The sequence below is a fragment of the Actinomadura chokoriensis genome, from assembly GCF_039529475.1.
Taxonomy (GTDB): Bacteria; Actinomycetota; Actinomycetes; order Streptosporangiales; family Streptosporangiaceae; genus Spirillospora; species Spirillospora bangladeshensis.
In genome coordinates this window covers 390,321-502,852 of the sequence record NZ_BAAAMW010000003.1, presented here as the reverse complement: position 1 = coordinate 502,852, position 112,532 = coordinate 390,321, and the positions used below count along the sequence as shown (strand labels likewise).

Here is a 112,532-nt window from a genome sequence, read left to right as displayed (position 1 = left end):
GCGGCTCGTCCTATGTCGGCGTCCGCTGGACGCCGCACGACGCGTCGGCGGGGCTCCCGGACGTCCCGTCCCTCGCCGAGGCCGACCGGCGGCTCACCCTCGCCATGCGCGACGCCACCGAGGCGCTGCTGACCGTGGACGACTTCGCCGGCGTGCCGCCCGAGATCGCCGACGCGCTCGTCGACCTGCGCGACCCGGACCGCGGCGGCCACCCGCTCGCCCCCGGCTACCCGCAGCGCGCCCACCGCGTCGCCGCGCTCGCCGGCCGGCTGTCCCTCGTCGTCGACCTGGCCCGCCGGCTGGACGACCGCGGCCTCAGCGCCGACCAGATGACCCGCCGCGGCGAGGCCCTCCGCCTCCTGGACTCCGCCGTCCGCCGCGCCCTGGTGGCGGCGTGCAACAGCGCGTTCGACCCGGTTCCCGGAACAGAGCGCTAGCGGAGTGCAGGGAGCCGGGTCGAACCGCCCTCGCCCGGGGGGCGTGGGGGGCCGCCCCCACAGGGGACACGACCCGGTTCCCGGAACAGAGCGCTAGCGGAGCGGAGGTCTCGCCGACCTTGCGGCGGTCGTCGCGCGAGGGCGCCCGGTGGACGTACCCGGCCTCCGGTACCGGCGGTACATCCGGTTCGCATCCTCGGGCGTTGACACGGGACCCCTCACTCCGTAATCTCTTCCTCAGTGAAGAGAAATCTTCAAAGAAGAAACTTCCTAGGAGAAGACGCTATCGTGGAGGGCACCGCCATGGACACCGCCGTCACCGAGATCCGCGCCCTGCTCGACCGGGCCCGCGACGCCTGGAACCGCGGCGACGGAGCCGCCTACGGGACCTGCTTCACCGACGACGCCGTCGACGTCACCTTCGTCGGCACCGTCTACACCGGAGGCGACGAGATCGGCCGCGCGCACCAGGCGCTGTTCGACGGCTTCCTCAAGGGCACCCGGCTCCACATGGAGATCATCGGCATCCACCGCCACGGCCCCGACACGGCGATCGTCGTCACCAGGGGCGACGTCGCCAAGAAGACGCCCGGCAAGCTCGGCAAGGTCGCGACCTACACCCTCGTCCGCGCGGCGGACGGGCGGTGGCGGATCGCGGCCGTCCAGAAGACCAAGCACAAGGGGCTGATGGAGGCGGTCTCCTTCAGGCTCCAGCCCGCCACCCGGCCCGGCGCGGGCGCGACGCCCTGACCGCGATCGCCCGCCGAGCCGGTGGCCGCATACGGAAACGGGGCGCCCCTCGTGAGGGACGCCCCGTTCTGGTGGTCTCGGGTCAGGCGCGGACCACGATCGTGTTGCAGATCTTGTCGGCGAAGGTCTGCTTGCGGTCGTCCCACAGCGGCCAGAGGAAGCCGATGTAGCACAGGAAGCTGTCGGCGACGTGGGCGATCTTGCGGACGAACGCCATGCCGAAGCCGATGGGCTGGCCGGTCTGCGCGCTGACGAGGCGGATGCCCATCTGCCGCTTGCCGATGGACTGGCCGGTGGTGCCCTCCTGGTAGCAGATCCACAGGCCGCCCGCGACGGACAGGGCGAGGCCGACCAGCATGAACAGCAGGCCGAGCACCGCGGCGCCGCCGCTGCCGGAGCTGGTCAGCAGCATGCTGAGCAGGTAGAGGACGAAGACCGGACCCATGAAGATCAGGTAGTCGATGATGTAGCCACCGGCGCGCGAGCCCCACTCGGCCAGCTGGCCGGTCGAGCCGTAGTGGTGGTGGTGGACCTCCTGGTAGCCGGGCTGCGCGGGCGCCCCGGGGGCGCCGTAGCCGGGCTGGGCGGGAGGCTGCTGGCCGTACCCCGGCTGGGCGGGCTGGCCGTAGGCCGGCTGCGCGGGCGGCTGGCCGTACCCGGGCTGGGCCGGGGGCTGACCGTAGCCCGGCTGGGCCGGGGGCTGCTGGCCGTACCCGGGCTGCTGCTGCCCGTAGCCCGGCTGCTGACCGTACGGGTCGTAGGGGTTACCCACACTTGCTCCTTATTGATTGACCCTTTGGTTGTGTGACGCCCGCCGGACCCGGTGGGCTCCGCAAGTCTGACCGAGGATCGACCTCGGCTCAAACCCGGAGGATGCCCAACCGGACGAGCTGCCACAGTTCCGACCCCACGAGGGCGGTGCCGAGCATCCAGGCACGGGTCTTCGGCTGGAGTGCCCACCACCGGCGCCCCAGGCCCAGCGGTGCGGCGGCGACGGCGATCGCGCCGGTCAGGGCGACCGGGTTCGCGAGGACGGCCTGGCCCGGGCGGCCCGAGCCGAGCTCGATGAACACGGTCGTGCCTCCGCACATGGGACACGGGATTCCGGTGAGCGCCCGCAGGGGACAGAGCACGCCGGGGTCGTTGACGCGGTGGATCCATGACGCGCCGATGGCCGCGACGGCCATCGCCGCAACGCGCAGCATCACGCCCATGGGGCCGTGCCGCGCTGCGGTGAGGGTCCGGCTGACGAGCCCGCCCAGCACACCGTCCGGTGCACCGGTGGCCGCCGCCCCGGGCGCTCCCCCCAACGAATCCTCCGCCTCGATGACAAACGAGTGAGTGACCCGTATACCGGGTGCACCCGGAGCCGGGTCAAGCGCGGCCGACGATCCGCGATGGGACCGTTACCGAGCGCGCAGTGACATCACTCCAGGGGCAAGAGTAAGACAAATCGCCAGCTACAGGGGCACTCTTTCCGCCTAAGAGTTTCATGAATCGTCCGGACGCGGCCCACAGGGGCCTCTGGCGCCCACTACGCCCCGCCCGGATCTGATGCGGATCCATGTGGCCGGTTATGGCCTCACGGCGGACGAGGCACCGGCCCGAGGCACCGGCCCGAGGCACCGGCCCGAGGCACCGGCCGGACGAGGCTCAGCCCTGCGCCGCGGCTCCCACGACCGCGGGGCCCTCGCCGCCCTGGAGGTGCTCGGCCTCGACGACGTCGGCGATGACCGCGGTGATGTTGTCGGGGCCGCCGCCCGCGCGGGCCAGTTCGATCAACCGGTCCACGGCGCGCTGCGGATCGGCCTCCGCCGACAGCACCTCGTAGATCTGCTGCGCGTCGACCGGGCCGCTCAGGCCGTCCGAGCACAGCAGGTAGCGGTCGCCGAGCCGGGCCTCGCGCAGGCGCAGGTCGGGCTCGCGGTCCTCGCGGCCGTCCAGCACCCGGTACAGGACGTGCGACAGCCGCGACGTCTCGGCGGGGTCGGCCTGCTGGCCGGCCTGCTCCGCCTCCGCCTTCAGCAACTCGTCCATCGTGTGGTCCTGGGTCATCTGGAACAGCTCGCCGTCGCGCAGCAGATAGCCGCGCGAGTCGCCGACGTGCGCCAATGCCACGGACTCCCCGGACCAGAGCATCGCGGTGAGCGTGGTGCCCATCCGGCTGAGGTCGGGACGCTCCTCGCGGACGATGCGGAGCTTCTCGTTGGCCTCGGCCACGGCGCGGCCCAGCACCTCGACAAGATCGTCCTTGGGGGCAGCGGTGTCCAGCGAGCGCAGCGAGTCGATGACGGTCGAGCTCGCGACCTCGCCGCCCGCATAGCCGCCCATGCCGTCCGCGACCGCGATCAACCGCGCACCGGCGTAACCGGAGTCCTCGTTGTTCTCCCGGTTGCACCCGATGTCGCTGCCTGCTGCGTACCTGATTGCTACGTTCATACCAATTTCGATGACGATCCTGTCAGAGGAGTTGTATCAGTACCGGACGGCGGATTCCCCGTTTTCCCCGGCCGCGCCGGACGTTCCGACACCGTGCCGGACCGCGTAGAGCGCCGCCTGCGTCCGATCCTGGACTCCCAGTTTCATGAGCAGATTACTGACGTGCGTCTTGACCGTCTTCTCGGACACCACGAGGGCGCGCGCGATCTCCCGGTTGGACCTGCCCCGCGCGATGTGCACGAGCACCTCCCGTTCCCGTTCGGTCAGCGCGGCCAGGCCGCGATCGTCGTCCCGCGCCGCCGACCCGTCCCGCAGCATGGCCTCGGCCGCGTCCGGCGCGAACAGGACGTGCCCGTCGTTGACCGCCCTGATCGCCTGGACGAGCGCCTGCGGGTCGACGTCCTTGTACAGGTACCCGGCCGCACCCGCCTGCACGGCCGGCAGCACGTGGCCGCGCTCCGTGACGCTGGTGAGGACCAGGACCCGTGCCTTCACCCCACGAGCCCGCAGCTCCGTCAGCGCGGCCAGACCGTCGGCGCCCGGCATCTTGAGGTCCATGAGCACGATATCGGGCTCAAGGGATTCGGCCAGTGTCACGGCCGACGCGCCGTCCTCGGCCTCGCCGACGACCTCGATGTCGTCCTGGATGCCGAGGAACGTGCGGAGCCCCTGCCGGACGACCGGGTGGTCGTCGGCGATGAGGACCCGGATCGCGCCGTCGCTCACAGCGGCACCTCCAGCCGGACGGTCGTGCCCCGGCCCGGAGCGGCGTCGATCGTGAGGTCGCCGCCGATGGAGTAGGCCCTGTCGCGCATGGAGGCGAGCCCGAGCCCGCCTTGGTTCTCGGTGTCGGACGCGTCGAAACCGGACCCGTCGTCGGCGACCTCCAGCACGGCCCTCACGTCGTCCGCGGCGAGGCGGACCTCCACGGTGCCGGCTTGGGCGTGTCGCAGCGCGTTGTAGAGCGCCTCCTGGGTGATGCGGAACGCGACGGCCTCGTGCTCCTCCGGCAGGACGACGGCGTCGTCCGCGGCGAGGCGCACGGTCGCCTCGTGCGCGCGGTCGAGGACCTCGACGTGCTTGCGCAGCGACGCGACCAGGCCGTCCGCGAGGTCGGCGGGGCGCAGCTCGAAGATCACGGCGCGCAGCTCGGCGAGGGCCTCGGCGGCGAGCCGCTCGACCTGGGCCAGCTCCCGGACGGTCCGCGCGGCGTCGCGCTCGGCCAGGGTGGCGGCGGTGCGCGCGGTGAGCCGCAGCGAGAACAGCTTCTGCGCGACCGCGTCGTGCAGCTCGCGGGCCATCCGGTTGCGCTCGGCGACGACCGTCAGCTCGCGGTTGTGCTCGTAGAGGCGGGCGTTCGCCATCGCGATCGCGGCGTGCGCGGCGAACAGGGTGAGGAGGTCCTCGTCGTCCTGCGTGAACCCGCCCGGGGACTGCTTGTTGGCGAGGAAGATGATGCCGAGCACGTCCTCGCCGTCGCGGATCGGCACGCCGAGGAAGTCCTTGAGGACGGGGTGCGCGACCGGCCAGCCCTCGAACTCCGGCTCCCGGCGGATGTCGCCGAGCCGCTTCGGCGCGTCGCCCTTGAGCATCGCGGCGAGCATGCCGTGCTGGCGGGGCAGCGGGCCGATCCGCTCCCACTGCTCGTCGGAGATGCCCGCCACGACGAACTCGGCGAACGAGCCCTCGTCGTCGGGGACGCCGAGGGCCGCGTACCGGGCGTCCAGCAGCTGCGCCGCCGCCCGGACGATCACCTGGAGCACCTCGTGGACGGACAGGTGCCGGGTCACCGCGAGCACGGCGGAACTGACGGCGTGCAGGGTCGCGCCCTGATCGCGGCACCCGTCGTCGGTCTCCATCCCGGCCTCTCGTTCACCCACTTGTGAAGACCGTACTCTCTGGGCGGGTCTTCCCGAATCAGCCTGGACGACTATCAATGCGGGTCCGTCCGGGACCGGGGTCCTAGGACCATCTGCCCAGCCGCCGCGGAACGGTCGGCCGATGCCCCAGGACCTCCCCGGTTCCTAGCGTCGGAACCATGAGAACGGCACTGATCACAGGCGGTTCCCGGGGGCTCGGGCGGGCGCTCGCCGGGGAACTCGCGGCGGACGGCTGGAACCTCGTCATCGACGCCCGCGATCCGGCCGCGCTGGCGGCGGCCGCATCCGAGACCGGCGCGCGGGGGATCGCGGGCGACGTCACCGACCCCGCGCACCGGGCCGAACTCGTCCGGGCCGTGTCCGGCGGGCTCGACCTGCTCGTCAACAACGCGAGCACTCTCGGGCCGACGCCGATGCCCCGGCTGGACTCGCTGGCGCCCGCCGACCTAGCGGACGCGTTCGCGACCAACGTGCTGGCGCCGCTCGCGCTGATCCAGGCCGTCCTGCCGACCCTGCGGGAGCGGCACGGCGCGATCCTCAACATCACCTCGGACGCGGCCGTGGAGAACTACGAGACGTGGGGCGGCTACGGGACGTCCAAGGCGGCGCTGGAGCAGCTCTCGAACGTCCTGGCGGCCGAGGAGCCCGACGTGGCCGTCTGGTGGGCGGACCCGGGCGAGATGAACACCGCGATGCTGCGCGCGGCCGGGGAGAACGCCGACGCCGCGCCTCCGCCCGCGAAGGCCGCGGCCGCCCTCCGCCGGCTCGTCCAGACCCGGCCGGCGAGCGGGCGCCACCGGGTGTCCGACCTGGTGGACGACCTGGTGGACACGCCATGACGGCGATCCTCGATCATGAGCGGGTGTCTGATTCGGGGCGTGGAGTCCTTACTGCGGGTTTTCGGGGTACGACATTCGGGATCGTGCTCGTTGTCACGTTGCTGGCGTTCGAGAGCATGGCCGTCGGCACCGTCATGCCGGTCGTCGCGGCCGACCTGGACGGCCTGGCGCTCTACGCGTGGGGCTTCAGCGCCACGCTGATCATGAGCCTGCTGTCCACGGTGCTGGCGGGCGGCTGGGTCGACCGGTCGGGCCCCACCCGGCCGTTCATGATCGGGCTCGGCACGTTCGTCGCCGGGCTGGTGGTCGCGGGCGCGGCGCCGACCATGTGGGCGTTCGTCGCGGGACGCGCCGTGCAGGGCCTCGGCACGGGCGTCTCGCTCGTCGCGATGTACGTCGTGATCGCCCGCGTGTACCCCGAGGAGCTGCGGTCGCGGGTGTTCGCGGCGCTGTCGGCGGCGTGGGTGCTGCCGTCGCTGATCGGGCCCGCGGTCGGCGGCGCGGTGGCCGAGCACGTCGGCTGGCGGTGGGTGTTCCTCGGGCTGATCCCGCTGGTCGTCCCGCCGACGATGATGCTGGTGCCGGCCCTGCGCGGCATCAAGCAGGTGGACGGCGGGCCGGGCGGTTCCGGCCGGTCGCGGTACGTCGCCGCCGTCGCCGTGGCGGCGGGCGCCGCCGTCCTGCTCTACGGGCTCGACGGCGGCGGCTGGACGATGCTGCCCGTCGCCGTCATCGGGCTCGCCGGCCTGGCGTTCGGGCTGCCGCGGCTCGTGCCCGCCGGAACGCTCCGGCTGCGGCGCGGGCTGCCCAGCGTCATCCTCGTCCGGGGCCTGCTCTCGGGCGCGTTCTTCGGCACCGAGGTGTTCATCCCGCTGGCGCTGACGCGGCTGCACGGCTTCAGCGCCACCAAGGCGGGCATCGTCCTCACGGTCGGCGCGCTCGGCTGGTCGGCGGCGTCGCAGATCCAGGGCCGGTCCACGCGGCCCCGCGAGTTCTACGCGCTGCTCGGCGCCGTGCTCGTCACCGCCGGGATCGCCCTCGCCGCGGTCGGCCTCCAGCTGCCCGGCGGCTGGCTCGCCGCGCCGGCGTGGATCATCGGCGGCGCCGGGATGGGCTTCTCGATCGGCAGCCTGTCCGTCCTGCTCCTCGACCTGTCCCCGGAGGACGAGCAGGGCGTCAACTCGTCCGCGCTGCAGATCAGCGACACGCTCGGCTCGTCCCTCGTGGTCGGCGTCGCGGGCGCGCTCGTCACCGGCTTCGGGGCCGCCCGCATCGGCACCGGCCTCGCCGTCTCCGGTGCGCTGTTCGCCGTGATCGCCCTGCTCGGGGTGATCGCCGCTCTCCGGCTGGAGGTCTCCACGTGACCGTCGAGTTCACCCTGCCCGCCTCGCTCGAAGCCCACGAGCCGCCCGAGGCGCGCGGCCGCGGCCGGGACGGCGTCCGCCTCCTGGTGTCCCGGCGCGCGACCGGCGCGGTCTCCCACCACGCGTTCGGCGAGCTGCCGACGCTGCTCGACCCGGGCGACCTCCTCGTCGTCAACACCTCGGCGACGCTGCCGGCCGCCGTCCGGCTCGACCGGATCAGCGTGCACTTCTCCACCCCGGTGCCCGGCGGCGACGACCGGCTGTGGCTCGTCGAGCTGCGCCGCCTCGCCGGCAAGGCCAGCCGCCCGTACCGGGGCGGCTCCCCCGGCGAGTGGATCCCGCTGCCCGGCGGCGCCACCCTCACCCTCGTCGGACGCCGCACCGAGCGGCTCTGGGAGGCCCGGCTGAGCACCGACGTCATCCCGTTCCTGCTGAGCCGCGGCGTGCCGATCAGGTACGGGTACGTCCGCCGCGACTGGCCCGCCGCCGCGTACCAGACCGCCTTCGCCTACGACTCGTCGACGGGCAGCGCGGAGATGCCGAGCGCCGCCCGCCCGTTCACACCCGAACTCGTGACAAGCCTGGTCTCGCGGGGCGTCCTGATCGCGCCGATCACGCTGCACACCGGCGTCGCGTCCCCGGAGGCCCATGAGCCGCCCTACGCGGAGCGCTACCGCGTCCCGCAGCCGACGGCGGCGCTGGTCGAACACGTCCGCTCCGAAGGCCGCCGGGTGATCGCCGTGGGCACGACGGCCGTCCGCGCCCTGGAGACCGCCGTGGACGCCTCAGGGCGCGTCACCGCGTCCTCGGGCTGGACGGAGCACATCGTGACCCCGGAGAAGGGTGTACGGGCCGTGGACGGCCTCCTCACCGGCCTGCACGAGCCCAAGTCGTCCCACCTGATGATGCTCACGGCCATCGCGGGCACCGATCTGCTCACCGCCACCTACGACGCCGCCCTGGCCGAGCGCTACCTCTGGCACGAGTTCGGAGACCTCAATTTGATCTTGTGACCGTCTCGCATGCCGGACCTGCCGCACGACCCGCACGTCACGGCCGGTAACGTGGAAAACAGCTATGGACGGGTCAGCACAGCGCACGCTGCTCATCACACTCACCGGACGCGACCGCCCCGGCGTGACATCGCGTCTCTTCCGGACACTCTCGGAGTTCCCGCTCACGGTCGCCGACGTGGAGCAGGTCGTGATCCGCGGCCGGCTCGTCCTCGGCGTCCTGCTGGACTACACCGAGGGCGCCGACATCGGACGCGTCTGGAACGCCGCCGAGCACGTCGCCAACGACCTGGACATGGAGATCGAGCTCTCCACGGGCCGCAACCGGCGGATGCCGAAGCGCACCGGGCGCCTGCACGTCACCGTCCTCGGCGCGCCCCTCAAGCCCGCCGCCATGGCCGGGATCGCCGGCCGCATCTCCGCGCACGGGGCCAACATCGACCGCATGGAGCGGCTCGCGTCCAACCCCGTCACCTGCATCGAGATGGACGTCTCCGGCGCCGACCCCGACGCGCTCCGCGCCGCCCTCACCGCCGAGGCCGCCGAGCAGCAGGTCGACGTCGCCGTCCAGCAGAGCGGCCTCAGCCGCCGCGCCAAGCGCCTCATCGTCATGGACGTCGACTCCACCCTCATCCAGGGCGAGGTCATCGAGCTGCTCGCCGAGCACGCCGGCTGCCTCGACGAGGTCGCCAAGGTCACCGAGGCCGCGATGCGCGGCGAACTCGACTTCGAGGGCTCGCTGCGCGAACGCGTCGCCCTGCTCGCCGGGCTGGACGCGTCCGCCATCGACGAGGTCCGCGGCGAACTCCGCCTCGCCGCCGGCGCCCGCACGATGGTCCGCACCCTGAAGCGCCTCGACTACAAGTTCGCGATCGTCTCCGGCGGCTTCACCCAGGTCACCGACGCCCTCGTCGACGACCTCGGCATCGACTACTCGGCCGCCAACACGCTGGAGATCGTCGACGGCAAGCTCACCGGCCGCGTGAGCGGCCGCGTCATCGACCGCGCCGGCAAGGCCGCCGCCCTCGAACGCTTCGCCCGCGAGGCCGGCGTCCCCATCGGCCAGACCGTCGCCATCGGCGACGGCGCCAACGACCTCGACATGCTCCAGGCCGCCGGCCTCGGCATCGCCTACAACGCCAAACCGGTCGTCCGGCAGGCCGCCGACACCGCCGTGAACGTCCCCTACCTGGACACGATCGTCTTCCTCCTGGGCATCTCCAGAGAAGAAGTAGAAGCCGCCGACGCCGCCGACGCCGACCGCTGATCCGCCGGACGGCTACCCGGCCGAACGGTAACGGCGCCCCCATCTGCGCAGGAGCCGGCCACCGGCGTCCCTGGCGCCTTCGTCCTGCCCACCGCGGTCCGGCTCACCGTCGTCCGGCTCCCCATCCGGGAGGTCGGCTCGATCGGGGAGCGCCACCGCAGAGAAGGTGTCCTTCCTTTCGAGTGCGGAGACGTACAGGACCCCGTTGTGGAAGGCGCCGTCCGCGGACATGGAGACACCTTGCGCCGGAAACGTCCACACCCGTTGTCCGGAACCGGGATCCAGCGCGAAGAGCGAGATGTCTCCGCCGCGGTTGTCGACGGAGGACGTCCAGAAGACATAGAGCAGCCCTTGATGGAATTCGAGGCGCACCGGCCGGCCGCGACCGCCCTCCTCCCGGTACGACCACAGCTCCCCATGCACGAACCTGCCGAAGAGCAGAGCACGGACACAACCGTCCAGGTACGAGTTCCGCAGATCGCTATTTCCGCTGGTGAACGGCACCCGTCCGCCGCCCACGAACAGCGTCCTCTTGGCGCCGTAGGCGGGGGCGGCTCTGAGGTTCTCGGAGGGGAAAAGATAACTCTGGGAGACCTCGCCGGTTCGATGGTCCAGCGCTACGACTCCGTCACCGTGGCCGAAGATGCGCCCGTCGGCCGCCAGAGAGATGGTCGTTTCCCACCTGTCCAGCCCGCGATGGCGCCATCGCTCGGCACCGCTCTCGATGTCGAGCGCTATGACCTCGCCCTCCTCCCCTCGGACGAATACCACGCCGTACTGCATGGGAGGCGGCTGGCCGGCTATGGCGGAGCATCCCCCGCGACCTCCACTGGCACTCGCCGGTAGCGGTGTCCAGGGCCTCCACCCACCAGACGCCGTCGCGGAGCCCATCTTTCGCCTTGTCATTGCCGGACGTGATGATGACCTTTTCAGGGGTGATGGCGAGCAGTTCGGACCACCAGAGCGCCGGGCGTCGAACGCTCCACATCTCGGCTCCGGTGCCCAGATCACGAGCCGAAAGCACCCCTTGGTCGCCCGCCAGGTAGACGCTGCCGTGGCCGACGGTCGGGATCCAGAAGAGGGAGCGCTCGTCCTCGACCGTCCAGCGGACCGCGCCGGTGGCCATGTCGAGCGCCCAGATCATGTGGTACCCGGCGCAGATGACGATGCCGGCGTCCGGCGCGACGGCAGGGTAAGCACCGAACGCCTCCGCCGTCCACAGGACCTCGTGCGGACCCTCCGGCCGCGGTCCCCGCCGCACCGCGACGGCCGGCGGGTCGCTCAGGGGCGCGGGCCCCGGTGGTTCGGGCTCGGGCCGCTCGGGTTCCGGTGCCCGTCCGGGTTCCGGAACCGGCCGGGGCCGGGGGGCGGTTCCGTCGAGCCTCCGGATCACTTCGGCGGCGTCGGCGGGGCGGTCGGCGGGCTCCTTGGCCAGCAGCGCCAGAACCAGCTCCTCCAGGTGCCGGGGAAGCGCGACGCCCCGGCCACCGGGCGGCTCGGGCGCGGTGTTGATGTGCTGGTGGACGATGCCCATCCAGTTGTCCGCGGTGAAGGGCGGCCGCCCGGTGAGCAGCTCATAGGCCAGGCACCCCAGCGAGTACAGGTCGGTGCGGTGGTCGATGGGCCGCCCGGTCGCCTGCTCGGGCGACATGTAGCTCGGCGTCCCGATGACGGCGCCCGTCTGGGTCAACCCGTCCTTGGACGCGTCCAGCACGAACCGGGCGATGCCGAAGTCGCAGATCTTGATCATCTCCGCGGCGGTCACCATGACGTTCGCCGGCTTCAGGTCGCGGTGGACGACGCCCTGCCCGTGCGCGTGCCCCAGCGCGTCGGCGATCTGCCGGAAGAAGGCGATCACCAGGTCCGCGGGGAGTGGGCCGCTCCCGCGCACCCGCCGTCCGAGATCCTGCCCGGAGACGAGTTCCATCACCAGGTATAAGGCCCCCGCCTCCGCCCCGAAATCATGAACCGTCGTGATGCCGTGGTGCTGGAGTCCGCCCGCGAGCCTGGCCTCGCGCTCGAACCTGGCGACGAGCCCGTCCGCCGCCGCGCCCTGCGGTTCGAGGAGCTTCACCGCAACCGGCCGCCCGAGCCGCTCGTCCACCGCCCGGTGGACCACGCCCATGCCACCCTGCCCGAGCCGCTCAGCTAAGCGATAGCGCGCCGCGATCAATTTGCCTGCCACCAGCCGCCCGCCTCTCCGTCCGTCCAGCGCATGGAGCCGTGGGGACGAACATGATCCCAGCGGCACCGGCGTTCCACGTCAAGGGTCGAGCACCGTGCCCGTACGCGTCGACGGCCCCGGGGAGGAAGTGGCGGCCGCCGAGGCCGCCGATTCTCGTGCGGGCGGCGCGTAGTCCCGTTTGCAGACCCTCTTGTGATCCTTCTTCCGGTCACGGGTGCGGCCGTCGGCGCTAGAGTCGCGGGTCATGATTTTTCGTGGTCCGGGTGTCGGCGGCGGCGTTGACTGGGCGGCGCTCGAGCACGCGTACGGGTCGGCGGCGGACGTGCCCGAGCTGCTGCGCACCGCCGTCGGGCGCGACGATGACGCCGCTCAGCGCGCCTTTGGCGAGCTGGAGGCGCGGATCACCCATCAGGGCACGCTGTACACCGCCACGGCGGCGGCGGTGCCCGTCCTGATCGGGCTGGCCTGCTCGCGGCGGACCCGGCGGCGGCCCGAGCTGCTGCGGCAGCTCGCGCTCATCGCCGAGGGCTCGGCCGCGTCCCAAGCCGTGCTCGACGGCGTGCGGAGCGCGCTCGCGGCGGGGGCGGAGCGGCTCCTGAAGCTGCACTCCGATCCCGATGCCCCGGTGCGGCGGACGGCCGCCTACGTCGTGGGGCAGCTGCCGCCCGAGAGCGTGCCCTTCGCGCGGCTGCGGAGGCTGCGCGACGCCGAGGGCGACAGCGAGGCCGCGTCCGAGCTCCTGCTGGCCGCGGTACGGCTGCATCCGAAGGAGGCGGCGGCCTGGCTGGAGGCGGAGCTCGAAGCGGGCCGTCCCGTCCTGACGCGGGCCGCCGCCGCGTGGTCGCTGGCCGTCCACGGCGAGTCGTTCGGCCCCGCGGCCGCGGCGGTCGTCCGGGAATGCTGGGCGAAGTACGACCCCCTCAGGGACTGCCTGTGGGCGGACGACTCGCTCAGCGAGATCATCGTCGGCGCGCCCCAGGACGACGCCATCGAGCTGGTCCGGGAGTTCCTGCACCAGGAGACCCACGCACTCCGAGTCGTGAGCGCGGTGCGGTGGCGCTGCTTCCTGTCGCTGTCGGCCAGGACCGCGTTCGCGGACGTCCTGGCCGAAGCCGCCGCCCACACCGACACCGAGGTGCGGGCGGCCGCCGCCGAGATCCTGGTGGAGGTGCGGCAGCCGGTGCCGGCGGCCGTCGGCGCGCTGGCGGAGTACGTCCGGTCGCCGCCGGAGACCGCCCTCGGCGACCGGTGGCACTGGATGCGCGGGCTGGAGACTCCGGAGGGACGGCTCCTGTCCGCCGGCCTGCGGCTGCTCGTCATGGCGGACCATCCCGCCTGGCGGCCCTCGCTGCTCGGCGCCTTCGCCGCCGGCTGGTTCGACGGCGGCACCGTCGACCTCCTCACCGAGCGCGATGAGCCCTACGACCCCGCCCTGCTGGACGTCCTGCGCCCGCATCTCGCCTCGGCGGCCATGGAGACCGCGATGCGGCACGAGCCGGACGTGGCCATCCCGCCGCTGCTCGCGGTCTGGGGGCCGTCCGCCGCCGCGGCGACGCCCGAACTGATCCGTCTCGTCCGGCATCGGAGGGGCCCCGCGGCGGCCGCCCTCGCGGCCATCGGGCCGGACGCCTCGGCGGCGGTGCCCGCCCTGCGCGAGGCCGCCGCCGGCGACGGCAGCTGGGGGTTCCGGACGGCGTGCGCCGAGGCCCTCGCCGCCATCGCGGGCGGCACCGAGGACGTGGCCCGGCTCGTCCAGGCCGCCGTGGACGGGGGCGAGGCCGTCCTCGCGGTACGGCTGGCACGGACGCACGGGCTGCCCGTCGACGGATTCCCGCCCGTCCTGCGGGAACTGGCGTTGACCGACGCGGAGGACTCCGACGGGGAGCGCCTCGCCGCCGCCGAACTCCTCCTGGACCTGACCGGTGACACCGGCACCGCGCTGGCCGCCGCCGAGCGGGTGCTCGCGAACGGCCGCTTCTTCATGGGCGAGGCCGCCCGGCTCGCCGGGCGGCTCGGCGGGCCGGCGGCGCGTCTGCTGCCGGCGCTGCGGGACCTGGACTCCGACGCGGCCGAGCAGTACGAGGGCGCGCTGGCCGTCCGGCGGATCTCCGGTGACCCCGGCCCGCTGCTCGAGGCCGTCGCCCGCCGCATGCTGCAGCACGGCGCGGGCCGCTGGCTGACCGAGGCCGCCGACGTGCTGGGCGACGCGCTCGAACCGCTGGTCCCGACCCTGCGCTGGCAGGTCGCCGCGGACCGGACCATCGTCCCGTTCGCCCCGTACGGCTCGCTGATCTCCGAGGACCGGGCGCAGCGCGCCCTCATCGCCGAGGTCCTGGACACCTGGGACCGCCGGGCGCCTTCGCGGACGGGGCCCGGCCTTAAGCGGTGATCATCCGGGTACGGGTGGGGGGCGGAGTAAGTGATCTCCGCGCGGTGGAACCGACGGCGGAGGAACGGCGGGACGTGCTGCGGCGCATGCGGGACGCGTTTGCCCAGGTTCAGGGCCAGGCGTCGCCGATGTACGGGGCGGCCGCGGCCATCGCGGTGACCGTGCCGCTGCTCGTCGGGTCGCTGACCGGGCACGCCGCCCAGGGGTCGGCGATCGCGCTCGGCGCGTACCTGGTGGCGCTGCGCGCCCCCGAGGGCCCGTACGGGGCGCAGGCGCGGAGCCTCGCGATCGGGGTCCTGTTCGTCGCGGTCGGGTCCGCGCTCGGCGGGCTGCTCGCCGGGCACCTGTGGCCGACCGTGATCGTGGTGCCGCCGCTGATCGCGCTCGGTGTCGCGGTGCCCCGGATCGGGTCCACGGCCGGGCTGGCGGTGCTGCTGAGCGCCGTCCGGCCGCCGTCCGCGGACGTGCTGGCCATCGGGCTGCTGGAGCTGATCGGCGGGCTGCTCACCACCGGGCTGCTGCTCGCGCCGTGGCCCGCGCGGCGGCTGCTCCCGCTGCGGGCGTCGCTCGGCGAGTGCGCGGACGCGGTCGCCGAGGCGCTCGACGCCGTCGCCGAGGACGTCGGCGCGCACGACCCCGAGCCGCTGGAGGCCGTCGAGCTCACCGACCCCGACCTCCTCGCCGTCACGCGGGTGCCCGACTGGGAGAAGAAGCGGCGCGCCGCGTCCGAGGCGCTGACGGCGGCGCGCGCCACCTACCGCCTGTACCGGACGGGACGCGGCAAGAGCGACCCCACCCGGCCCGAACGGCTCATCGACGGGCTCGGGCGCGTCCTGCACGAGACGGTGACGCTGCAGGCCGTCCTGGAGGCGGCGAAGAACTACCCGCCGGACCGCGAGTGGCGGCTGGAGACGCAGACCGCCATCTCGGCGCTCGCCGCGCGGCTGCGGCTGCTCGCCGGGGCGATCGCGACGGCGGGCGACGCGCCGCTCGGCCGGGAGGAGTCCGCGGCCGTCCGGCGGATGGGACGGGCCGCCGAGCACATCCGCCGCGCCGGGCTCGCCGGCGACGAGGACCTCATCGCGGTCGCGCTGATCGGCCAGGTGCGCCGCTCCATCGACCGCATCGCCGGCGAGGTCGCCGCCAACCGCCGCATCGTCGCGGGCGGCGTCCGGATGGGGTTCGGGCCGCCGCGGATGCCCGTCTCCCTCGACCCGGTGCCGGTGTGGGAGCGGATGCGGCGCGCCGTCCGCACCCGGTCCCCGGCGTTCCGGCAGGTGGCGCGGGTGTACGTGACCGCGGTCGTGTCGATGGCGGGGACCGCCGCCATCGGCCTCTCGCACGGGCACTGGCTGACGATCACCGCGATGCTGAGCCTGCGCGCCACCTACGGCGAGACCGTCGACCGGCTCGTCCAGCGCGTCGGCGGCACCGCGGCCGGGTCCGCCGTCGCCGCCGTCATCCTCACGCTCGCGCCCGGCCAGGTCACCGTCGCCGTGATCGCCTTCGTGTTCGCGCTCGCCGGGTTCGCGATGCGGTCGGTGAACTTCGCCTACTGGGCGCTGTTCGGGACGCCGCTCGCGATGATGCTGCTCGACTTCTCCACCCCCGCCGGCTGGACCGCCGCCGGGGAGCGGATCGCGCTCACCTTCGCCGGGACGGTGCTGGCCTACCTCGCCGTCCGGCTGCTGTGGCCCGCCGGGCACGTGGAGCGGCTGCCGCGCCAGCTCGGGCGGCTGCTCGGCACGCACGCCGACCTCGTCCGGGCGACCGCGGACGTCCTCGCGGGCGAGCAGACCCGGCTGCCGCACGACACGATCGTCGCGGCCGAGCGGGCGGCGGAGGCGGTCGCCGAGACCCGCACCCGGCTCGGCCACGAGCGGCTGCCCAACACCGCCCTGATCGCCGAGCTCGGGACCGCCGTGGACGCCGCGCACCGCACCCGCGACCACCTCATCGCGGTCGCGCGGCTGTCCCGCGCGGAGGCCGTCGACACCGGGCCCGTCCCGGAGATCCTCGACCGGCTCGCCGACCGGTTCGAGGAGGCCGGCGCGCTGCTGGAGGAGGACCCGGAGGACCTCGACCCGAAGGACGCCATCCCCGTCGGCGAACTGGACGAGGAACTCGCCGACCTCGACTCGCACCTGTCCACGATCACCCGGCGGCGCCGCGCCGAGATCAAGGCGGGCGTCGGCCGGGACGAGGTGACCCCGCTGCGGCAGGCGCTGCTGCAGGTGTCCGGCACCCGCTACACGATCCGGTCGCTGCGCCGCGACGCCGGGACGGTCGTCGACTCGTCCCTCGCCGCCGCCGCCCCGCGGTCGTGACCGCCTCCCGGGAGCGTCGTCAGTCCTTCGGGGTGCGGACGGTGCGGAGCGTGCCGAGGCCGGGGCGGACGCCGGCCCACTCGCCCGGCAGGTCGATCACCGCGAGCGCGCAGGTGGGGAACGCCTCTGGGGCCTGCCCGGTCAGGTCGTGGACGAGCTGGTGCACGGACGGGTTGTGCCCGACGAGCAGCAGCGTCCCAGCGTCGTCCGGGGCCTCGGTGACCAGGGTGAGGAGCCCGTCGGGATCGTTGGCGTAGATCGCCGGCTCGTAGGTCACGGCGGCGTCCAGCGCGAGCAGGCCGAGCGTCTCGCGCGTGCGCGCCGCCGGCGAGCAGAGCACGTGGTCGGGGACGAGGCCGTTCGCGCGCAGCCACTCCCCGGCCGCCGCGGCGTCGCGGCGCCCGCGGTCGTTGAGGACGCGGTCGACGTCCGCCGTACCGAACCCGGCGACGGCCTTGGCGTGCCGAAGCACGATGAGCATGGGCATGCCGCCACCCTAGGCCGCACCGGCCCCGAGGTCGCGGCGCACGACCGGCTCGCGACGGGGAGCGCGCGGAGCGCCCGGGAGGGTCAGGGGGCGACGAGGGCCGCGAGGCCCCACAGCACGAGCATGATGCCGAGCATGCCGCAGATTACGAGGGCGAAACCCTTGGGGCCCGACATCGCCGGCTTGCCTTCGCCGCTGCTCGCCACAGCGCCTCCCGATCTCCGTCCGGGGCCTGGAACGTCCGACCCGCGTCTCCAGGGTACGGCCGGTGCCCCGTGGTCACGACGTGACCCCGGACATGCGAAAGGGCCGGCGGCTCCAGCGCCGCCGGCCCTCTCCGCGTGATCCGTCAGGTGTTCTTGGCGGACTCCTCCTCGGCGGTCGCGGCGCCGTTGGAGTCGGCGCCGACGGCCGCCTCCTCCGGGGCCTCCACGGCCTTGGCGTCGCCGCCGCCGTCCACCGCCGCCGACTCGGGCCTGCCGCCGGACGCCGGGTCGGAGGCCGGCTCGGCGATCGGGTCGGCGCGCCGCTTGGAGATCACGATCGCGGCGACGATGACGCCGACCGACAGGACGGTCACGACGACGCGCAGCAGGGTGTTGCCCGCGTACGTCACGACCGCGTCCGCGATCAGCAGCGCGACCAGGTTCATCACCTTGATCAGCGGGTTGATGGACGGGCCGGCGGTGTCCTTGAACGGGTCGCCGACCGTGTCGCCGATGATCGTCGCCTCGTGCGCGTCGCTGCCCTTGCCGCCGAGGTGGCCCTCCTCGACGAGCTTCTTGGCGTTGTCCCAGGCGCCGCCGGAGTTGGAGAGGAACACCGCCATCAGCACGCCCGCGGCGATCGCGCCGCCCAGGTAGGCACCGAGCGGCGCGTACCCGAACGCGAACCCGACCGCGATCGGCGCCATGATCGCCAGCAGCCCGGGGGTGGCCAGCTCGCGCTGCGCGTCCCGGGTGCAGATGTCCACGACCCGGTCGTAGTCGGGCTGCTCGGTGTAGTCCATGATCCCGGGCTTGGTGCGGAACTGGTTGCGCACCTCCTCCACGACCCGTCCGGCCGCCCGGCCCACCGCCATGATCGCCAGGCCGGAGAACAGGAACACGACGGCCGCACCGATGATCATCCCGATCAGCACGTTCGGGCTGGCGATCGACAGGTTGAAGTCGAGGAACTCGGCGCCGATCGCGTCCTTGGCGCTGCTGGACGCGTCGCCGAGCGCCGCGATCACCGTCGTCCGGAACGAGCCGAACAGCGCGGTCGCGGCGAGCACCGCCGTCGCGATCGCGATGCCCTTGGTGATCGCCTTGGTGGTGTTGCCGACGGCGTCCAGCCGCTCCAGGACGGACGCGGCCTCGCCCTGCACGTCCCCGGACATCTCGGCGATGCCCTGGGCGTTGTCCGACACCGGCCCGAAGGTGTCCATCGAGACGATGACGCCGACCGTGGTCAGCAGCCCGGTACCGGCCATCGCCACCGCGAACAGCGCGACGGTGGTGTTGCCGAAGCCGAGCAGGAACGCCCCGTACACGGCGCCGCCGATGACGAGCGCGGTGTAGACGGCCGACTCCAGGCCGAGCGAGATGCCGGACAGGATGACGGTCGCCGGGCCCGTCCGGGCGCTGTCGGTGACCTCCTTGACCGGCTTGCGGTTCGTCTCGGTGAAGTAGCCGGTGAGCAGCTGGATGACGCTCGCCAGCACGATGCCGATGATCACCGAGCCGAACGCGACCCAGCGCGGGTCGGCGTCCAGGCCGCGGATCGCCTCGTCGGTGACGCCCTTCAGGTCGGCGAACGACGACGGCAGGTACACGAACGCGGCGATCGCGACGAGGATCGCCGAGATGCCCGCCGAGATGAAGAACCCGCGGTTGATCGCCGTCATGCCGGAGCGGTCGCCGGAGCGGGGCGCGACCGCGAAGATGCCGATCACCGCGGTGATCACGCCGATCATCGGGACGATCAGCGGGAACACCAGGCCCTCAGTGCCGAACGCCGCGGTGCCGAGGATGAGCGCCGCGACCAGCGTGACCGCGTACGACTCGAACAGGTCGGCGGCCATGCCGGCGCAGTCGCCGACGTTGTCGCCCACGTTGTCGGCGATCGTCGCCGCGTTGCGCGGGTCGTCCTCGGGGATGCCCTGCTCGACCTTGCCGACGAGGTCGGCGCCGACGTCCGCGGCCTTGGTGAAGATGCCGCCGCCGACACGCATGAACATGGCGAGCAGCGCGGCGCCGAACCCGAAGCCCTCCAGCACCTTCGGCGCGTCGCCCTGGTAGGCGAGGACGACGATCGCGGCGCCGAACAGGCCGAGCCCGACGGTGAACATGCCGGCGACGCCGCCGGTGCGGAACGCGATCCGCATCGCCGTCTTCTCGCCGCCCTCCTCGCGGGCGGCGGCGGCCACCCGGACGTTGCCGCGGACCGCGAGCCACATGCCGGTGAACCCGGTGACGGCGGAGAACAGCGCGCCGATGACGAAGAAGACCGACCGTCCGATCCGCTCGCTCGCCGAGTCGGCGGGGAGCAGCAGCAGGACGAGCGGGATCAGTACGACGAAGACCGCGACCGTTCGGAACTGGCGTTTCAGGTAGGCGCTCGCGCCCACCTGCACGGCTCGCGCGATCTCCTGCATCTTGGCGGTGCCCTGGCCCGCGGCCAGGACATCGCGGACGAGACCCGCGGCGACGGCCAGTGCCAACAGTGCGATCACAGCGACGACGACGACCAGGGAGAGGTCGCCGCCGCCGAGATCCACTTCTGCGCTGGCCGGGCTTGACAGGGAAAACCCGGACATCCGTCCTCCTCGACAGGGGCATTGCGACGCGATCGTCACAAAGAAGACGATCTTTACCGCGTACCCCGCGAGTCATGATTTCGAACACCTCGCACGGCAACGCGGGTGCCGGGAGTCTACGCACGCGCAAGTCGAATGTTAAGGCCGCCCGGCCCTTGAAGAAGATGTCGCCGAATTGCAACGAGCGATACGCCGGAAATTGACCTATACGCCTGTCCAGCCGTCATCGCCCCAGGTCAGCCTGGGTTAGACAACCCTTACCCCGCCGCTACCCCGCCGAGCGCATACCACCCTGGGCGCATCGGCCCGGCGACCGGCGTCCCATTCAAGCTAGGCATTAACACGGAATATGTCCAGACCCAAATTGACCCGAACCGAGATCAACCCGAAGAGAATCTCACAACCCCCACCCCACGTCCCTCACCACCCCCACCCACACCCCGCTCTCAAGGCGAACGCGCGCCCCCAAGGGCCCGGGTGGGGGCATGACTAAGGCCCCGCCGGGGGTGGCGGGGCCTTTGGTCGTGGTGGGGGCGGGCGCGCGTCTAGATGGTCGCCTCGGCTTCGGCCGGCCAGCTCATCCTTATCTGGACCCCCTTCGGCGTGGCGGCGATGTCCACGTCGTCGGCGAGCCCGGCGATGACGGCCAGACCCAGCTCGGAGGTGCCCTCGCCCCAGCCGTGCTCGAACTCGTCCGCGTCCACGGCCGCCTGGAGGTCGCCCGGCGTGTCGTCGCCGGGGACGGTGTCGCTGACGGTCACCTCGAAGCGGCGGTCGGCGCCGCTCAGCTCGAGGCGGACGGGCTCGTCCGGGCAGTGCCGGCGATGTGCCTCCACGGCGCGCGAGCACGCCTCGCCGACCGCGAGCCTGACCTCGTCCAGCAGCGGCTCGGCAACGCCACTGCGGCGGGCCACGGCGGTCACGATCAGGCGGGCGGTCCGTACGTGGACGGGCAGCGCGCTGAAGGACAGTTCAACGGTCGACATCTCAGCTGCGGGCCGCCTACTTCGCGTCCTTGCGCTTCGCCTCGGCATCGGCGATCGAGTCGTGGATGCCGAAGACCTTGGTCAGCCCCGTGATCCGGAAGATCTTGAGGATGCGCTCCTGGGTGCACACCAGTTCCAGCGAGCCGTCGTGGGCGCGCACCCGCTTGAGCCCGCCGACGAGGACGCCGAGGCCGGTGGAGTCGAGGAACTCCACCTTCTCCATGTCCACGAGCAGGTGGAACTTGCCCTTGTTGACCAGGTCGATGAGCTTCTCGCGAAGCTTCGGCGCCGTGTAGACGTCGATCTCGCCCTCCACGTTGATGACGGTGAGGCCATCGTCGGTGGTGTAGTCGTTCACCTTCAGGTCCACAGATCCTCCACGCGCCGTGCAGCACTATTCGATCCCGATGCCCGGGCCGCCGGACGGCGGCCGGCCATCGAGACTTCGCCGTGATTCAACCACGCTCCGGCGTCGTACACGCACGTAATCGCCCACTCGGGCGAAAGTTCGCGCCGTCCCGTCTGACCTGCTGATCTACCGGTCAGGGCAGGGGAGGACAGGCCACCGGCGCCGGGGCGTTCCCGTAGTTTTGCCCAGGCTGGCAAACTGAAAACCTGATGGGCGTCCAAAGATCTTCAACTCCCCTCGACCGGCTCCTCGCCGACCCGTCGCGGCGCGGGCGCATCACCCATGTGGAGAGCGTTCCCGCACGTCAGGGCCGCCGAGCCGGCTGGCCGGCGTGGGCGCCCCCGCTGCTCGTCGAGCGTCTCGCGGCGGCCGGCATCGAGGCGCCCTGGGAGCACCAGGCCACCGCCGCCGAACACGCCCGCGCGGGACGGTCTGTGATCATCGCCACAGGGACCGCGTCCGGCAAATCCCTCGCCTACCTGCTGCCCTGCATCGAGGCGATCCATGCCGGGGAGGACAACCCTCGTCAGGAGGGGACGGTCCTCTACCTGTCGCCGACCAAGGCGCTGGCCGCCGACCAGCTCCGGGCGCTCCGCTCCCTGCACCTCACGCGGGTGCGGGCGGCGACCTACGACGGCGACACGCCGCACGACGAGCGGACGTGGGTCCGGCAGCACGCGAACTACGTGCTGACGAACCCGGACATGCTGCACCGATCGATCCTGCCTGGGCATGCCCGGTGGTCCTCTTTCCTGCGCCGCCTCCGCTACGTCGTCATCGACGAGGCCCATGGTTACCGGGGCGTGTTCGGGTCCCACGTCGCACAGGTGCTGCGGCGGTTGCGCCGGGTGTGCAAGCGGTATCACGCGTCGCCGACGTTCATTCTCGCGTCGGCGACGACGTCGTCGCCCGCGTCTGCCGCGTCCCGCCTTACCGGGCTGGACGTCATCGCCGTGGACGACGACGCATCACCGCGTGGCCCGGCAACGTTCGCCCTATGGGAGCCGCCGTTGACGGAGCTGCGCGGTGAGCGCGGTGCACCCGTCCGTCGTACCGCCACGGCCGAGGCAGGCGACCTTCTAGCGGACCTCGTTGTGGAGGGCGTCCAGACTCTCGCGTTCGTCCGGACCAGGCGCGGGGCAGAGTCGGTGGCCCTCAGCGCCAAGCGCGCGCTGCACGAGGTCACGCCGGCCTTGGCCGACCAGGTCGCCGCTTACCGCGCGGGCTATCTGCCCGAGGAACGGCGTGCGCTCGAAGCAGCCCTTCGCTCCCGCTCCATCGTCGGCTTGGCGAGCACGAACGCCCTTGAACTGGGGGTGGACGTCTCCGGGCTGGACGCCGTCCTCGTCTGCGGCTGGCCCGGCACCCGCGCGTCCCTCTGGCAGCAGGCCGGACGTGCCGGACGTTCCGGGCAACCCGCCCTCGCCATTCTCGTGGCCCGGGACGATCCGCTCGACACGTTCCTCGTCCACCACCCCGAGGCGATCTTCGGGACGCCGGTCGAGGCGACCGTCCTCGACCCGGACAACCCCTACGTCCTGGAACCGCACCTCTGCTCCGCCGCGTCCGAGATCCCGCTCACCGAGGACGACCTCCCGCTGTTCGGCCCGGCGACCGCCGACCTGCTGCCCGACCTCGTCCGCCGCGGCCTCCTCCGCCGGCGCCCCGCCGGCTGGTACTGGACGCGCCGCGACAAGGCCGCCGACCTGGCCGACATCCGCGGAGCGGGCGGCGCCCCCATCCAGGTGGTCGAGATGTCGACCGGACGCCTCCTCGGCACCGTGGACGAGGCATCGGCGCACACGACCGTCCACGAAGGCGCCGTCTACATCCACCAGGGCGAGTCCTACATCGTCCAGACACTCGACCTGGACGACTCCGTCGCGCTCGTAGAAGCGGCCGACCCCGACTACTCGACGACCGCCCGCGACGTGACCGACATCAGCATCGTCGAACGGCTCCGCTCGATTTCCTGGGGCGAGGCCACACTCTGCTTCGGAACCGTCGAAGTCACCCGCCAGGTGGTCGCCTACCAGATGCGCCGCCTGCAGACAGGCGAGATGCTCGGCGAGAAGCCCCTCGACCTACCGCCCCGCACCCTGCGCACCCGCGCCGTGTGGTGGACGCTCTCCGAATCGCAGATCTCGTCCCTGGACGACGATCTCGACCTGGCGGGCGCCGCCCACGCCGCCGAACACGCCTCGATCGGCCTGCTGCCCCTGTTCGCCACATGCGACCGCTGGGACATCGGCGGCGTGTCCACGGCCGTCCACCCCGACACGGGCCTGCTCACCGTCTTCGTGTACGACGGCCATGAGGGAGGCGCCGGATTCGCCGAACGGGGTTACGCGGACGCCTCGTCCTGGCTCCACGCGACACGAGACGCCATCGAGTCCTGCGAGTGCGACACGGGCTGCCCGTCCTGCATTCAGTCACCGAAGTGCGGCAACGGCAACGACCCCCTGGACAAGCAAGGCGCCTTGTCTCTCCTCGCCGTCCTCCTGGCCAAGGCTCCCGAGTAGCGGGCCTCAGTTCGGTGCGACGCGCTGGGCCGGCACCGAAGGCCCGTCCATCCCGCGGCGTGCCTGGGCGAGCGCCTGCTGCAACTTCCGCCGCTCCATCTCCAGCGTCTGCAGCGACTCCTCATGCTCTTCCCGCAGGTCGCGCAGCTCACGGCGCACGTTGATCGCCCGCCTGAAGCCCAGCGCCGCCACCATCACACCGGCCATGAACACGATCGCCACCACGGCCCCGGCCATGAAGATGTGCCACTCCTGCGTGACCCCTGGAATCGCGTCGCCGAACACGGACATCTGCGCGCCGCCCGTGTTGTCCAGTACCACGGCCACGCCCACCGCACCGGCGGCGAGCGCGACGATCAGCCCCAGGAAGATCATGCGGAGGTCTCCTCTCCATCCGGCCCCAACGAACAGGACCGAGGTCTCGGACGACAGGACGCATTGTCGGACGAACCGGGTGATCCAACTGGCAAGGCAGCCTAGACCCTGCCCAAACCCCCCGCCAGCCCCACCCAGCCGTCGCCCCCCTCGCCCCCACCCCGCCCAACACAGCAGGACCCGCAGCCCCTCCACACCGCACAAACGCCCAACAAACCCGAACCCACCCCCCACGCGACCAGGCACCACTACCCCAAGCCCAACTCCACACAAAACACGGCAACACCGCCCCCACAGACACAGCACGCCCGCGCGAACCCCATCCCCCGGCACCAAGCGGTGCGCGATGTCGCACCTGCGCCCGCAACGCATGCGACAGCCTTGCAGCGCCCCCGTAACTACGGCACACACACCGCGAGACAGACGTGTACCCACAACACCGTGCGTCAGGACGCTGTGCAGCGGCCCCATGGCTACGCGATCCAGTTCCCGATCAGTGACGGCGCAGTATCGGCAGGCGCCCCCGCCGCGTCCAACCCCCCCTACCTTCACCACCCACAAGCCCAACGCGACCCAAGCCCGACCCACCGCCAGCCCGAAACGATACGAAGCCACCGCGACGCACCCCCGGCCCAACGCGGTGCTAGCCCAACCCGAGGCGAGCCCGACCCGACGCTAGCCCGAGGCGAGCCCGACGCGGTGCTAGCCCGAGGCGAGCCCGACCCGACGCGAGCCCCACGCGACGCGAGCCCCACGCGGTGCTAGCCCGAGGCGAGCCCGACGCGGTGCTAGCCCAAGGCGAGCCCAACGCGACGCGAGCCCGACCCGAGGCGAGCCCGACCCGACGCGAGCCCCACGCGGTGCTAGCCCGAGGCGAGCCCGACGCGGTGCTAGCCCAAGGCGAGCCCAACGCGACGCGAGCCCGACCCGACACGAGCCCCACGCGGTGCTAGCCCAAGGCGAGCCCAACGCGACGCGAGCCCGCCCCGACGCAAGCCCGAGCCGACGCGAGCCCAACGCGGTGCTAGCCCGACCCGAAGCGAGCCCGACGGGATGCTAGGTAAGCGGGGCGCAAAGCCAGCGGGGTGCTTTAGGCCGACCGGATGCGAGCCGGGGCGAGTTTTGGTGATGTCGCGGGGTGCTTGCGGTTACTTGCGGCGGCGGCCGTGCTTGGGCTTGTTGTTCTCGGGGGTGGGTTTCGCGAGGCGGACGTTCACGCCGCCAGAAGCCTTGCCGAGAGTCGCGGGACGGCGCGCGGGCTTGGTCTTCGATGCCGACTTGCCGGCGGACTTCGCCTGCTTGATGCCGGACAGGACCGGGCCCGTCTTGGCGATGGCCTCGGCGCGCGCGATCTGCTCCTGGGCCTTTTTGACCCGCTTGCGGCCGGTGCCGCTCCGCGCGATCCGGGCTGCCATGCCATTGCTGCTGGTGCCCGCCTGGGCGACGCGCAGACGCCGCGTCCAGGTCCCGAGGTGGGCGGCGACGATCAGCAGGATCAGCGCGATGCCCACGCTCTTGCCCCACTGGAGCCGGTCGGTGGCCGCAACGTTCTGGGCCTTCGGCGAGTCGGTGGCGATCTGGGGCGCCGGGTAGGTGAAGCCGGGCGTCGCGCCGTCCGGCTGGACGGACGGGAGCGTGACCGGCGACTCGTTGTTGAACGGCGTCAGCGGCGTGTTGGCGCTGGGGACGCTGGAGTTGGACGGGAGGGACGGAACGCTGCCCCCACCGGGAAGCGTCCCGGAAACGCCGCCCACGTTGGCGGTTGCCGAAGAGGTACTCGAGTACAGCGACCCACCCGTGCCGTTGGAGCGGCTCGCGCGGACGCCCACGGCGACGGCACCGCTGGACCGGGTCAGCGACAAGGTGGCCGAGCAGCTGGTCCCCTGGCAGAGGGAGCCGACCGAGCCCGACCTGGACTTCAACCCGGAGCCGGAGAGCGCGTAGCCGATGAGGTCGTCCTCCAGGCCGCGGTTCCACTTCACGACGAGCTTTCGGCCGGACACGTTCGCGGAAACTCCGGTGGGAGCGGCCGGAGCGATCCGCACCGTGAAGGTGTTGGAGTCGTAGATGTGCCCGGTCTGCTTCCCCTTGAGGAAGACCTTGTAGGAACCGTTCCGGGTGATCGGGAAGGTGCCGGCCATGTCCCCGGAGAAGCCCTTCTCGGCGAGGAACATGTCGCCGATTCCGGGGCCGTTCACCCGCAGCTGCATGGTGACCGCGAAGTCGAAGTGCGCCTTGGCCGTCAGCTGGGACCCGCTGGTGATGACCGCCCCGTCCGCCGGGGTGATCACACTCGTCGAGGCCGCCTGCGCGGGCAGCGCGGCGAGCACGGGAAAGCTCATCGCAAGGGGCGCCGCGAGCGCGACTGCACCGATCCTGCGAATGATGGTCACGCCTCAATCCCTTCGACAGCGTCCTGCTCGTCTTCATCCCGCCGAGGGCCTGCGGGGGGCATACGCGTCCGGTGGTAACTATGGGCTTACAGCAGCGTAACGTACCACCGGGTAGCAGAAGTCACAGGACGATGACAAAGAGAAACGGGTTGGCATCCTCCGCGACACCTCCCACCCTATTGACATCCAGTGCAACGAGCCGTGTCGCGTCAGGGTACGCCGTCTCGCCCCACGGGGCCAGCCCTGGCCCGGGAAACGACTCGCAGGTTCCCGATCCCCATCGGCACCTTCAGCGGGACGGTCACCGAGACCGCGGCGGTGTCTCCGCTCACCCGGCAACCGGACAGCCGGGCACCGGACTCGACCGCGATGTCCGCGGCCCGCCGGCAAGCGGCTTCATCCCCTTCCGCGACGTACGCGGCGGCCGCCAACGCCGCCATGTCGGCTGCGGCATCCCCCCGGTGCCGCGCCGCCCGCACCCCGCCCACCGCGATCGCCGCCACTCCAGCGACCCACACAACGGCAGCGAACGCCACCACCCAGATCGTCCCCGACCCCCGATCCGTCCCCCACAACCGCGACCACGACACCACGCCCCCTCCAATCTCCAATCCACCAGTTGGACACCCCAATCACCCACCCACCCCACACCCGACCGGCCCCGCGCCGGCCCCCGCAACCACTGACCCACGGGGCCGACCGTCCGGCCCCCAACCGATCCACGCGGCTGGCCGCCCCGCACCCAACGGACCCACGCGGCTGGCCGCCCCGCACCCAACGGACCCACGCGGCTGGCCGCCCCGCACCCAACAGACCCACGCGGCTGGCCGCCCCGCACCCAACAGACCCGCGTGGCTGGCCTGTCCGGCGCCCAACCGGTCCGGTAGCGGGCTCGCGACCACCCAGGCCACGTAACCACCAACCCCGTATAACCGACCGGCGCGCATGGCCGGCCGCCCCCATAACAGACCGCCCCATGCAGCCGACCAACCCACGCAGTCGACCGACTCTCGCGGTCGGACAGGCGCAGCAATAGACGAACTTCTTGCAGCAAGCCGATCCGCTTAACAGGCCGCAGGTCAGCGGGTTGGCCCGCCTAGACGGTCGACCGGCGTGGCCAGGCGCCCCAACTGGCCCACGTAGCCGGCCAGCCCGCGTAGGCGCGACCTACACGCGTATGCAGTCAGCCCGGCTTCAGCGCTAATGCGCGCGGACGGGGCCGCACTAAGCATGTCGCTGGGTGCCAGCAGTAGCCCGCTCGTGCCCTCGGCGGGTCATGTATCGCACCGAGTGATGGCGACGCACCTCGCGCAGGGATGCTTACTGCCCTGGATCTTCACCTCCTGTCTGGTCTTCGGTGTGTCGGCCGACGCCGGGTTCTGTTGCGGCGGCCACGTGGGCATGGACGATCAAGGACGGGAGGCCAACGGCCGCTGGGGGTGCGACGGGGGTGGACACGTCCACGTGGACGGTGGCCTCGTCGCGGCGGACACGCACGGTCGCCCCTTTCGGAACGGCCCTCACCACGAGGTCTCGGACGGCGGTGAGGGACTCGCCCCTCGCCGCCGCGCGGGCGCCGGTCCGGGCGGCGTCCGTGCAGGTGAGCTGCACGGACACAGCGGACAAGCCCCACAGCGCGACAGCTGTGATCAGCACGAGGGCGGGGAGCGCCACGGCGATCTCCGCCGTGGCCGTCCCGCGATCCCTCAGCTGGCGATTTTGAGTGCCTTCTCGATGATCTGTAAGAGCAGGGATTTCACCTGTGAGCTCGTGAGGATCTTGAACAGCAGGCCGGCGAAGGCCGCCGCGGCGATGGTGCCGACCGCGTATTCCGCGGTGGACATCCCGCGGTCCCCGCACATTGTGGACCACCGCTGCACCACCATCTTCATCGCCCGCATGGGGCTCCTTTCGCTCGTGGTTCTTCTCAAGGCTGCTGTGCCGGGGCTCCCGACGACGCCCGAACGCGATTCTGTGGAAAACCCCGGCTCACCAGGGCACGAGGATCGTCGAAGCGATCCCCGCGACGGCCGGGACGACGCCGAGGAGGATGAAGGCGGGCAGGAAGCAGAGCCCTAGCGGGGCCAGCGCCCGGATGCCCGCGGCACGGGCTCTCTCAGCGGCCGCCGCACGCGCCGTACGGCGCTGATCGCGCGCGAGCCGGCTGAGGGACGGCGCCAGGGCCGATCCGGTGGACGCCGCACGGACCGCCGCACGGGCCAGCGGCGCGAGCATCGGCTCCTTCGTGAGCGCGAGCCATGCCTCCGCAGGATCGGCTCCCAGCCGGATCTGGACGGAAACGGCCCGCAACTCGTCCCCGAGGGGCCCTCCGACCGCGTCCGCGACCGCGGCCACCGCGTCCTGCCATGGGGCACCGCCGCGGAGGCATGCGGCAAGGAGGTCCACTGCGACGGGGAGGTCCGCGACGAGGCGCGCCCGTCTGCGCCTGCGCTCCGCGCTTCCCACGCGTCCGAACGCGAACCAGACGGCCACGGCGGCGAGGACTCCTACGACGGCGCCCGTCAGGCCTCCGAACATCACGAGGCAGAGCACCCCTGTCGCGCCCGCAGCCACACGCCGAAGGAGGACGTCGCGTACTCGGCCTTCCTGCCGACGAGTCCCGTCGTCGCTGCCCATCCGCGCGGCTTCTTCCGTCCCATGCTGGTTGGAGCGCCGCGGGTCTCTCCCGCTCGGGTTTTCGGATGGCGGACGTTCCCGGAACTGGCTCATCAACCTCTTGGCCCCGGTGTTCTTCCGCCGAGGGAGAAGAAACGCCGCAACTGCCGCGCAGAGCACGGCCGCCAACGCGGTCATCACTCACTGACCTCTCCGTTTGTCCATGTCTCGCGGCTGCGCGAGGTCGACGCTCCAAGAGCGGGCCCCGGTCCCAGACCTGGCCGGTCGAAGCCCGCCCTGACATCCGCAATGCGGCCACCGGCCAGCGGTGGAACAGCGCGCGTCCGATGTGAGCGCCGTGTGGGGTCGATGTCGAAGGTGCCGGTGAGCGGCAGGCCCACCGTGAGCGGTCTGCCAGCCTCGACCGCGATGTCCTTGATCTCGAACGGCAGTTGAGCGCCGAGCCGGGGTGAATTAGTAGCGGACGGACTGTGGACGGTTAGTAAGGGGACTCAGCGGACTTGGCCAGGCGGCGGGTCCAGTGGAGGCCGAGCAGGTTGAGGGCTGTGCCCGTGATCAGGCATGCCAGCCCCGGGAGGGTGGTGCAAAGGAACGGGATCGGGTGGGCTCCCAGGGCCGCCGCCATACCCAGGCCAAGGAGGGGGAGCAAGGCGAGCAGGCGAGCCGTGGCTCGGGGCCCGGCCAGGTGGACGGCCACGTCCTGGCGCTGGGACTCTTCGTCGCGGAGTGCGCCCGCCAAGCCGTCCAGGACGGTGGCAAGCGTGCCGCCGCGTTCCGCACCGATGCGCCAGCAGGCCGCCAGGAGGCGCAGCCCTTCCGCTCCCGGCCTGATCGCCAGCTCGTCCAGATTCTCTGGCGGCGGACGGGGGGCGTGGAGGAGTTCCCGTGACACCTGTGGGTCCAGGACGGCGGCGGCCGCCGCGAACGCCTCGTCGGGGGTCCGGCCGGCGGACAGTTCGGCGGCCATGGCATCGCACAGTTCGATGACGGACGTCCGTCGGCGCTGCGGCAGGGTCCTCTGTTCCCTCAGCGCAGCCACCCGGGCCTTGAGGACGCGCAAGAGGTCGATGGGCGGAGGCGACACGAGGCGGTCGAGGCGGCGGAGGGCGGGAGCGGGGGTCAGGAGCATCCAGACGGCGGCGGCCGAGCAGAGAGCCGCCAATGGGGCGATCATCGGCGCCCTCGCAACCTGGCTTGGAGGGCATTGGCACCGTGTGCTGGGACGACTTCGCCGGACGCGGTGAAAGAGACCGCGGGTACGACGCCGACGAGCCCGTCCGGTGCCCGGCGCAGGAGGCAGATCTCGGCCACTCGGCGGTGGCCTCCACCCGGATCGCGCACCAGGTGGACGACGACGTCCAAGGCGGCGGCCAACTGGCTGTGGACCGCTTCCCGGCTCAGGCCGGCCGCGCAGGCCAGCGCCTCGAGCCGAGCCGGTACGTCTGCGGCCGTGTTGGCGTGAAGGGTTCCGCAGCCGCCTTCGTGTCCCGTGTTGAGCGCTTGCAGCAGGACCACAACCTCGTGGCCCCTTACTTCACCCACCACGAGGCGGTCGGGGCGCATGCGGAGTGCCTGGCGGACGAGGTCGTTCAACGTCACGCCTCCGGCGCCCTCCACATTGGGCGGACGGGCCTCCAGTCGTACTACGTGCGGATGGTCCGGTTTGAGCTCGGCGGAGTCTTCGACGAGAACCAGTCGTTCAGTGGGGCTCGCCAAGGACAGCAGACCGCTCAGGAGAGTGGTCTTTCCGGATCCGGTGCCACCGGTGATCAGGAAGGCGGCGCGGGATTCGATGAGTGCCGCGAGGAGGTCGGCTCCCTCGGGTGGGATGGTCCGGGCCGTGACCAGTTCGTCCAGGGTGAAGGCCCGGCGCCGGGGCAGCCGGAGGGACAGGCATGTGCCGCCCGCAGCCACCGGCGGCAGGACGGCATGGAGCCGAACTCCGCCCGGCAACCGGGCGTCCGCATAGGGAGCCGCGTCATCGAGTCGGCGTCCGGCGGCAGCGGTGAGGCGCTGAGCCAAGCGCCGCAGCGTCGCCTCGTCGGTGAAGCGCACTGGGGTGCGGACGAGGCCGGCGCCTGTGTCCGCCCAGACCTCGTCCGGGCCGTTCACCAGGACGTCGGTGACATCGGGGGACCGCAGCAACGGCTCCAGTGGCCCGGCGCCGACGAACTCTGCGCATAACTCGTCCGCCAACGCCAGTACCTCACGATCGCCGAGCAGCCGCTCCTCCGCACGTAGCGCTGCGGCGACCCGCCCTGTCGTCGCCTCCCCGCCGCTGCCAGCGAGCCGATCCCGCACCGCGTCCGACAACCTGTTCACGCCTCTCCCCTCCAGAACAACCCACTCCACGCCGCGACGTTCACGGCATGCCCCACTTCCCTCCGCTTCCTCCCGTCCACGACTGAACGCCCGGCTCGCCGTCTGGCTGCGGCGAACTGCTTGACACCTACCGGATGACCCGAGAGGGCAGCGTGTCCCCGTTGCCGACCGGCGTATCCCGATCGCGGGGCCGCCCGTGGGAGCGCTGATGGGACAGGGCAGGCCGCTGCGGAGCCGGTCCTTGCGGAGCCAGACATTGCGCAGGCCGGACGATGTGCGCCGCGTTGTCGCACGCCACGTTGTTGAAGTGGCGCGTCGTGCATGAGGGCCAGTAGCGCGAACGCCTCGATGGTGCCGCCGCGTAGTGGGGGCCGCGTAGGCCGCCAGGTTGAGAGACCGCCGCATCGTCGTGGCGCCGCCGCGTCGGACCGCCACATCGCCAAGAGCACGCCGCCCGGCGCTGCGCAGTTCGGCCACCGCCTTGCAGGACCACCACGTGATGGTGGCGCCGCACCGTCGGACCGCCACATCGCCAGGAGCGCCCCGCGCGGCGCTGCGCAGTTCAGCCACCGCCTTGCGGGACTGTCACGTGGTGGTGGCGCCGCCGCGTTGGGCCGCCGCATCGCCGGGAGCGCAGCGTAAAGGCAGCGCGTAGTCGGAGCGCCGCATAGTGGCGACGGGGCCTTGTGGGGTCGTCGCGTTGTGGGAGGGCCGGCTCGTCGGGGTGCCGTGGAGGTGGCGCATCGCAGAAGCGCTTCGTTGTAGGAGCGTCTCGTTGTGGGTGGGGTCATGCTGCTTCTCGGTAGGCGTAGGGCTGGAGGGCCAGGTCGGCCAAGGTCTTGGTGCAGAAGTCCGCTAGGGGGCCGCGGCGGCAGGCTCGTTCTAGGGCTCCCTCGTCCGTGGCGGTGGGGAGGCGGCGGTCGCGGTCGAAGGTGCCGGCGGACGGGAGGTTCAGGGCGTGGGCCACCGCGTCGGGGGTGAGGCCGCCGGGGGACGGGCCCTGGACGACCAGGCGCAGGTCGGCGGTGTCGCGGCGGAGGGCGGTGGCCAGGCCGTCGGCGGCGACCGTCGCACGGACCTCGGCGGGGACGAGCAGGAACGTGATGTCGGCGGAGCGCAGGGCGGCGCGGCCGACGTCGCCCGGGTAGCGGGGGACGTCCGCGATGACCAGGTCGAAGCCGCGGACGGCGGCGTCGAACAGGGTGCGGACGGCCTCGTCCGAGACGGGGACGGGTTCACCACGCCGCCAGGACAGGACGGAGAGGTCGCCCGTGCGAGGAAGCGCCTCGCGGAGCGTCGCGGTGTTCAGGCGGCCGCGGCGTTCGGCCAGGTCATGCCAGCGGACGCCCTCGTGCTCCTCCAGCCCCAGCATGAGGTCGATGCCGCCGCCGAACGGGTCGGCGTCGATGAGGAGGGTGCGCAGGCCCTGGCCTGCGGCGGCCAGGCCGAGTGCGGTGGCGAGGACGCTGGCGCCGGCGCCACCACGGGAGCCGACGACGCAGAGGGTGGTCGCCCAGCCGCCTTCGGGCTCGCAGGCGGCGGCGAACGCGTTGATCAGCCAGTCCTCGTGGTCGGGCAACGCGGCGACGTCCTGCGCGCCCGCCTCGACCGCGAGGCGGTAGGCCTCGGAAGTGGCGCCTTCGGACGTGACGAGGACGACGCCGGGGCGGCGCTGGAGACCGGCGGACGCCACGTCGGCGGCCATGTCGGCGCCCACGAGGATCAGGGCCGGCCACGTCCAGGCGGGTCTGGCCTCGTCGGGCCCATAGGCGACCTCCGCGTGGGCGTCGGCGGCGGCCGCGAGCCGGAGCAGGCCGTCGGCGAGGGCGGGGTCACCGGTGACGATCAGTGCCGCGAGGTTCATTCGGATGCTCCTTCGACGTTCGGAGACACCCACCTTGCGTCCCGGGGTGCAGCGGACGACGCGGTTCCACAAACTGTGGATAACTTCGGCGGGCATCAGCCAACGGCAGACCCGGGCCACGGGCGTCCAGCGGCCAGGCGCCCGACCACTGGCGGCAGGCGGACGGAGGCGGGCGGCGGACGACGCACAACCGGCGGCAGATGGCGGTGACAAACGGCCAGCGGGTTGGCGGTGGACCATCAGCGACCAGTGACGGGCGTCAGGCGGCCGACCGCTGGTTGGGGCCGGTGGCGGCAAACGGCGACAGGCGGGGTGCAACGAGTGGGCGGCCGACCACCGGGCCGGCGACCGGCAGCAGGCCGACGGATGGCGTGTCCGCGGCGGTTCAGCGGCGGACGGCGAGTGACAGGCGGGCGGTTGGTAGGCGGTGGGCCATCACCGGCCGGTGGCGGGCGCTGGGCGGGCGGTGGGGGTTTCCGGAGGGGCTGGTGGATGCCTCGGGGCGGGCGGCGGCGGTTGGGGCCGCCGCCCGCACCGGAGACTGGGCGACCCCCGCCGGGGGGGGAGAGCGGGGGTCGCCGGGCGGGCCGGCTCCGGGGGGGTAGAGCCGATCCGTTTCCAGGAAAGTCTCACTTGGAGTTCAGGGTATGCCGTGCGTAAGTGAGCCCTATGGCAGAGGCAAACTCACTGACTCCAGTCTAGGCAGTTACAACATATGCTGCCCGATCGCCGAGAGTTCCGTCGAGGTGCAAACTCGCCCGCCAGATGACGATTTTTCTCCTCTGGCAGGCAGGATGCCCCCGCCGGGGCGCCGGGCGGCGCCATGCCCTCCACGGTAGGGCGTACCGCGCCCGAGCACACGAAGTGCATCGGGACGGAAGTGGGAGCGTACAGCACATCTAAAGATCCTTCCGGCCGCATCCCCGATCGGCGGCCAAAAAGAAACGATCACGGTGAGTGATCAATTCCGGGACCGCGATGGCAGTTACGGATAGTCCGGAATATCCCCCGTCGCCCCCATCAGGCACCCGTGTCCCGTCCGGTACCGCGCTCCGACAGTCGGCCGGCCTTTCCGAAGAGGGGCTTGTCAACAGGGCAAATGAGGCGTAGACAGGGTCTACGGACCACGTGTCCGAGCACGGCAGCCGGGCACCCACGCGCGACCAGCCGCGGGAGGCGCGTCGAGACGGGCTTGACCCGATCCGACGGATTCGAGGTGCACGCTTGGTAACCCGGTCTGACGTGACTGGCGACGGCGTCCCTCAGCGGGGCGCCGTTCGCTTGGGGTTCCGGGAGCCCTACGCGCGGACGTCCAGGCCGAGGGACGTCGCCAGGACGACCGCCTGATACGCGTCGATCACCGCGCCCCTCAGCCCGTTGGCGAACGGGTCCATCGCGGAGAGGTCGGTGCCGCGCAGATCACAGCCGGAGAAGTCCGCCTGGTGCAGCGCCGCGCCCGACAGGTCGACGCCGCGGATCTCCGCCCCCGCGCAGCGCGCACCGGTCAGGTCGGCCTCGCGCATGCGCACGTCCGTGAACGACGCCCGGCGCAGGTCGGCCCCCGGCAGGCCCGTGAACGACCAGTCGCCGCCCTTCACCTTCAGCAGGTCGTACGTGCAGCCGTCGAACATGCTGCCCACGAGCTTGCATCCGCTGAAGGTGGCGTCGAAGAACCCGCAGCGGACGAAGGTGCAGTTCAGGAACGCCGCATCGGTGTGGGTGGACGCGTTGAAACGCACCCCGCGGAACGTGCAGTCGGTGAAGACGGCACCAACGCCGCTTGCCTCGGTCATGTCGACGTCCACGAACAGGACGCTCTGGTGGTTCTCGCCCGTCAGGTCGCGCGAATCCCAGTTCGCCGCCGAGACCGTGGTCTCGGTCGGGGGCGCAGGACGTCCGTGCATGCGTTCGGCCATCTGACCAGCATGGCCGCACGCACCGACAGAATGAGCGCTCAGCCGCGCATGAACGCTTCGCAGATCGCCTGCGAGTCCCTCGCCGCGGCGGCGATGGCGGACGAGCAGTGCACGATCCACCGCGCGACGCCCTCGGACGTGCCGGACGCGTAGTCCCGCAAGGCCGACGCGTACTCGTCCTGAAGTTCCAGGTGCCCGACCTCGGGCGCGACCAGCGACTTGGGGTCGAGCCCACGGGACACCAAGGTGAGCCGCTGAGCGGCACGCGCGACCAGGCCGTCCCCCCAGCCGAACGGACGCAGCGTCAGCAGCTCGCCGTGCACGACGGCCGAGACCACCAGCGCCGGCGCTTTCGTCGGGGAAGTCAAAAGCCCGCTAAGGGCGTCCAGGCGCGCCGCCACCTCGGACGGCGACGGCGGCTCACCAAGGGCGAGGACGTCCTGCGAGACGGTGTCGGCCGAGCGCGGACGTCCCAGATCGGCGCCGTCGACCGCATCGGCCGCCGCGAGGACGTGGAGCCGGGCGAGCGCCTGGCGTGGCGCCTTCCGCCAGGTCTCCGTCAACGTCCCCAGTTCGGCGGACACGCGCAGCGCGCCCTGCACGACGGGGTCGGACGGGCTGTCGGTGGTGCGGAGCTCCTCCAGCGTGACCGAGGCGCCGTCCAGGACGGCGGACGCGCGGGCGCCGCGCAACGCGGACTCCGTGGACACCTCGGCACTGCGCCGCCGCAGGATGCGATGGCCGAGCAGCCGGTCGACGGCTTTGCGCGCGTCGTCCACGGCGCCGTCCACGCCGGGCAGTTTCGCTACGTCAGCAAGGGCATCGGTCACGGCCCGACCCTACGCGGTCCGCACGGGCACTCGCGAAACGCCCCGCAGAAGCGTAGAACGGAGGCGGTTCCCGGATAGCGAACCTGGGAAGGCCACTCGTGTCGGGGATCACAACACCATCCGGAGCGTGGAGGCCGGTCGAGTTCGTCTTCCACATCAGGGATCCCGCCCTTGTGAAGACCGGGACCTTCCTGGTGAAGTGGGGATACCGGGCGACCCCGCATCACCTAGCAAGGAGTTTCGCGTTGAGCCAGAGCCAAGAGACACTGTCGAACCTTCTGCAGGAGACGCGCCGTTTCGCCCCGCCCGCCGATCTCGCCGCCGACGCCAACGTCAAGGCCGACGCCTACGAGCAGGCGTCCGAGGACAGCCTGGCCTTCTGGGCCGAGCAGGCGGACCGGCTCACTTGGACCAAGCGGTGGGACGACGTCCTCGACTGGAGCAACCCGCCGTTCGCCAAGTGGTACGTGGGCGGCGAGCTGAACGTGGCCTACAACTGCGTCGACCGGCACGTCGAGGCCGGGCGCGGAGCCAAGGTCGCGTACCACTGGGAGGGCGAGCCCGGCGACACCCGCACGCTCACCTACGCCGACCTCCAGCGCGAGGTCAACAAGGCCGCCAACGCCCTGCTCGAACTGGGCGTGCGCAAGGGCGACCGGGTCGCGATCTACCTGCCGATGATCCCCGAGCTGCCGATCTCGATGCTCGCGTGCGCGCGCATCGGCGCGACGCACTCGGTGGTGTTCGGCGGCTTCTCGTCCGAGGCCCTCCGGACCCGCATCGACGACGCGCAGGCCAAGCTCGTCATCACCGCGGACGGCGGGTTCCGGCGCGGCAAGCCGTCCGACCTCAAGGGCATCGTGGACGAGGCCGTCGCGCAGACGCCGACGATCGAGCGCGTCCTCGTGGTGCGCCGCACCGGCGAGGAGGTCACCGAGCACGACCGCGACCTGTGGTGGCACGACGTCGTCGACCGGCAGAGCGAGGAGCACACCGCCGAGCCCATGGACTCGGAGCACCCGCTGTACATTCTGTACACGTCGGGGACGACGGGTAAGCCCAAGGGCATCCTGCACACCACCGGCGGCTACCTGACCCAGTGCGCCTACACGCACTGGGCCGTGTTCGACCTCAAGCCCGAAACGGACGTCTACTGGTGCTCGGCCGACATCGGCTGGGTGACCGGGCACTCCTACATCGTGTACGGGCCGCTCGCCAACGGGTCGACCAGCGTCATCTACGAGGGCACGCCCGACACGCCCAACAAGGGACGCTGGTGGGACGTCATCCAGAAGTACAAGGTGTCCATCTTCTACACCGCGCCCACGGCGATCCGCACGTTCATGAAGTGGGGCGACGACATCCCCGCGCAGTACGACCTGTCGTCCCTGCGCGTGCTCGGGTCCGTCGGCGAGCCGATCAACCCCGAGGCCTACATCTGGTACCGCAAGCACATCGGCGCCGACAGGACGCCGGTGGTCGACACGTGGTGGCAGACGGAGACCGGGGCCATCATGATCAGCCCGCTGCCCGGCATCACGGCCGCGAAGCCGGGCGCGGCGATGCGCCCGCTGCCGGGGATCGCCGCGGACGTCGTGGACGACCAGGGCCGGTCGGTGCCGAACGGCGGCGGCGGGTTCATGGTGCTCCGCGAGCCGTGGCCGGCCATGCTCCGGACGATCTGGGGCGACGACGAGCGGTACATCAAGACGTACTGGTCCCGCTTCGACGGCCTCTACTTCGCCGGTGACGGCGCCAAGAAGGACGAGGACGGCGACATCTGGCTGCTCGGCCGGGTGGACGACGTCATGCTCGTGTCCGGGCACAACATCTCCACCACCGAGGTGGAGTCGGCGCTCGTGTCGCACCCGAAGGTCGCCGAGGCGGCGGTCGTCGGCGCGACCGACCCGGTGACCGGGCAGGCCATCGTCGCGTTCGTGATCCCGCGCGGCAGCGCCGGCGAGGAGGTCGAGGGCCCGGACTTCGCCAAGGAGCTGCGCGACCACGTCTCCAAGGCGCTCGGCCCGATCGCCAAGCCCCGGCAGATCATGATGGTGCCGGAGCTGCCGAAGACCCGCTCCGGCAAGATCATGCGCCGGCTGCTGCGGGACGTCGCCGAGAACCGCAGCATCGGTGACGTCACGACGCTGGCCGACAGCACGGTCATGGACCTGATCGCCGAGAAGCTCCCGGCCGCCAAGTCCGACGACTGACCGACCCGCGAGAAGTCCTACGAGAACGGCCCGCGCCCCCGGGGACGCGGGCCGTTCCCATGCCCGCGGGCCGTTCCCATGCCCACGGGCCGCTCCCATGCCCACGGCAGACAGTCCACGGGCAGGCAGGCAGTCCACGGGCGGCAGGCAGTCCACGGGCGGGCCATGCGGGGGCGGTCCTGCGAGCGCATCGGTGCACGTCCGGCGAGGTGGGCGGCCGCAAGCGACCCACCCCGCGTCAACTACAGTGGAACGCGGTGCGCCGGGAAGTCTGGTCGGCAGGGACGTCCCGTAATGGTGCGGGCCGGTCCTTTGAAAGGAGATCCGTCCGCCCCGTTCCCGGGAGTTCCGCATGGCGCGCCCCACCGTGAGGCGCCGCGTCGCCGCGACGTGGCCGTTCCGTCCGACCGTCCGCTACGGCCAGCAGGTCGCCAGTGCGCTGCGCATGGAGACCATCGGCGGCGTCGTGATGCTGCTGGCCGCGGTCGCCGCGCTGATCTGGGCCAACACTCCGTGGGCGGACGCCTATGAGCGCGTGCAGACGTTCGAGATCAGTCCGCATTGGTTGCATCTGGGGCATATGGACGTCCAGCACTGGGCGTCGAGCGGGCTGCTGGCGGTGTTCTTCTTCATCGCCGGGCTGGAGCTGCGCGAGGAGCTGACGCACGGCGAGCTGCGCAATCCGCGGGACGCGGCGCTGCCCGTCATAGCGGCCGCCGCCGGCGTGGTGGTCCCCGCCCTCATCTTCGTCATCGTGACCGTCGGGGAACCGGGCGCACTGCGGGGCTGGGCCGTGCCCACGGCGACGGACATCGCGTTCGCGCTGGCCGTCCTGGCAGTGACGTTCACCTCATGTCCGGCTCCGCTACGCGCGTTCCTGCTCACACTCGCCGTGGTGGACGACATGATCGCCATCACGATCATCGCGCTCTTCTACAGCGAGACCGTGCACTGGACGTTCTTCGGCCTCTCCGCGCTCCTCGTCGCCGCGTACGGGGTGCTGCAGTACAAGAACGTCCGCTCGCCGTGGCTGTACGTGCCCATCGCCCTGCTGGCCTGGTACTTCCTCCAGCGGAGCGGGATCCACGCGACGGTCGCCGCCGTGGCGCTCGGGATGCTCACGAGCCCCAGGGAGACCCCGGACGGACGGCCCACGAACGCCGAGCGCGCCGACCACGTCCTGCGGCCGTTCTCGGCGGGCGTGTGCGTGCCGGTCTTCGCGTTCCTGTCGGCGGGCGTCGGCCTCGGCATGTCCGAACTGGGCGCCGTGTTCACCGACCGGGTGGCCCTCGGAGTGATCGCCGGGCTGGTGATCGGTAAGTTCGTGGGGGTCTTCGGCGGCGCCTGGGCGGCGGTACGGCTCGGCCTGGCGACGCTCGGGGAGGACCTGCACTGGCATGAGATCGCGGGCGTCGCGCTCCTCGCCGGGGTGGGTTTCACCGTTTCGCTGCTGATCGGCGGTTTGGCCTATACCGACCCGTCACAATTCGAGAGAGTGACCACTGCGGTCCTGATCGCGAGCGTTCTCGCCTCGGCGGCCGCGGCGGTCGTCTTCCGGAGAAGGGTGCGTGTGCGCGCGCGCCCGCACTAAGGAGTAAAGCGATATGTCCGAGGCACTACCGGGCGAGCGCATCGAGGACAAGTCCGTCGGCGAGTTGGTCGCGCTGGCGTCCGGCAGCATCTCCGACCTGGTCCGGGCCGAGATGACCCTGGCCAAGATGGAGCTGAAGGCCGACGCCAAGAAGGCGGCGCTCAGCAGCATGATGCTCACCATCGCCGCGGTGATGGGCGGGCTGATCGTCATCCTGCTGTCCATCGCGTTCGCGCTGGGGCTCACCGCGCTCGGCATCTGGTCGTGGGCGGCGTTCCTGATCGTCGCGGGCGTCTACGCGGTGCTCGCCTTCTTCCTGATGTGGCTCGCGAAGAAGATCGTCAAGCGGATCGAGGGCGCGAAGCGGACCCGGAAGACGCTGAAGGACGACTTCACCGCCCTGCGGCGCCGCGGCGACGCGAAGGCGATCGACGCCAAGGGCGCCTCCCGCAAGACCGAACTGACGGATTGACCCACGCCATGTCCGGGCACGACGGGTCGCTGATCGAGGTCGACGGGCCCTGGACCCACCGGCAGGTCAGCGCCGGGGGGACGCGCTTCCACGTCGCCGAGGCCGGCGAGGGGCCGCTCGTCCTGCTGCTCCACGGCTTCCCCGGGTTCTGGTGGTCGTGGCACGACCAGCTGGTGTCGCTGCCCGCGGCCGGCTACCGGGCGGCGGCCGTCGACCTGCGCGGCTACGGCGGCAGCGACAAGCCGCCGCGCGGCTACGACCTGGTCACGCTGGCCGGGGACGCCGCCGGGCTGGTCCGCGCGCTGGGCGAGGCGAACGCGATCGTCGTCGGGCACGACTGGGGCGGGCTGCTCGCCTGGACGACGGCCGTCTACCACCCGAAGATCGTCCAGCGGCTGGCGGTGGTGAGCGCCCCGCATCCGCTGCGGCTGCGGCAGGCCATCGCCGGCGACCCGCGCGGCCAGGGGTGGGCGGCGCGGCACACGTTCGGCTTCCAGGTGCCGCTGTGGCCCGAACGGTGGCTCGTCCGCGACGATGCCGCGCTGGTGGGCAGGCTCCTGCACGACTGGTCCGGGCCCGGCTGGCCGGACGCGCGCACGGAGCAGCTCCTGCGGAAGGCCGCGCAGATCCCTGGGGCGGCCCATAGCGCGCTGGAGTACCACCGCTGGTTGATCCGGTCGCAGGCCCGTCCGGACGGCATCCGCTACGCGCACCGTATGCGCGTCCCCATCCAGGCGCCCACGCTCCAGTTGCACGGCGCGCTCGACACGTGCACCCTTCCGGCGAGTGCCCAGGGCTCCGGCCGCTACGTGTCGGCCCCTTACCGCTGGAAGCTCATCGAGGGCGCGGGTCATTTCCCGCATCAGGAGCGTCCGCGCGCGTTCGACGCGCAGCTCCTCGGCTGGCTCGCCGACCCCGAGCCCGACCACTGACCCCGCATCTGACCGCTGACCCGGAGTTCGGCCGCGGGCCCCCGGGCGTACGGTGGAGCCATGCGGGATCGGGACGGGTCTGGACGCCCACGCAACGCACGTCCACGGGACGCCTACGGACGGCCGCTGCCTCACGGCGCCACCGGCATACCCACCATGCCGGACGACCTCGACATGCCTCCCGGCGAGGCACTGCAAGAGGCGCAGAAGCTCCTGGACGCAGACCGCCCCTTCCATGCCCACGAGGTGCTGGAGGCGGTGTGGAAAGCGTCCCCGGAGCCCGAACGGGAACTCTGGCGTGGCCTGGCACAGATCGCCGTGGGGATCACCCATCTCCGGCGGGGAAACGCACGCGGCGCTGAGGCGCTCCTGAGCCGCGCCGCCGAACGCCTCGTCCCGTACGAAACGAGTGCTCCGCACGGCATCAACGTACGCGGAGTCGTCCAGCGCGCCCGAGACCTGGCCGCAAGCCCCGAGAACGGCCCCGTGACCCTCCGACTGACGGCCTAGCCCATCCCGGCCGGGCAGCCTCCGGCTCGTGGTCTGGGCACCGTCCGGCGGACCGGCTAGTCGGAGCAGCTCTGCGTGGAGACCGGGGTCGTGGCCTGGGCTCCCACGCGCGCGTCGGGAGCGACCTCCTCGGCGGTGAGCGCGTACCCCGTGGACGGAGTGTCGAGCGCCGCCGCGAAGATGACGCCGTAGACGCGGCCGTCCGTGGACAGCAGCGGCCCGCCGGAGTTGCCCGGCTCGACCCTGCCGCGGATGGCGTAGATCTCGCGGCTGACCTGCCCGGAGTGGTAGATGTCCGGGCCGCGCGCCGTCTGCCGGGCGCGGATCCGGGCGGCGCCCGGCGTGAACGGCTGGTTCTTCGGGAACCCGGCGATGATCGCGTCGTCGCGGACGCGGGCCTCTGTGGCGAACTCCAGCGCCGGCGCCCGCAGCCCCGGCACGTACAGCACGGCGACGTCGCGCTTGGGGTCGTACAGGACGACCCGGCCGCGGTTGCTGTCGCCGTTGATGGTCGACACCTTCGACGACCCGCGCGCGCCGGCGACGACGTGCGCGTTGGTCATGATGTGCTGCGGCGCGAACACGAACCCGGTGCCCTCGATGCGGCGCTGGCACTGCGGCGCCGTGCTGACCACCTTCACGATGCTGTTCTTGGCGGCCTTCAGGCCCTTGGTGCTCAGCACCGACTCGTCCGGTGGCGGCACCTGCACCACCGACTCGCCGCCGAGGCCGTTGAACACCTGCGGGAACTCGCTGCTCTTCACGAAGCCCTGGAACGAGGTGAACCACGTCTGCGCCTGCTGCGGCATCACGTCGTTGATGCCGTTGATGATCGAGGAGCCCTTGACCTGCGTCCGGACGGGCTTGAACTCGGAGTTGGCGACCAGGCTGCCGAAGAACCACGCGACGATCAGCAGCGACATCGCGCTGACGAACGTGCCGCCGACCGCGTCCGCGGTGCGCGCGTTCATCCCGGTCACCCGGTTGCGCAGGACGGCGCCGACGGACGAGGCGATCAGCTGCCCGAGGGTGGCGGCGAGGAACGCGATCACGATGGCGAGCAGCGCCTGCTGCGCGGCCCCGTCCACCGCCGACTCGGCGATCGGCGGGGCGATCAGCACCCCGATGACGCCGCCGCCGACGAAGCCCGCGAAGCTGAGCAGGCTCACGATGAAGCCCTGCCGGTAGCCCGAGACTCCGAACAGCACGACGAGCACGAGCAGGATGACATCGAGAACGTGGTCGTGCAGCACCGCTTCACCGTATAGGGCCGCGCCGCCGGTTCACGTCCCCTCGATGTACCAGATTCGGGTGCGGCGGGTAGCCGTCAGGGGTGACACGCGGGCGTGACCAGAGCCGTACCCTCCGGAAACACCGCACTGACCTGCGGATCATGCGCAACGCGAGCCAGAGGTACCGGTTTGGTCGCAGTCGATGTGATTCTCAGCTCCGGGCGGAGAGATCCAGGACCTCGCGCGGCAGGTCCTCGATGCGCGAGGTGTCCCACGGCGCGTTCCAGCCCCCGGCGTCCAAGACCTGGGTGAGCAGCGCCGCCGTGAACCCCCACACCAGCATGTCGCGGACGTGGAACGCCGGCCCCAGCCGGAGCCCGGACGGATGCCGCACCATCACCCGGTTCGCGGGGTCGACCAGCTCGTCCAGCGGGACGCGGGCGACCGTCGCGACCTCCCCCGGATGGCCGGGCGCGATCTCCGACGGCTCCCGCCACCAGCCGGCGACGGGCGTGACGCGGTGCGCGCTGTGCGACAGGTACAGCTCGGGCAGCGTGCACAGGACGTCCACACCGGCCGGTACGACGCCGGCCTCCTCCCACGCCTCGCGCAGCGCCGCCGCGACCGGGCCGTCGTCCTCGGGGTCGATGCGGCCGCCGGGGAACGCGGGCTGCCCGGCGTGGTTGTTCAGCGTGGCGGCGCGCTCGGTGAGCAGCACGTCGGGGCCCTCCGGGCCCTCGCCGAACAGGATCAGGACGGCGGCGGCGCGGGCGTCCGGCGCGGGCCGGAACATCGGCGGCACCGGGGTCTTCGGGCCTTCCTCGCGAAAACGGTCGAGCCAGCTGGGGGCGGTGTGGGTCACGTTCGTCCCAACCTCGGAACGGGCGCGTTCCTTCCCGTCATGAGAACGGCCCCGGTTTGACGAGTTTGCGCGCGGTCTCCTCGTCGGTCGGCCCTTCGCCGAAGGACGGGCACAGCCGGGCGAGCGGGCACGCGCCGCAGGCGGGACGGCGGGCATGGCAGATCCGGCGGCCGTGCCAGATGAGCCTGTGCGACAGCATCGTCCAGTCCTTGCGGGGGAAGATCTCGCCGATCTCCTGTTCGACCTTCACGGGGTCGTCTTCGGTCGTCCAGGCGAAACGCCGTGCGAGGCGGCCGAAGTGGGTGTCGACGGTGATCCCGGGGACGTCGAACGCGTTCCCCAGGACGACGTTGGCCGTCTTACGCCCGACCCCGGGCAGCTTGACGAGGTCTTCCAGCCGCCCTGGGACCTCGCCGCCGAACTGGTCGCGCAGTGCCGCGGACAGTCCCATGACCGACTTCGTCTTGGCGCGGAAGAACCCGGTGGGCTTCAGGATCGCCTCGACGTCCTCGGGGTCGGCGGCGGCGAGGTCCTCCGGGGTGGGGTACTTGGAGAACAGCAGCGGCGTCGTCAGGTTGACCCGCATGTCGGTGGTCTGCGCCGACAGGACGGTCGCGACGAGGAGCTCGAACGGGGTACCGAAGTTCAGCTCGCAGTGCGCGTCCGGGTAGGTCTCGGCCAGGATCCGGTTCATCCGGCGCGCACGCCGGACGAGCGCCAGCCGTGACTCGTCCTTCCACTTCCGGGCACGCGCCTTCGGGGATACCTCCGTCGCCATACCGGCCAGCCTACGGCGTCCGCACCGCGATCAGGCCGGACGGGCTCCCGGCGGGGCGGGGCGGAACTTTCCGGCCGAGGCGCGTAATCGGGCCGGGTGCGGGCCGTCTCTCCTGCACGTCGTTCCCGAAGGAGATCTCATGTCCGACCTCAGCCAGGTGGTCCGCCTTCCCGTTCGCCGGATCGAGCTCGATCTGTCGTTCGAGGGCGCCGCCCGGATCGCCGAGGATCTCCGGACGCACGTGCCGGGCATCGCGGCGGAGGCGGCGCACCGGATCGAGCAGCGGCTGCCGGAGTTCGCCCGGCCGCACGACCCCCGGTACGCCAAGGCGATGCGGCTGGGCGTCGAGTGCGCCATCGGCCACTTCCTGGAGCTGATGGCCGATCCCGGCGCGTCCTCGGCGGAGGTGGTGGAGTTCTGGCGGCAGATCGGCGTCGGGGAGGCCAGCGAGGGCCGGACGCTGGACGCCTGGCAGGCCGCGACCCGGATCGGGACGGGCCTCGCGGTGGAGCAGCTCACCGAGTGCGCCGAGCGCCTGGGCCACCGGACCAGCCCGTCCGTGATCGCGGCGATCGCCAACGCGGCCCTCGACTACCTGAACCAGGTGGCGGCGTTCGTCGCCGAGGGCCACGCGGACGCCGCCGCCCGCGCCGCCGGCGCGCACCAGGAGCACCGGCGCCGGCTGCTGGAGCTGCTGCTCGCCGGCTCGCCGCGCGCGGAGCTGCGCGGCCCCGCGCGGGAGGCGGACTGGGTGCTGCCCCGCACGGTCGCCGCCGTCGCCCTCCGCGAGCGCGGGCCCGACACCCGTCATCCGGTGCTGCCCCCGGACGTCCTGCTGGGCCTGCACCTGTCCGAGCCGTGCCTGATCGTCCCCGACCCGGAGGGCCCCGGCCGCGCCCGGATGCTGGAGAAGCACCTGACCGGCTGGACGGCCGCGATCGGCCCGGCGGTCGCGGTCGCGGAGGCGGGCGCGTCGCTGCGGCTCGCGCGCGAGGCGCTGGAGCTGGCCTGCCAGGGCCTGATCACCGCGGCGTCGCCGGTGGTCGCCGAGCGGCACATGCCGATCGTCGTGATGATGCGGGAGCGGGTCCTGGTCGAGAAGGTGGTCGACCGGCGGCTCGGGCCGCTGCTGCGCGCCCGCCCGGCGCAGCGCTACCGGCTGGCCGAGACGCTGCTGACCTGCCTGGAGTGCGGGTTCAACGCCACGGAGGTGTCGAGCCGCCTGCACCTGCACCCGCAGACCGTCCGGTACCGGCTGCGGCAGTTGGAGGACCTGTTCGGCGACGCGCTCCACACGACGTCCGACCGGCTGGAGCTGCACATGGCCCTGCACGCGTGGCTCGCCCTCAACGCCGAGCCGACCGCCGCCGCGCGCGACGACCTGAGCTACGGGTGAGCCCCGATGGGCCAGCCGCTGGGTCGGCCGATGTGTCAGCCGATGCGGTCAGCCGACGGCCTCGACGGCCCAGCCCTGGGCCGCCATCCCCGCGTAGGAGGACGGTTTCAGCGACACCGGTTTCAGCCCGGACCAGCTCGCCTGGAGGTAGTAGCCCTCGCCGTTGGCGAGCCGGTAGACCGAGGGCGCGGTCCGCACCAGCGTCCAGACCTGGTGCGGGCCGCCGCACGGCGCCATGACCACCGAGTACTCGCTGCCGCCCTCCCACGGGACGCCCGCCGACGCCTCGCCGCGGCTCATGCACTGCCCGGTGGACGCGCTCGTCAGCGTGAAGCCCCCGGCGGTGCCCGTGCGCTTCCACCCGGTCGCCGAGTCGGAGCAGGAGCGCTGGACGACCGCCGTCCCGCTCGGCGCCAGGCACGACTGCAGCGTCGTGTTGCGCACCCGGTAGGGGCCCGCGCCGGACGTCCCGCCGGAGTCGTCGCCGGGTGCCGCGCCGCCCGCGCCGGGGGTCCGGGTGGCGACGGCGTAGTCGGACCGGCGGACGTCCTGCGGCGCCGACGGGGTCTGGCTGACGGGGACGGCGGAGCTCGGCGGGGCGGCCTCCGGCCGGGGCGCCGGCGCGCCGTCCCCTCCCGTTCCGAAGACGATGATCGCGATCCCGGTCGCGACGCCGCCCGCCACGGCCGCGGGCAGGGCCCAGCCGGTCCCGGCCCCCGCCGGGGCGAGCGGGCCGAACGGCGCCGACGGCGCGCCCAGCAGCACCGCGCCGATGGGCAGCGCGCGCCGCAGCCGGCCGTTGAGGTCGGTCATCTCCTTGGCCGCGCGGCGGCACTCGGCGCAGGACTCCAGGTGCCGGCGCAGCGCGCGGGTGCGGCGGCGGCCGGGGCGGCGCACGTTCGCGGCGAGCTGCGCGGTGAACTCCGCGCATTCGGGGCGTCCCCCGGCGCTGGCGGCGAGGAACGCCTGCCGGAGCCCCTCGCGCGCGCGGAAGGACAGCTGGGAGACCGCGCCCTTCTCCATGCCGAGCAGCTCCGCGACCTGCGCGACGGGCTCGTCCTCGATGACCGTGTACCAGAGGACGGTCTGCCACCGCTCGGGCAGGGAGCGGAACGCGCGCACGAGCGCGTCCAGCTCGTCGACGTCCGGGGCCGGGGCGTCCTCGGGCGCGGCGGCCCAGTCGGCGACCTGGTCGGTCACGACCGTGCGGCGGTCGCCGCGAGCCCAGTCGGTGGCCGTGTTCCGGACGACGGTGTACAGGTACGGCCGGCAGGCGTCGCGCGGCCCGCGGCCCTGGCGCATCGCCGCGAACGTGCGGGTGAACGCCTCGCTGGCCAGGTCCTCGGCCAGGTGCTGGTCGCGGACCAACCCCCGCGCGTACCGCAGCACCGCCGTGTGATGGCGCCTGAACAGCTCGTCCGACGCCTGCTCGTCGCCCTCCCCGGCGGCCGCCAGCAGGTCGGCGTCCGGCCGCGCGTCCACGCCCGCTACCACCACGCCATCCAACCGATCGCCCGCATGTCACCACAACCCTCAGAGGTCGCCTCTCACCGCACGAAGAGACGCCGGTTCCGGACGGCGATTACGGGAATTTCCGAGATGATCTTAAAAAGACGAGGATGTTCATTAATGGTAGGGTCGCGGGATGATCCTTGACTCCCTCCGGTGGGACTCGTCCCCGTGGCCGGCGACCCTCGCCGGACGCCGGGTCCTGATCACCGGCGCGGCGCGCGGCATCGGCGCGGCCCTCGCCGCCCGGCTGCACGAGCGCGGCGCCCGCGTCGCCCTCGCCGGCCTGGAACCCGACCTGCTCGCCGCCGTCGCCGCCGGCTGCGGATCCGCCCCCTGGTGGACGTGCGACGTGACCGACCGCGACCGGGTCGAGGAGGTCGCGGGCCTCGCCGTCCGCGAGCTCGGCGGGCTGGACGTGGTCGTCGCCAACGCGGGCGTGGCCGCGCAGATGCCGATCATCGGCGGCGACCCGTCCGTCCTGGAGCAGAGCCTGCGCGTGAACGTGCTGGGCGTCTACAACACGCTTCGGGCTGCCGGCCCGCACATCAGCCATGAGCGCGGCTACGCGCTGGCGATCGCCTCGCTGGCGGCGGCCGTCCAGGCTCCGCTGCTCGGCGCCTACAGCGCGTCCAAGGCCGCGGTCGAGGCGCTGGGCAACACGTTCAGGGCCGAACTGAGGCCGTGGGGTGCGAAGGCGGGCGTCGCCTACTTCGCCGAACTCGACACCGACATGACGCGGCGCGGGTTCGGCACCGAGGCCGCGGCCGCCATGACCGGCTCCGGCCGCGCGAGCAGCATCGTCTCGGCGGTCACGCCGTTGAACGTGGGCATCGACGCGCTGGAGCGCGGGATCGCCCGCCGCTCGAAGCGCGTCGTCGCCCCCTGGTGGGTCGGCGGTGTGCTGCCGGCCCGGATGCTCGCGCAACCCGTCGTCGACGCCGCCGCCCAGCGCGGGCTGCGCGACATCCTGGACATCGCGCGGAAGGAGCGGGTCGAACTGACCACGCCGCAACCGGACTCCGACCGGTGACGACGCCGCGCGTCCCGCCGGGCGGCCGCCGCGACGTCGGGGTCGTGAACTGGCTCGCCTGCAGGGTCGCCGGTCTCGTGGCCGGAACCGGCCCGCCCAACCTCTTCCTGACGCTGGCCCGCCGCCGCGGCCTGTTCCGCGGCTGGCTGTGGTTCGCCGGGCGGCTCATGCCCGGCGGCAGCCTGCCGCGCCGCGAGACCGAACTGGTGATCCTGCGCGTCGCGCACCTGCGCGACTGCCGCTACGAGTTCGACCACCACGTCCGCATCGCGGGCCGCTCCGGCGTCCGCAAGCGCGACGTCGAGCGGGTGAAGGACGGCCCGTCCGCCGAGGGCTGGACGCCGCGCGAGCGGGCGATCCTCGCCGCGGCCGACGGGCTGCACGCCGACCGGGACCTGGACGACGCCACCTGGACCCGCCTCCGCGCCCACCTCACCGAGGGCGAGTGCGTGGAGCTGACGATGCTCGTCGCCCACTACGAAATGCTCGCCACCGTGATCACGACCCTCCGCGTCCAACCCGACCGCCCCCGCCACCCCTGACAAGCCGACGAGGTCACTGTCATGCGCCCAGCTCCCCTCACCGCGGTCTTACTGGCCCTCACCACGGCGTCCGCCGGGTTCGTTGCGCCCGCTCAGGCCGCCGAGCGCGGCGTCCGGTTCACGGACGGCGGCGGTATCCACGTCGTGAAGGTGCGGCGTATCGACGACCGGCAGTACGCGGTGCGGGTGAGCACGGCCGCGCTGGGACGGGCCGTGGACGTCCGCATCCTGCTGCCGACCGGGTACGAGCGGCGGGCGAGCGCGCGGTTCCCCGTCCTCTACCTGTTCCACGGCACGTCCGGACGGGCCTCCGACTGGGTCGACGCGGGCGACGCGGAGCGGACGACCGCCGGACGGCCGCTGATCACCGTCATGCCGGACGCGGGCTTCGACGGCAACGGCGGCGGCTGGTTCACCGACTGGGCCGACCCGGCCACCGCGCTGGGACCGTCCAAGTGGGAGACCTTCCACGTCGGCCAGCTGATCCCGTGGATCGACCGCAACCTGCGCACGGTCGCCCGCCGCGAGGGCAGGGCGGTCGCGGGGCTGTCCCAGGGCGGATTCGGGGCGATGAGCTACGCGTCCCGGCATCCGGCGCGGTTCGTGTCCGCAGCGTCGTTCTCCGGCGCGCCCGACATCGCCTCCAACCCGGTCGTCGCGGCGGGCGCGGCCGCCGTCGTCTCCTACATCGCGGTCGCGCTCGACGGGGTCGGCCCGGACGCGATCTTCGGCTCCCCGCTCACCGACGCGATCAACTGGCGCGGCCACGACCCCGCCGACCTCGCGTCCAACCTGCGCGGCATGCGGCTCTCGCTCTACACCGCGACCGGCGTCCCGGGGCCGCTCGACCCGCCCGCGCCCGATCCCGCCGCCATCGGCATCGAGGCCCTCACGCACGTCTCCACGGTCAGTTTCCACCGGCGGCTGGACGAGCTGAAGATCCCGAGCCGCTACACCAACTACGTGTTCGGCACCCACACGTTCCCGTACTGGGCCCGCGACCTGCGGCAGTACATCGGCCCGCTGATGCGGACGTTCGCCGACCCGCCGCGCCCGCCCGCGAAGATCTCCTACCGGTCGATCGACCGGAACTGGTCGCAGTGGGGCTGGACGGTCGCACTCAAGCGGCGCAACGCCCAGGAGTTCAGCGCGCTCTCCCAGGCGTCCAGAACGGGTTTCACGCTACGGGCCACCGGCACCGCCACGGTCACGACGCCCGCGTCCTACCGTCCTGGCACGCGTGCCGTACTCCGCGTCACGCAGGGGAGGAAGCACAGCGTCATCAAGACGACCGCTGGGCCGCACGGGCGCCTCACTGTCACGCTCCCGCGCGCACACAGCGTCACCACAACGCGGGTGACCATCACCACACGTTAGCCGGCGTCCAGGGCTCCCGATCGGAGAAGCAGGCGCACATGCTCGATGATCGGGGGCCCGATGGCCCGCAGCGCCTCCATGTCGCCCGCCGCGATCGCGGGCGTCACCATCGAACTCACCGCACCGACGACCACCTGGCAGGCGAACTCGCCCTCCGCGCCGGTCACGCCCATGAGGCCGGCCAGGGCCTCGGCCAGCGCGCGCTGTATCTCCGACCGCCGCCGGATGGCCTCCGGACCGGCCGCGTAGACCTCCACCAGGAACAGCCGCGCGTACCCCGGTTCGGACGCCAGCGCCTCCAGGTAGGCGGTCACGACGCTCTCGAACCGTGCCGCCGGGTCGCCCTGGCCGCCTTCGGAGGTTCCCACGGCGACTTCCAGCCGCCGGCTGAGCAGCTCGCTCGCCTTGCCGAACGCGGCCATGAAGCAGTCGAGCTTGGACGAGAACAGCCCGTAGAAGCTCTGCCTGGACACCCGGGCCCGTTTGAGGACGTCCTCAACCGAGGTTCCGACGTATCCTTTCTCCGCCATGGCTTCGGCCATGGCCGCGCAGAGGCGGTCGCGGTGCACCCGCTCGACCTCCGCGCGGGACAGCGCGTGGCGGCCCCGCGGAAGCCGGCGCGGCGAGGGGCCGGACACCGAGCTCTGCATCCGCCCAGGGTAAGGCACGCGCTACCCGTCCGGCTCGTCCCTTAATCCGGTGATGAGACCGCTGTGATGGCATTCACCCGGTGGTCCGTACACTGGGCAAACGGGACCATGACCGCCGTGGGACGCAGTACCCCCCGGTCCCGCGTTTCGGCGCGCCGTGACCCTGCCTTCACGCACGCGGTGGGACGTACGTCACACTAGTCATGTAGGTGTTCGAGGAGGAGAAGCGTGACCGATCGCGACGTGGACGTTCTGAGCAGAGCCCCGCTCTTCGAGGCCCTCGACGAGCAGGGCGCCAAGGCGCTGCGCGCCAACGTGACCGAGGCGCGGCTCGCGCGCGGTCAGACGCTGTTCAACGAGGGGGAGACCGGGGACCGCCTGTACGTGGTCCTGGAAGGCAAGATCAAGCTGACCCGGACGGCGCCGGACGGCCGGGAGAACCTGCTGAGCGTGCTCGGCCCCAGCGAGATGTTCGGCGAGCTGTCGCTGTTCGACCCCCGCCCCCGGACCGCGAGCGCCATCGCCGTCACCGAGTGCCGCCTCGCCGGCCTCGGCCACGACGACCTGCGCCCCTGGCTCACCGGGCACCCCGAGGTCGCCGTGCAGCTGCTGCGCGCGCTGGCCCAGCGGCTCCGCAAGACCAACGACGTGATGGCCGACCTCGTCTTCACCGACGTCCCCGGCCGGGTCGCCAAGGCGCTGCTCGACCTCGCGGAGCGGTTCGGCCAGCCGTCGGAGGCGGGCCTGCACGTCCACCACGACCTCACGCAGGAGGAGCTGGCGCAGCTCGTCGGCGCCTCCCGCGAGACGGTCAACAAGGCGCTCGCCGACTTCGCCCAGCGCAACTGGCTGCGCATCGAGGCGCGCGCCGTCGTCATCCTCGACATCGAGCGCCTCCGCAAGCGCTCCAAGTAGGCACGCCCGCGTCCAACGCCAAGCGTCCGACCGGCCCGGCGCTCAGCGTTGGACCCCCGGCGCCGGCGGGGCCGATGGCGCCGTCCGGGTCAGCGGCGGGAGTCGAGGTAGTCGAGCTGCGCCTGGACGGACCATTCCGCCGCGGGCCAGAGCGACGTGTCCACGTCGGCGTACACGCGCTCGACGACCTCGCGGGCGGTGCGCGCCCCCGCCTCCACGGCCGCCTCGACCTGGGCGAGGCGCTCCCGGCGATGGTCGATGTAGTGGTCGAGGACGGCGATCGGGTCGTCCAGCTTGGGGCCGTGGCCGGGCAGGATCGTGGCGGCCTCGACGTCGGCGGAGAACCTGCGGAGCCGGTCCAGGGAGCCGAGGTAGTCCCCGAGGCTGCCCTCCAGCACGGTCGTCCCGTACCCGAGGACGGTGTCGCCGGTGAGGACGGCGCCGTCGGCCGGCAGCCAGAAGGTCAGCGAGTCGTCGCTGTGGCCCGGCGTCTCCATGATCCGCAGCTCCAGGCCGCCCGTCGTGACGACGTCCCCCTCAGCGAGCCCCTCGTCGCCGAGCCGGTGCTTGGGGTCGAGCGCCCGCACCTTGACCGAGCCGCCCGCCAGCTTCGCGAACTTGCCGGCGCCCGCCGAGTGGTCGGGGTGGCCGTGCGTGAGCAGGACGAGCCCCACCCGCCGGCCCTGCGCCTCGATGACGTCCAGGACGCGCTTGAGGTGCGTGCCGTCCTTCGGACCGGGATCGACGACGACGGCCTCGTCCGCCCCCGGCTCGGCGATGATCCAGGTGTTCGTGCCGTCCAGGGTCATGGCGGACGGGTTCGGAGCGAGCACGCAGGTCGCCCGTTCGGTACCCATCCCGTCGATCTCGGTCATATCCCCCATCCTGCCCGAGGCGCGGTCCGGGTGCCGGACCGGGTTCCAGCCGAAACGGTCGAGATGCCGCAGGGCGGACGTCCCGGCCAGCCGCCACATGACGGCCTGGGAACGGGGCATTCCGCGCGGCACGGTCAGCCCAGCCCGTAGTGCCGTCCGACGCCGTCCGGCAGGACGAGGTACGCCTCGCCATCGATGATCTCCGCGGTCGGCTCGTGCACGACGATCTCGCGCGGCGCGGCCAGCACGTCCGCGACCGTGTCGAACTCGGCCAGCTCCGCCAGCGTCGCGATCGTCGGCGGCAGCATCATCCACTCGCCCTTCTCCGCGCGCTCGGCCGCCTCCGCCGGGCGCACCCAGGCGACCTGGTCGGCCTCGGTGCTGACGTCCCGCGCCCGCTGCCCCTCGGGCATCGCGGCCACGAAGAAGCGCGTGTCGTAGCGCTTCGGCTCGATCGCCGGGGTGATCCAGTGCGCCCACGGCCGCAGCAGGTCGGCGCGCAGGACGAGCCCGCGCCGGTCGAGGAACCCGCCGAACGACTGCGAGCGGTCCAGCAGCGCCTGCCGGTCGGCCTCCCACTCCTCGCCGCGCGTGTCGTCGACGACCGTCCCGCTCGTCGGCCCGGCCAGCAGGACGAGGGTCTCCTCGAACGTCTCCCGGACCGCCGCGCAGACCAGCTCGCGGGCCAGCGGCTCGTCCGCCTTGAACGCCGTCCCCCACTCGGCGGGCGGCGGACCGCACCACGCCAGGTCGGCCTCGCCGTCGCGCGGGTCGACCGACCCGCCCGGGAACACATAGGCGCCGGGCGCGAACGCCATCGACCGGACGCGGCGCAGCATGAACGCCTGCAGGCCGTGCTTCTCGTGGTCACGGAGCACGACCACGGTCGCCGCATGCCGGGCGGGGACGGGCTCGGCCCGGCCCGCCCGGATGTCCTCGATCCGATCCCGGAAGCTCTCCGGCAGCTTCAGCCCGTGCACAGTGCTCATGGCGTGTCATTCGGACATACCGAATGGCATTCCGTCAAGCCTGGTCCTACCGGACCTCGGCGATGAGCTCCACCTCGACGGGCACGTCGAGCGGCAGCACGGCGACGCCCACGGCGCTGCGCGCGTGCTTGCCGGCGTCCCCGAACACCTCGGCCAGCAGGTCGCTCGCGCCGTTGACCACCTGGGGCTGCCCGGTGAAGCCCGGGGCGCTGGCGACGAAACCGACGACCTTCACGATGCGGACGACCTGCGACAGCTCGCCGACCTCCGCCTTCAGCGCCGCGATCGCGTTCAGCGCGCAGATCCGCGCCTGCTTCGCCGCCTCCTCCGCGCTGACCTCCGCGCCCACCTTGCCGGTGACGCCCAGCTCACCCTTCACCAGCGGGACCTGGCCCGCCGTGTAGACGAGCGAACCCGTCCGCACCGTCGGAACGTACGACGCGACCGGCCGGACGACGTCCGGCAGCTCGATCCCGAGCTCCCGCAGCCGCTCTTCGGGCGTGCTCATGACCACTCCTCCTCGTTGAGGGCGTTCGCCGTCGAAGGCGCCGCTACGACTGGACTTCGCGCTTGAAGTAGGCCACCAGGTTCTCCGGGTTCGGCCCCGGCAGGACGGTGACGAGCTCCCACCCGTCCTGGCCCCAGTTGTCAAGGATCTGCTTGGTCGCGTGCACCAGCAGCGGAACGGTCGCGTACTCCCACTTCTTCATGGACGTCACCCTAGCGATGGCCCTACTGGAACCCCGTTCGAACCCACCCCTCGCACCGCGGCGGGCAGGCGCTCAGGCGGAGGCGGCGTCGTGGTGGGCGCGGGCGGCGTGGACGTCGTCGATGTGGTGGTTCGCCCAGTCGATCATCGCGGCGATCAGCGGGACGATCCGGTCGCCCAGCGGCGTCAGCGCGTACTCGACCTGCACCGGGACGGACGGCGTGACCGTGCGCGCCACGAAACCGTCCCGTTCGAGGGAGCGCAGCGTCTGCGTGAGCATCTTCGCGCTGACGCCCGGCATCGCGCGGCTCACCTCGGCGTACCTGCGCGGGCCCGCCGCCAGCTCCCAGAGGACCATGGTGCTCCACTGCCGGCCGACGATGCCCAGCAACTGGTTCATCGGGCACGTCTCCATGAAGGCGCCGAACGCCGCCCTCTCCTGCTCGCGGCGCTGCGCCGCCGTCATCGTGGCCATGCTGCGGGCTCACCTCCGGGTGCCGAACGCACCCCGAAGTAACTTCTTCCGGGCGCGCGCTGTTCCGGCGACAGTGATCGGTGCGGGGGGCTCTCCCCGCGACACCCCACATCCTGAGGAGTTCCGGCATGCGCGCGATCATCGTCAACGCCCCCGGTGGGCCGGACGCGCTGGAGGAGGCCGACGTCCCCGAGCCCGTTCCGGGGCCGGGCCAGGTACGGATCCGGGTGGAGGCCGCGGCGGTCAACCCGGTCGACGCGGCCGTCCGCGCGGGCGCCCTGGCCGCCGCGGGGATGATGTCCTTCGACGCACGGCCGGCGTTCGGCATCGGCATGGACGTCGCCGGCACGATCGACGCCGTCGGCCCCGGCGTCACCGGCCGCACGCCCGGTGACCAGGTCATCGGGTTGCAGGACCGGCTGGACGTGCCGCTCGCCGGATACGCGGAGAAGATCGTCCTCGACGCGTCCGCCGTCGCCCGCGCGCCCCGCGCGGCCTCCCCGGCCGAGGCGGCGACGCTGCCGCTCAACGGCCTCACGGCCTTGCAGGCGCTCGATCTGCTCGACCTTCCGCCTGGAGCGACGCTGCTGGTCACGGGCGCGGCCGGGGCCGTCGGCGGCTACGCCGTCGAGCTCGCCGCCCACCGCGGGCTCCGCGTCGTCGCCTCCGCCTCCGCGGCGGACGAGGCGCTGGTGCGGGGCTTCGGCGCGGAGATGTTCGTGCCCCGGGACGTCCACCTCGCGGACGCGGTCCGGGCGCTCGTCCCCGGCGGCGCCGACGGGGCCGTGGACGCCGCCCTCCTCGCCGCGGCGGCGCTCGACGGCGTCCGCAGCGGCGGGACGTTCGCGGCCGTCAACGGCGGCCCGGCCGTCCCGGTGCCGCTGCGCGGGATCAGCGTCCGCAACGCGTGGATCCGCGCCGACGCCGACCAGCTCGCCGCGCTCGTCGACCTCGTGGACGAGGGCCGCCTGACCCTCCGCGTGGCCGACACGCTGCCCTTGGCGGAGGCCCGCAAGGCGCACGACCGCCTGGAATCCGGCGGTCTCCGAGGCCGCCTGGTCCTGATCCCCTGACACCGGAAGACGCGGCGCCGCCGGATGCACCGGGCGGCGCCGCGAGGCGCGTCAGCGCCGCTGCTCTCCGGTCTCCGGGCCGGGGTCGCCGCTCGTGATGCCGCGGGGTTCCTCGGACGCGGACTGGCGCTTCGGCTCGTCCAGGCCGATGACCGGCGGGACGTCTTCGGCCGACTCTAGGGTGGAAGGCTGCTCCGCCGCCTTGGCGAGCTCCTCCTCGGCCTTGGCGAGCCGCTCGCCGAGGTCGAGCTTGGAGCCCTCGCCGCCCGGGGCCGGCCCGGAACCGCCCGCGACCTTGTCGAAGAACCGCAGGATCTCGACCGGCAGCGGCATGACCAGCGTGCTGTTCTTCTCGGCCGACACCTCCACGACCGTCTGCAGCAGACGCAGCTGGAGGGCCGCCGGGTCCTGCGACATGATCTCCGCGGCGGCGGCGAGGCGCTTGGACGCCTGGAACTCGCCGTCCGCGGTGATGATCCGGGCGCGGCGCTCGCGCTCGGCCTCGGCCTGCCGGGCCATCGACCGCTTCATGCCCTCGGGCAGCGAGACGTCCTTGATCTCGACCCGCTCGATCAGGATGCCCCACGGGCCCTCGGTGATCTCGTCGATGATCACCCGCAGCCGCGCGTTGATCTTCTCCCGCTCGCCGAGCAGCTCCTGCATGTCGGCCTGGCCGATGACCGACCGCAGCGACGTCTGCGCCACCTGCGAGACCGCGTACCCGTAGTTGTGGACGTTCACGATCGCCTTCACCGGGTCGATCACCCGGAAGTAGACGACCGCGTCGACGCGGACGCTCACGTTGTCCTGGGTGATGCCGTCCTGGCCGGGCACCCCCATCGTGATCGTCTGCTGGCTGACCTTCTGCATGCGCTCGACGATCGGCACGATCGCCGTCAGGCCCGGCCGGCGCACCGCGCCGGGACGCAGCTGCCCGTCCCGCTGCACCTGGCCGAACCGGAACACGATCCCGTTCTCGAACTGCTGTACGACGCGGATCGACGACGCCAGGACGATGAGCCCCCCGACGACGACGATCAGCACGATGATGAGGGCCACCGCTTCCATCACGGCCACCTTTCTCACGTGGGCGGCCGGGGTCCGGGGATCGCCCGGACACCGGCGGACTCTGGACCGGTGAGGATCCAGACGGAACCGCCCGGGGACGGTTCACGTTTCCCAGCTAACCGCGCGGGCACGCCCGTGTACAACGCTCGCACGAATGATCTTGCGGGGAACCGTGTCAGGGATCACTTGCATACGGGCGGGCGCCCTCTGAAGTGTTTGCCGAGTGAACGATATGGTCGATCGGGTGAGCGCGAGAGACACCGACTGGGACGGCGTACGCCTCCATGTGGTCACCGGGAAGGGCGGCACGGGCAAGACGACCGTCGCCGCGGCCCTCGCCCTTGCCCTGGCCGCCGGAGGACGCAAGGTCCTGCTCGTCGAGGTCGAGGGGCGGCAGGGCATCGCCCAGCTGTTCGACTGCCCGCCCCTCCCGTACGAGGAGCGCCGCGTCGCGGTCGCCCCGGACGGCGGGGACGTGTACGCGCTCGCCATCGACACCGAAGAGGCGCTCATCGAGTACCTCGAGATGTTCTACAACCTCAAGCGCGCCGGCAAGGCGATGACCAAGCTCGGCATCGTCGACTTCGTCACCACCATCGCCCCCGGCCTGCGCGACGTCATCCTCACCGGCAAGACCTCCGAATCGGTGCGCCGCAAGAGGAAGGACGGCTCCTTCATCTACGACGCCGTCGTCATGGACGCCCCGCCCACCGGCCGCATCACCAAGTTCCTCAACGTGAACGAGGAAGTCTCCGGTCTCGCCAAGGTCGGCCCCGTCCGCAACCACGCCGACACCGTGATGAAGGTCGTCCGCAGCCCGGAGACCGCCGTGCACTTCGTGACCCTCCTTGAGGAGATGCCCGTCCAGGAGACGATGGACGGCATCCGCGACCTCACCCAGGTCGGCCTCCCGATCGGCGGCGTCATCGTCAACATGGAGCACGAGCCCGTCCTGAGCGAGGACGACCTCACCGCGGCCGCCGCCGGCACCCTCGACACCGACGAGATCGTCCGCGGCGTGAAGGCCGCCGGGCTGGAGCACGACGCCGAGCAGATCGCCGCCGTCCTCGCCGCCGAGGCCACCGACCACGCCCGCCGCACCGCCCTGCAGCGCCGCGAGAAGGAACGCCTCGACTCGATCGACCACCCCCGCTACACCCTCCCGATGCTCTCGGACGGCATGGACCTGGCCGGCCTCTACGACCTGGCCGCCGCCCTCCGCGCCCAAGGCGCCGCATGACCGGGCACATCGGCCGGCGGCACCCGCCGGGAGACGCGGACGGTCGTCCGGCGAGAGAAGTCGCCGAGGTAGAAGGTGCGCGGCGGGCGGCAGGCGTCCGCGCGGCGGGCAGTGCACGGTTCGGCGCGGTGGCGGCGCTGCCCGGGGTCTCCTGGGTGGCTCTCGCGGCGGCGCATGCGGGTCCCGGCGGCGAGTGGCAGAGGTGAATCGATGAGCCCGATCGGCAAGACCCCTCCCGTCCTGGACGTCGACGCGCTGCTCGACGACCCGCGCACGAAGATCATCGTGTGCTGCGGGTCGGGCGGCGTCGGGAAGACGACCACGGCCGCCGCGCTCGGCGTCCGGGCCGCCGAACGGGGGCGCGACGTCGTCGTCCTCACCGTGGACCCGGCGCGCCGGCTCGCCCAGTCGATGGGCCTGTCGGAACTCGACAACAGCCCCCGCAAGATCGAGATCGACGGCGACGGCGAGCTGCACGCCATGATGCTCGACATGAAGCGCACCTTCGACGAGATCGTCGAGGCGCACGCCGACCCCGACCGGGCCAAGCAGATCCTCGCCAACCCCTTCTACCAGTCGCTCTCCTCATCGCTGTCGGGGACGCAGGAGTACATGGCGATGGAGAAGCTCGGGCAGCTGCACCGCTCCGGCGCCTGGGACCTGATCATCGTGGACACGCCGCCGTCCCGGAACGCCCTGGACTTCCTGGACGCCCCCGAGCGCATGGGCCGCTTCCTCGACGGCCGCTTCATGAAGATCCTCGCGGCGCCGGCCAAAACCGGCGGCCGCTTCGGCGTCAAGGTGATCAGCGCCGGGTTCGGCATGTTCACCGGCGCGATCAACAAGGTCCTCGGCGTCCAGCTCCTGCGCGACGTCCAGACGTTCGTCGCCGCGTTCGACACGATGTTCGGCGGGTTCCGGGAGCGGGCCGAGAAGACGTTCAAACTCCTGCAGACCCCCGGCACCGCGTTCCTCGTCGTCGCCGCCCCCGAGCCGGACGCGCTCCGCGAGGCGTCCTACTTCGTCGAGCGCCTCGCCGAGGAGCGCATGCCGCTCGCCGGGCTCGTCGTCAACCGCGTCCACGAGTCCGCGGCCGACGGGCTCTCGGCGGCGCGCAGCCAGGCCGCCGCCGAGACGCTGGAGGAGCGCGGCGAGCACACGCTGACCGCGGCGCTGCTCCGCCTGCACTCCGCCCGCATGCAACTGGCCGCGCGCGAGGAGCGCCTCCGCGACCACTTCGCGTCGACGCACCCGACCGTCCCGGTGACGGCGGTCCCCGCCCAGGCCGAAGACGTCCACGACCTGGACGGCCTGCGCCTGGTCGGCGAAGACCTAGCCGCCCCCACCTCGTCCCCGTCCGCCGCCTGACCCCACCCACGCACCCTCCCACCGCAGCCCGTCAACCGCCCGCCATCTCTACGATGGCCTCCCGCCGCGGCAGGCACCGCGAGAACTCCCTTCTGTGGATAACCCGGTCCGCCGAGTGCGGCTACCGGGTGTTCTTGGGGACGTAGAGGCGGATGTCGTCCACGTAGGCTTCGCCCTCGTAGTAGTTCAGGTGCGGGTCGCCGATGATGAACGAGTCGGGGTAGGCAGAGCCCTTGGGCCAGGAATGCTCGGTGACGTACGTCCCGGCGGGGCCCTTGTGGACGAGGCGGCGGTCGAACCGGCCGTCGTACTCACCCGGAGTCTGGTTGTAGTGCCAGATCGGACGCCCGTCCTCCACGAAGTCGTGGTGGACGCGCAGCGTGGCCTGCCCCACGTGGAGGAACGGCCCGCTCATCTCGAGCGTGTACCCGGTGGCGTCGCGCTCCACGGCGAACCGGTAGGAGGCCTTGGGCATGAGCTCCGGCCGGATCTCGGCGCTGGCGAGGTGCTCCTTGAACCGGCCGCCCGGCCCGTAGGGCTTGTCCATGGACACGTTCCCGCAGGCCGTCTTGATGTAGTACTCGTTGCTGATGTTGTTGTTGGCGGCCTCGCGGAACTTGTCGCCGCGCACGAACAGCGCGTTGATGCCGTTGAAGGTGCCGTCGAACGTCCGGTAGATCCGGCCCGTCTTCGCATTGCAGGTCCCGGCGTTCTTCCAGCGGGCGTCGTCGCTGTAGTAGCCGTCCATGATGACCTTGCGCCGGTAATGGATGCCCGGATTGCCGTGCGGTGCCGGAGTCGGGTAGTCGAGGATCGTCAGGTAGTAGAAACCGTTCTCCCGCGTCACGTCCGGATACTCGCAGCGCGTCTTGCCTGGCAGCGCGCCCGTGAACGTCCACGGGTAGCGCGTTTTGCACGGTTCGCGCGTGTAGCCGTTGTGCCTGCCGTTGTAGTCCCACGTGCCGTGCCGCTTGCCGCCGAAGTCGATGCCGCGCAGCGTCATCTCCACGCGGTAGCGCGGCGGCAGCGGGCGGGTGGGACGGATCAGCACGCCGGCGTCCCAGCTGGGCTCGGAGATCCGCGCCGCCTTCTGACCGCCCGGCAGGGACGCGCTGGACACGCCCGGACGCGAGTCGGGACGCCCGTCGCGGTCCTTGTCGACGGCGGCGACCTCGGCGGTCAGCCAGCCGTCCCGTCCGAAGGCGACGCGCTTGCGGAACACGTTCAGGGTGTCGAGCTGCTTCTTGAACAGCGGCCCGCTCATCTTCGTCCAAGCCTCGCCGTCGTCGTCGAACGCGTCGACGTTCCACGGGCTGTGCGGCCCCTGCGGATCGAGTCGCCACGGTGCGCCGTCGACGTGCAGCGGCCGGTCGAAGTTCTCCTGGGCCATCAGAACCCACGGCCCGCTCCGGCCGGACGTGCTTCCGGCGGTCGCCGGCCAGCCCGCGGCCGGCCAGCCCGCCGCTCCGACGGCGGCCACTCCCGCCGCCGCGGCGGTGATCTTCCAGCGTCCCCTCACGACGTGCCCCCCCAGGTCCGGTGAACGAGCGCGCGCCGCATCCCGCGAGCGGCGCGCATGCGCACGGACCCTACGATGATCACGCCTCTGACCAGGGACGATGTGCGGCTCGCCGCCGCTTTCCCGACCGTCCCTTGGGAGAAACTTCGAGCAGACGGAACGCGGCCGCGGGCCCGCACCGCGAAAACGGTGCGGGCCCGCGGCCACGCTTCTCCATCGGACCGTGCCGGTCCCAGAACCACTGCCGGACGCCTGGACGGGCCGCGAACGGCCCCTCCGAGTTCAGCTGGCGACGAGCTCCTGCTCGTCGGCGTCGGCGTCCACCTCCACCGACCGCTCGTACTCTTCCTTCGCGGTCTCCAGCAGGTCGCGCCACGACCGCACATCCGGCCGCCGCCGCAGCAGAGCCCGGCGCTCACGCTCGGTCATCCCGCCCCAGACACCGAACTCGATCCGGTTGTCGAGGGCGTCAGCGAGACATTCCGTGCGCACTGGGCAGCCGCGGCAGATGAGCTTGGCCCGATTCTGCGCCGCTCCCTGCACGAACAGAGCGTCCGGATCCGCGTTACGGCAGGCGGCGCGGGCGGTCCAATCCGTGATCCACATCTTGGCCCCACTCCCCTAGGGTCTGTGTCGATTTGCGCTCCTTGGCCGGACGGGCGCGGACGTCAGGCCGCCAAACGAAAGCCGTGGGGAAGAACTTACGGAAGCGAGACAGGTTTCAACAGTCCCCGATGGGCCCATTCTCGATATAGCCCACCGGGGCCATACCGCCGGAACGGACTAGTTACCTGTAGTTGACGCGCCAGACACGGCGCAGGTTGTCATGATGAGGGCATACCGGGCGAACGGCCGGCCCGCGGCGGCCTGACCGGCCGGATCGCGGGCGCCGCTGGGGGACGTGTCCCTAATGCACCTCTCGTCCCGCGTACCCTAGATCCCGTGCGCGTTGTGAATACGGATCGGGGCCAGGCCGCCTCCACGCTGTTCAAGTTGCTCGGTGCCGGGGCGGTTGCGGGTCTCATCGTCGCCCTCATCGCGCTACCGGCCGTCGGCAGCGCGGGACTGACCGCTCGCGACGCCGCGAACAACTTCGAGAGCATGGACAGCCAGCTCAAGACGTCCCCTCCGTCCGAGAAGACCGTGATGTACTCGGCGGACGGCAAGCAGGTCGCCACGTTCTTCGACAAGTACCGCGAGTCCGTCCGCCTCGACCAGGTCGCGCCCATCATGCGCAAGGCCATGATCGACATCGAGGACTCGCGGTTCTACGAGCACGGCGCACTCGACCTCAAGGGCACCATCCGCGCCATGGCGTCCAACGTCGAGTCGGAGCAGACCCAGGGCGGATCCACGCTCACGCAGCAGTACGTCAAGAACCTGCTGGTCGACAGCGCCCGGACGGACGAGGAGTACCGCGAGGCGACCGCGCCCACCGTCGGACGCAAGCTCCGTGAGTTGCGCTACGCACTCGACATCGAGCAGCGCATGACGAAGGACCAGATCCTTGAGGGCTACCTCAACATCGCCTACTTCGGTGCCGGCGCGTATGGAGTGCAGGCCGCCGCGAAGCGGTATTTCAGCGTCCCGGCGTCCAAACTGACCCTCGGCCAGGCGGCACTGCTCGCCGGCATCACGCAGAACCCCACCGCTTACGACCCCATCCGCAACCCCAAGGACGCCCGCCACCGGCGTGACATCGTCCTGTATCGGATGGTCCAGCTCAACCACATCACCAAGGCGCAGGCCGACGAGGAAGCCGCCAAGCCGATCCAGCTGAACCGCACCGACCCGGTCGGCGGATGCGAATCCAGCAAGGCGCCCTACTTCTGCGAGTACGTCAAGTACGACATGCTCAACATCCTGTCGGACGGCAAGTACTGGTCGCTGAAGCCGAAGCAGCAGCAGAACATCGTCAACGAGCTGAACCGCGGCGGCTACACGATCCGCACCACGCTCGACATGCAGGACCAGCAGGCCGTCGACAAGACCCTGCGCGGCACGGTCCCCCCGAACGGCAACCGCGTCGCGGCCCAGGCGATGGTCGAACCCGGCACGGGCAGGATCAAGGCGATCGGCGTCAGCAAGCGGTTCGGCCCCGGCAAGGGCCGGACCACCATCAACCTCCCCGCCGACTCCCACCACGGCGGCGGCAACGGCGTGTCGGCGGGCTCGACCTTCAAGGTCTTCACCCTCGCCGCCGCCATCGACCAGGGCATCCCGGTCAGCACCACCATCAACTCCCCGCAGACCGCGACCGTCGGCGGCTTCCAGCCGTGCCGCTACACCGGGACGTGGCAGGGCAAGAAGTACGAGAACGACCTGGTCGGCGGCGGCGCGCCCTGGACGGTGTCCAACGCCGGCGACAGCGAGAAGGGCAACTTCAACCTCAAGACCGGCACCTGGCACTCGGTCAACACGTTCTACGCCTACCTGGAGAAGCGGGTCGGCGTCTGCAACGCGGTCAAGATGGCCGAGAAGTTCGGGATGAAGCAGGGCAACGGCAACGCGCTGCTGCCGATCCCGTCCCAGGTCCTCGGCGTCAACGACGTCGACATGGTGCACCTCGCCGCCGCCTACGCCGGCTTCGCCGCCCGCGGCAAGTACTGCTCCCCCGTCTCGGTCACCGAGGTCGTCGACGCGCAGGGCAAGAAGCTGAAGCTGCCCAAGCAGGACTGCCATCAGGCCCTCGACCAGGACGTCGCCGACAAGGTGAACTCGATCCTGCAGGGCGTCCTCACCAAGGGCACCGCCGCCGGACTCGGCATCGGCCGCCCCGCCGCCGGCAAGACCGGCACGTGCGAGGAGTTCACCTGCGCCGTGTTCGCCGGCTACACCCCGAACCTCGCCTCCGCCGTCGCCTACTGGGACTTCCGCGGCCCCTGGCAGTACAAGGTCTACGGCATCTACGGCGCGACGATCCCCGGCCCGCTCTGGCGGACCTCGATGCAGCGCGCGCTGGCCGGCGAGCCCGCCCCGGGCTTCCAGACCCCGTCCCGCAGCTTCGGCGACACGACCCGCGTCCCGCAGCTGAAGGGCGCGACCGTCGCCGACGCCAAGTCCAAGCTCGCCGCGGCCGACCTGCAGGCCAAGGTCGCGTCCGGGTCCGTCGACTCCGACCAGCCGCGCGGGACGGTCGTGTCCACCTCACCGGACGCGGGCAGCGAGGTCCCGCCCGGCACCACCGTCATCCTGTACATCAGCAACGGCAAGAAGCCGGCGCGAGGCCACGAGGACGACTGACCTGCCTCTTGGAGGGCCCGGCGTTCCCGCCGGGCCCTTCGTCATTCCGCGAGCTGCCGCTTGACCTCGGCGGCGACCCGTCCGCCCTCGGCGCGCCCGGCGACCTTCGGGTTCACGGCCTTCATGACCTGCCCCATCGCCCGCGGCCCCGACGCCCCCGTCTCCGCGATGGCGTCCGCCACGAGCGCCGTCAGCTCCTCATCCCCCAGCTGCGCGGGAAGGTACTCCTCCAGCACCGCGCCCTCGTCCCGCTCCGCCTGCGCCTGCTCCTCGCGCCCCGCGTCCCCGAACGCCGTCGCCGCCTCCCGCCGCTTCTTCGCCTCCCGCGCGAGCACCATCACGACGTCGTCGTCCGACAACCGCCGCGACTGCTTGCCCGCGACCTCCTCGTTCTTCACCGCGGTGAGCGCCATCCTCAACGTCCGCGTGCGCACCTCGTCGCGCGCCTTCATCGCGGACGACAGATCGGTCTCCAGCTTCTCCTTCAGGGTCATGCCAACATCATGCCCGTCCCGTACCTTCTGCCTCATCAGGATTACCGCGCGGTGCCCATCTCTGAAAGCATGGGGTCCTGAGAAGGGAGAGTCGTGCGAAAGATCTACGCCGTGCCCCTGGGCCTCCTGGGCGCGGGGGCGGCGACCTTCGGGTACGCCTCGGTGATCGAGCGGAACTGGTTCCGCCTCCGCCGCGTCGACGTGCCGGTGCTGCCGCCCGGCCGTCCCTCGGTGAAGATCCTGCACATCTCCGACGCGCACCTCACCCCCGGACGCAGCCGCCTCATCCACTGGGTCCGCGCCCTGGACGCCCTGGAGCCCGACCTCGTCGTCAACACCGGCGACACCCTCGCCCACCGCGACGCGATCGGCCCCTTCCTCGAAGCCCTGGGGCCCCTCCTCGACCGTCCCGGCGTCTTCGTCTACGGCTCCAACGACCTGTTCTCCCCGCTCTTCAAGAACCCCCTCCGCTACATCTGGCGGACGAGCAAGTCCGACTACGAGCGCGGCCGCCGCGACCCCGACCTCCCGTACCGCGAGCTCGGCTCGTCCCTCCAGGCCGCCGGCTGGCTCGACCTGAACAACCGCATCGGCCGCCTCAAGGTCGGCGAACTGGACGTCGAGTTCGGCGGCATCGACGACTCCCACATCGACCGCGCCCGCTACGACAAGATCGCCGGCCCCGTCGACCCCCAGGCCGACGTCCACATCGGCGTCATGCACAGCCCCGAACCGCACAACCTCGACCGCTTCACCGCCGACGGCTACGACCTCCTCCTCGCCGGCCACACCCACGGCGGCCAGGTCTGCGTCCCCTTCTACGGCGCCCTGGCGACGAACTGCGGCATAGACCGCCCCCGCGTGAAGGGCCTCCACCAACACCGCGGCTCCTGGCTCCACGTCTCGGCGGGCCTGGGCACGTCCCCGAAGGCCCCCATCCGCTTCTGCTGCCCCCCAGAAGCAACCCTCCTGACCCTCGTCCCCCGGTGAACTGGCAAACAGCCACCTTCATCTCAACCCTCTACGACAGGGCAGTCCAGAGCCGCGTGCTCGCCCCGTGGGGCGCCCGCATCCTCTGGAACTACGACATAGAGAACCTCAGAGACGCAATCGCCGCCCAGGACTCAAACGCCCTGACCCTAGACATCCCCTGCGGCGGCGGCCTAGCAGTAGACGACAACCCCCGCCACGTGGCCGCCGACATCTCCCGCCCCATGCTCACCCGAGCCCGCCGCAGAACAACCACCCTCCTCCAAACCGACATCTACGCACTCCCCTTCGCCCCCGCGACCTTCGAAGCCTGCGTCACCTACAACGGCCTCCACTGCCTAGAAGACCCACCGGCAGCCATAGCCGAACTAACCCGAGTCCTACGCCCCGGCGGCACCCTGACCGGCACCACGATCACCACGGGCACGAACCGCGACCCGTTGATCAAGCTGTTCCAGCGCCTGGACATCTTCGGCAACCCAGGCACGCCGGCCGACCTCCGAACCTGGCTGACGTCCGCCGGCCTGACCGACATAGAGATCACCCCCTCGGGCGCCGTGACCGGCTTCACAGCCCGTAAATAGGGACGCAGCACCCCTCGCCATCCGCTACAGTGGTCAAGGCGCCGGGAGCACGTACGACCTCCCGGGCAGCCACCACCGGGGTGTAGCGCAGCTTGGCAGCGCGCTTCGTTCGGGACGAAGAGGTCGTGGGTTCAAATCCCGCCACCCCGACAGAAACCGCCAGGTCAGAGGCCGGATCTCCACTCAGGAGACCGGCCTCAAGATCTTTTGTCCGTCATTTGTCCGCGAACTCCGCCGCCACCCACAGAGACCGTCCGCCCCGGACCAGCACCGCGCGGACTTGCTCCACCGCCCCCCTGTTCAGATCCGCGGCCCGTTCGCTCGCTCCAGGTGACCCGTCCGGACGTACTCACAGCTGCTCGACACATCGACCTCCAGGCCGTGACCGACCCGAAGCGGCCGCCATGCCGCCACAGACCAAGCCTCCTTGGTGGGGGTAGATCTCTCCTGGGTCGCTACCTCGGTGTATTGGTTGGGTCAGACGGCGGGCTTGTGGTGAACGCCGTGTCGCCGTGGCCGTCAGGTCGATCGTTCTACCCAGCCGTACTGCTCAAGCCGCTCGCGCGCCTTCTGGCGGTCCGCGTCGGTGAAGAGCTCCTCATACTCTGGGCGCAGGACGTGAGCTTCCACGGTGAGATCCAGCCGGCCGTGGTCCCAGAGGGTTGTGAACCCGTCCGAGGGCGTGTCGGACCAGAGGAGTTGCTTGGCTGCGGCCAACCCGCCTTCGTTGCTCACCATCTGCAGGAACCGCGTGGCGTTGTAGCCCAGCTCTCGCTTGGCCGTCTGATAGATCGCCACCATGGCCCGATGGAACTCGCGCTCGCGTTCGTCCATGCTTCTCTCCTAAGCCGGAGGCTGGTCGCTCTCCAACATCATCCTCAGACAAGGCTCCGTGCCACCCGAATCGTTACTAGTGCCCCCTCACGACGCTTACCTTGCCTATATGCGTCCGACCTGAACGGTCGCGCCGGCGACCACCGGGCCGTTCAGGAAGCCCTGGCGATCGCCATCAGGCTCGCCGACCGGCTGCCCACCGGTCACCCCACGATCCAGCTCATCGCGGCCTTGTGGACGAGCAGTCCCGCTCCAGGTAAGAGGCCATCCCGCCTCGACCGACGCTTACCGGTCGGCCATGCTGGCGGTCTCCGGCGGGGTCGGCGTCCAGGTGACGGCCAATTGATCTTCAACCACCGCGGCAACATCGGGTTCCCCGCTGGTCCGGCTCTACCAGAGCCAGCAGCGCTGACCGATGCGGAGATCGAGACGACCAGGCCCTTATGGCCGAGGGTTGTGGTCAGGGACGCCGCAGCGGGCGGCCAGGCCTCGGAGTTCTGGGGACGTTCGGCCGGAGACCAGGAGGCTGTTCACCAAGTCGCGGACGGCGGGGCGGGAGTGCGTTTCTTAAGGGGCCGCGCGAACAGACTCCTCAAGGGCACACGTTCGGCGCCGACACGGTGGCCGACCTCCTGCGGGCTGAACACCAGGCCGCAGCTCTCCAGATCCGCAAGGCCGGCCGGAGACCGCGCGGTTGGATATTCAGAAGACAGCTTCCTGCATCTCGCTGAGCCTTGCAAAGGCATCAGAAGCGCGAAGGGGCCAGCAGGACGTGCATTTTTCTTAACCAACCTGAAAGCATCTACAGGAGATCGCTCTCAACCCCCGAGACACCGGGCTGAGTCCTGGCGTTGATCTCCTATATCCCTCGATGGGGCACGAACTCAGAAGGGAGGGGCATCCTCAGGCTGAGCAACCTCGAGCTGCACATCGCTCGTGAACTGCACATCAATCTTGTTCTCGCCCACCTCCTTCCCCTCACCAGATTCCGCATTCGGAACGTGTTCCTTGAGCATGATGAACGTGGCGGACTTGCCTGGATTCTTGTCGTCGTCTCTAGACACTGCGGACCACTGTCCCGGATATAGCTGATCCAGTGCCTGCTTGACCAGCTTCATGCCCCACTGGAAGGCGGAGCCGTCGCGCTTTGCGTGCGCAGGTGCCTTCTCGGCCAGCAGGTGGGCGACGCGTCCCCACTTTATGCCGCGAGGACTGTCGATCACGTGATGGAACTCCTGCTTATCTCGGAGATGGACGATCGCGATTGCACTGTCGTCTGCCGCGAGACCTTCACTGGTCGCCTCGCTGGCGTCGTCCGGGGGGTGGCTGGCTGCGAGGCTAGCAGTAGCGGCCCTCGCCTCGGAACGGCGTTCTTCGACGGCGGCCTTGGCTTGGGCAGCGAAGCTGTCGGGAGCCTGAAGCGAGTAGTCTGGGTCCCCCATCGTGTACGAATCTTCGAAACTGAGGACACGCACGGAGACCGGGTAGGGGCGCGAATGACGATCGGTGCCAGGGGCGCTCGACCAGTAGATCCCGTTGCCGACAAGTGGTTCGTTGAGCAAGGTGGCCAACAGATCCTCGGAGAAGTGAGCGTTAGCCTTCTTCAGAGAAATCAGATCACCCTGGGAAAGCAGGTGGAAGACGAAGAAGTTGTCACCCTGACTGAGAAGTTCCTGCGGCAAGCTGCCTGGCTGCTGCGTGATGAGCAGGGCGCCAAGGTCGTACTTACGGCCTTCCTTGACCCAGGACACGAAGGGGCCGTCTTCGCTCTGACTGGTGCCGCCAAGAACTGACTGGGCTTCTTCAATGACCGCGATGGTTGGAATTGACTTCGGATCGGCCTCAGTAAACTGGTTCTGATTGTGCTCGAAGATGTCGCCGAGGATCACGCCAGCGAGTTGAAGCCCTTGAGAACCACGCATCTGAGAGATGTCCACCACGCAGAGCTTGCCCTGGGACAGACAGTCTTTTAGAGCACTTAGGAGTTGGCTGTCGGGGTCGTGAAGCGCGTTGACGACGCGGGTCATGTTGCCGATCGCCGCGTTGGTCTCGGCCTCCTGACCGGCGTCCAGGTTGAGGATCTGCTGCACCTGGGAACGGTCGGCACCGTACTTCTCGCGGTAAATCAGGTCGACAAGACGGCCCCACTTCGGTCCGTCGAGAGACTTGAGCTTCACGACGTTCTGTTGGTCCTGCTTTTCCGGTGGCAGCGCGATGCCCAGCACGCGCGATGCCTGAAGCTCCTTGATGTTGAGCTTCACGCCGTTAACGACGAAGGACTGGTAGAAGTCGCTGGGGCCTTGGCGGTTTGTGAAGACCACGAGCTTGTCGCGTAGGTGCGGCACGTCGCAAAGGGCAGGGCGGCCCTTAAAGTCGGGCCAGAAGTACTCACCGTCCGGGTCGAATATGAGCGTGCCGACAGGGGCCTTGCCAGAACGGCGCGGGACAGTGGGCTGTTTTTCGTACAGAGCAGAAAAGAGCAGTTTGACCAAGTTTGACTTGCCGAAGCCAGCGCGGGCGAAGACGAAGCTGCGGCGTGCCACGAGCTTGTCGATCTGGAAAGTTGGCATGATCGCGGGATGCTGGATCTGCATCCAGGAGGTGTCACCCACACGACTGTCATTGCCGGCGTAGACGAATTCACCGAAGGCGAGATAGCCGATGGGAACCGCGCCGTCGCTGGTGTCCTTGGCGTTAACGACCTCGGCGAGCAGGTCGTCGCCCAGGAGCGCGACCTGGGCACCGACGTGTGGAAGGCGCCGGTGGCTCGGGACAAAGATGTGCTTGTCTCCCTCCATGCGGAGGACGCCGAGGATACGGATGTCGACCTTGTACTTCAGGTAGCGCTCGCGCAGCTCGTCGGGGATGGGTCGCTGGTCACGTACCGCGCGCGTGGCGTAGTCCTCACCAATCGGGGACACCAGGCGCCCTTGGGAGGAGATAGTGGTGATCCGCCCCAGGATGGCCTCGCGCTCGTGTTCGAGCTGGACAAGGACGAACTGGCCGTGCATGGCCATGGTCTGGAAGTCGTCGTGGTGTGGCAGCACGAGGTCGGCATGGAACTCCATGCCACTTTCGGAGAAACCGCGGAAGGTACCGACGACTTTGTCGCGCTCGAATAGGCTCATGTCGGATCTTGCTCCACAGGATGCGGACCGGGTAGAAGGGGGGTTACTCGTAGCGGCGGGCAGCGACGTCGGAGGCGAGCCGCAGGGCATCGATGACCGGCGCCTTCTCTTCACCAACCTGGTCGCGGACAGCATCGACGAGTTGATCTTCGACGATGTCCATGTCCAGGTCGGCGACGCGGGAGAAACTGTCGGCCTGCTGGATGCAGTTCGGATAGAGCGGGATGGGAAAGCCGGCCACCGCGTCAGCCTGCAGGTATCCGAAAATCGCCTGGGCTTCCCTATCCTGGCGGGACATAACGTCCACGGTCCAGATGGGGTCGCCGGAGTGAGGGCCAAAGCGGACGAAGTACATGGATCCAAAGTTGAACTTCGGCTTCTCGCCTGTGGAGTCGTCCTCGATGTCCCTGGTGTACTCGTCCCAGAGATAAACCTCGTCCAGCATCTCTGTGGGGACCTTAGCGAAGCAGGCGGCGCCGTTGTTGAACACGCCGGACAGTGATATCGCCAGCCGATAGTACTCCAGGACCTGAGTCTTCTTTGCCAGGCCGACCAGCCACACCTTGCGTCGGTCGCGACGCCGGATCTGTTCCATGGCCTCATACATCAGCTCGCCCATCTTCACGAACAGCTCACCATGGAAGATCTTGCTGCGCAGCAGTCCGTCGCGGACGATCAAGGTGTCGACCGCGTAGTCGCGGTGACAGATCAGGTCATACAGCGTGGCCCACTCACACAGGTCCCTGAAGACCTGCACCCAGCTGGGCGAATTGCCGGACATCATCGGCGACAGGTCCTGGAGCCTTTGCACGCCCAGCCCGTGCATCATCCTGCCCAGCGCCGTCTGCGGACTGCCGTCCTCGTGGAACTGACGGCGGCTCAGGGCGGCGATGTCGGAGATCGGGGAGACCACCTCCATGCACAGCTCCTTGCCGCTGGAATCCACGACGCGGACGACCTGAAGGTAGAAGGGATTGAAGGCGACCTTGTTATTGCCTCCGTCGGAGGCCATCAGCGCAACAGAAGTCGCTGCCCGTGGCTTGATCACCCTGACCTCGGGGCGGATGGCACGGGCTTGATCGACTAACTTGTCCAGGACTTCGCGACCAGCTTCGACCTGGTCACCGATCAGCTGCTTGAGCTGCTCGATCTGGTCCGCGTCGAACATGCTTCTCCCCACACCGCGCTCATAGGCAAGCGTTCCAACTCATCCGGCCCCCCACAGGATTGCACGAGGTGCTGACAGTTTGTTACGCAGTTGTGGGAATCAACCGGGTATGTTGCCCTAACAGGGCTGCCCTGCCAGCTCTGCGACGAGGTCGATCTCATCGATCGCGGAGCCAGCCCTGCCGAACTGCTCGGCCTGCCTCTTGCGTTTGGCCGGCGTACCGGCCTGTCGGACCTCCTTGACGACCCATCCAGCTTCTGACTCCTTCACGGAGGCCAGGAGCATCTGCTCCGGATCAGTGCGGGCCGAGGGCAGAGCACCGAACCGGATCGCCAGCCGAGCACCCTGGTGGCAGCGGCGGGCAGTAGCTGTCCACACCTCGGCCAGGGCCTGGATGAACGCCTCTTGATTCGGCTGGCGAGCAATCTGCCCGTGGGTGCCGTAGGGGACCTCCGGGGGGCCCCCGAGGAACCATGAGCGCAACCACTGATCCGCTACATAGGTGCGCATCCCGTAGTAGGGAGGTGAGGTGACTACAAGATCGAACTTCTGCCGCAGGCGGTTGAGGGTCTCCACAGAGTCACCCACGTAGACTTTTCCGCCGTGGGCAGGCGGTGCTGCATACAGAAGCCGCTGGGCCCGTCGCTCGATGACTTCCAAGGCAGGAACGCGCACCGGCTCCATCTCACGCTCGGTCCAGAACTTCACCGCGTAGGCGGGCTTAGAGGCGTATGTACGCGGCATCTGGTTCGACAGGTACGACGGGACGCCCTTGTTGCGCGGCCCATGCAGAATCCCCAGCATGACCGCTCGAAGCATCGCGGCTGTCGGCGTGTTCATCTCCAGCAGTGCCTTGCGCAGGGTCACCAGCTCGCGAAGCGTTTCCTGCTCGAAACACCATCGCCAAAACTCACCCTCGGGTATCTCCCCCCTGAAGCCATCGTTGAGGATCTGCCGGGCAAGTCGGACCACAGAACCCGGCGTGACCTTTATGAGCTTCGCCCGAGCAATGGCAGCAGCCACCGGATTGATGTCGATGCCCACCGACGGCAACTGGGCCAGACGTGCGGCATACAGGGTGGTACCGCGCCCGCAGAACGGGTCCAGCATCCGGGTGGTCTCCGGGAGGGCCTCCAACTGCTGAAGGGGGAAGTCCAGCGGAAACATCGTGTAGTACGGGCAGACAGCGTTGAGGCGCAGTGCGTCTTCAGGCCACTTGAGGGAAGAGGTCGCTGCGGTCGCCATCATGGGTTAATAATACAAGTATAATTACCCCCATGTCACGCAGGAGGCTGGATCCCGCTGCCCAGCGCCGCGGACAGGCGCTGGCCTCTCGCCTGGCACAAGCCCGCCACACTTCTGGGCGCTCAGCTGAGGCCGTTGCCCATAGTGCGGGGATCTCCGTCGAAACCGTGAGAAGTATCGAGAGGGGCCGCACGTCCACGCCGGAATTTGCCGGCCCTGGCCACCGAGCTGGGGTTGTCGCTCGACGAGCTATATGCCTTCGTTCACCGATCCTCCCGAAATGATCCATAAGCACCCAACGCCCCTGGTACAGCAGTCTGAGATCGTGAACTGAGCCGATAGCGGCCGGTTCGTGACGCAGGGCAGCCGTCGCTGATCTCGGAGTAGTGACGCAAGAAGAATCTTAGGGCTGCTGCCGCCATGGTAGAGGTCGGGGCCGTCCGTGGCCATCTCGATGAGTTGAAGGCTTTGGTAACCGAGTGTTTTAGCAGGTGGGAGCCTCGTGCCCAGTCCACGCAACTACGTGTGTGTCGACGAACGAACTGCCCAGCAAGATCTGTTGGAGCATGCCGAGCACGCCTGGGACGCCCTGCCGGACCCGGACCGCCCCAAACGCCAGTACGTCGGCTGCGCCGACCGGATCTGGCACGCCATCAACACTCGTGTACTGCAGCTTGGCCACCGCCGCCGGGCGCGCCCTGGTCCGCGCCCGGCCCTATCCGCCCCGCGAGCAGGCCACCGGCACCGCCCGGCGGAATACGCCTGAGCTTGGAATGCGAACCGCCGACCTCCGCCGCCAGTTACTGAACCGCGGCAGCCTCCACCACCAGAGGCGTCCGTGAAGTGGCGTTCTACTATGCTTTGCCCCCGAAGGGCGGCCGGTGACATTGGGACACCCGGGTGCGGATCGCCGGCCGCATGGCCGATCGATGAGGACTTCCCAGGCGGGAAGGACGCCTTCGGCTGAACCACACGCAAGCCCAGGACTTTCGGGCGCTGCTTCGCCACCTCGCTTTGGCCTGTGCGGCCCTGGTGGTCCGCACCACCGGTGGCAGACCTCCAATGCCCGCCGCTCCCGGGCTGCTCCGGCTGAGCGTTCCCGAAATGAAACGCCTGGTCAATCTATCCACTGGCACCTGGCAGCCCGCAAGACCACCTACGCTGGCATCTCTGACAGCGACCTCACAAGCCGACGCCCGCTGCTTCAACGAGCGAACCCGACTCAGCTGGCCACGACGAGATCACGATCACAGACGCGACAGGCCGAACAGTTCGGCGAGATCAACTCCGCCATCAAGGAGATCGATGTGCTTGCCGAGCTAACGGTAGTCACGCCATCCTACTAACTTCGAACCGGTAGGATCAGCATACGGATACTGGTAGGCAGGGGCGACGATGGGCTCTCGGGATAGTCAGATCAACCTACAGGTTCCTCTGCTTCCAGGGGAGACCATCGACGAGCTAAGGCCGAAGGACTCGCCGCCCCTGAGCGATGCGCAACTGAACAAACGGTACGTCGAGGAAGGCGTCCGTATTGTCGTCGAGCAGGCGCGCTATCCACTGAACCAGATCCTGGCCATGTTCACGGATACCTTTGAGACAGAAGCCGGAACGAGAGAAGCTAAATACAAGAGAGACCCTGAATATCAACGTCGCCATCGTTGGGACGACGGTCGGAAATCTAGGCTTATCGAATCGTTTCTGATGAATGTACCAGTTCCTCCCATTTTCCTCTATGAGTACGAACTGGCTCGCTTCGAGGTGATGGACGGCCGTCAGCGTTTGACGGCGTTGATGGATTTCTATAGCAACTCTCTTGAGCTTACAGAACTCCAGTACTGGCCAGAACTCAATGGCCGAAAATATGAAACGCTGCCTAGCTCAATCCGCGATGGAATTGACCGGAGATACTTGTCATCGATCATTCTACTCAATGAGACGGCTGCGACCGAAGAGCGGGCCGCGTTCCTCAAGAAGTTGGTTTTCGAGAGGTTGAACTCTGGCGGTGTACGACTTAGTGGCCAAGAGACGCGCAATGCTGTCTACAATGGACCACTAAACGACCTATGCCTGAAGCTGTCGAGAACTAAGGAACTTCGCGTAATGCTAGGTACCCCCCTCGACAGCATCGAGGCGCCCACTAGTGCGGATGAAGAGGACGCGGGGGATGCAGATGTGGAATCATCTGAGCAAGACCCAGAAGGTGTCGAGGTTACCAAAATAGGACGCAAGATGTTCGAGTCGATGGAGGATGTCGAGATCGTCCTGCGATTCTATGCTTATCGCCATCTCACCAAGTTCTCGCAAGGACTGAATCGCATTTCAGATTTTTTGGACGAGTTCCTGGCGAAAGGCAATAAGTTCGATGCAACGACCCTGGACGATTACAGGCGACTTTTCCAAGAGAACATTAGGTTCTGGTACGCAATCGGTGGAGTGACAGCTTTTCAAGTCAAGGGAAGTAATCGCCATTTCAGCAAGATTGCCTATGATGCCCTCATGTACGCAAGCTCAGCTCTGACTCAAGAGCAAAGAGCGTCGCTTCTGAATAACCCTAGAGTTGTTCAGTCAGCGATTGACGCAATGTACGATGAACACGCTGCAACTTTCGGTGGCCGCAGGACCAATACAGCAGATGCGCATCGACGCAACAGGTATTCACTTGACGCGTTGGGTGCTGCATTGAACGCCATCGCGAGTTAGGTCGGTTGACCTCATATGATGTTGCAGTACAGCCAATTTGCGGCGGATCTCGAACGGATTCGTCGGTTCCTTAGAAGTGGCTCGGAAGAACAACAGACGCCTGATCAGCGCAGATTCGGCTACATCGGATGCATTTCTGCGATGTATGCATCTTTCGAAAACTTCGCCGAACGTGTGGCGCTCCGATTCAGTGAGATGCTGCTAGCTAATCCCACCAACTTGTCTTCCGAACAGCTGTTCACTCTACGTCGCCGGTATGTGCGCAATGCCTCGGTTCTCTTAGGGCAGAGTCTGGGCGTTGGAAGGTACCGGGAGGTTAAGGAACTTGATGTAGTCAAGAGTCTCGCATCATGCCTGGATGATTCAACTTCCTCTTTTGAAATAAGACTTGAGCTGATAGCGCTTCATAATTCGAACCTTCGCTGGGACTCGCTCTGTGAACTTTTCGTTTGGGCAGTTTCAGACTTGCAGGAAAAAATTCGACGCTCGGATGCAGTTGAGAGCTGGGCGTTCCTGACGAACAATACGAGCAAAAGTACCCTCACGGGAGTCCTGAAGAGCGAATTGGACGATCTAGTAGAACGTCGCAATGAGGTCGCACATCGAGCAATCCCTGATGAGATTCAGTCGTACGAACGACTTCTGGCTAAGATCGACTTCATCGAAGCTATCTCCTTGGGTCTTGTTGCCAGTCTCGCTGGACTACTTGTGGAAGCATCGATCAGAAACGGCGAATCCGACCCTCTAGGGATACCAACCGAGTATTTTAGTAATAAGAGGATCGTCGTGATCCCTTCTTTGGCGTCTTCAGTTTCGGAGGGTGACTGCATTGTGATGCCCGGGAGGAGGTCGACACGCTGGGGGCGCATACTAGAGATACAGTTGACCGATAAGCGGGTAACGCATGCACCCGCCGGCGTAGAAGCTGGACTTCGTCTCGACTTCGAGGTCAGAAGAGGAGCGGAGCTTCAGCTCTGGCGAACTCCGAGCCCGGATCTCGCTTTTCCTCCCGATAAACTGTTCGGCAGCCGTGGGCCACTGGGCGACACAGGACCGTCGTCAAAATGAATGTCGCTGAGCAAAGGTCAGGCGGGGAACCTTTGAGTTGACGGACCGATGCCCTCCCTCTCGCTGCGACTCTCTCAGTAAAGCTTCCTGGGCTCGACTTGGACTATCTTCGGACAGCAGAGCGTGAATAGTACCCCGCCTGGTTATTGCCTGGTTATTTCAGTCGAACGGTGGCGCCGAGACCGCCTGGGACAAACCCGACGCCCGGCGCAATTGCTTCGACTGGCAGCCACGTAGCGAGCGCACTTGAAGATGTAGAGAGAGTTTCACCCGGCACTGGCGTCACACGCGTTGTCCTGTCCCGGGAGATGCCCGACACCTCTGTCCCATCACATGCTTGATGGGTGCTTGTTCGACTTGGCTGTCGCGTATTCGTTTGCTGGCGCCGCGCGACAGCAGACCGAGCTGGTCCTGGGAGAGCTCTCGGTTGTCGAGCCGTGGTTTCGCACAGTGCCGGACTCAGCCGCTCGTAACCGTAGGTCGACAGTCACACCCCGTCGGAGTCGGCAAGCATGCATGACAAGGGTCCGTGACCGGGTTACCGGTTGTCGTTGCTGGACATGAGGCGTCGGAGGTCGGCGGTGACGACTCGGTAGGTGGCGCCTATGCGGATGACCTTGCAGGGGAATCGGCCCTCGCGCGCCAGTTGGTAGGCACGGGTCCGGCCGAGGCCGAGGGCGCGGGCGGCGGTCTCGATGGTGGTTGTGGTGGGGAGGGCGGCGAGTTCCTCATGGGTCATGGGTTCCATGCTCAGGCCTCCGGGATGTTCGTGCGGCGGGGGAAGTGGATGGGGCTGTGTCGTTCGCCGGCAGGAGGCGGTGCGAGGAGCGTTGGGTCGGTGATTGGTCTGGGAAAGTCCTTCGCCGCTGCTGCTACGCCGGCGTCGTCCTTGTGTGTCTCGCCTTTGGTCGTCGGGGACGCCTCGCGTCCGCGGGCGGGGCGACAGTGAATGGCGTTGATGGCGGATTGGGCGTCGCTGAGGGTCGCACAGAGGGCTTGAGCGTGGCGCCTCGCCTCGGCCAGGGCTTGACCGTGGCGGCTCAGAACGTCGGTGAGGTCTTCGCCGTAGTCGTGGCCGAGGCGGTCGGCTTGAAGCTCGCGCAGGAAAAAGCGGTTGATCTGGTCGAGGAGCTGATCGAGACCGTAGGTAACTGCGCTGAGGTTGCCGAGGATGGTGTACGCGGTGGAGGGGAGGGTGAGGCTCGGAGGGCCAGCCGTGGCGTAGTTGAGCTGGCGAACGTGTTCATACAGGTTGGCCGCTAGCTGAGCGGTCTCGTCATCGTCACCAGCGGCGCCAGAAGCTGGCGTGTAGTCGGTCATGTAGGCATGTCCTTGTGGGTGCGGGTCTCGCGTGGGAGCTGTGGTCGGTCATGGCTTCGCCTCTCTTGTGTGGTGGGACGAGGTAGCGCAGGTTCGTCCCTTCGAACACTGCGCCGGTGCATTGCTTGCGCATCGTTAGCGTTATTCGCGCTCCGTTATTATGTGGCCGCTCTGATCATTACGCCACGACCCCGCGCGGCGTGGCGTGGCCTGGCGTGGGAGTCTCCGCTGGTCGAGCTACCGCGATGGGCCACGGCGGCGGTGCGGGCCTGGTTGCGGTGGTGCGGCTCTGGTGGATTGGTACGGGCTCTCTGTCAGATGGCAGCTGAGGGGGACGGGGAACGCGGCGGCCGCGAGTCGTGCAGCGTTGTGCTCCGCAGTGAGGTGCGCTGGCATCCGAGGCAACGTCGGGGACGGCGGTCGTGGATCTGGCCGGCCGAGTCTGGTGAGTTGCGCAGCAGCTTTGCGTGCGGCTGCTGCTTGTGCGGCACGGTGCTGGAGCTGCCTGGACTCTGCGATCCCCTCGATCAGAGCGGCGAGTTGCAGGATGAGATGGGAGAGGACGCTCACAGGGTCCGGACGGTGACCGCGTCGTCCTCGTATTTCGGAATAAGCCAGGGCTCGGGCAACCGTGCGAAGGTTCGCGCCGTAGGGCGTCGACGGTGGCTGGTATCCGTAGGGTTCGCGAGCTGCGCGGTCGTAGAAGTCCGCAGTGCGCGCGAGTTCTCTGTTGCCGGTGATTGCTGCGGTCACGTGTAGGACGTCGGAGGTCGCGGCGGCCACGTCAGCGCGGACGGCCGGGTCCTGAATGTGGCGCATCTGCCAGGTGGCCGTGGCGGCGGCTCGGGCGGCCTGCTGGTAGGCCGCAGATCGTTCCTGGTGAGTCAGCTCGATGCTGCGGCCGTAGGCGCGTCGGTCAAAGGGGATACTTCCGCGTGGAGCTGACCAACGGTGGCGGAGTTTGGGGAGGGTGAGGTTGGCGGCGAGCCTTCCTCCGGAGAACCAGACTGGTTGGCCTTCTTGGTTTCTGTGGTGCGGAAGCGCGACCGCGTAACCGGTGATCTCTCCAGGAGTGCGGACGCTCTCACGGGTCTTGACCAGCACTCCAGCATCTTCGAGGGCGGCGAAGAAGTCGTCCTCGGTTTCGGCTCCAACGGCTGCGGTGGCTACGTGCCGGCGAAGGGTGGTGCGAGGAGGCTCCGGCCAGTTCTTACGATGGGCGAGTTCTGTCTCGGCTCGGGTCGGTCGAGGTGCGGCTGTGCGGTCGGCGGGCGCGGTCCGGGTGAGGCCGTAGCGTTCCTCAGCGATGTGGCAGGCGTTGGCGACCTTGTAGTAGTCGCGGTGGACGTTGGGGTTGCGTCCGTCCTCACGGGCCAGGACGACAGCGAGGTGGATGTGGTCGTCGGCGTGCCGTACTGCGATCCAGCGGCATGCCTGGTCGTCACCTCGGGGGGCGAATCCGGTTTGGTGCATCACCTCTTCGGCGATGTCGGCCCATTCATCGTCCGACAAGGTTCGGTCCTCTGGGGCCGCTCGGATCGAGCACTGCCAGATCGGCAACGCCAGGGGTGTGTGCCGGAGGGTGTCGAGTGGGGATGTCAGGACACCGACCAGGTGGCGGAAGTCCCGATCGCCTCTCGCGTCGAAGCCAGGTTCCAGGGCCATGGGGAGTCGGAAACCCGCGACGATGTGGGGATCAATGTGCTCGTTGCGGCGACCAGGGCCGTAGAGGTAGGACAGCAGCCTTGCGACGCCCTGGCCGCGGGTGACTTTGCCGATCAACGTAGGAGCCGACCGATCTCGACGGACGAAGCGTCCACTCTACGGAGGACATTCTCCAGATACGACAATGCGGCGGGCAGTTCGCAAGGCACCTGTCCCGTCGCGTTCGCAATGCGCGCCAGCTGATTGAGGTTTACGCCGATTCGGTTCAACTGTCGCGCGATGCCGCGCAGTTCTTCGCAGAGTTCCGCGGTCGGCTGGTGACCAAATCTGTGCTGGCGAGTGGCTGCCTGGACGGTGTGGACGATGAATGTTCCGTAAGCGGCTCCTGCTCGTTGGGCTGCCGCACGGATTTCCGTGTACTCCTGGTCGCTGACTCGGAACCTCATCTCCCGATCCCGCCGACGTCCTCCGCCAAGCTGCGAACGTCGCCGCAGTTTGCGTGGCTGGTTGACCTGTTCGTCGCTCGTCGCTCCACCTCCGATCGACTCGTCCTGGACCGCGCCCGGTCCCGCACCACAGGAGTGTGCGGCGGATTCCCGTGAATCCGCAACGTGTCGCGACACGGTCCTACCTTGCAGCCTCTAAGCAGTGCAGGAGCCAAATACTGCCGGCATGTGACTTGCAATCCCTTTCGCCGTTGCGGCGGGTTGGGGCGTGCCGCAGAGTTATGGAGGATTCAGCTCTCCGAGAGGCCGTCAGCAGACTATCCCTCTCGGCTGCAAAGCGCCGTTCAACTCGCCAATGCTCATCACACAGGGGTAAGTCTCAGCTATTGGGTAAGAGGACAACGGCATCAGCTGGCCATGCCGGCCGTCGCGCTTCGAGAGCAGAACCGCTTCCGGCCGCGCCTGGACGCCGGACAGCAGTCCAATCGCGCTACAGCACAGGCCACCTGCTGGACAGTCAGCAACCAATGAGCCGACTCGTCGATTCTCATCGCCTGCCGGGAGCCAGGGACCTACTGGGAATCCTTACCAATTCGGGCATATTATGACCGCATGGATCTGCAGGTGATCACACGCGAGGCCGTCCTCCACGCGATCGCCGAGTGTGACGAGCTTGGACGTCACCGTTTCCTAGACCGCTACGGTTTCGACCCAGCCCGCCAGTACTTCCTCTACCACGATGGTGTCTCCTACGACTCCAAGGCCATAGTGGGGGTGGCCTACCGCCACGTGACAGGTCGGCCACTGACCGCCGGTCAGTTCTCCGGCGGTCGCCAGACAGTCGTCCGGCTCCTCACACGCCTGGGCTTCGAGGTGGTCAACGATGAGCCGATCGCACCTCGACGGCGCCTGATTGAGGTCCTTGAGACGCTACGGATCGCCAGCACCGCTGATGGACCCGCCCGACATCAGCCGATTACCCTCCTCTGGGCGTTCGGAAGGGCTGCACACCGCCGTCCACGCCTTGTGCCCTGGCGAGATGCCCATGCCGAGCTGCGCCACCTAATGCGCGAGTACGGCCAGCCGAGCTCAAGGCCGACCCCTGAGTTTCCCATCGTTGCACTGGCACATACAGTGCTATGGGAGTTGCCGGGCCATGTTGGAGCAATCCCAGCCGCACACGGCAAACCGATCAGCTGGCTTGAAGAACAAGATCCCTACTGTGGCCTCATGGCTTGGGTGTATGAACTCATTGCGTCTAGCGAATCGGCCCGGACAGAAGCCATCACGACACTCGGCACGCGTTTTTTCGAAGGTGCCCCTCCAGAGGCGTTGCTGATGCAAGTCGGCCTGCACCGAGAACGCGCTGACGTATCACCGTCTACTGGATCGGATCAGCTGGAAGCCTATCTGCGTCTCTGTCGGACTGTAGAGGCCGCTGAAGCGCGTGGCGACCACGACCGCACTTCAACCACCGCCCGTGACCAGCCTGTACGCTCTACGGCCGCCACCAAGGCCGTACTGATCCGAAGCGGCGGTCAATGCGAGAACCCGCTGTGCACCGGTCAGCCCAATGACGTGACCAGGAACGGTGACCCAATACTTGAAGTAGACCACGTCCAGGATCGAGCCATGTGGGGGCGCGACCACCCTGTTCAGATGATCGCTCTCTGCCCCAACTGCCACGCCATCAAAACAAGAGGTCGAACGGGCGAGCAGCTCAGAGAGATCCTTGCCTCTGAGGCGCGGGCGAGACACACGACTTGGGTAGCCCAAGCCTGATTCCCGCGTGCAGGCCAGCGCGCCCTTGGTCGTCAGGTGAGTTCGAACCAGGTGTGGAGGCGCCCGCTCTCGTCGGTGTGATACCCAGAACGGGCGGCCAGAGCCTCGATCAGGACGATGCCATGGCCATGGTCGCGGAGCTCCGTACCCTGACGACGGGCCGGCACTGTCGGCCCGCCTGCGTCGATCACCTCGCATCGCAGAGAACTGCCGCAGTCGAACAGGGTGAGGGTGAACGAGCCACCGTGGCGCGAGTCCGAGTGCTTTACGCTGTTGGTGCAGGCTTCGGAAATCAGCAGTTGTGCTGTCGCTGTACGGTCGGTGTCGCCCAGGACCTCGGCGACGAAGCGGCGAGCCTGCCCCACGCTCTCCGGGACGGCCGACAGGCTCACGCGGCCAAGGACAGTCCATGTCGTCATGAGCTCATCGCTTCCGCGATCACAGGGACGGCCCGGGGATCGGTGATCAAGGCCCAGTCGTTGGACCATACCCAGGCCCACGTCGCCATCTGGGGCGCGGGGACGCAGGCGACGAACCGGGTGGCCTTCGTCCGGTGGTTCGTTACGCGCAGGACGGCATTCGGCCCCGTCCATAGAACCTCAGGGCAGAGCCCGTAGCGCTGCAATTGCTCCGCCAGCCAGGTCAGAAGGTGCTGCCGACGTCCTGGATGCATTTCTTGTTCCAGATTGTCCATTATGACTCGCTTTCCCGATTCCACGCTGTGACCTCGAGGTTTTCGGGACAAGCGTGCTCCGTGACGGTTACGGTGTCCCCGTTCCTTGGAGCACCTGGAAATTCAGCTGACGGGCGGAACGCTCATGCACATCAACGAGTCCCCCGAACCCCGGTCGTCGATGTGGGCTTGGATGGCTTACTACCTGCGGTTTCAGCGGATGCAGCACGGCATGTCGGGCCATGCACTGGCCAGGCTCCTCAACTGCGCCCGTTCCTCGATTTCCAGACTGGAAAACTGCGAGGCGAAGCTGACCGATGCCCAGGCTGCCGTCCTGGACAGGGAATGGAACACCGGCGGCACGTTCACGATCATGCTTTGGTACGCGCGGTTGGGACACGACCCCAACTGGTTCAAGAACTTCACCGACTCGGAAGGGCGCGCCAGCGTCTTGAAGATCTACAGCGGCCAGCTGATCCCCGCGCTGCTCCAGACACCCGCGTACGCACGCGCCCTCCTGGTCGAAGGACGCGAGCCGGGCATTGACGCACTGGTCGAGGCGCGCATGGCGCGGCAGAAGATCCTGACCAACGACAGCCCCGCTGACCTATGGGTGGTGCTCGCGGAGACCGCGCTGCCCTGCCTGGTGGGCGGCAAGGCGGTCATGCGGGAACAACTGGCCCGGCTCATCGAGCTGTCCCATCTGCCCAACGTGATGCTCAGGATCGTCCCGAACACCGCCGGAGCCAATCCGGGACTCGACGGACCGTTCAAGGTCATCAAGGTCAGGGAGGGCCAGGTCGGCTACGTGGAGGCGCCTACCGGAGGCCGTCTTGTTGCGGATGCTTCGGAGGTGGACGGCCTTATTGACAGGTTCGACCGCATTGGGGCGGTCGCCCTCCCCGTAGACTCCAGTCGGAGTCTGATCAAGCACCTGATGGAGACGATGACGTGACTTCCCCCCAATGGCGCAAGAGCAGCCAGTCCAGCGATGGGACTAGCGGCCAGTGCGTGGAGGTCGCCCGGCTGGACGACGCTATCGGCCTACGAGACAGCAAGGCACCGAGCAGCGGTCACCTCTTGCTCTCCTCGGAGAGCTTTGCCTCCCTCGTGGCAAGCGTGAAGCGGAACGACCTCAACTTCGTCGGATGACGGTGGAGGCTTGACGGTCCGAGATGAGTCCAGGGTGGGATGAGGGCTCGTGCGGGTACCGCAGCATCGCTGATTACAAGGATGGAGGAGGCTGGGCGCGGCTTACCGACGGAAGCCTTCGAGATGGGCGGCAAGCTCACTGGCCGGGACCCGGGTCTGCTCCCCTGAGTCCATGTCCCGCACTGTGATCACCTCCGCCTCCTTGTCGGACGCCCCGTAGATCAGCGCGAAGCGCGCCCTGCGGTCGGCGGCCCATTTGAGTTGCTTGGCCAGTTTGCGGCTGGCGGCCAGGTAAATCTCGGTACGCAGGCCCGCGTCCCGTAGTTGTGCGGCGAAGGCCATGACTTCGGAGGCGGTATCTTCGGCGATCACCGTGACTGCGACGTCGATTCTGTGCGCGTCGCCCTCGTCGTCACCGAGGAGGGCGATGATCCGCTCGACACCGAGGGAGCCGCCGCAGGCTGGGACGTCCGGTCCTCCGAGGGCGGAGATCAGGCCGTCGTAGCGGCCACCGCTGGCGATCGATCCTGGCATTCCCTCAGCGACCACTTCGAAGATCACACCGGTGTAGTAATCAAGTCCTCGGACCAGGCCAGGAGTGAACGCGAGTCGGTCTTCGCCGACCTTCGGGGATGCCAGTTCGAGTAGCCGGCTGATCTCGTCCAGTCCCGCGCGTCCGGCCTCGCTGTCCTTCAGCGCGGTCTGCATCCGCTCAACGGCGTCAGCGGCCGTCAGATCGCCGACCAGTGCCTCGGCGATGTCGGGGGCCAGCGACCGGGCGCCGACCAACTCGGCAGCGACCTTGTCCGGGGAGAGCTTGTCGAGCTTGTCCAGGGTGATGAGTACACCACCGCCCATGATTCTGGCGGCTCCAGGTGGCCCCACCTAGGCGGCTTGGAGTGGCCCCACCCTCAGCGGCGGCATGCTGGCGGCGATCTGGATTGGCCCCACCCGTGACCAGCCCTTTCTTGTCGCTGATCGCTTGAACCGGGGCCGAATCCAGCCGCCACTGGATCTTCAAGTGGGGCCAGACGAGGCCGCCCCGGTGGAGCCAGTTGAAACCGCCGTAATCACCGCCCAGGTCGGCCGGGACACCATAGACCTCCAGCAGCCCCGACAACGCTCCCCGTGAGTTCACCAGCACCCGGTAGTCACGCACGCCGACCTCGCCCAGTGCATCAGTCAGCGCGCAGACCACCTCGGCATCAGCCAGTGGCGACGCCGAGCCGACCACGTCCACATCGCATTGCGCGAACTCGCGGAACCGGCCCCTGCCTGGACGGTCAGCCCTCCACACCGGCCCCATGGCGTACCGCTTGTACGGCGTCGGAAGCTGTGAGCCATAGCCGGCGACAACGCGAGCAAGCGGGACGGTCATGTCGTAGCGGAGGGCCAGGTCGGCTTCGCCGGTCGCTTCGTGTTCACCGCGCCGGAGGATCTTGAAGATCAGCTTGTCGCCCTCGTCGCCGTACTTGCCGGTCAGGGTCTCCAGCCGCTCGAACGCCGGCGTCTGCAACGGCTCGAACCCGTACCGCTCGAACACCCCGCGAATCTGCGCGAAGACATGCTAACGGGTACGCAGTGCACCGGCGAGAAAGTCCCGGGTGCCCGAGGGCGGCTCGAACTGTTGTGACGCCATGGGAGCTCCTGATCAACGCGACGGCTCATCGCGGTGGGTGAGTCAGAGAACCCGGCCCGCATCCGGACGCCGAGCGAACCAGGGGACCAAACTCTCCGATCGTATCGACGGCTTCCTCACTGCGCTGCCGACGTCATGAGGCGGCCCAGGTTCGGATTGCTTGAGCGGTCTCGTCAGTGACGTCGGAGTCGGTCAGGGCGGCGGGGTGGAGCCATCGGTGGGCGGTGTGTTCGGTGCTCAGGACGATGGGCCGACCGTGGTGAGCAAGGCCGAAGGTGTATTGGCGGGCTTTGCGACCAGATCCGGAGATGTAGTCGAAATAGGTGACAAAGCCCGGATCGACAGTGAGTGGTCCCGTCCAGCCGATCTCTTCGGCGAGTTCGCGTTCCAGTGCGGTGAGAAGGTTTTCACCTGGCTCGACGCCGCCGGAGGGGAGTTCTTCGATGCCGGCCATAAACGCGTCCTCGGCCGAGCGGCGCAAGATGAGCACTTGGCCATCGGCATGGACGATGGCGCCGACCACGAGTTTGGTGATGTCGTCGCGGTCGGCGTCAGCGTGCAACTGCTGGATGTCGAGGCCCGATGCGGTGGTCACGTTGGCAGGGTAGTCCGGCCGGGCGGCGAGGCGAGGGTATTCAGGGCTCGGTCGAGCATGTTGATTGCGGTGTCGATGTAGGCGCGTCCGTGCGGTCCGTCATCGGCGGGAACGTTTATCCGTAGTGAGGTGGCGGCCAGGTGCTCGGCGACGTGCGGTTCGCAGCGGATGCAGGACGTCTCGAAGGTGGTAACTGGCGATCTAGGTGCGGCGAAGACGGGGTAGGTGTGCAGCGGCCGCATCGCGTCGCAGGTAGTGATTTCGCCGTATCCGCACTGCCGGAGGGTGTGGAGAAGATCGTCGCGGGAGAACCCGGCGGCCTGCGGGTCGATCGTGAATACGAAGGCGTAGAAGGTGGCGGTCCAGTCGGAGCCGGTCGGGGTGAGCACGCCGATGCCGGCTCGTCCGGCCAGCAGATTCTCCAGTCGGGCGGCGTGGTGCTGGCGAGCGAGTAGCCAGTCATCCAGGCGCCGCAGGTACACCTCGGCCATCGCCAGCCCGAGCGGGTGTGCCCGGTATTTGAGGCCGAGGCCGGTCTCGGCGAACCGGTAGAGCGGCGACTCGGTCCTCACCTCGGCCAGGGCACGCTTGTTGAAGTGCCCGAGGAGCGTCGCCTTCTCGTAGACCTCGCGGTGTGGGGTGGTCAGGATGCCGCCCTCGCCCGCGGTGATGGTCTTGCGGCCCTGAAGGCTCCAGCAGGCGGCGTCAGCGAGTTCACCGACGCTGACGCCGTCGCGGGCGGCGCCGTGGGCGTGGGAACAGTCCTCCACCAGCGCCAGCCCGCGCGCATTGCACCAGTCCCGCAGCCGCCGGGTGTTCTGCGGGTTGCCCCACATGTGCGTGATTGCCACGGCTTTGGTGCGGTCAGTGAGCAGTTCAGCCGCGCGTCCGAGGTCGAGTTCACCGTGGATGTCGACGTCGGCCAGGACTGGGACGGCACCCAGTTGGAGCAGTGGGGTTGCGGTGGCGAAGAAGGTGTAGTCCTGCACGATCACCTCGTCACCTGGGCCGAGGCCGAGCGCGTAGTAGGCCGAATGCAGCGCCGCGGTGCCCGATGAGGTCAGCAACGCGTGCGAGGCGTTGTGGCGTGCTGCGAAGGCGTCCTCGAACCGGGCGATGATCCCCGACCGGTCGTAGATAGAGACCGTCGTGTGCAGTTGCCGGGTGACTGCGGCGGAGACCTCAGCGTCGATGGGCGGCCACGCGAGGGTCATGATGCGCGCCCTTCCAGAGTGGGGACGGTCGCCGGGCTGACGCCGGCGCAGGAGGCTACCTGGGCGGGACGGCCTAACCGCACCGAGGTGTAGGCCGCCTCCATCAGCGCGGTCGCAGCGATCCCGATGCGGGCCTCGGCGGCGGTGACGGCGGTATCGCTGAGGGTCTGGGCGTGGTGGCACAGCATCGCCGCCCACGGATCGTCGTCGGCGGCGGTCACCTCGGCATGGTGGGTTCGTCCGGCCGGAGTGGTGATGCGAAGCACCGACCGGTCGCCCGAGATCGTGATGCGTCCTTGCTCGGCGACCAGGTCGATCTCGTCGGCACGCTCTTCGCAGCGCGACAGGTGCACGGTGCCTGCGCACCCGTCGACGTGAGTGATGGTCAGGTGGGCGCTCTCCTCCACCTCAACGGCAGGCCGGTGCGCCGGGGAACCAGTGGTGACCGCGTAGACGGTGGCGGGTCGTGCGGAGGGCCGTCCGGTAAGTCGGCTGATCAGGTCGAAGGCGTGGTAGCCCAGGTCGCAGATGGCGCCGCCGCCCGCGCGTTCGGCCGAAGCGCGCCAGGTGCCGGTGTAGTCGCCGGTAGGGCGGGTGATCCGGATTCGGTACGACAGCAGCCGTCCCCACGCCGCCATCCGGTCGGTAGCGATCTGTAGCAGTTGCCCGTGCGGACGATGCGCCAGCACTCGCACGTTGCGGGTTGCCAGCTGGACGGCCTGCTGGACAGAGAGGGCGTAGGGCTTCTCCTTCCACACCGCGATGTGCGCGTCGGTCAGCCGCAGCGTCGCCTCTTGGTGCAGGTCGTGCGGGCAGGCCAGGATCGCAACCTGAAACGGGCCCGCGGCCAGAGCCCGGTCCAGATCGGCGAACACCGAGATTTCATCGACGAGCCGCCCAGCTTGTGTCAGCCCGGTGATCCGGACGGCGACGGCGGGATCGGGGTCGCAGATCGCTGCAACCCGCGCGGGCGGCATGGCCCGGTGGAGTGCCGGCAGCAGCACATCGACGGTGCGCTGCCCGGCGCCGACGATCAGGAACCGCAAGTCCTGATCGCCGACGGGCGAGTCGGGTGGAGCCAGGCGAGTCATCGAGAGCCTCCTCGAGGTTGTCGTCACCAGCGAGGTAACTCTCGATACGGTCTGTGAGGCCACGCTGACGGAAACTCATTCACGGTTCATTCATTCACTCAGCCCGGATTGAAGAGATGATTGGGCCATGGGCGTCCAGCACTCCGCCGATGATCCAGTGACAACCCCCGCCGAGGGGACGCCCCCGTTCGGCGAGGCCTTGACCTGGTGGCGCGAACACCGCGCAATGTCGAAGAAGAAGCTGGCGGCGGCGATGGGGTTCGACCCGTCCTACGTCAGCCACGTGGAGGCTGGACGCCATCCGGCCAGTGAGGACTTCGCCCGCAAGGCCGATGGCGTGCTCAGCGCGGATGGCTCGTTGTGGCAGGCGTGGCGAGCCGACGGACCGTCCCGAACCGCCGGCGCCAGCACCGGTGCGAGCAACGTCGAGGGCCTGGTCGTGGAGGAGGACCATGCCCGGCTGGAATACGACGGGACGACGTACCGGCCGATGCAGCGGCGCCGGCTGTTCAACGGCGGCGCCGAACCGGTCACCCGCTACCTGATCCGCATCAGCGTCGACCGCTACCCCGGCCGGCCCGACCAGTCCAACGCCCTGTATCGGGCCCGGCCGCTCACCTGGGACGAACTCGCGCTCACCGCGGCATGCGACGGCGAACCAATGAACTGGCGCCCCAAACAAGATCGCGACTCGTTCAAAGAAGCATGGCTGTGCCTGGACAACGACCGCGGGCGCTTCCCCCTCTACCCCGGCCAGCACTCGACCATTGAGTACGGCTACCAGGTCGACGACGGGCGGTGGGGCCCATGGTTCCAGCGCGCCGTCCGCCTCCCGACACGTCGCTTGTCGGTCGACCTGGTGTTCCCGGCCGAGTTGGACCCGGTGGTCTGGGGAACCGAAACCTCCACCACCGCCGAAGCCGTCCCCCTGCGCACCCCCATCACACGCACCGAGGACGGGGATCGGCTCATTTTCTCCTGGGCCATCCAGGACCCGCCGATGGGCGCCCGCTACAGGCTGGAATGGCGGTACCGCGCCCGCGACGACGATAACGATCAGCCACGTCCCGAACTACGTACCGTCAGCGACCGAATGAAAGCCGCCGGCATCGTCCAGCATGGCGATCCGATCCTGGCCTCCACGGCTCGCCCGTTCGATCTGCCCGCCGAAGCCGCCGAGGCCGGCGATGTCATCGACCGGTTGTTCGCCGCGATGCAGCGAGTCCGCGAACACCACGTGTTCGGCAAGGGCATGGGGCTGGCCGCCCCGCAGATCGGCATCGACCGCGCCGCCGCGGTCATCGCCCCACCCGATCCCGACGCCGAGCCGCTCGTGCTGCTCAACCCTCGTGTGATCAACACATCGCCAGAGACTGACGAGCAGTACGAGGGTTGCCTCAGCTTCTTCGACGTGCGCGGCCTGGTGCCCCGTCCGCTCCGGCTGGAAGTCGCTCATACCCGTCTGGACGGGCAGTCGGTGATCGTCGTCCTGAACACCGCACTCGCCCGCCTAGCGGGGCACGAGATCGACCACCTGTACGGGCGTCTCTACACCGACCGGATGCGCGAGGACGTCCACCCGATCCCTGTAGAGGACTACCGAGGAACCGGCCAAGCCTGGTCTTACCGCTGAACTCCCATGACCGACGACCCGTCAGCGACCTTCCGCCCGCGCTCGCGCAGCGACAGCACCGGTCATTTAATCAATTAGTAGGTCGTGGCCCATCATGTTTGTCGATGCGCTCGCCTGGCGTCGGCGCCATGTGGAAAGTTGCTCCTGAAATATGGCCAGCTTGGATGATAGAACCAAACTGCGTGTCTCCGCTGTTGAAGTTGGAGATGGTCTCCACGGGAGACGGCGTGGGCGCAGAGAGAAGGCGTCGTAGCGCATCTACGGACGTTTCGTCTGAGCGTAGAAGAATTTCCAGGCGGGAGCGCCAATGACTCTCGATAGCCGCCACTTTCGCGTCGTCATGCTCGAGGTAAGCGGCCACAAGTTCCACTCGCGATGTCTCCAGTTCCTCCAACGGTGCTTCGGCGGGAGCCGATTTGGCGAGCATTCGCGCGAATCCGTCCTTCACACGGGCCCAGGAATCGGAGACCATCAATCCGACTAGTGCGGTTGCTCCGCTGCTTGCCAGTGCGGCAAGTTCAGCTTCCATCGGCTGCCTCTCCTGCGGACTCGGCGTCGGCCAGCGTGTCGTATCGGTGTATCAAATCCTCGGCCAGTTCCTGCCATCCGTGCGCGGTGGCCAAGTCGGCCACCTGCCGGGCGAACAGGCGGCGTTGGGGGTCGTGCTCGTCCAACCGGACTGCCTGAAGGAGAGCATCGAAAAGGTCACCGGCAGACGCCTTGTGATCTGGCGACCAGGCTGCTGATCCACTGGGGCCGGATTGGCCGTCCGGCGCGGCAAATCCGGAGATGAACGAGTGGAACACCTCCGGCACATCGCTGTTGTTCGCGGCGGACGAGAGTTGCGCGAGAAGACCGATGTCGTTGACCGTCTTCTCCACCTGATCGCCGTTCCTGGCGAGCCACCAGACCACGGCGCTGCCGGGGTTCTTCAGAACGTCTCCGCCGAGGTAGTCGCGTTTGCTCAGCTCATATTTGCGCTCGTGCTCCCAGACGGCTTCTTCCTTGCGAACCGTGGCGAGTTTGTCCAGCCGCTCCTGATCGTGTTGGGGAAGGACGAGTTGGACCGACTCGGCCATCGTCCGGAGCCGTCCTGTGGTTTCTGTTCGCATCTCTCCAAGCGCGCCGGCCAGTTCATGCCGGACGAGTGAGGCGTGACTCGGATCTCGTAACTCGGTGATCTTTCGGGCGCGCTTCACCACGGCGTCGACCGCGAGAGCGGCAGGATTGATCGCAGACTCGTCCATCACGGCCGGAGTCGGTGACCAGATCACCGTAGCCGAAAATAGGAAGTGGTAGTCGGGCAGTTCGGTCGGTAAGGGGATGTCGGTGACGCGCGACCTCCTGACGTTCGCCGCCGGGCTGGCTGCGTTTCCGGATATGGGCTCAAAGCGCGAGGTTCTGGCGGCTCGTCGCCCGGTTGGCCATGCCAGGAGCAGCAGGCCGATGCCGAGCGCGCCCGCCGTTCCGAGCGAGATCAATAGCGGCCAGGGGGCGAAGAGGATCAGGCCGATGAGGATCGCTCCGCCGGTGACCGCCAAATACGGTGCCACGATGTTCCGGCCGGTGTTCATGGGGCTCTCCGTTCGTCCACGTGAGTCATGCTGTCCGGGCTCCCCAGGCGGCATTGATGTCCTGGATGACCAAATCACCAAGCGGTGCCCACGCTTCCCGCTCGCGCGTCATCGCGTAGAGCCGAGCAAGAACGCTGGCCTCTGCCTCGCCTCCGCCTAAGAGGACGTCGAGGAGCGCGTGCCGATTTCGTTCGTCTTCGGCGGCGACATGCAGCCATCGTCGGATGGTCGAGGTCCACACATCGTGAGGACGCCGCGAGAAGACCAGGGACCAGCCGATGATCAACTGTTGGCGCACTGTGCTTTCGGTGATGGGAGCATGATCGCGTCGTCCAGGGTCGGTAAGCGCTTCGGGGTCGGCGAGTTGCAAGAACAGGTCAATATCGCTGTGCCATCTGCCTGGCATGAACTTCGGATCGGTGAGACGGGTCAGCATCTGCCGACGGAGCCGAGGCGCGCCGCTGACCAACTCGATCAAAGTTTCGCGAGCCCGAGTTCCGCGCTCTCGCCTTGCAACGTGGTGCAGCCGGACCAGAGCCTCGTCGGGATGCCTCGCCATCAATTCGTCACGGCACGCCACGATGATCACTTCGGCGAGCCGTTGAGAGAGGCTGTCCGTACGCGCCCAGTCGTATATCTGTCGACGGAAGGACCGGGCCTGCTGCTCATCCCGAAGTCCGCGCTGCACCACCACAGCTGCCGCTTCTATCTTGCGGGTCGTCGTGGGATCTGTGGTCCACTGTTCAACCAGAGATACCAGCGTCGGTCGGTAGCGCTCGTTCAAGCACTGCTCGGTGAACCGCTCGACCAGACTCCTCCGTTCGCCAGCGGAGAGGCCGGGTGAGTCGGCGGTCTGCTTAACCCAGTCCTGTAGCGCGTCGCGGAGCTCCGGCATATGAGCCCAAAAATACGAGCGGAGCGCCGCATCATAATCGAGCTCCTCGAAATGGACGCTGCCGGAAGAATCGACTTCTGCGCCGATCTCCTTGAGCCGTTGGTCGAGGGGGACGCGCTCCAAGAGTGGGCCGTCCTCACACGGATGTGCGACAGCGGTGAGAAGACTGGCGCCAGCCTGGTGGATCACGTCGGCATGTGCTCCATGCAGCATGGCGACGGCGAGCAGCAGCCCACGCTGCGGGCCCGCAGTAAGTTCGGCCACTCGTTCGGCCACGTCCCGCGCCTGGCGAGCCAGCGCCCGAAATGCCTCCTCGCACCAGGTCGTGAAGCTGCCCTCGCGGTGCTCGTCGCGAGCCCTTCGGATCAGCCCGACATATTCGTCGACCTCTTCCATGCGGCGGTCCGTGTCCAGAAAACATAGCGGAGGAAGCGGGACCGGTCGAGGAATGTCCTCCGCCAGCAGGTAGCGGGCCAGCACCTCATCGACGGCCGGGCGCCTTATCTCAATGCGGTATTGGTCCAGAGCTGAACCCAGAGAACCGGTCTTGTCCGGTAGGACGACGACGAGATGCGCGTCGTGGTCGTGCACCGTTGCACGTAGAGGGGACAGTTCGTTCTGGACCTCATCCCACTGTCTCCCTGCGACCCGGGACAGATCCAGCCACACCAGGTCGCCATCACCGACATGACTGCGATCGATGCGCGGTGCATTCTCGTTCTCCTGTAGCACCAGTTCGTGGATCTGCCTCCGATCATCTCCGAGTTCCCACAGGAGCATCTTCGCCGCGGCGATCCTGCCACTGCCCGGGAGCCCATCAAGGAACACGCTGCGGAAGGTCTCCAGGACGTCTCGTGCCCTGCCCAGTCCCGCCGGCTCAACGAAGCGCCGTCTCAACCACCGCAACTCGTCCGTGGGCTGCCTGCGGGGAGAGGTTCCGAAGGACCCGGTCTGCAGCAGGTAGTAGATGTTGTTGATGTCTCCCGCTCCCGCGTGCATGCCTCCGTGAAAGCCGGAGGCGTGCGCCTCGAAAGAGTCGCTCAACGCTCCTCCTCGTTTCCGCGCGCCTGGCCGAAGCGGTGACCGACCCCGCCGTGGTTATCACCGTGGATGTACGTCGCTCCGTCACCCGAGAAATGCTGGGCATTTTGGTTTATGTCGCCTTTCCCGGTATGGACGGGGCCCTGATTACCCTTGATGACGGTGCCGACGTCGCCCTGGATGTGGCGGCTTTGGGTAACCGTCCCGTGGGTGTCGCGAACCGTGTTGTATACGGGTCCGGTGTCGGGAGACGGCGCGGCCTGCCGGTCTGCCTTCCTGAGCACCGGGACAAGTTCCGCAAGGAAATTGCCGATACGCCTGATGTCCATCTCGTTGTCGCGCGGGTCCAGCCTAAGGGATTGGACATCGGCCAGGCGTTCCAGTTCGGCCGGTAGCTCAGCGGCTTTCAGGCGTGCGGTTCCACGGCCCTTAAGGACTGGTATGACGGTAGTCTTCGAGGCGAAGGCCTCCAGGATCTCCCGGCGCACCCAATCGCTCTCGTCGCGCAGCCGGGGGTCGCGAACCCAGTCGGGGCCTATGATGGCCAGGAGGACCACGCTGTTGTATACGGCGTTGAGGAGTCTTTCCGGGTAAGCCTGGCCGGGCTGGATGGACGTGGTGGCGCGGAAGATCCGCTCCTTGCCGAACCGGTGGGACAGTCCCTGTTCCAGTATTGCGGCCGCCTCGTCGCCGTCGCCAGTGCGGTAGTTGATGAAGACTCCCTGCATCGCGGTCTCCTCATTTGCGGGTGGTGGTTCCTAATGCGGTACCGAGTTCGGGTGCCAGCGCGCGCACCGATCGGTTCTTGGGGTGGCGAGACAGCGTGCGGGCCAGAGCACGCAGATCAATGGCGACGGTCGCCGAGCCGATCACGGTGGCCCTTGGCAGCAGTTCCTGGGTGAGCCAGCAGGCATGGTCGATCTCGCCGTCTGCTGCGTGGGCGAGCGCCCGCCGTAGGCCGAAGCGGACTTGCGTACGCACTGCCTGCTCGGGCACCTGTGCTAGCTGTGCTTCGATGATCTGCGCGGCGACCCGCGGCCGCCCCAGGTCGTACAGGCACCAGCCCCTGACCATCTCGGCGGGATCGGTCAGGCTCGTGGTGCCGATGACCGGGGCACCCGAGCCCTCCCTTGGGCTAGCGAGCAGAGCGCGGGCCTGCTCCAGGCTCCGCATGCAAGCGTGGTAATCGCCGGCGAGAGCGTGTCCTTGTGCTTCCCGTTGTGCCGCCAGGCCACGGATCCGCGGCGTCACATCGCTGCTCTGCGCCTGCCGGGCCAGCCCGATCGTTCGCCCGGGGTCGCCGCGGTAGAGCGTGACGAGTGCGCGCCGGACCAGCGAGTAGGCGGCGAGATGGTGATCACCACCGGCGTCGGCAAGGTCGACGGCGCGCTGGGTCCACCACAGCGCGCCATGCTCGTCGCCGGTCTCCTGCACCAGCCAGCCGATGTACTCGGCGTAACGGGACCCGAGCCGTAACAACGCCTGGCGCGTACGTGCACCGGCGGTCTTGGACAGTTCTTGGAGGGCGTGGGTCTGTGCGATGAGAACGGGTAGCAGCAGCCCGGGGCTGGTGGTCTGACCGAGCTGCCGATATTGATCGAACAAAGATCGGAATGTCCCGACAAGCGTCGTGTCCTCGACGTTGGTGGAAATAGCAGGCAGGCCGATGCTCACACCCGCGATCGACGCGGCGCCTGCCGCGACCGCCTGTCGTCGGCTCATGGGCTGGAACCGGCTTTGGCCTTGTGAGGACAACTGCATCAGCCACACCTCCTCATCACCATCTGCATCTACGGTGACTCCAATCCCGGAAGGGTTCTCGGGGACCAGGGCTGCGAGCGCTCCATCGGCGGCGAGCGCGGCATCGCAGAGGCGGGCCAACTCGCGGCTGGGCTTCTTGATGCCTCGCTCGACCTTGCTCAGCTGGGCCTTGCTGTAATGGACCCGCTGGGCCAGTCCCGTCAGCGTCATGTCGGATTCCAGGCGCCGTCGTCGAAGTTCTGCTCCGAAGTCAGTGGGCTGCTGGACCACATCAACCTCCGTCACTGCCTGTCCGAACAGCCGGGAGTCACCGCCAGTAAGACTGCGGGCCCCCGGGCCGGTAGGCAAGGCGATACGGGCGTTTCCCGTTTCCTCTTCGAGGTAATAGGACGTAGCCGCCTTTGTCGATAAGTGGAGACCTGATCGGCGCTGGTGTTGGCTCCGTCCGTGCCGCACGGCCGGGCCGGGCGGCCATCAAGATGCGCGAGGGGTATCTCTCTTGGAGCGAGAGATACCCCTGTGGCTTTGTAATGCGCGAGTTCGCTGGGGTGCAGCTGTCGCGGCTACCGAGTGGCTGACCTGCTCCGAGTCTTAGCGAGGGCTTCGAGGGCGGTTTCGTCGGCGTCGGGGAGGGTGTGTAGGTAGCGCTCGGTTGTTGAGATGGAGGCGTGGCCGAGGCGTTCCTTGACTACCTGGAGGTCTGCCCCGCCGTTGAGGAGCCAGGAGGCGTGGGCGTGGCGTAGGTCGCGCATGGTGGGTCTGAAGTTGAGGCCGGCGGCGGCCAGGGCGGGGTACCAGATCTTGCGGCGAAACCAGTCGTTGGGGATGTGGCCGTCGGTCTCACGGACGCGGCGGGGGCGGGGGTTGTCCTTGCCGTTCGCGCGGCGGGCGGCTCGGTAGAGGGTGAAGGCACCTCGGCAGTAGTCGCAGCGGCAGCGGCCGGCGGTGTAGCCGCTGAGCGTGCCGTGGTTGTAGGTGCGGCCCTTCTCGTTCGGTTCCGTGCGGCCAAGGGTGGCTGGGTCTGGGATCTCGGTGATGCGGGCTCGGGGCTTGTCTTGGGGTGGCATCTGGAAGAGGAGGTCGTCTTGGGTCAGGTTGGCTGCTCGGATGTGCTCCTCTAGCTTCTCGGTGATCTGGGTGCTGAGCTTGAAGCGGCGGTACTCCTTGTCCTTCGGGTAGTCCTTGACGAGGAAGTGGCGGCCCTCTGGGTGGAACTTCGGGTTCAGCTCGACGACCGTGCGGCTGACCGTGAGGATGCGGGTCCGGAGGTTGACGTCCTTCACGCGCAGCTCGCTGAGTTCGCCCCAGCGGAGGCCGCTCTCGATCTCGGTTTCGGCGAGGAGACGGAAGGTGCCTTCGGGGAGGGCGTGGTAGACGTCGTCGAACTGCTCGGGGGTGATGATCTCGAGGGGCTTGCGGACGACCGGGGGTGTGCGGACGCCGCGACAGGGGTGGATGAAGGTGACCTGGTCGTCCATCGCCGTGGTGAAGATGGCGCTGAGGATGATCTTGTTGTAGCGGATGGTCACGGGTTTCATGCCCTGGTTCTTGAGGGCCGTGATCCACGCGCGGACGTGCTCGGGGAGGATGTCGATCATCCGCATCGAGCCGAACGTCGGCATGATGTGCTTGTAGATCGCGTACGTGTAGCCCTCACGGGTGGTGGCCTCGACCTCGTGGTTCGGGAGCCAGACCTGCTCGACGTAATCCTTGAACCGCTGCTTCCCGCGGCCTGGGTCGCCGGTTCGGCCTTTGGAGACCTCCACCTCGGCTCGCTGCCATGCCTTGTCGGCTTCCCGTTTGTTGGAGTATGTCCCGGCTGACCGCAGGCGGCCCTTGATGTCGACGTAGCAGGCCGTGTAGCGGTACTTTCCGTTGTTGCCTTTGCGCTTCTTCGCGTATCCCACGAGGCGATCTCCCCATGATCATCCGTCCGTGATTTGTCCGTGGACGGTAGCGAACCGGCCATCCTTGTCCGTGAGCGCCTGACACCGGAACCCGCCGTCCACCTGGAATTTTAACGCGAATCAGCTTTACCTGCACGACCCCCAAATGGCCATGATTTGGAGTTCGGGATGAAGAGGACGTGGGTTCAAATCACGCACCCCGGACACAGAGCAGGCCCCTTGCAGGGTTTGGAACGGAGAATGGAAAGATCTCCCGTAGAAATTCTGTGGGACGGTCTTTGAATCGTCCCACTTCCCGTTTCTGGGGCCTGGACCCTAGCAACTCGTCCAGCACCGCCACCGGCGACTCTTCGGCCATCGCCAGTCACGCCGCCACAGCCGCATCGATCGCTCGGTCAACGCTTCTAACAGCCGTTCGCACATCGGCGCCATGAGGTGCGTGTAGCGCCGGTGAACACTCCCGTCCCCGCTGCCCACCCGCCCAGCACCGACCGGATCCCGTCCTCCTTCGGCATCGCCCGGCGCGAGTGCCGCAGCCCCGTGCGGTGTGCCAGTCCAGCGGCGATCGGCGTCCAGCACCTCTCTGCTTGCCCTTGCAAGTTCCGCGCCCCGCACAGTGGCGAGGCCAGTGCGCGGCCAGCAGCGGCACCGGCCGTGTTGGCTGCGATGCCTGGCGCGGGTACCAGCCCGACATGGCACGCGCGAACGTCCAGGTCGGGAATCCGGACCGGTCGCCTGTGCGGTGCCCGACCTGCCGACGCGCGCCGCTGGCCTTTCTCAACCCGTATTCCGCCGCGCTGATGAGAAACCGACCAGGCGGATGGCATTTTGGTGTTCTTCGCCGGGTTGGAACGGGCCTTCGGCCTGTCCTTTCCGCGAGATGCGATCGCGTCCGGGCGTGTGCGCTGTGCTCATCCCGCCGGCCGCTGACGGGCAACGTCCTATCAGGTGGACGAGGGGAGGCACGCGGCAGCCCTGGGCGGCCCCGATCCCTTCTTCCATTGGAGAGGTGCGCCTCCGGAACGGGTATGAGAGTTCACCTGAGCTGGGAGATCTGTGGACGGCACTGGTCGTCCGCTGGGATGCCGACCGCGCCGGTCGGCACGCGGTCCAAGGCCCGAGCTCATGTGTTATCTGGCTGGAGGACGGGTGGGTTGAAGCGGGAGGGGGTGGGGGTGCTCCAGCGGAGGGGGACGGCTGTGGGGATTTCGGTGATTTCGGTGATGGTGAAATCGACTAGGCGTTCGGCGCCGGGGGTGGTGGCGGCGTTTGCTGGGGTCCAGTTGGTTTGGGCTGTGCCGGTTAGGTGTAGGAGGGCGCCTGTCTGCCAGTCGGGGAACAGGAGGCCGGCCTGGGGGTTCACCTCTAGGTTGCCCAGGGTGTTGAACATGGCGTTGCCGACGTAGTCGGGCCAGCGTAGGACCGAGGGCGACACCACCTGGATGAATCCTGGGTTGCCGCCGCGGTGGGAGGCGTCGGCGTTGCCTTCGCGGTCGGACGTTGCGATGAAGAATGTGTCGGCGTTGGTGATCCAGCGCTGCTGGTCGCTGGTGAGGGTGCGGGAATGGTGGGGGCGGCCTGGGGTGGTCGCCGGTTCCCAGTGGTACTCGCGCTTCTGGATGTACTTGGGGCAGTTCGAGTACACCTGGTCTAGCTTGACGTGGAGTCCGTTGTCGGTCGGGACGGCTCGTCCGTTCATGCGCATTCGGCGGTGGCGGGACGGTTCGATGGCGAGCATCCCGACGGGGGCGGGTGTGGTCAGCCGGTCGTGCAAGGGGTCATCGGGGCCGGTTACGGCTTCGATGGTTACGGTGCGGGTGTCTTCGGCATACAGGAAGCCGGGACGGCCGGTGAGTAGTGTGGCCCACATTCGTCCGGCCGCGTCGGCGGCTCCGAGCACCACCATCGGCTGCTGTACGAGGAATTTCTGCGCCACCTCCGGGATCTCCGTGCGGATGGCGCGTCCGGAGAGTCCGCCCTGGTCGAGCAGGCCGGCGCGCCGCTGGGCGGCTCGTTCGCCTTCGTGGTAGACGTCGACCGCCACAGCGGCCTCCTTCCGGGAGAGGTTAGAAGAAACCGCAGGTCGGAGCGGCTCCGCTGGGCGCGGGGGCGGTGTCGGCGCCGGTGGGTGCGTAGATCTCCAGGCGCGTCCCGTCGGGGTCGGTGAAGAAGATGCCGCCGGACGAGACGCCCTCGCCGTGCGGGACGACGCCGTCGTGGGCGAACTCGGCGCCCAGTTCGCGCAGCACCTCCTCGGCGGACTTCACCTCGTCGATCGTCTCGACCTGGAACGACAGGTGGTGCAGGCCGGCGGAGCGGGTCGCGAACGCGGTGTCGCTCTGCTGCCAGAGGGTCAGCACGAGCTTTCCGTCCCGTCCGAGGAAGGCCCAGCGGCGGTCGGGCTCCTTGCCCTCGGCCTGCACCTCGAGCCCGAAGACACGCTGGTAGAAGGGCAGCGACCGGTCCAGGTCGGTCACGTTCAACCCGACGTGGCCCGTCTGCAGGGCCTTGATGGCGGACGTCTCCATGACGCACCTCGCTAACCCTCGGGCTGTCTCGCCCGAGCTCGGTCCATGATCTAACTGGCTATCTGAAGATAGACAGTTAGGATGACGATCGTCAACCGGCTAAGTGGCGATTGCTGGATAGAATCGTGGGTGTGCAGCAGGAGCACCGATCTCGGCAGCAGGACGCAGCGGACCCCCGTCCGCTGGTCGGCGAGCCGCTGTGCCTGGACCTGCTCAACACGCGGTGGATCGAGGAGCGCGTCCGTCACGACCTGCTCGATTCGGTCGACGGGCTGGCCGTTTGGCTGCGCTCGGCGGGGTTGGACGACCGGGCTGTTGCCGATCGCACGACGCTCGCCGCCACCATCGAGACGCGCGAGATTCTGCTGGCGCTTCTGGAGCAGGGCCGGTCTCGGTCCTCTGAGACGGTCGACGCGTTCAACCGGGTCCTCGAACGCGGGGCGTTGCACTACCGGCTCGGGGATCACGGGTTGGAGGAGCATCCGCGGACCGATGATCCCGCGTGGCTGCCGTCCTGGCTGGCCGCCGCCGACTATCTGCGGCTCACGGCCGACGCTCCGGGACGCGTGAAGCCGTGCGCGCACCCCGACTGCGTGCTGCACTTCTACGACACGACCAAGAGCGGCACCCGTCGGTGGTGCTCGATGGCCGTCTGCGGCAACCGCGCGAAAGCCGCCCGCCACTACAAGCGGGCGAAGGGTGGACGTTGAGGCGGCTGCGGGACGAGGACGTTCTGCGAGCCAGCGGAGTCAGACATGGCTCAGGAACCGGGTACTGATTGCTTCCGGGAGTGATGTCGAGAACGTGCCGGGCGCTCCGATCTATTCGGGAGGGGCTGTCGACCTGGAGGGCGGCGGCCCGTCGACCACACCCGAAGCGAAGGAGCGGACATGTCACGGAACGTCGAGACCGTCACCAGGTACCTGGACGGCTTCCGGAAGAACGATCACGCGCAGATCCTGTCCTGCCTGACGGACGACATCGAGTGGACGGTCTTCGGCGGCTTCCACCTGACCGGCAAGGACGCCTACGACAAGGCCATCGACGGGCCGCCCGAGTTCGTCAACCCTCCGCATCTGGAGGTGGTGCGCATGGTGGAGCAGGGCGACGTCATCATGGCGGAAATGACCGGGACGGTGAAGCGCGCGGCCGGCGGCGAGATGCGCATGTCCATGGCGGAGGTGTTCGTCATGCGGGACGGGAAGATCGCCGAGCGCCGTGCGTGGGTGATCGAACTCAAGGAGAACGACTACCGCTGATCGGAGTGGTGTGCGGCAGTGCCCGGCCGGCATGCCCGCCGCGGCACTGCCGACCAGCACTCAGAGTGTGACCGTCCAAGCCAAGGCCAGGGCTGCGGTCGCCACGATCAGCCAGGTCGTGTAGTCGCCGATGCTGCCGCTGTGAATGGTCTTCACGGCGATTATGGGCGGACGGACGCAGGCGCGTATTGGCTTCTGGACGCCTACAGACAGACGCTGCCACCATAGGCCGATTGCGGCGACCAGAAAGGCGCCTGCGAACGAGACTACCCCGTAGAGCCAGTCGCGCAGAGGGATGGCGTGTTCGGGAAGCGGCGTTGCGGGCGGGGCGAGGCCTTCAGTTACCAGGCGAGCGTGGGCTGCGTGGTCGTGTAGTTCGGCGGCCGCCTTTATCGCGTGACCAGGCAGGTCGGGCGCCAAGGACAACAAGTAGCCGATCAGGGCTAGAACCAAGGGCGCAGTCAAAGGCCATAGCCGGTGGTGGCCGTCGGGGAAATGACGCGGCTTCGTTTCCTGGCTCGTCAGGGTCGGGTCGTGAGCGGGGCCCCAGCCCAGGAAGATGCGCGCTACCGCGCGGAGTGGCGCGGCAGCACTGATGGCAACGCATACAGCCAAGACCGGCGCCGCCCAGGCGTAGCCGCTGGTCGTTAGACCGTCGTAGACCATACTCAGCGACAGGAAAGGCCCGAAGCCAGGCGGGGCAGCCACACCAAGCGCACATAGTGTCAGCAGGAAGGCCAGCACCGGGTGGCCGGTTCTGCCCCTGCCGTGCAGAACCATCTCGTCAGCGGAGCCCAAGCGGACGATCAGCATGCCCAGACACAGCATCAGGGCACCTCGCAGCAGACCAGCGGCGATGATGTACATGATCGACCCGGCCAGCCCGGTGGCGGTCTGGGTCGCTATGCCCGCCAGGACCACGCCGCCATTGCTGACCGTCATGAACGCCAACTGGCGTTTCATATCGGCTTCCAGGAAGCACATCACGGCACCGATGACCGCACTCAGTACCGCCAAGGCCAAGAGAGCGTGCCGCACGGCGTCATCGCCCCCCAGAGTGGGAGCGAAGACGGTGGCGTGTACACGCGAATAGACGTCGAACGCCAGGTCGCTCATGACCGCCGTGAAGATGGCCGCCGCAGGAGCTGTCGCCACACCATAGGCATCAGTCAGCCAGAAGTGGAACGGCGCCGTCCCGGCCTTGACCAGGAACCCCACGGTGATGAGGGTGAGCGCCAGCACCATCAGGCCGGAGGGGTGGTCACGTGCCAGAACGGTACCTATCCCCACCAGGTTCAGATTGCCCGTACGGCCGTACAGAACGGCTATGCCCATCAGCAGCGTCAGCGTTCCGATGGTGTTCAGCACCGCGAAGTCCAGGGCGCCCTGCAGGACTTCCGGGCGGGTCACGTGGTAGCCGCTCAACGCGTAAGCGGCGACGCTCATCAACTCCAAGAACACGAAGATGTTGAACAGATCACCGGAAAGGACGAACCCCACCATGCCCGCCAGAAAGGCCAGCATCAGCGAGTAGAACAGATGCCGGATGCTCTCGAAATGCCCCCACGAGAACACCAGGGCGGCCAGGACGGCGACGGCGGCCAGCGTCGCCTCCGCAGCGGCGAACGGGTCGACGACGAACCCGATCCCCCACGGGAAGCCGTCCGCAACCGGCTTCCAGTCCCCGAACCAGTACACGATCGTGCGGTCGCCCGAGTGAAGGGTGAGCGTCAACGTCATACCGGCCACGGCCGCGGCGCAGGCTATGGCGAGAACGTCCGGGACAAGCCGCGGCAAGTGGGTGCCCACGGCGGCCAGCAGGGCGGCGCAGATCAGCGGCAGCGCGACTACCAGCGGGACGAGTTCGTTCATCCGCGAGTCACGCGCATCACGCGCATCACGCGCATCACGCGCATCACGCGGGTCATCCGCGGGTGGGGCGCATCTGCTCCGGGTCCACCGTCCCCGCGTGACGGTGGGCCTGCAGCGCCAGCGACAGGACGAGGGCCAGCACGACAACGCTGACCACGATGTCGGTGAGCGTAAGAGCCTGCACGACCGGATCGGTCAGCGGCGTACCAGGCGTCATCCCCTGAGTAACCGGCGGCGACGAACCACGCCGAAAACCGACCGCAAGCAGCAACAGATACGTGGACGACTGGATGATGTTCAGGCACACCCCCAGATGCACATAACTGCGGCTGGTCGCCACCCCGTACAACCCGGCGACGAACAGCACACCGGCCACCACGTACGGGTAATAGGTCACCGCTCCCCCTTCACACCGGGGAACGTCTTGATGTACTCCTCGATGAACTCGTGGTAGATCAGGACGAACGCCGCCGTGACCTCGATGCCCGCAGCCCAGTTCAGAGCCGCGATCGTGCCGCCGGAGGCGAGCGTCCCCGCCGACCCCAGCGGCAGGGTGTTCGTCAGGAACGCGGCGCCGGCGGTCAGGCCGATGAACCCGACGGCCACGTACGCGGCGGCGCCCAGCCCCTCGGACGCGTCCAGCAAGGTGGACGCGGACAGCCGCCGGAAATGCCGGTAACTCCCGGCCACCCACAGCATCAGCGCACCCCCTGACGCGATGACGCCGCCCTGGAACCCCCCGCCGGGCGTGATGTACCCGAAGGTGATCACCCACAGGCCGAACAGCAGCAGAACAGGCGACAGCAGGCTGCCGACCGTGCGGACGGCGTCGCTGGTCACGATGTCGCGCGGACGCTGCTCGGCGACGTCCCGTCCCGACCGCAGCAGCAGGACGAGCCCCATCACGGCCGTGAAGAGGATGAACTCCTCGATCAGCGTGTCCAGACCGCGGTAGTCGAACATCACGGCGGTCACGTAGTTGGTGATGTGCCGCTGGGCCTGGGCGTGCTCGTTGATGAGGTTGCCGTACTCGCCGATCCGGGACCCGAACCCGGGCAGCCCCATATATCCCCATATGAGAACGCCCAGGATGGCCGCCAGCGGAGGCAGCACCAGCACCCGTCTCCACCGGACGCTCACCCCTTGCCCCCGCCATGGGTGAGGTAGATGACCGGCAGCAGCACCATCGGAACGCCGATCGACGACACCGCGACCTCGGCGATCGCCACATCAGGGGCCATCAGCGTCGCGAACGCGATGACGAGCGACAGGCCGAACAGGCTGAAGACGACGACCTGGCGCAGCGGGTCGCGCACCAGGACCGTCCCCACCGCGAGGACGCCGACGAGCGTGAGCGCCATCGCCTGCAGGACGGTCGTCAGCGTCGTCGCCGTCACGAGTCGGCCACCTCTTCGGGGCCCGGCCCGATGTCGTTGTGCAGCATGCGCCGCGCCGCCCGTCCGACCGCGTGGGTGACCACGGGACTGAGCAGCATGATCACCGCGCACGCCGTGACCACCTCGACCGTCCCGGACACCGCCCCGGCCCCGCCGGTCACCACCACCGACGTGCCGATGAGCGCCGGTCCGACGGCGGTGGACGCGGCGGTGTAGTGCAGCCGGTCGAAGACGTCCCGCATCCACCACACGCCGACGCAGCACACGAGTTGGGCGGCCACTCCGGTCCAGAGCAGCACCTGCGCGGCCAGCTCGGCGGCGGTCACTGCAGCCGGTCCAGGAAGCGGGCGAAGATCAGTCCGCTGACGACCATCCAGACGGCGGTGACGAGGGCGAGGGACGAAAAGGACGACTGCTGCAGCCCGACGCACAGGCAGACCAGCACCAGCGTCGCCTGCGTCCCCGCCGCCTGGAGCGCGGCCACCCCGTCGATCGCCTGGGCGCGCAGACCGACGACGAGCAGCGGAAGCCACCCGGTGAGCAGGACGACGGCGGCGACCAGGAACAGCGGCCGGGTCATGAGGGACGCTCCGACTGCCGCCGCGGCCGCAGGTCGTGGATCATCCGCCGTCCGGAATCGGGCGAGATGTCGATGACGTAGCAGTTCGGGGACCAGCCCGCCACCAGCTCCACCCACGCCCGCCGGCCCGCCGGGAGAGGTCCCGTGCCGGACGCGCTCGTGTCCTCCAGGAAGACGCCCGCCTCGCGCCGCCGGGCGGCGATCAACGTCACTAAGGCGTGGACGAGGATCCCGAAGTCGACGATCAGCGCGACCGCGGCCGAGCCGAGCTCGCGGGCCCAGCCCCACCGCCCTCGGGCATCGAGCAGGCCCACGGCGGCGACGAGGTCGGCGCTCACCGCGGCGACCATCGCCATGGCCGCACCCCACACTCCGATCTGCCACGACCAGTCGCCCACGAACAGCATCCAGAGGGCGAACAGCGGCGGCCACCAGCGCAGCACCCGGCGCACGCGGGGCCTGACCGGCGCGTCCTCGCTCCCCATGCGGCGCCTCCCGATCCGTGGTCGCGCCGCAGCCGGCAGCAGATAGGCCCGGCCGCCGCCCGGACGTTCTCTCCATGCCACTCAGCTATGCCCACCCGAGCAAACTGTAATCAAGCAATCGCGCTCCGCACTCATGCCCAGTTCGAGGCCGACACCGTCCGAAGCCGGTTCCCCCCTCGACGAGCGAGACGGCGCGAGGCTGGTGATTTCGCCGATGCGCACCCGCACCCGGGGGGTCACAGTTCAGGGCGATGGCTCACCCCCACCCCCTGGAGGCATCATGAAACGGATCCTCGGATCGCTCGTCGCGCTCTGCGCGGCGGTGGCGACACTCGGGCTCGGCCTCGCGGCACCGGCCAGCGCCGCCGGCCCCCGCCCCGTCGTCTTCGTGCACGGCTACACCGGCAGCGCGTCCAACTGGGTCACGGCCATGTCCGTGTTCCGCGCGGCCGGTTACAGCAGTGACCAGCTGTTCGCGTACGAGTACAACTCCTACGGCGACAACAGGCAGAACGCCGCCGGTCTCGCCTCGTACGTGAACCAGGTGAAGTCGCGGACGGGCGCGTCCCAGGTCGACATCGTCAACCACTCCATGGGCGGGCTGGTCAGCCAGTACTACCTCAAGGTCCTGAACGGCAACGGCAACGTGGCCCACCTGGCGTCCATCGCCGGCGCCAACCACGGGACGACGTACGCGGCCGCGTGCACCATCTTCGAGACGTGCCGCCAGATGCTCCCCGGCTCGTCCTTCATCCTGCAGATCTCCGCGGGCGACGAGACGCCCGGGAACACGCAGTACGCGACCTGGTACTCGCCCTGCGACGGCATCATCATCCCCTACACCAGCACCCGCCTGAGCGGCGCGAACAACCACTACGTGGCCTGCCAGACCCACCTCGGCTACCTCACGGACGCGGTGACGCTCGGCGCGATCGCCCGGTTCACAAAGAGCTGACCCCCCGCCGGCGCACCGGGCGGGACGCACCCCAGAGGGCGTCCCGCCTGGTGTCGTGTTTGCATACTTACTCTGGGTGCACATTGACGATGTCTTCGGGGGGAGGCGGTGTCGTGCGGGGTCTTGTGAGTGCTCTGGTGACCGGGATGGCGGTGCTGTGCCTTGGTCTGCTGGCCGCGTGCGGCGGCGGGTCGTCTGACAATGGCGGCAACGGGGGCGGCGGGAGTGGGACGCCAACGGCCGGGGAGTCCGGCACCACGAGCGCGTCCGCGGTCAAGGGGAAGGTGATCGTGCTGGATCCCGGTCACAACGGCGGCAACGCGTCCCATCCCGAGGTGATCAACAAGCAGGTCTTCGTCGGGAACGGTCACAAGCCGTGCAACACGACCGGCACCAGTACGCCCAGCGGTTACAGCGAGCACGCGTTCACCTGGGATGTCGCGAACCGTCTCGCGAAGGTGCTGAGGAGTCAGGGCGCCAAGGTCACGTTGACCCGCGAGAACGACAGCGGTGTCGGGCCGTGCATCACGGAGCGCGCGGCGATCGCCAACCGGGCGCGCGCGGACGCGGCGCTGTCGATCCACGCCGACGGCGCCCCGGCGTCCGGGCACGGGTTCCACGTCATCGTGCCGCTGCCCGTGGGCGAGAACAAGGGCATCGTGGAGCAATCGCGTCATCTCGGCCTGGCGATCCGCGACGCCTACCACGCCGGGACCGGCATGCCCTTCGCCACCTACATCGGCAAGGACGGCTTCGACCAGCGCGACGACCTCGGCGGGCTGAACCTGTCCACGGTGCCGGCCGCGTTCATCGAGTGCGGCAACATGGGCAACCCAGGGGACGCGGCGAAGATGTCGAGCGCCGCGTTCCGGCAGCGCATGGCCGAATCGCTGGCGACCGGGTTCGATGACTACTTCCAGTAACGCCCCGCTGTTTGCCGTTCGCTGAGGTTAGGGGCGGATCGTCCGGCTACATGACGAGACGACGAGAACGCCGGACGAGCCGAACGGACGACGACCATGGCCCGTAAACGTGGACACAGTGCACCGCTCAACTGGGAGCTGCTGCTCGGACTGCTGGGGACCGCGTTCATCCTCTACGTGTGGGTATGGGCGGCCACCCAGGGCGGGCCTCCCTGGTAGATCGAACGACTGGCGCGGGCGTGCCGTGATCACGGACGTGGCCGCCCAGTCCAGGCTCCCGGACGAGATCGACACCGGTCGGCACAACTACGACGCCGACCGGACGGCCGCGCAGTTCGTCCTGGACGTCGCGCCGGAGATGGCGGACGTGGCGCGGGAGAACGTGCACGAGACCGCGCAGCGCCTCGATCCCGGGGCGGGCGTCGTCTACGTCGACCACGACCCGCCCCGCTTGCCGATGACGGCCTACGGCGCGATCGGCCGCGTGCCCTAGCGGGTCAGGAGGGTGCGGAGGGACGTGGCGATCTCGGCGGGGGCCTCCTCGGCCATGAAGTGGCCGCAGGTCACGGTGCTGTGGTCGAGGTCGGACGCCCAGGCGCCCCAGAGCGCGACGGCGTCGTAGCCGAGTGCGGCGCCCCAGTCCTGCTGCAGGACGCTGACGGGCATCCGCAGCCGGTTGCCGGCGTCGCGGTCGACGGTGTCGTGCTCGACGTCGATCCCGGCGGACGCGCGGTAGTCGGCGACGATCGACGGGATCGCCTCGCGGCACGCCGACAGGTACTCGGCGCGGACGTCGGCGGGGATCGCGGACGGGTCGTTCGCCCACAGGTCGAGGAAGTGGCCGAAGAACGCGTCCGAGGCACCGGCGATCATCTGCTCGGGCAGGCCGGGCGGCTGCGCCATCAGGTACAGGTGGAAGCCCACGGCGGCGGTGGCGCCGTGCATGACGTCCCACATGTCCAGGGTGGGCAGGACGTCCAGGCAGGCCAGGTGGGTGATGACGTCGGGGTGGTCTAGGCCCGCGCGGAAGGCGACGAGGGCGCCGCGGTCGTGTCCGGCTAGGGCGAACCTCTCGTGGCCCAGCGCGCGCGCCAGGGCGACGATGTCGGCGGCCATGACCCGCTTGGAGTAGTCACCGTCCGGCTTGTCGCTGGCCCCGTATCCACGGAGGTCCGGGCAGATGACGGTGTGGTCGGCGGCGAGGTCCTCGGCGACGTGCCGCCACATCAGGTGCGTCTGCGGGAAGCCGTGCAGCAGGACGATCGGTGAGCCCGATCCTCCGACGGCCACGTTGAGGGAGACACCGTCGGCGACAGGGACGCGCTTGTATTCGAATCCAGTGATGGTTGGCATGTCCCCAAGGCTGCCCCGCGCGAATGAGCATCCGATGAGCATCGCTATACGGTGGCGGTCGTGGACGTCCTGTTCGGCGTATTGGGGCCGGTGACGGCCTGGGACGGCTCCGGGAACGCGATCGCTCTGAAGGGGCCGCGGCACCGCGCCGTCCTGGCCCGGCTGATCATCGCGCGCAGACGGGTCGTCCCCGTCTCGCTGCTGGTGGACGACCTGTGGATGGACCCGCCCTCGGACGGCATCGGCGCGGTGCGCACGTTCGTGGCGGCGCTGCGGCGCGTCCTGGAGCCCGATCGTCCGCCCCGGACACCGTCCCGGCTCCTGGTCACCGAAGGGCCCGGGTACGCGCTGCGCCCCGGCCCGGACGAAGTGGACGCCTGGCGTTTCGAGCAGGCCGTCGCCGCAGCCGCCCCGCCGTCCGAGCTGCTCGCCACGCTGGACGAGGCGCTCGCCCAGTGGCGCGGCCCCGCCTACGCCGAGTTCGCCGACGAGCCCTGGGCCCGCGCCGAACGGTCCCGGCTGGCGGAGCTGCGGCTGCGGGCGATCGAGCGCCGAGCCGAGGCGAGGCTGGCACTCGGCCTCGCCGCCGACGCGGTTCCGGATCTGGACGCGCACGTCGCCGAGCATCCGTGGCGCGAGGACGCGTGGCGCCTGCTCGCGCTCGCCCTCTACCGCACCGGCCGCCAAGGCGACGCGCTCGCAGTGATTCGCCGCGCACGAGCACTCCTCGTAGAGCAACTTGGGGTCGACCCAGGGCCTGAGTTGCGTCGCCTAGAGGAGGACATCCTCCGCCAAGCCGAACACCTGGACGCGACGTCGCAGCTCTGGGCGCGAGCGGCCGAAGCCTACGACCGGACGGTGTCGGCGGGAGCGCGGTCCCGTCTGGAGTCGACGGTCGGCATCCTGCGCAACCTCGCGGTGTCCGGCGGCGGGGGCCTGGAGGCGGCCCGCGAGCAGCGCGTGCCGGCGATCACCGCCGCCGAGCAGCTCGGGGACGCGGAACTCACCGCACGCGTGATCGGCGCGTACGACGTCCCGGCCATCTGGACCCGCTCGGACGACCCCGACCAGGCCGTCCAGGTCGTGGCGGCGGCCGAGCGCACCCTCGCCGCGCTCCCCGCCGGGCACGAGGCCGCGCGGGCGCGGCTGCTCGCCACGATCGCCGTGGAGTCGCGCGGCGCCGGGACGCGGCGGGCCCGCGAGGCGGCCCGGGAGGCCGAGGCGACCGCCCGCGGCCTGGACGATCCGGCGCTGCTCGCGTTCGCGTTGAACGGCGTGTTCATGCAGTCCTCCGAGCGGGCCGGGCTGGCGCCCCGGCGGGACGAGATCGGGGCTGAGCTGGTCGAACTGTCCGTCCGGCACGATCTGGCGAGCTACGAGGTGCTCGGCCGCCTGATCCGGTTGCAGGCGCGCAGCGCGCTCGCCGACTTCGCCGGGGCCGACGAGCAGGCGGCCGCCGCCGAGCGGCTGGCGGAAAGCCACGAACGTCCGCTCGTGGGGGTGTTCACCGCCTGGTATCGCGCGTTGCGGCTGGCCTCGTCCGGGGCCTCGCCGACCGAAGCAGAGGCCGCCTACCGGGGCGCGGCCGACCGCATGCAGGGCTCGGGCATGCCGGGCCTGGAGGACGGGCTGCTCCCGCTAGCGCTGCTCTCCCTCCGCGTCCAACACCGGCAACCCGCCCAGACCGAGCCGACCGACTGGGGGCCTTATGAGCCATGGGCGCGCCCCCTGGTGCTACTCGCGCGCAACCGCCCGCACGAAGCCGCCGCCGCGCTGCGAAAGGCCCCGAACCCACCCCACGACCTCCTCTTCGAGGCCCTGTGGTGCCTGACCGCCGCAGCAGCCCTGGCCCTCAACGACCACGAGACGATGCGACGCGCCCACGGCGAACTGGCCCCGGCCGCCGCCGAACTGGCCGGTGCAGGCAGCGGCATCCTGACCCTCGGCCCGGTCTCCCGCTACCTGACCGACCTCACCAGCGCACTCGACGCCTGACCCGCGCCTTCGGGGGAGACGGCCTCACTGAGCCGGCGCCGAGCCCGGATCAAGGCCCATCACGACGGCGGTCCCCATCAGCACGCAGCGCTCTAGCAGCGGTGTGGTCGAGAACGCCGTCACCCGCAGGCCGATGACGGCGTGCGCCCCGCGTGTGCCCGCGGACACGGCGAGCGTTTCGAGCCCTTGCCCGATGTCGGCCGCCACCGTCCAGACGGGCCACGCATGCGTCACCGGCGGATGGCCATCGATGGGAACCGTATCGGTGGTGTAAAGGGGGATCACCGGCCACATCCTCACCACGACGACCCGCAACGGCAAACCCGGCCGCCAAGCCCCTGCCTGGTAACCTGACCGCATGAGGACGTTCACCGGTCAGGAGATGATGCCCCGCTCGCGGGGCCGCTGACGCTGGACGTTTCACGAGGCCCTGTTCGCGGGGCCTCTTTCCATTTGGGGCTCCGGTTTCCTCTGGAGGTTCCCTTGGGCGTTTACCTCACGACGACGATCCCTTACGTCAACGCGCGCCCGCACCTCGGGTTCGCGCTTGAACTCGTCCAGGCGGACGTACTGGCCCGGCATCTGCGCCGCCACGGCGACGTCAGGTTCCAGGCCGGAACCGACGACAATTCCTTGAAGAACGTCCTCGCCGCCCAGGCCGCCGGCATCGGCGTGCAGGAGTTCGTGGACGCGCGGGCCGAGGAGTTCATCGGCCTGGCCGGGCCGCTTTCCCTCTCGGTCGACGACGTGATCCGGACCAGCCGCGACCCCCGGCACCGGGCCGGCGTGGAGCGGTTGTGGCGGGCCTGCGCCGCGGCCGGGGATCTGTACCGGCGCCATTACGAGGGCCTGTACTGCGTCGGATGCGAGCAGTTCTACGACGAGGCGGAACTACCTGCGGGCCTCTGCCCCGAGCACGGGACGGCGCCGCAGCACGTCTCCGAAGAGAACTGGTTCTTCCGCCTGTCGCGCTACGCCGGCCGGCTCCACGATCTCATCAGCACGGGACGGCTCCGGATCGAACCCGCCGAACGGCGCAACGAAGTCCTTTCGTTCATCGCCGGCGGGCTGGAGGACTTCTCCATTTCCCGGTCGTCCGAACGGGCGCGCGGCTGGGGAATTCCCGTGCCCGGCGACCCCGGGCAGGTCATCTACGTCTGGTGGGACGCGCTGGGCAACTACATCACCGCGCTCGACTACGGAAACGACGGCGCGGAATTCCGGAAGTGGTGGACGGGCGGCGGCCGCCGCGTCCATCTCGTCGGAAAGGGCGTGCTGCGCTTCCACGCCGTGTACTGGCCCGCGATGCTGCTCTCCGCCGGGCTCCCGCTGCCGGACGAGGTGCTGGTGCACGGCTACCTCACCGCCGGCGGACGGAAGATCAGCAAGTCGGCCGGCGTGACCGTCGACCCGGTGGAGCTGGCGGGCACGTACGGGACGGACGCCGTCCGGTGGTGGCTGCTGCGCGAAGTGCCCCGCGTCGGCGACGTCGACTTCACCGCCGAGCGGCTCGTCCGACGCGCGAACGACGAACTGGCCAACGGGCTCGGCAACCTCGTCAACCGCGTCGTGTCCATGGTG

At 69.3% G+C, this 112,532-nt stretch carries 108 protein-coding genes, 1 tRNA gene and 3 pseudogenes (2 of these 112 cut by a window edge); 42 read left to right on the top strand and 70 right to left on the bottom strand.

Annotation, left to right across the window (positions count from 1 at the left end; genetic code table 11):
• Positions 1 to 437, top strand: the 3' portion of a protein-coding gene (locus ABFX46_RS10425) for a hypothetical protein (RefSeq protein ID WP_346041370.1). 331 nt of this gene lie to the left of the window's left edge; 437 of the gene's 768 nt are visible here — the last part of the coding sequence; the start codon falls outside the window, past its left edge; it ends in the stop codon at positions 435 to 437.
• 288 nt (positions 438 to 725) lie between these two features.
• Positions 726 to 1,187, top strand: a complete 462-nt coding sequence (locus ABFX46_RS10420; protein ID WP_346041368.1) for an SgcJ/EcaC family oxidoreductase — start codon at positions 726 to 728, stop codon at positions 1,185 to 1,187.
• Positions 1,188 to 1,269: 82 nt separating this feature from the next.
• Here the strand turns inward: ABFX46_RS10420 and ABFX46_RS10415 are convergent, their stop codons facing one another.
• The 5 genes from ABFX46_RS10415 to ABFX46_RS10395 form a co-directional block, all read right to left on the bottom strand.
• Positions 1,270 to 1,959 carry an RDD family protein gene (locus tag ABFX46_RS10415; RefSeq protein ID WP_346041366.1) on the bottom strand — a complete coding sequence of 230 codons (690 nt, stop codon included), beginning with the start codon at positions 1,957 to 1,959 and terminating at the stop codon, positions 1,270 to 1,272.
• An 88-nt stretch (positions 1,960 to 2,047) separates the two neighbouring features.
• Positions 2,048 to 2,497, bottom strand: coding sequence for a DUF2752 domain-containing protein (locus tag ABFX46_RS10410; protein ID WP_346041365.1), 450 nt, complete (start codon positions 2,495 to 2,497; stop codon positions 2,048 to 2,050).
• A 343-nt stretch (positions 2,498 to 2,840) separates the two neighbouring features.
• Complete coding sequence (locus ABFX46_RS10405) at positions 2,841 to 3,626, bottom strand: PP2C family protein-serine/threonine phosphatase (protein WP_346041363.1); 786 nt, start codon at positions 3,624 to 3,626, stop codon at positions 2,841 to 2,843.
• Between the two features lie 36 nt (positions 3,627 to 3,662).
• Complete coding sequence (locus ABFX46_RS10400) at positions 3,663 to 4,352, bottom strand: response regulator (RefSeq protein WP_163059467.1); 690 nt, start codon at positions 4,350 to 4,352, stop codon at positions 3,663 to 3,665.
• Positions 4,349 to 5,506, bottom strand: a complete 1,158-nt coding sequence (locus ABFX46_RS10395) for a GAF domain-containing sensor histidine kinase (protein ID WP_346041361.1) — start codon at positions 5,504 to 5,506, stop codon at positions 4,349 to 4,351. Before ABFX46_RS10395 ends, ABFX46_RS10400 begins: the two co-directional genes overlap by 4 nt.
• A 158-nt stretch (positions 5,507 to 5,664) precedes the next feature.
• Between ABFX46_RS10395 and ABFX46_RS10390 the strand changes: the two genes are divergently transcribed.
• The 4 genes from ABFX46_RS10390 (at position 5,665) to serB (ending at position 9,989) form a co-directional block, all read left to right on the top strand.
• Positions 5,665 to 6,345, top strand: a complete 681-nt coding sequence (locus ABFX46_RS10390) for an SDR family NAD(P)-dependent oxidoreductase (RefSeq protein WP_346041359.1) — start codon at positions 5,665 to 5,667, stop codon at positions 6,343 to 6,345.
• A gap of 83 nt (positions 6,346 to 6,428) precedes the next feature.
• Complete coding sequence (locus tag ABFX46_RS10385; protein ID WP_346041357.1) at positions 6,429 to 7,709, top strand: MFS transporter; 1,281 nt, start codon at positions 6,429 to 6,431, stop codon at positions 7,707 to 7,709.
• Positions 7,706 to 8,722, top strand: coding sequence for an S-adenosylmethionine:tRNA ribosyltransferase-isomerase (locus ABFX46_RS10380; RefSeq protein ID WP_346041355.1), 1,017 nt, complete (start codon positions 7,706 to 7,708; stop codon positions 8,720 to 8,722). Before ABFX46_RS10385 ends, ABFX46_RS10380 begins: the two co-directional genes overlap by 4 nt.
• Before the next feature lie 64 nt (positions 8,723 to 8,786).
• Complete coding sequence (gene serB / locus ABFX46_RS10375) at positions 8,787 to 9,989, top strand: phosphoserine phosphatase SerB (protein WP_346041353.1); 1,203 nt, start codon at positions 8,787 to 8,789, stop codon at positions 9,987 to 9,989.
• A gap of 12 nt (positions 9,990 to 10,001) precedes the next feature.
• On the opposite strand, the gene ABFX46_RS10370 is transcribed toward serB, so the two are convergent.
• The 3 genes and pseudogenes from ABFX46_RS10370 to ABFX46_RS10365 all read right to left on the bottom strand — a co-directional run.
• Positions 10,002 to 10,508, bottom strand: coding sequence for a hypothetical protein (locus tag ABFX46_RS10370; protein ID WP_346041351.1), 507 nt, complete (start codon positions 10,506 to 10,508; stop codon positions 10,002 to 10,004).
• An 84-nt stretch (positions 10,509 to 10,592) separates the two neighbouring features.
• Positions 10,593 to 10,772: pseudogene (locus ABFX46_RS43470) on the bottom strand (hypothetical protein); the annotation flags it as partial.
• Between the two features lie 142 nt (positions 10,773 to 10,914).
• Positions 10,915 to 12,174 (bottom strand): annotated as a pseudogene (locus ABFX46_RS10365) (protein kinase domain-containing protein); the annotation flags it as partial.
• Positions 12,175 to 12,418: 244 nt separating this feature from the next.
• On the opposite strand from ABFX46_RS10365, the gene ABFX46_RS10360 reads away from it, so the two are divergent.
• Positions 12,419 to 14,563, top strand: coding sequence for a hypothetical protein (locus ABFX46_RS10360; RefSeq protein ID WP_346041347.1), 2,145 nt, complete (start codon positions 12,419 to 12,421; stop codon positions 14,561 to 14,563).
• Between the two features lie 44 nt (positions 14,564 to 14,607).
• The gene (locus ABFX46_RS10355) at positions 14,608 to 16,890 is read left to right on the top strand and encodes an FUSC family protein (RefSeq protein ID WP_346041345.1); all 2,283 of its coding nucleotides are present in this window, start codon (positions 14,608 to 14,610) and stop codon (positions 16,888 to 16,890) included.
• Positions 16,891 to 16,909: 19 nt separating this feature from the next.
• Here the strand turns inward: ABFX46_RS10355 and ABFX46_RS10350 are convergent, their stop codons facing one another.
• The 5 genes from ABFX46_RS10350 to ABFX46_RS10330 form a co-directional block, all read right to left on the bottom strand.
• Complete coding sequence (locus ABFX46_RS10350) at positions 16,910 to 17,377, bottom strand: SixA phosphatase family protein (RefSeq protein WP_346041343.1); 468 nt, start codon at positions 17,375 to 17,377, stop codon at positions 16,910 to 16,912.
• Between the two features lie 83 nt (positions 17,378 to 17,460).
• Positions 17,461 to 17,583, bottom strand: coding sequence for a hypothetical protein (locus ABFX46_RS10345; protein ID WP_346041341.1), 123 nt, complete (start codon positions 17,581 to 17,583; stop codon positions 17,461 to 17,463).
• 143 nt (positions 17,584 to 17,726) lie between these two features.
• Positions 17,727 to 20,177 carry a sodium-translocating pyrophosphatase gene (locus tag ABFX46_RS10340; protein WP_346041339.1) on the bottom strand — a complete coding sequence of 817 codons (2,451 nt, stop codon included), beginning with the start codon at positions 20,175 to 20,177 and terminating at the stop codon, positions 17,727 to 17,729.
• A gap of 545 nt (positions 20,178 to 20,722) precedes the next feature.
• Positions 20,723 to 21,163 (bottom strand): ATP-binding protein, encoded by a 441-nt coding sequence (locus tag ABFX46_RS10335; RefSeq protein ID WP_346041338.1) that lies wholly within the window; start codon positions 21,161 to 21,163, stop codon positions 20,723 to 20,725.
• Positions 21,164 to 21,179: 16 nt separating this feature from the next.
• Positions 21,180 to 21,533, bottom strand: coding sequence for an STAS domain-containing protein (locus ABFX46_RS10330; RefSeq protein ID WP_067628471.1), 354 nt, complete (start codon positions 21,531 to 21,533; stop codon positions 21,180 to 21,182).
• Between the two features lie 248 nt (positions 21,534 to 21,781).
• Between ABFX46_RS10330 and ABFX46_RS10325 the strand changes: the two genes are divergently transcribed.
• On the top strand, positions 21,782 to 24,094 hold the full coding sequence (locus ABFX46_RS10325; RefSeq protein WP_346041336.1) for a DEAD/DEAH box helicase: 2,313 nt from the start codon (positions 21,782 to 21,784) through the stop codon (positions 24,092 to 24,094).
• Positions 24,095 to 24,100: 6 nt separating this feature from the next.
• Here ABFX46_RS10325 and ABFX46_RS10320 read toward each other — a convergent pair whose 3' ends face one another.
• The 11 genes from ABFX46_RS10320 to ABFX46_RS10270 form a co-directional block, all read right to left on the bottom strand.
• Complete coding sequence (locus ABFX46_RS10320) at positions 24,101 to 24,469, bottom strand: hypothetical protein (protein ID WP_346041334.1); 369 nt, start codon at positions 24,467 to 24,469, stop codon at positions 24,101 to 24,103.
• Between the two features lie 1,148 nt (positions 24,470 to 25,617).
• Positions 25,618 to 26,862 (bottom strand): hypothetical protein, encoded by a 1,245-nt coding sequence (locus tag ABFX46_RS10315; protein ID WP_346041332.1) that lies wholly within the window; start codon positions 26,860 to 26,862, stop codon positions 25,618 to 25,620.
• 209 nt (positions 26,863 to 27,071) lie between these two features.
• Complete coding sequence (locus ABFX46_RS10310; RefSeq protein ID WP_346041442.1) at positions 27,072 to 27,452, bottom strand: Rv3654c family TadE-like protein; 381 nt, start codon at positions 27,450 to 27,452, stop codon at positions 27,072 to 27,074.
• Between the two features lie 730 nt (positions 27,453 to 28,182).
• Positions 28,183 to 28,572, bottom strand: a complete 390-nt coding sequence (locus tag ABFX46_RS10305) for a TadE family type IV pilus minor pilin (RefSeq protein ID WP_346041440.1) — start codon at positions 28,570 to 28,572, stop codon at positions 28,183 to 28,185.
• Entirely contained in the window at positions 28,569 to 28,763 is a 195-nt protein-coding gene (locus tag ABFX46_RS10300; RefSeq protein WP_346041331.1) for a DUF4244 domain-containing protein, read from the bottom strand. Before ABFX46_RS10300 ends, ABFX46_RS10305 begins: the two co-directional genes overlap by 4 nt.
• Positions 28,764 to 28,851: 88 nt before the next feature.
• On the bottom strand, positions 28,852 to 29,400 hold the full coding sequence (locus ABFX46_RS10295; RefSeq protein WP_346041438.1) for a type II secretion system F family protein: 549 nt from the start codon (positions 29,398 to 29,400) through the stop codon (positions 28,852 to 28,854).
• A 577-nt stretch (positions 29,401 to 29,977) separates the two neighbouring features.
• Positions 29,978 to 30,661, bottom strand: a complete 684-nt coding sequence (locus tag ABFX46_RS10290; protein ID WP_346041329.1) for a type II secretion system F family protein — start codon at positions 30,659 to 30,661, stop codon at positions 29,978 to 29,980.
• An 8-nt stretch (positions 30,662 to 30,669) separates the two neighbouring features.
• Positions 30,670 to 31,821: a TadA family conjugal transfer-associated ATPase gene (locus tag ABFX46_RS10285; protein ID WP_346041327.1), complete on the bottom strand. Its 1,152-nt coding sequence runs from the start codon at positions 31,819 to 31,821 to the stop codon at positions 30,670 to 30,672.
• A 787-nt stretch (positions 31,822 to 32,608) separates the two neighbouring features.
• Entirely contained in the window at positions 32,609 to 33,685 is a 1,077-nt protein-coding gene (gene ssd, locus ABFX46_RS10280; protein WP_346041326.1) for a septum site-determining protein Ssd, read from the bottom strand.
• A 1,298-nt stretch (positions 33,686 to 34,983) separates the two neighbouring features.
• On the bottom strand, positions 34,984 to 35,601 hold the full coding sequence (locus tag ABFX46_RS10275; RefSeq protein ID WP_346041324.1) for a pentapeptide repeat-containing protein: 618 nt from the start codon (positions 35,599 to 35,601) through the stop codon (positions 34,984 to 34,986).
• A 38-nt stretch (positions 35,602 to 35,639) separates the two neighbouring features.
• Entirely contained in the window at positions 35,640 to 36,431 is a 792-nt protein-coding gene (locus tag ABFX46_RS10270) for a Fic family protein (protein WP_346041323.1), read from the bottom strand.
• A 245-nt stretch (positions 36,432 to 36,676) separates the two neighbouring features.
• On the opposite strand from ABFX46_RS10270, the gene acs reads away from it, so the two are divergent.
• The 5 genes from acs to ABFX46_RS10245 all read left to right on the top strand — a co-directional run bounded on the left by acs (position 36,677) and on the right by ABFX46_RS10245 (position 42,149).
• A complete protein-coding gene (acs, locus tag ABFX46_RS10265) occupies positions 36,677 to 38,644 on the top strand; it encodes an acetate--CoA ligase (protein ID WP_346041321.1) in 1,968 nt (655 codons plus the stop codon).
• Positions 38,645 to 38,996: 352 nt separating this feature from the next.
• On the top strand, positions 38,997 to 40,235 hold the full coding sequence (gene nhaA / locus ABFX46_RS10260) for a Na+/H+ antiporter NhaA (protein ID WP_346041319.1): 1,239 nt from the start codon (positions 38,997 to 38,999) through the stop codon (positions 40,233 to 40,235).
• A gap of 13 nt (positions 40,236 to 40,248) precedes the next feature.
• The gene (locus ABFX46_RS10255) at positions 40,249 to 40,707 is read left to right on the top strand and encodes a phage holin family protein (RefSeq protein WP_346041317.1); all 459 of its coding nucleotides are present in this window, start codon (positions 40,249 to 40,251) and stop codon (positions 40,705 to 40,707) included.
• 8 nt (positions 40,708 to 40,715) lie between these two features.
• Positions 40,716 to 41,639: an alpha/beta fold hydrolase gene (locus tag ABFX46_RS10250; RefSeq protein ID WP_346041315.1), complete on the top strand. Its 924-nt coding sequence runs from the start codon at positions 40,716 to 40,718 to the stop codon at positions 41,637 to 41,639.
• 156 nt (positions 41,640 to 41,795) lie between these two features.
• Positions 41,796 to 42,149, top strand: coding sequence for a DUF309 domain-containing protein (locus ABFX46_RS10245; RefSeq protein ID WP_346041313.1), 354 nt, complete (start codon positions 41,796 to 41,798; stop codon positions 42,147 to 42,149).
• Between the two features lie 56 nt (positions 42,150 to 42,205).
• Here the strand turns inward: ABFX46_RS10245 and ABFX46_RS10240 are convergent, their stop codons facing one another.
• The 3 genes from ABFX46_RS10240 to nth form a co-directional block, all read right to left on the bottom strand.
• Positions 42,206 to 43,402, bottom strand: coding sequence for a MarP family serine protease (locus tag ABFX46_RS10240; RefSeq protein ID WP_346041311.1), 1,197 nt, complete (start codon positions 43,400 to 43,402; stop codon positions 42,206 to 42,208).
• Between the two features lie 190 nt (positions 43,403 to 43,592).
• Entirely contained in the window at positions 43,593 to 44,243 is a 651-nt protein-coding gene (locus tag ABFX46_RS10235; protein WP_428831230.1) for an NUDIX hydrolase, read from the bottom strand.
• Positions 44,244 to 44,280: 37 nt separating this feature from the next.
• Positions 44,281 to 45,021, bottom strand: coding sequence for an endonuclease III (gene nth, locus ABFX46_RS10230; RefSeq protein WP_346041309.1), 741 nt, complete (start codon positions 45,019 to 45,021; stop codon positions 44,281 to 44,283).
• A 139-nt stretch (positions 45,022 to 45,160) separates the two neighbouring features.
• On the opposite strand from nth, the gene ABFX46_RS10225 reads away from it, so the two are divergent.
• A complete protein-coding gene (locus ABFX46_RS10225; RefSeq protein ID WP_346041307.1) occupies positions 45,161 to 46,417 on the top strand; it encodes a PucR family transcriptional regulator in 1,257 nt (418 codons plus the stop codon).
• A gap of 48 nt (positions 46,418 to 46,465) precedes the next feature.
• Here ABFX46_RS10225 and ABFX46_RS10220 read toward each other — a convergent pair whose 3' ends face one another.
• The gene (locus ABFX46_RS10220) at positions 46,466 to 47,914 is read right to left on the bottom strand and encodes a sigma-70 family RNA polymerase sigma factor (RefSeq protein WP_346041305.1); all 1,449 of its coding nucleotides are present in this window, start codon (positions 47,912 to 47,914) and stop codon (positions 46,466 to 46,468) included.
• Between the two features lie 148 nt (positions 47,915 to 48,062).
• Here ABFX46_RS10220 and ABFX46_RS10215 point away from each other — a divergent pair, with 148 nt between their 5' ends.
• From ABFX46_RS10215 to ABFX46_RS10205, 3 genes are read left to right on the top strand one after another with little or no spacing between them, the layout of a single operon-like run.
• Positions 48,063 to 48,959, top strand: coding sequence for an SDR family NAD(P)-dependent oxidoreductase (locus ABFX46_RS10215; protein ID WP_346041303.1), 897 nt, complete (start codon positions 48,063 to 48,065; stop codon positions 48,957 to 48,959).
• Positions 48,956 to 49,501, top strand: coding sequence for a carboxymuconolactone decarboxylase family protein (locus tag ABFX46_RS10210; RefSeq protein WP_346041301.1), 546 nt, complete (start codon positions 48,956 to 48,958; stop codon positions 49,499 to 49,501). Before ABFX46_RS10215 ends, ABFX46_RS10210 begins: the two co-directional genes overlap by 4 nt.
• A gap of 21 nt (positions 49,502 to 49,522) precedes the next feature.
• Positions 49,523 to 50,878, top strand: coding sequence for an alpha/beta hydrolase (locus ABFX46_RS10205; protein ID WP_346041299.1), 1,356 nt, complete (start codon positions 49,523 to 49,525; stop codon positions 50,876 to 50,878).
• Here the strand turns inward: ABFX46_RS10205 and ABFX46_RS10200 are convergent.
• On the bottom strand, positions 50,875 to 51,528 hold the full coding sequence (locus tag ABFX46_RS10200) for a TetR/AcrR family transcriptional regulator (protein WP_346041297.1): 654 nt from the start codon (positions 51,526 to 51,528) through the stop codon (positions 50,875 to 50,877). The genes ABFX46_RS10205 and ABFX46_RS10200 overlap by 4 nt on opposite strands.
• A 228-nt stretch (positions 51,529 to 51,756) precedes the next feature.
• On the opposite strand from ABFX46_RS10200, the gene ABFX46_RS10195 reads away from it, so the two are divergent.
• The gene (locus ABFX46_RS10195; RefSeq protein ID WP_131935942.1) at positions 51,757 to 52,443 is read left to right on the top strand and encodes a Crp/Fnr family transcriptional regulator; all 687 of its coding nucleotides are present in this window, start codon (positions 51,757 to 51,759) and stop codon (positions 52,441 to 52,443) included.
• Between the two features lie 89 nt (positions 52,444 to 52,532).
• Here ABFX46_RS10195 and ABFX46_RS10190 read toward each other — a convergent pair whose 3' ends face one another.
• From ABFX46_RS10190 to ABFX46_RS10170, 5 genes are all read right to left on the bottom strand, one after another.
• A complete protein-coding gene (locus tag ABFX46_RS10190; RefSeq protein ID WP_346041295.1) occupies positions 52,533 to 53,438 on the bottom strand; it encodes an MBL fold metallo-hydrolase in 906 nt (301 codons plus the stop codon).
• Positions 53,439 to 53,452: 14 nt separating this feature from the next.
• Complete coding sequence (locus ABFX46_RS10185; RefSeq protein ID WP_346041294.1) at positions 53,453 to 54,307, bottom strand: NUDIX hydrolase; 855 nt, start codon at positions 54,305 to 54,307, stop codon at positions 53,453 to 53,455.
• Between the two features lie 46 nt (positions 54,308 to 54,353).
• Positions 54,354 to 54,815 carry a RidA family protein gene (locus tag ABFX46_RS10180; protein WP_346041292.1) on the bottom strand — a complete coding sequence of 154 codons (462 nt, stop codon included), beginning with the start codon at positions 54,813 to 54,815 and terminating at the stop codon, positions 54,354 to 54,356.
• Between the two features lie 43 nt (positions 54,816 to 54,858).
• On the bottom strand, positions 54,859 to 55,017 hold the full coding sequence (sp36, locus tag ABFX46_RS10175; RefSeq protein ID WP_021591512.1) for a Sp36 family protein: 159 nt from the start codon (positions 55,015 to 55,017) through the stop codon (positions 54,859 to 54,861).
• A gap of 72 nt (positions 55,018 to 55,089) precedes the next feature.
• Positions 55,090 to 55,491, bottom strand: coding sequence for a winged helix-turn-helix transcriptional regulator (locus tag ABFX46_RS10170; RefSeq protein ID WP_346041289.1), 402 nt, complete (start codon positions 55,489 to 55,491; stop codon positions 55,090 to 55,092).
• A 128-nt stretch (positions 55,492 to 55,619) separates the two neighbouring features.
• On the opposite strand from ABFX46_RS10170, the gene ABFX46_RS10165 reads away from it, so the two are divergent.
• Positions 55,620 to 56,564, top strand: coding sequence for an NADP-dependent oxidoreductase (locus tag ABFX46_RS10165; protein ID WP_346041287.1), 945 nt, complete (start codon positions 55,620 to 55,622; stop codon positions 56,562 to 56,564).
• Positions 56,565 to 56,615: 51 nt separating this feature from the next.
• Here ABFX46_RS10165 and ABFX46_RS10160 read toward each other — a convergent pair whose 3' ends face one another.
• Positions 56,616 to 57,632, bottom strand: coding sequence for a slipin family protein (locus tag ABFX46_RS10160; RefSeq protein WP_346041285.1), 1,017 nt, complete (start codon positions 57,630 to 57,632; stop codon positions 56,616 to 56,618).
• 244 nt (positions 57,633 to 57,876) lie between these two features.
• Between ABFX46_RS10160 and bagA the strand changes: the two genes are divergently transcribed.
• A complete protein-coding gene (bagA, locus tag ABFX46_RS10155; RefSeq protein ID WP_346041283.1) occupies positions 57,877 to 58,872 on the top strand; it encodes an ATPase BagA in 996 nt (331 codons plus the stop codon).
• A 210-nt stretch (positions 58,873 to 59,082) separates the two neighbouring features.
• Positions 59,083 to 60,240, top strand: coding sequence for an ATPase BagB (gene bagB, locus ABFX46_RS10150; RefSeq protein WP_346041281.1), 1,158 nt, complete (start codon positions 59,083 to 59,085; stop codon positions 60,238 to 60,240).
• A 121-nt stretch (positions 60,241 to 60,361) separates the two neighbouring features.
• Here the strand turns inward: bagB and ABFX46_RS10145 are convergent, their stop codons facing one another.
• Entirely contained in the window at positions 60,362 to 61,759 is a 1,398-nt protein-coding gene (locus ABFX46_RS10145; protein WP_346041279.1) for a hypothetical protein, read from the bottom strand.
• A gap of 282 nt (positions 61,760 to 62,041) precedes the next feature.
• Positions 62,042 to 62,365: a WhiB family transcriptional regulator gene (locus ABFX46_RS10140; protein ID WP_131935950.1), complete on the bottom strand. Its 324-nt coding sequence runs from the start codon at positions 62,363 to 62,365 to the stop codon at positions 62,042 to 62,044.
• 336 nt (positions 62,366 to 62,701) lie between these two features.
• Here ABFX46_RS10140 and ABFX46_RS10135 point away from each other — a divergent pair, with 336 nt between their 5' ends.
• Entirely contained in the window at positions 62,702 to 65,002 is a 2,301-nt protein-coding gene (locus ABFX46_RS10135; protein ID WP_346041277.1) for a penicillin-binding protein, read from the top strand.
• A 41-nt stretch (positions 65,003 to 65,043) separates the two neighbouring features.
• Here ABFX46_RS10135 and ABFX46_RS10130 read toward each other — a convergent pair whose 3' ends face one another.
• Positions 65,044 to 65,496 carry a GatB/YqeY domain-containing protein gene (locus tag ABFX46_RS10130; RefSeq protein WP_346041275.1) on the bottom strand — a complete coding sequence of 151 codons (453 nt, stop codon included), beginning with the start codon at positions 65,494 to 65,496 and terminating at the stop codon, positions 65,044 to 65,046.
• Positions 65,497 to 65,589: 93 nt separating this feature from the next.
• On the opposite strand from ABFX46_RS10130, the gene ABFX46_RS10125 reads away from it, so the two are divergent.
• The 3 genes from ABFX46_RS10125 to ABFX46_RS10115 all read left to right on the top strand — a co-directional run bounded on the left by ABFX46_RS10125 (position 65,590) and on the right by ABFX46_RS10115 (position 67,220).
• The gene (locus ABFX46_RS10125) at positions 65,590 to 66,486 is read left to right on the top strand and encodes a metallophosphoesterase (RefSeq protein WP_346041273.1); all 897 of its coding nucleotides are present in this window, start codon (positions 65,590 to 65,592) and stop codon (positions 66,484 to 66,486) included.
• Positions 66,483 to 67,070, top strand: a complete 588-nt coding sequence (locus tag ABFX46_RS10120; protein WP_346041271.1) for a class I SAM-dependent methyltransferase — start codon at positions 66,483 to 66,485, stop codon at positions 67,068 to 67,070. The genes ABFX46_RS10125 and ABFX46_RS10120 overlap by 4 nt, the downstream gene beginning before the upstream one ends.
• Before the next feature lie 76 nt (positions 67,071 to 67,146).
• A tRNA-Pro gene (locus ABFX46_RS10115) sits at positions 67,147 to 67,220 on the top strand.
• Positions 67,221 to 67,589: 369 nt separating this feature from the next.
• Here the strand turns inward: ABFX46_RS10115 and ABFX46_RS10110 are convergent.
• From ABFX46_RS10110 to ABFX46_RS10095, 4 genes are all read right to left on the bottom strand, one after another.
• Positions 67,590 to 67,904: a hypothetical protein gene (locus ABFX46_RS10110; protein WP_176405530.1), complete on the bottom strand. Its 315-nt coding sequence runs from the start codon at positions 67,902 to 67,904 to the stop codon at positions 67,590 to 67,592.
• An 884-nt stretch (positions 67,905 to 68,788) separates the two neighbouring features.
• Positions 68,789 to 71,032, bottom strand: coding sequence for an ATP-binding protein (locus ABFX46_RS10105; protein WP_346041268.1), 2,244 nt, complete (start codon positions 71,030 to 71,032; stop codon positions 68,789 to 68,791).
• A 43-nt stretch (positions 71,033 to 71,075) separates the two neighbouring features.
• Positions 71,076 to 72,200 (bottom strand): hypothetical protein, encoded by a 1,125-nt coding sequence (locus tag ABFX46_RS10100; RefSeq protein WP_346041266.1) that lies wholly within the window; start codon positions 72,198 to 72,200, stop codon positions 71,076 to 71,078.
• Positions 72,201 to 72,317: 117 nt separating this feature from the next.
• Positions 72,318 to 73,448 carry a hypothetical protein gene (locus ABFX46_RS10095; protein WP_346041264.1) on the bottom strand — a complete coding sequence of 377 codons (1,131 nt, stop codon included), beginning with the start codon at positions 73,446 to 73,448 and terminating at the stop codon, positions 72,318 to 72,320.
• A gap of 29 nt (positions 73,449 to 73,477) precedes the next feature.
• Between ABFX46_RS10095 and ABFX46_RS43465 the strand changes: the two genes are divergently transcribed.
• From ABFX46_RS43465 to ABFX46_RS10085, 3 genes are all read left to right on the top strand, one after another.
• Entirely contained in the window at positions 73,478 to 73,729 is a 252-nt protein-coding gene (locus ABFX46_RS43465; protein ID WP_428831229.1) for a helix-turn-helix domain-containing protein, read from the top strand.
• Between the two features lie 1,111 nt (positions 73,730 to 74,840).
• Complete coding sequence (locus ABFX46_RS10090; RefSeq protein WP_346041262.1) at positions 74,841 to 76,148, top strand: DUF262 domain-containing protein; 1,308 nt, start codon at positions 74,841 to 74,843, stop codon at positions 76,146 to 76,148.
• A gap of 15 nt (positions 76,149 to 76,163) precedes the next feature.
• Complete coding sequence (locus tag ABFX46_RS10085; RefSeq protein WP_346041260.1) at positions 76,164 to 77,216, top strand: HEPN domain-containing protein; 1,053 nt, start codon at positions 76,164 to 76,166, stop codon at positions 77,214 to 77,216.
• A gap of 538 nt (positions 77,217 to 77,754) precedes the next feature.
• Here ABFX46_RS10085 and ABFX46_RS10080 read toward each other — a convergent pair.
• The 4 genes from ABFX46_RS10080 to ABFX46_RS43455 all read right to left on the bottom strand — a co-directional run bounded on the left by ABFX46_RS10080 (position 77,755) and on the right by ABFX46_RS43455 (position 80,647).
• Positions 77,755 to 77,955 carry a helix-turn-helix domain-containing protein gene (locus ABFX46_RS10080; protein WP_346041258.1) on the bottom strand — a complete coding sequence of 67 codons (201 nt, stop codon included), beginning with the start codon at positions 77,953 to 77,955 and terminating at the stop codon, positions 77,755 to 77,757.
• A gap of 11 nt (positions 77,956 to 77,966) precedes the next feature.
• A complete protein-coding gene (locus ABFX46_RS10075) occupies positions 77,967 to 78,536 on the bottom strand; it encodes a hypothetical protein (protein WP_346041256.1) in 570 nt (189 codons plus the stop codon).
• A 237-nt stretch (positions 78,537 to 78,773) separates the two neighbouring features.
• Complete coding sequence (locus tag ABFX46_RS43460) at positions 78,774 to 80,201, bottom strand: relaxase/mobilization nuclease domain-containing protein (RefSeq protein WP_428831236.1); 1,428 nt, start codon at positions 80,199 to 80,201, stop codon at positions 78,774 to 78,776.
• A 113-nt stretch (positions 80,202 to 80,314) separates the two neighbouring features.
• Positions 80,315 to 80,647 (bottom strand): plasmid mobilization protein, encoded by a 333-nt coding sequence (locus tag ABFX46_RS43455; protein ID WP_428831228.1) that lies wholly within the window; start codon positions 80,645 to 80,647, stop codon positions 80,315 to 80,317.
• Positions 80,648 to 81,259: 612 nt separating this feature from the next.
• On the opposite strand from ABFX46_RS43455, the gene ABFX46_RS10065 reads away from it, so the two are divergent.
• A complete protein-coding gene (locus ABFX46_RS10065) occupies positions 81,260 to 82,429 on the top strand; it encodes a phosphorothioated DNA-binding restriction endonuclease family protein (RefSeq protein WP_346041252.1) in 1,170 nt (389 codons plus the stop codon).
• A 32-nt stretch (positions 82,430 to 82,461) separates the two neighbouring features.
• Here the strand turns inward: ABFX46_RS10065 and ABFX46_RS10060 are convergent, their stop codons facing one another.
• On the bottom strand, positions 82,462 to 82,821 hold the full coding sequence (locus ABFX46_RS10060; RefSeq protein ID WP_346041250.1) for an ATP-binding protein: 360 nt from the start codon (positions 82,819 to 82,821) through the stop codon (positions 82,462 to 82,464).
• Between the two features lie 23 nt (positions 82,822 to 82,844).
• Positions 82,845 to 83,123, bottom strand: a complete 279-nt coding sequence (locus ABFX46_RS10055; RefSeq protein WP_346041248.1) for a hypothetical protein — start codon at positions 83,121 to 83,123, stop codon at positions 82,845 to 82,847.
• Positions 83,124 to 83,208: 85 nt separating this feature from the next.
• Between ABFX46_RS10055 and ABFX46_RS10050 the strand changes: the two genes are divergently transcribed.
• A complete protein-coding gene (locus tag ABFX46_RS10050; RefSeq protein WP_346041246.1) occupies positions 83,209 to 84,057 on the top strand; it encodes a helix-turn-helix domain-containing protein in 849 nt (282 codons plus the stop codon).
• A complete protein-coding gene (locus ABFX46_RS10045; protein ID WP_346041244.1) occupies positions 84,054 to 84,254 on the top strand; it encodes a DUF397 domain-containing protein in 201 nt (66 codons plus the stop codon). Before ABFX46_RS10050 ends, ABFX46_RS10045 begins: the two co-directional genes overlap by 4 nt.
• Before the next feature lie 102 nt (positions 84,255 to 84,356).
• Here ABFX46_RS10045 and ABFX46_RS10040 read toward each other — a convergent pair whose 3' ends face one another.
• Together ABFX46_RS10040 and ABFX46_RS10035 are read right to left on the bottom strand one after the other, a co-directional pair.
• Positions 84,357 to 85,112, bottom strand: a complete 756-nt coding sequence (locus ABFX46_RS10040; RefSeq protein ID WP_346041242.1) for an ATP phosphoribosyltransferase regulatory subunit — start codon at positions 85,110 to 85,112, stop codon at positions 84,357 to 84,359.
• Positions 85,113 to 85,398: 286 nt separating this feature from the next.
• Positions 85,399 to 85,770: pseudogene (locus tag ABFX46_RS10035) on the bottom strand (ATP phosphoribosyltransferase regulatory subunit); the annotation flags it as partial.
• On the opposite strand from ABFX46_RS10035, the gene ABFX46_RS10030 reads away from it, so the two are divergent.
• Positions 85,672 to 85,887, top strand: a complete 216-nt coding sequence (locus ABFX46_RS10030) for a hypothetical protein (RefSeq protein ID WP_346041445.1) — start codon at positions 85,672 to 85,674, stop codon at positions 85,885 to 85,887. The pseudogene ABFX46_RS10035 and the gene ABFX46_RS10030 sit on opposite strands and share 99 nt — an antisense overlap.
• Before the next feature lie 139 nt (positions 85,888 to 86,026).
• Here the strand turns inward: ABFX46_RS10030 and ABFX46_RS10025 are convergent, their stop codons facing one another.
• The 3 genes from ABFX46_RS10025 to ABFX46_RS10015 are packed head-to-tail and all read right to left on the bottom strand — an operon-like array spanning position 86,027 to position 88,793.
• Positions 86,027 to 86,488, bottom strand: coding sequence for an NUDIX domain-containing protein (locus ABFX46_RS10025; RefSeq protein WP_346041240.1), 462 nt, complete (start codon positions 86,486 to 86,488; stop codon positions 86,027 to 86,029).
• On the bottom strand, positions 86,485 to 87,702 hold the full coding sequence (locus ABFX46_RS10020; protein ID WP_346041239.1) for a DegT/DnrJ/EryC1/StrS family aminotransferase: 1,218 nt from the start codon (positions 87,700 to 87,702) through the stop codon (positions 86,485 to 86,487). The genes ABFX46_RS10025 and ABFX46_RS10020 overlap by 4 nt, the downstream gene beginning before the upstream one ends.
• Positions 87,699 to 88,793 carry a Gfo/Idh/MocA family protein gene (locus tag ABFX46_RS10015; RefSeq protein WP_346041237.1) on the bottom strand — a complete coding sequence of 365 codons (1,095 nt, stop codon included), beginning with the start codon at positions 88,791 to 88,793 and terminating at the stop codon, positions 87,699 to 87,701. The genes ABFX46_RS10020 and ABFX46_RS10015 overlap by 4 nt, the downstream gene beginning before the upstream one ends.
• Before the next feature lie 127 nt (positions 88,794 to 88,920).
• Between ABFX46_RS10015 and ABFX46_RS10010 the strand changes: the two genes are divergently transcribed.
• Positions 88,921 to 90,426 carry a peptide deformylase gene (locus tag ABFX46_RS10010; RefSeq protein WP_346041235.1) on the top strand — a complete coding sequence of 502 codons (1,506 nt, stop codon included), beginning with the start codon at positions 88,921 to 88,923 and terminating at the stop codon, positions 90,424 to 90,426.
• 70 nt (positions 90,427 to 90,496) lie between these two features.
• Here the strand turns inward: ABFX46_RS10010 and ABFX46_RS10005 are convergent, their stop codons facing one another.
• From ABFX46_RS10005 to ABFX46_RS09970, 8 genes are all read right to left on the bottom strand, one after another.
• Entirely contained in the window at positions 90,497 to 90,955 is a 459-nt protein-coding gene (locus tag ABFX46_RS10005; RefSeq protein WP_346041234.1) for a hypothetical protein, read from the bottom strand.
• Positions 90,945 to 92,000, bottom strand: coding sequence for a hypothetical protein (locus ABFX46_RS10000; RefSeq protein ID WP_346041232.1), 1,056 nt, complete (start codon positions 91,998 to 92,000; stop codon positions 90,945 to 90,947). Before ABFX46_RS10000 ends, ABFX46_RS10005 begins: the two co-directional genes overlap by 11 nt.
• A gap of 25 nt (positions 92,001 to 92,025) precedes the next feature.
• Positions 92,026 to 93,939 (bottom strand): hypothetical protein, encoded by a 1,914-nt coding sequence (locus ABFX46_RS09995; RefSeq protein WP_346041230.1) that lies wholly within the window; start codon positions 93,937 to 93,939, stop codon positions 92,026 to 92,028.
• Positions 93,936 to 94,664, bottom strand: a complete 729-nt coding sequence (locus ABFX46_RS09990; protein WP_346041228.1) for a toll/interleukin-1 receptor domain-containing protein — start codon at positions 94,662 to 94,664, stop codon at positions 93,936 to 93,938. The genes ABFX46_RS09995 and ABFX46_RS09990 overlap by 4 nt, the downstream gene beginning before the upstream one ends.
• 10 nt (positions 94,665 to 94,674) lie before the next feature.
• Complete coding sequence (locus ABFX46_RS09985) at positions 94,675 to 95,967, bottom strand: helix-turn-helix domain-containing protein (RefSeq protein ID WP_346041226.1); 1,293 nt, start codon at positions 95,965 to 95,967, stop codon at positions 94,675 to 94,677.
• Between the two features lie 293 nt (positions 95,968 to 96,260).
• The gene (locus ABFX46_RS09980; RefSeq protein WP_346041224.1) at positions 96,261 to 97,604 is read right to left on the bottom strand and encodes a tyrosine-type recombinase/integrase; all 1,344 of its coding nucleotides are present in this window, start codon (positions 97,602 to 97,604) and stop codon (positions 96,261 to 96,263) included.
• Positions 97,605 to 98,727: 1,123 nt separating this feature from the next.
• Positions 98,728 to 99,648: a pyridoxamine 5'-phosphate oxidase family protein gene (locus ABFX46_RS09975; protein ID WP_346041222.1), complete on the bottom strand. Its 921-nt coding sequence runs from the start codon at positions 99,646 to 99,648 to the stop codon at positions 98,728 to 98,730.
• A gap of 22 nt (positions 99,649 to 99,670) precedes the next feature.
• Positions 99,671 to 100,132, bottom strand: a complete 462-nt coding sequence (locus ABFX46_RS09970) for a VOC family protein (RefSeq protein WP_346041221.1) — start codon at positions 100,130 to 100,132, stop codon at positions 99,671 to 99,673.
• A gap of 131 nt (positions 100,133 to 100,263) precedes the next feature.
• Between ABFX46_RS09970 and ABFX46_RS09965 the strand changes: the two genes are divergently transcribed.
• Together ABFX46_RS09965 and ABFX46_RS09960 are read left to right on the top strand one after the other, a co-directional pair.
• The gene (locus ABFX46_RS09965) at positions 100,264 to 100,842 is read left to right on the top strand and encodes a CGNR zinc finger domain-containing protein (protein WP_346041219.1); all 579 of its coding nucleotides are present in this window, start codon (positions 100,264 to 100,266) and stop codon (positions 100,840 to 100,842) included.
• A gap of 180 nt (positions 100,843 to 101,022) precedes the next feature.
• Complete coding sequence (locus tag ABFX46_RS09960; RefSeq protein ID WP_346041217.1) at positions 101,023 to 101,391, top strand: nuclear transport factor 2 family protein; 369 nt, start codon at positions 101,023 to 101,025, stop codon at positions 101,389 to 101,391.
• A gap of 60 nt (positions 101,392 to 101,451) precedes the next feature.
• Here ABFX46_RS09960 and ABFX46_RS09955 read toward each other — a convergent pair whose 3' ends face one another.
• Genes ABFX46_RS09955 through ABFX46_RS09925 form a run of 7 tightly spaced genes read right to left on the bottom strand, consistent with a single transcriptional unit; the run spans position 101,452 to position 105,725 of the window.
• Positions 101,452 to 103,263: a complex I subunit 5 family protein gene (locus ABFX46_RS09955; protein WP_346041215.1), complete on the bottom strand. Its 1,812-nt coding sequence runs from the start codon at positions 103,261 to 103,263 to the stop codon at positions 101,452 to 101,454.
• A gap of 52 nt (positions 103,264 to 103,315) precedes the next feature.
• The gene (locus ABFX46_RS09950) at positions 103,316 to 103,660 is read right to left on the bottom strand and encodes a sodium:proton antiporter (protein ID WP_131935996.1); all 345 of its coding nucleotides are present in this window, start codon (positions 103,658 to 103,660) and stop codon (positions 103,316 to 103,318) included.
• Positions 103,657 to 104,382 (bottom strand): MnhB domain-containing protein, encoded by a 726-nt coding sequence (locus ABFX46_RS09945; protein ID WP_346041213.1) that lies wholly within the window; start codon positions 104,380 to 104,382, stop codon positions 103,657 to 103,659. The genes ABFX46_RS09950 and ABFX46_RS09945 overlap by 4 nt, the downstream gene beginning before the upstream one ends.
• A 17-nt stretch (positions 104,383 to 104,399) precedes the next feature.
• Complete coding sequence (locus ABFX46_RS09940; RefSeq protein WP_346041211.1) at positions 104,400 to 104,660, bottom strand: Na(+)/H(+) antiporter subunit B; 261 nt, start codon at positions 104,658 to 104,660, stop codon at positions 104,400 to 104,402.
• Positions 104,657 to 104,986: a monovalent cation/H(+) antiporter subunit G gene (locus ABFX46_RS09935; RefSeq protein ID WP_346041209.1), complete on the bottom strand. Its 330-nt coding sequence runs from the start codon at positions 104,984 to 104,986 to the stop codon at positions 104,657 to 104,659. The genes ABFX46_RS09940 and ABFX46_RS09935 overlap by 4 nt, the downstream gene beginning before the upstream one ends.
• Complete coding sequence (locus ABFX46_RS09930) at positions 104,983 to 105,240, bottom strand: monovalent cation/H+ antiporter complex subunit F (RefSeq protein ID WP_346041207.1); 258 nt, start codon at positions 105,238 to 105,240, stop codon at positions 104,983 to 104,985. The genes ABFX46_RS09935 and ABFX46_RS09930 overlap by 4 nt, the downstream gene beginning before the upstream one ends.
• Entirely contained in the window at positions 105,237 to 105,725 is a 489-nt protein-coding gene (locus ABFX46_RS09925) for a hypothetical protein (protein ID WP_346041205.1), read from the bottom strand. Before ABFX46_RS09925 ends, ABFX46_RS09930 begins: the two co-directional genes overlap by 4 nt.
• A gap of 280 nt (positions 105,726 to 106,005) precedes the next feature.
• Between ABFX46_RS09925 and ABFX46_RS09920 the strand changes: the two genes are divergently transcribed.
• The 4 genes from ABFX46_RS09920 (at position 106,006) to ABFX46_RS09905 (ending at position 108,096) form a co-directional block, all read left to right on the top strand.
• The gene (locus ABFX46_RS09920; protein WP_346041203.1) at positions 106,006 to 106,680 is read left to right on the top strand and encodes an esterase/lipase family protein; all 675 of its coding nucleotides are present in this window, start codon (positions 106,006 to 106,008) and stop codon (positions 106,678 to 106,680) included.
• 113 nt (positions 106,681 to 106,793) lie between these two features.
• On the top strand, positions 106,794 to 107,603 hold the full coding sequence (locus ABFX46_RS09915; RefSeq protein WP_346041201.1) for an N-acetylmuramoyl-L-alanine amidase: 810 nt from the start codon (positions 106,794 to 106,796) through the stop codon (positions 107,601 to 107,603).
• A gap of 96 nt (positions 107,604 to 107,699) precedes the next feature.
• On the top strand, positions 107,700 to 107,822 hold the full coding sequence (locus tag ABFX46_RS09910) for a hypothetical protein (protein ID WP_346041199.1): 123 nt from the start codon (positions 107,700 to 107,702) through the stop codon (positions 107,820 to 107,822).
• A gap of 25 nt (positions 107,823 to 107,847) precedes the next feature.
• Positions 107,848 to 108,096, top strand: a complete 249-nt coding sequence (locus ABFX46_RS09905; protein ID WP_346041197.1) for a class I SAM-dependent methyltransferase — start codon at positions 107,848 to 107,850, stop codon at positions 108,094 to 108,096.
• On the opposite strand, the gene ABFX46_RS09900 is transcribed toward ABFX46_RS09905, so the two are convergent.
• Positions 108,093 to 108,956: an alpha/beta fold hydrolase gene (locus ABFX46_RS09900; RefSeq protein WP_346041195.1), complete on the bottom strand. Its 864-nt coding sequence runs from the start codon at positions 108,954 to 108,956 to the stop codon at positions 108,093 to 108,095. The genes ABFX46_RS09905 and ABFX46_RS09900 overlap by 4 nt on opposite strands.
• 60 nt (positions 108,957 to 109,016) lie before the next feature.
• Here ABFX46_RS09900 and ABFX46_RS09895 point away from each other — a divergent pair, with 60 nt between their 5' ends.
• Positions 109,017 to 110,951 carry an AfsR/SARP family transcriptional regulator gene (locus ABFX46_RS09895; protein ID WP_346041193.1) on the top strand — a complete coding sequence of 645 codons (1,935 nt, stop codon included), beginning with the start codon at positions 109,017 to 109,019 and terminating at the stop codon, positions 110,949 to 110,951.
• Between the two features lie 24 nt (positions 110,952 to 110,975).
• Here ABFX46_RS09895 and ABFX46_RS09890 read toward each other — a convergent pair whose 3' ends face one another.
• Positions 110,976 to 111,236 carry a hypothetical protein gene (locus ABFX46_RS09890; protein ID WP_346041191.1) on the bottom strand — a complete coding sequence of 87 codons (261 nt, stop codon included), beginning with the start codon at positions 111,234 to 111,236 and terminating at the stop codon, positions 110,976 to 110,978.
• Between the two features lie 198 nt (positions 111,237 to 111,434).
• Between ABFX46_RS09890 and metG the strand changes: the two genes are divergently transcribed.
• A protein-coding gene (gene metG / locus ABFX46_RS09885; protein ID WP_346041189.1) for a methionine--tRNA ligase crosses the window boundary here: on the top strand, positions 111,435 to 112,532 show its 5' portion. It continues 381 nt past the right edge of the window; the window shows 1,098 of its 1,479 coding nt (coding positions 1-1,098); the start codon lies at positions 111,435 to 111,437; its stop codon lies beyond the right edge, outside the window.

Coding starts and splice junctions, on each gene's coding strand:
- ABFX46_RS10040 (WP_346041242.1), bottom strand. CDS start 85,112: ATGGGCGGTGGTGTACTCATCACCCTGGACAAGCTCGACAAGCTCTCC.
- ABFX46_RS10095 (WP_346041264.1), bottom strand. CDS start 73,448: ATGATGGCGACCGCAGCGACCTCTTCCCTCAAGTGGCCTGAAGACGCA.
- ABFX46_RS10215 (WP_346041303.1), top strand. CDS start 48,063: ATGATCCTTGACTCCCTCCGGTGGGACTCGTCCCCGTGGCCGGCGACC.
- ABFX46_RS10015 (WP_346041237.1), bottom strand. CDS start 88,793: ATGACTCGCCTGGCTCCACCCGACTCGCCCGTCGGCGATCAGGACTTG.
- ABFX46_RS10110 (WP_176405530.1), bottom strand. CDS start 67,904: ATGGACGAACGCGAGCGCGAGTTCCATCGGGCCATGGTGGCGATCTAT.
- ABFX46_RS10130 (WP_346041275.1), bottom strand. CDS start 65,496: ATGACCCTGAAGGAGAAGCTGGAGACCGATCTGTCGTCCGCGATGAAG.
- ABFX46_RS10005 (WP_346041234.1), bottom strand. CDS start 90,955: ATGGAAGCTGAACTTGCCGCACTGGCAAGCAGCGGAGCAACCGCACTA.
- ABFX46_RS10170 (WP_346041289.1), bottom strand. CDS start 55,491: ATGGCCACGATGACGGCGGCGCAGCGCCGCGAGCAGGAGAGGGCGGCG.
- ABFX46_RS10245 (WP_346041313.1), top strand. CDS start 41,796: ATGCCGGACGACCTCGACATGCCTCCCGGCGAGGCACTGCAAGAGGCG.
- ABFX46_RS10140 (WP_131935950.1), bottom strand. CDS start 62,365: ATGTGGATCACGGATTGGACCGCCCGCGCCGCCTGCCGTAACGCGGAT.
- ABFX46_RS10010 (WP_346041235.1), top strand. CDS start 88,921: ATGGGCGTCCAGCACTCCGCCGATGATCCAGTGACAACCCCCGCCGAG.
- ABFX46_RS10200 (WP_346041297.1), bottom strand. CDS start 51,528: ATGCAGAGCTCGGTGTCCGGCCCCTCGCCGCGCCGGCTTCCGCGGGGC.
- ABFX46_RS10225 (WP_346041307.1), top strand. CDS start 45,161: ATGTCCGACCTCAGCCAGGTGGTCCGCCTTCCCGTTCGCCGGATCGAG.
- serB (WP_346041353.1), top strand. CDS start 8,787: ATGGACGGGTCAGCACAGCGCACGCTGCTCATCACACTCACCGGACGC.
- ssd (WP_346041326.1), bottom strand. CDS start 33,685: ATGAACCTCGCGGCACTGATCGTCACCGGTGACCCCGCCCTCGCCGAC.
- ABFX46_RS09925 (WP_346041205.1), bottom strand. CDS start 105,725: ATGGGGAGCGAGGACGCGCCGGTCAGGCCCCGCGTGCGCCGGGTGCTG.
- ABFX46_RS10085 (WP_346041260.1), top strand. CDS start 76,164: ATGATGTTGCAGTACAGCCAATTTGCGGCGGATCTCGAACGGATTCGT.
- ABFX46_RS10075 (WP_346041256.1), bottom strand. CDS start 78,536: ATGACCGACTACACGCCAGCTTCTGGCGCCGCTGGTGACGATGACGAG.
- ABFX46_RS10335 (WP_346041338.1), bottom strand. CDS start 21,163: ATGTCGACCGTTGAACTGTCCTTCAGCGCGCTGCCCGTCCACGTACGG.
- ABFX46_RS10100 (WP_346041266.1), bottom strand. CDS start 72,200: ATGTTCGACGCGGACCAGATCGAGCAGCTCAAGCAGCTGATCGGTGAC.
- ABFX46_RS10080 (WP_346041258.1), bottom strand. CDS start 77,955: ATGACCCATGAGGAACTCGCCGCCCTCCCCACCACAACCACCATCGAG.
- ABFX46_RS09955 (WP_346041215.1), bottom strand. CDS start 103,263: ATGAACGAACTCGTCCCGCTGGTAGTCGCGCTGCCGCTGATCTGCGCC.
- ABFX46_RS10020 (WP_346041239.1), bottom strand. CDS start 87,702: ATGACCCTCGCGTGGCCGCCCATCGACGCTGAGGTCTCCGCCGCAGTC.
- ABFX46_RS10320 (WP_346041334.1), bottom strand. CDS start 24,469: ATGATCTTCCTGGGGCTGATCGTCGCGCTCGCCGCCGGTGCGGTGGGC.
- ABFX46_RS10360 (WP_346041347.1), top strand. CDS start 12,419: ATGATTTTTCGTGGTCCGGGTGTCGGCGGCGGCGTTGACTGGGCGGCG.
- ABFX46_RS10275 (WP_346041324.1), bottom strand. CDS start 35,601: ATGGCCGAACGCATGCACGGACGTCCTGCGCCCCCGACCGAGACCACG.
- ABFX46_RS10065 (WP_346041252.1), top strand. CDS start 81,260: ATGGATCTGCAGGTGATCACACGCGAGGCCGTCCTCCACGCGATCGCC.
- ABFX46_RS10105 (WP_346041268.1), bottom strand. CDS start 71,032: ATGAGCCTATTCGAGCGCGACAAAGTCGTCGGTACCTTCCGCGGTTTC.
- ABFX46_RS10000 (WP_346041232.1), bottom strand. CDS start 92,000: ATGAACACCGGCCGGAACATCGTGGCACCGTATTTGGCGGTCACCGGC.
- ABFX46_RS09990 (WP_346041228.1), bottom strand. CDS start 94,664: ATGCAGGGAGTCTTCATCAACTACCGCACTGGCGACGGCGACGAGGCG.
- ABFX46_RS10205 (WP_346041299.1), top strand. CDS start 49,523: ATGCGCCCAGCTCCCCTCACCGCGGTCTTACTGGCCCTCACCACGGCG.
- ABFX46_RS09960 (WP_346041217.1), top strand. CDS start 101,023: ATGTCACGGAACGTCGAGACCGTCACCAGGTACCTGGACGGCTTCCGG.
- ABFX46_RS10180 (WP_346041292.1), bottom strand. CDS start 54,815: ATGAGCACGCCCGAAGAGCGGCTGCGGGAGCTCGGGATCGAGCTGCCG.
- ABFX46_RS10390 (WP_346041359.1), top strand. CDS start 5,665: ATGAGAACGGCACTGATCACAGGCGGTTCCCGGGGGCTCGGGCGGGCG.
- ABFX46_RS10090 (WP_346041262.1), top strand. CDS start 74,841: ATGGGCTCTCGGGATAGTCAGATCAACCTACAGGTTCCTCTGCTTCCA.
- nth (WP_346041309.1), bottom strand. CDS start 45,021: ATGGCGACGGAGGTATCCCCGAAGGCGCGTGCCCGGAAGTGGAAGGAC.
- ABFX46_RS10165 (WP_346041287.1), top strand. CDS start 55,620: ATGCGCGCGATCATCGTCAACGCCCCCGGTGGGCCGGACGCGCTGGAG.
- ABFX46_RS09900 (WP_346041195.1), bottom strand. CDS start 108,956: ATGCCAACCATCACTGGATTCGAATACAAGCGCGTCCCTGTCGCCGAC.
- sp36 (WP_021591512.1), bottom strand. CDS start 55,017: ATGAAGAAGTGGGAGTACGCGACCGTTCCGCTGCTGGTGCACGCGACC.
- ABFX46_RS09970 (WP_346041221.1), bottom strand. CDS start 100,132: ATGGAGACGTCCGCCATCAAGGCCCTGCAGACGGGCCACGTCGGGTTG.
- ABFX46_RS10250 (WP_346041315.1), top strand. CDS start 40,716: ATGTCCGGGCACGACGGGTCGCTGATCGAGGTCGACGGGCCCTGGACC.
- bagB (WP_346041281.1), top strand. CDS start 59,083: ATGAGCCCGATCGGCAAGACCCCTCCCGTCCTGGACGTCGACGCGCTG.
- ABFX46_RS10055 (WP_346041248.1), bottom strand. CDS start 83,123: ATGGACAATCTGGAACAAGAAATGCATCCAGGACGTCGGCAGCACCTT.
- ABFX46_RS43455 (WP_428831228.1), bottom strand. CDS start 80,647: ATGAGGTTCCGAGTCAGCGACCAGGAGTACACGGAAATCCGTGCGGCA.
- ABFX46_RS10350 (WP_346041343.1), bottom strand. CDS start 17,377: ATGCCCATGCTCATCGTGCTTCGGCACGCCAAGGCCGTCGCCGGGTTC.
- ABFX46_RS10405 (WP_346041363.1), bottom strand. CDS start 3,626: ATGAACGTAGCAATCAGGTACGCAGCAGGCAGCGACATCGGGTGCAAC.
- ABFX46_RS10295 (WP_346041438.1), bottom strand. CDS start 29,400: ATGTTCGGAGGCCTGACGGGCGCCGTCGTAGGAGTCCTCGCCGCCGTG.
- nhaA (WP_346041319.1), top strand. CDS start 38,997: ATGGCGCGCCCCACCGTGAGGCGCCGCGTCGCCGCGACGTGGCCGTTC.
- ABFX46_RS10300 (WP_346041331.1), bottom strand. CDS start 28,763: ATGCGGGCGATGAAGATGGTGGTGCAGCGGTGGTCCACAATGTGCGGG.
- ABFX46_RS09910 (WP_346041199.1), top strand. CDS start 107,700: ATGGCCCGTAAACGTGGACACAGTGCACCGCTCAACTGGGAGCTGCTG.
- ABFX46_RS43465 (WP_428831229.1), top strand. CDS start 73,478: ATGTCACGCAGGAGGCTGGATCCCGCTGCCCAGCGCCGCGGACAGGCG.
- ABFX46_RS43460 (WP_428831236.1), bottom strand. CDS start 80,201: ATGGCCCTGGAACCTGGCTTCGACGCGAGAGGCGATCGGGACTTCCGC.
- ABFX46_RS10160 (WP_346041285.1), bottom strand. CDS start 57,632: ATGGAAGCGGTGGCCCTCATCATCGTGCTGATCGTCGTCGTCGGGGGG.
- ABFX46_RS09930 (WP_346041207.1), bottom strand. CDS start 105,240: ATGACCCGGCCGCTGTTCCTGGTCGCCGCCGTCGTCCTGCTCACCGGG.
- ABFX46_RS10340 (WP_346041339.1), bottom strand. CDS start 20,177: ATGTCCGGGTTTTCCCTGTCAAGCCCGGCCAGCGCAGAAGTGGATCTC.
- ABFX46_RS09920 (WP_346041203.1), top strand. CDS start 106,006: ATGAAACGGATCCTCGGATCGCTCGTCGCGCTCTGCGCGGCGGTGGCG.
- ABFX46_RS10255 (WP_346041317.1), top strand. CDS start 40,249: ATGTCCGAGGCACTACCGGGCGAGCGCATCGAGGACAAGTCCGTCGGC.
- ABFX46_RS10185 (WP_346041294.1), bottom strand. CDS start 54,307: ATGAGCACTGTGCACGGGCTGAAGCTGCCGGAGAGCTTCCGGGATCGG.
- ABFX46_RS10190 (WP_346041295.1), bottom strand. CDS start 53,438: ATGCCCCGTTCCCAGGCCGTCATGTGGCGGCTGGCCGGGACGTCCGCC.
- ABFX46_RS10325 (WP_346041336.1), top strand. CDS start 21,782: ATGGGCGTCCAAAGATCTTCAACTCCCCTCGACCGGCTCCTCGCCGAC.